At 48.2% G+C, this 115,343-nt stretch carries 106 protein-coding genes and 3 pseudogenes (1 of these 109 running past the window's edge); 55 read left to right on the top strand and 54 right to left on the bottom strand.

What is annotated here, in order from left to right:
• From cysN to BTA51_RS25825, 3 genes are all read right to left on the bottom strand, one after another.
• Nucleotides 1–184, bottom strand: the beginning of a protein-coding gene (gene cysN / locus BTA51_RS25835) for a sulfate adenylyltransferase subunit CysN (RefSeq protein WP_094711973.1). The gene continues 1,466 nt to the left of window position 1, outside the view; the window shows 184 of its 1,650 coding nt (coding positions 1–184); its start codon is at nucleotides 182–184; its stop codon lies beyond the left edge, outside the window.
• A 60-nt stretch (nucleotides 185–244) separates the two neighbouring features.
• The gene (gene cysD / locus BTA51_RS25830; RefSeq protein WP_094711972.1) at nucleotides 245–1,153 is read right to left on the bottom strand and encodes a sulfate adenylyltransferase subunit CysD; all 909 of its coding nucleotides are present in this window, start codon (nucleotides 1,151–1,153) and stop codon (nucleotides 245–247) included.
• A 277-nt stretch (nucleotides 1,154–1,430) separates the two neighbouring features.
• Nucleotides 1,431–1,814, bottom strand: coding sequence for a PilZ domain-containing protein (locus BTA51_RS25825; protein ID WP_094711971.1), 384 nt, complete (start codon nucleotides 1,812–1,814; stop codon nucleotides 1,431–1,433).
• 471 nt (nucleotides 1,815–2,285) lie between these two features.
• Between BTA51_RS25825 and rimO the strand changes: the two genes are divergently transcribed.
• The 4 genes from rimO (at nucleotide 2,286) to BTA51_RS25805 (ending at nucleotide 7,065) form a co-directional block, all read left to right on the top strand.
• The gene (gene rimO / locus BTA51_RS25820) at nucleotides 2,286–3,608 is read left to right on the top strand and encodes a 30S ribosomal protein S12 methylthiotransferase RimO (RefSeq protein WP_094711970.1); all 1,323 of its coding nucleotides are present in this window, start codon (nucleotides 2,286–2,288) and stop codon (nucleotides 3,606–3,608) included.
• A 349-nt stretch (nucleotides 3,609–3,957) separates the two neighbouring features.
• Nucleotides 3,958–4,386, top strand: a complete 429-nt coding sequence (locus BTA51_RS25815) for a MarR family winged helix-turn-helix transcriptional regulator (protein WP_094711969.1) — start codon at nucleotides 3,958–3,960, stop codon at nucleotides 4,384–4,386.
• A 40-nt stretch (nucleotides 4,387–4,426) separates the two neighbouring features.
• Nucleotides 4,427–5,506, top strand: coding sequence for an HlyD family secretion protein (locus BTA51_RS25810; protein WP_210404922.1), 1,080 nt, complete (start codon nucleotides 4,427–4,429; stop codon nucleotides 5,504–5,506).
• Between the two features lie 11 nt (nucleotides 5,507–5,517).
• On the top strand, nucleotides 5,518–7,065 hold the full coding sequence (locus BTA51_RS25805) for a DHA2 family efflux MFS transporter permease subunit (protein WP_094711968.1): 1,548 nt from the start codon (nucleotides 5,518–5,520) through the stop codon (nucleotides 7,063–7,065).
• Nucleotides 7,066–7,138: 73 nt separating this feature from the next.
• Here BTA51_RS25805 and gatB read toward each other — a convergent pair whose 3' ends face one another.
• The 3 genes from gatB to gatC all read right to left on the bottom strand — a co-directional run bounded on the left by gatB (nucleotide 7,139) and on the right by gatC (nucleotide 10,506).
• Nucleotides 7,139–8,584 (bottom strand): Asp-tRNA(Asn)/Glu-tRNA(Gln) amidotransferase subunit GatB, encoded by a 1,446-nt coding sequence (gatB, locus tag BTA51_RS25800; RefSeq protein WP_094711967.1) that lies wholly within the window; start codon nucleotides 8,582–8,584, stop codon nucleotides 7,139–7,141.
• A 72-nt stretch (nucleotides 8,585–8,656) separates the two neighbouring features.
• Entirely contained in the window at nucleotides 8,657–10,105 is a 1,449-nt protein-coding gene (gatA, locus tag BTA51_RS25795) for an Asp-tRNA(Asn)/Glu-tRNA(Gln) amidotransferase subunit GatA (protein WP_094711966.1), read from the bottom strand.
• Between the two features lie 113 nt (nucleotides 10,106–10,218).
• Nucleotides 10,219–10,506, bottom strand: coding sequence for an Asp-tRNA(Asn)/Glu-tRNA(Gln) amidotransferase subunit GatC (gene gatC / locus BTA51_RS25790; RefSeq protein WP_094711965.1), 288 nt, complete (start codon nucleotides 10,504–10,506; stop codon nucleotides 10,219–10,221).
• Between the two features lie 471 nt (nucleotides 10,507–10,977).
• On the opposite strand from gatC, the gene BTA51_RS25785 reads away from it, so the two are divergent.
• From BTA51_RS25785 to BTA51_RS25755, 7 genes are all read left to right on the top strand, one after another.
• Entirely contained in the window at nucleotides 10,978–12,015 is a 1,038-nt protein-coding gene (locus BTA51_RS25785) for a rod shape-determining protein (protein ID WP_020409672.1), read from the top strand.
• A 155-nt stretch (nucleotides 12,016–12,170) separates the two neighbouring features.
• Complete coding sequence (gene mreC / locus BTA51_RS25780; protein ID WP_371333225.1) at nucleotides 12,171–13,049, top strand: rod shape-determining protein MreC; 879 nt, start codon at nucleotides 12,171–12,173, stop codon at nucleotides 13,047–13,049.
• Between the two features lie 10 nt (nucleotides 13,050–13,059).
• Nucleotides 13,060–13,530 (top strand): rod shape-determining protein MreD, encoded by a 471-nt coding sequence (gene mreD / locus BTA51_RS25775; protein ID WP_094711963.1) that lies wholly within the window; start codon nucleotides 13,060–13,062, stop codon nucleotides 13,528–13,530.
• Between the two features lie 32 nt (nucleotides 13,531–13,562).
• On the top strand, nucleotides 13,563–14,165 hold the full coding sequence (locus BTA51_RS25770) for a nucleoside triphosphate pyrophosphatase (RefSeq protein WP_094711962.1): 603 nt from the start codon (nucleotides 13,563–13,565) through the stop codon (nucleotides 14,163–14,165).
• Nucleotides 14,158–15,630 (top strand): ribonuclease G, encoded by a 1,473-nt coding sequence (rng, locus tag BTA51_RS25765; RefSeq protein WP_094711961.1) that lies wholly within the window; start codon nucleotides 14,158–14,160, stop codon nucleotides 15,628–15,630. The genes BTA51_RS25770 and rng overlap by 8 nt, the downstream gene beginning before the upstream one ends.
• Nucleotides 15,631–15,747: 117 nt before the next feature.
• Nucleotides 15,748–19,695 (top strand): YhdP family protein, encoded by a 3,948-nt coding sequence (locus BTA51_RS25760; RefSeq protein WP_141215677.1) that lies wholly within the window; start codon nucleotides 15,748–15,750, stop codon nucleotides 19,693–19,695.
• A gap of 1 nt (nucleotide 19,696) precedes the next feature.
• Nucleotides 19,697–20,572, top strand: coding sequence for a carbon-nitrogen hydrolase family protein (locus tag BTA51_RS25755; RefSeq protein WP_094711959.1), 876 nt, complete (start codon nucleotides 19,697–19,699; stop codon nucleotides 20,570–20,572).
• A gap of 61 nt (nucleotides 20,573–20,633) precedes the next feature.
• On the opposite strand, the gene yjgA is transcribed toward BTA51_RS25755, so the two are convergent.
• The 12 genes from yjgA to BTA51_RS25695 all read right to left on the bottom strand — a co-directional run bounded on the left by yjgA (nucleotide 20,634) and on the right by BTA51_RS25695 (nucleotide 30,351).
• The gene (gene yjgA, locus BTA51_RS25750) at nucleotides 20,634–21,170 is read right to left on the bottom strand and encodes a ribosome biogenesis factor YjgA (RefSeq protein ID WP_094711958.1); all 537 of its coding nucleotides are present in this window, start codon (nucleotides 21,168–21,170) and stop codon (nucleotides 20,634–20,636) included.
• 138 nt (nucleotides 21,171–21,308) lie between these two features.
• A complete protein-coding gene (gene mgtE, locus BTA51_RS25745; protein WP_094711957.1) occupies nucleotides 21,309–22,670 on the bottom strand; it encodes a magnesium transporter in 1,362 nt (453 codons plus the stop codon).
• Nucleotides 22,671–22,922: 252 nt separating this feature from the next.
• The gene (locus BTA51_RS25740) at nucleotides 22,923–23,192 is read right to left on the bottom strand and encodes an HPr family phosphocarrier protein (RefSeq protein WP_094711956.1); all 270 of its coding nucleotides are present in this window, start codon (nucleotides 23,190–23,192) and stop codon (nucleotides 22,923–22,925) included.
• A gap of 92 nt (nucleotides 23,193–23,284) precedes the next feature.
• Nucleotides 23,285–24,145 (bottom strand): RNase adapter RapZ, encoded by an 861-nt coding sequence (rapZ, locus tag BTA51_RS25735; RefSeq protein WP_094711955.1) that lies wholly within the window; start codon nucleotides 24,143–24,145, stop codon nucleotides 23,285–23,287.
• Nucleotides 24,146–24,301: 156 nt separating this feature from the next.
• Nucleotides 24,302–24,766: a PTS IIA-like nitrogen regulatory protein PtsN gene (ptsN, locus tag BTA51_RS25730; protein WP_094711954.1), complete on the bottom strand. Its 465-nt coding sequence runs from the start codon at nucleotides 24,764–24,766 to the stop codon at nucleotides 24,302–24,304.
• Between the two features lie 9 nt (nucleotides 24,767–24,775).
• Nucleotides 24,776–25,084, bottom strand: coding sequence for a ribosome hibernation-promoting factor, HPF/YfiA family (gene hpf, locus BTA51_RS25725; RefSeq protein ID WP_094711953.1), 309 nt, complete (start codon nucleotides 25,082–25,084; stop codon nucleotides 24,776–24,778).
• Nucleotides 25,085–25,213: 129 nt separating this feature from the next.
• Entirely contained in the window at nucleotides 25,214–26,716 is a 1,503-nt protein-coding gene (locus BTA51_RS25720; RefSeq protein WP_094711984.1) for an RNA polymerase factor sigma-54, read from the bottom strand.
• A gap of 216 nt (nucleotides 26,717–26,932) precedes the next feature.
• Complete coding sequence (lptB, locus tag BTA51_RS25715; RefSeq protein ID WP_094711952.1) at nucleotides 26,933–27,658, bottom strand: LPS export ABC transporter ATP-binding protein; 726 nt, start codon at nucleotides 27,656–27,658, stop codon at nucleotides 26,933–26,935.
• Entirely contained in the window at nucleotides 27,655–28,188 is a 534-nt protein-coding gene (gene lptA, locus BTA51_RS25710; protein ID WP_094711951.1) for a lipopolysaccharide transport periplasmic protein LptA, read from the bottom strand. The genes lptB and lptA overlap by 4 nt, the downstream gene beginning before the upstream one ends.
• On the bottom strand, nucleotides 28,172–28,750 hold the full coding sequence (gene lptC / locus BTA51_RS25705) for an LPS export ABC transporter periplasmic protein LptC (protein WP_094711950.1): 579 nt from the start codon (nucleotides 28,748–28,750) through the stop codon (nucleotides 28,172–28,174). The genes lptA and lptC overlap by 17 nt, the downstream gene beginning before the upstream one ends.
• 53 nt (nucleotides 28,751–28,803) lie before the next feature.
• Nucleotides 28,804–29,355, bottom strand: coding sequence for an HAD family hydrolase (locus tag BTA51_RS25700; protein ID WP_094711949.1), 552 nt, complete (start codon nucleotides 29,353–29,355; stop codon nucleotides 28,804–28,806).
• Nucleotides 29,356–29,373: 18 nt separating this feature from the next.
• Nucleotides 29,374–30,351, bottom strand: a complete 978-nt coding sequence (locus BTA51_RS25695; RefSeq protein WP_094711983.1) for a KpsF/GutQ family sugar-phosphate isomerase — start codon at nucleotides 30,349–30,351, stop codon at nucleotides 29,374–29,376.
• A 279-nt stretch (nucleotides 30,352–30,630) separates the two neighbouring features.
• Between BTA51_RS25695 and BTA51_RS25690 the strand changes: the two genes are divergently transcribed.
• The 10 genes from BTA51_RS25690 to hisC all read left to right on the top strand — a co-directional run bounded on the left by BTA51_RS25690 (nucleotide 30,631) and on the right by hisC (nucleotide 38,728).
• Nucleotides 30,631–31,470: an ATP-binding cassette domain-containing protein gene (locus BTA51_RS25690; RefSeq protein ID WP_094711948.1), complete on the top strand. Its 840-nt coding sequence runs from the start codon at nucleotides 30,631–30,633 to the stop codon at nucleotides 31,468–31,470.
• A complete protein-coding gene (mlaE, locus tag BTA51_RS25685; protein ID WP_094711947.1) occupies nucleotides 31,442–32,221 on the top strand; it encodes a lipid asymmetry maintenance ABC transporter permease subunit MlaE in 780 nt (259 codons plus the stop codon). The genes BTA51_RS25690 and mlaE overlap by 29 nt, the downstream gene beginning before the upstream one ends.
• 2 nt (nucleotides 32,222–32,223) lie before the next feature.
• Nucleotides 32,224–32,676 carry an outer membrane lipid asymmetry maintenance protein MlaD gene (mlaD, locus tag BTA51_RS25680; protein WP_094711946.1) on the top strand — a complete coding sequence of 151 codons (453 nt, stop codon included), beginning with the start codon at nucleotides 32,224–32,226 and terminating at the stop codon, nucleotides 32,674–32,676.
• A gap of 95 nt (nucleotides 32,677–32,771) precedes the next feature.
• On the top strand, nucleotides 32,772–33,419 hold the full coding sequence (locus tag BTA51_RS25675) for a phospholipid-binding protein MlaC (RefSeq protein ID WP_246841196.1): 648 nt from the start codon (nucleotides 32,772–32,774) through the stop codon (nucleotides 33,417–33,419).
• Nucleotides 33,420–33,450: 31 nt separating this feature from the next.
• Nucleotides 33,451–33,780, top strand: coding sequence for a lipid asymmetry maintenance protein MlaB (locus BTA51_RS25670; RefSeq protein ID WP_094711944.1), 330 nt, complete (start codon nucleotides 33,451–33,453; stop codon nucleotides 33,778–33,780).
• Nucleotides 33,781–33,902: 122 nt separating this feature from the next.
• Entirely contained in the window at nucleotides 33,903–34,145 is a 243-nt protein-coding gene (locus tag BTA51_RS25665) for a BolA family protein (RefSeq protein ID WP_094711943.1), read from the top strand.
• A 39-nt stretch (nucleotides 34,146–34,184) separates the two neighbouring features.
• Nucleotides 34,185–35,447, top strand: coding sequence for a UDP-N-acetylglucosamine 1-carboxyvinyltransferase (gene murA, locus BTA51_RS25660; RefSeq protein WP_094711942.1), 1,263 nt, complete (start codon nucleotides 34,185–34,187; stop codon nucleotides 35,445–35,447).
• Nucleotides 35,448–35,540: 93 nt separating this feature from the next.
• Nucleotides 35,541–36,170 (top strand): ATP phosphoribosyltransferase, encoded by a 630-nt coding sequence (hisG, locus tag BTA51_RS25655; protein WP_094711941.1) that lies wholly within the window; start codon nucleotides 35,541–35,543, stop codon nucleotides 36,168–36,170.
• Nucleotides 36,171–36,285: 115 nt separating this feature from the next.
• On the top strand, nucleotides 36,286–37,581 hold the full coding sequence (gene hisD / locus BTA51_RS25650; RefSeq protein ID WP_094711940.1) for a histidinol dehydrogenase: 1,296 nt from the start codon (nucleotides 36,286–36,288) through the stop codon (nucleotides 37,579–37,581).
• 52 nt (nucleotides 37,582–37,633) lie between these two features.
• Nucleotides 37,634–38,728 carry a histidinol-phosphate transaminase gene (hisC, locus tag BTA51_RS25645; protein ID WP_094711939.1) on the top strand — a complete coding sequence of 365 codons (1,095 nt, stop codon included), beginning with the start codon at nucleotides 37,634–37,636 and terminating at the stop codon, nucleotides 38,726–38,728.
• Between the two features lie 2 nt (nucleotides 38,729–38,730).
• On the opposite strand, the gene BTA51_RS25640 is transcribed toward hisC, so the two are convergent.
• Nucleotides 38,731–39,852: a S1C family serine protease gene (locus BTA51_RS25640; protein ID WP_246841195.1), complete on the bottom strand. Its 1,122-nt coding sequence runs from the start codon at nucleotides 39,850–39,852 to the stop codon at nucleotides 38,731–38,733.
• Between the two features lie 237 nt (nucleotides 39,853–40,089).
• Between BTA51_RS25640 and BTA51_RS25635 the strand changes: the two genes are divergently transcribed.
• Complete coding sequence (locus BTA51_RS25635; RefSeq protein ID WP_094711938.1) at nucleotides 40,090–40,848, top strand: Nif3-like dinuclear metal center hexameric protein; 759 nt, start codon at nucleotides 40,090–40,092, stop codon at nucleotides 40,846–40,848.
• Nucleotides 40,849–40,903: 55 nt separating this feature from the next.
• Here the strand turns inward: BTA51_RS25635 and BTA51_RS25630 are convergent, their stop codons facing one another.
• Nucleotides 40,904–41,389, bottom strand: coding sequence for a YhcB family protein (locus BTA51_RS25630; protein ID WP_094711937.1), 486 nt, complete (start codon nucleotides 41,387–41,389; stop codon nucleotides 40,904–40,906).
• Between the two features lie 257 nt (nucleotides 41,390–41,646).
• Between BTA51_RS25630 and zapE the strand changes: the two genes are divergently transcribed.
• A complete protein-coding gene (gene zapE / locus BTA51_RS25625) occupies nucleotides 41,647–42,759 on the top strand; it encodes a cell division protein ZapE (RefSeq protein WP_094711936.1) in 1,113 nt (370 codons plus the stop codon).
• A gap of 127 nt (nucleotides 42,760–42,886) precedes the next feature.
• Here zapE and BTA51_RS25620 read toward each other — a convergent pair whose 3' ends face one another.
• Nucleotides 42,887–44,068, bottom strand: a complete 1,182-nt coding sequence (locus tag BTA51_RS25620) for a thiolase family protein (protein WP_094711935.1) — start codon at nucleotides 44,066–44,068, stop codon at nucleotides 42,887–42,889.
• Between the two features lie 390 nt (nucleotides 44,069–44,458).
• Here BTA51_RS25620 and BTA51_RS25615 point away from each other — a divergent pair, with 390 nt between their 5' ends.
• Together BTA51_RS25615 and BTA51_RS25610 are read left to right on the top strand one after the other, a co-directional pair.
• The gene (locus BTA51_RS25615) at nucleotides 44,459–46,225 is read left to right on the top strand and encodes a DUF1302 domain-containing protein (protein WP_094711934.1); all 1,767 of its coding nucleotides are present in this window, start codon (nucleotides 44,459–44,461) and stop codon (nucleotides 46,223–46,225) included.
• A gap of 40 nt (nucleotides 46,226–46,265) precedes the next feature.
• Nucleotides 46,266–47,639: a DUF1329 domain-containing protein gene (locus tag BTA51_RS25610; RefSeq protein ID WP_094711933.1), complete on the top strand. Its 1,374-nt coding sequence runs from the start codon at nucleotides 46,266–46,268 to the stop codon at nucleotides 47,637–47,639.
• 80 nt (nucleotides 47,640–47,719) lie between these two features.
• On the opposite strand, the gene BTA51_RS25605 is transcribed toward BTA51_RS25610, so the two are convergent.
• The 7 genes from BTA51_RS25605 to BTA51_RS25575 form a co-directional block, all read right to left on the bottom strand.
• Entirely contained in the window at nucleotides 47,720–48,628 is a 909-nt protein-coding gene (locus tag BTA51_RS25605; protein ID WP_094711932.1) for an acyltransferase, read from the bottom strand.
• 204 nt (nucleotides 48,629–48,832) lie between these two features.
• Nucleotides 48,833–49,234, bottom strand: a complete 402-nt coding sequence (locus BTA51_RS25600; RefSeq protein ID WP_094711931.1) for a YkvA family protein — start codon at nucleotides 49,232–49,234, stop codon at nucleotides 48,833–48,835.
• A gap of 49 nt (nucleotides 49,235–49,283) precedes the next feature.
• Nucleotides 49,284–49,970: a glucosaminidase domain-containing protein gene (locus BTA51_RS25595; protein WP_246841194.1), complete on the bottom strand. Its 687-nt coding sequence runs from the start codon at nucleotides 49,968–49,970 to the stop codon at nucleotides 49,284–49,286.
• Nucleotides 49,971–50,273: 303 nt separating this feature from the next.
• Nucleotides 50,274–52,559: a hypothetical protein gene (locus BTA51_RS25590; protein WP_094711929.1), complete on the bottom strand. Its 2,286-nt coding sequence runs from the start codon at nucleotides 52,557–52,559 to the stop codon at nucleotides 50,274–50,276.
• 341 nt (nucleotides 52,560–52,900) lie between these two features.
• Entirely contained in the window at nucleotides 52,901–53,464 is a 564-nt protein-coding gene (locus tag BTA51_RS25585) for a YfaZ family outer membrane protein (protein ID WP_094711928.1), read from the bottom strand.
• A gap of 141 nt (nucleotides 53,465–53,605) precedes the next feature.
• On the bottom strand, nucleotides 53,606–54,631 hold the full coding sequence (locus BTA51_RS25580) for a DUF3187 family protein (RefSeq protein WP_094711927.1): 1,026 nt from the start codon (nucleotides 54,629–54,631) through the stop codon (nucleotides 53,606–53,608).
• A 35-nt stretch (nucleotides 54,632–54,666) separates the two neighbouring features.
• Nucleotides 54,667–56,457 (bottom strand): sodium:proton antiporter, encoded by a 1,791-nt coding sequence (locus tag BTA51_RS25575; protein ID WP_094711926.1) that lies wholly within the window; start codon nucleotides 56,455–56,457, stop codon nucleotides 54,667–54,669.
• Between the two features lie 544 nt (nucleotides 56,458–57,001).
• On the opposite strand from BTA51_RS25575, the gene BTA51_RS25570 reads away from it, so the two are divergent.
• Together BTA51_RS25570 and BTA51_RS25565 are read left to right on the top strand one after the other, a co-directional pair.
• Entirely contained in the window at nucleotides 57,002–59,218 is a 2,217-nt protein-coding gene (locus tag BTA51_RS25570) for a response regulator (protein ID WP_141215675.1), read from the top strand.
• Between the two features lie 150 nt (nucleotides 59,219–59,368).
• Nucleotides 59,369–59,827: a PilZ domain-containing protein gene (locus tag BTA51_RS25565; protein WP_094711924.1), complete on the top strand. Its 459-nt coding sequence runs from the start codon at nucleotides 59,369–59,371 to the stop codon at nucleotides 59,825–59,827.
• Between the two features lie 12 nt (nucleotides 59,828–59,839).
• Here BTA51_RS25565 and tsaA read toward each other — a convergent pair whose 3' ends face one another.
• The 8 genes and pseudogenes from tsaA to pilB all read right to left on the bottom strand — a co-directional run bounded on the left by tsaA (nucleotide 59,840) and on the right by pilB (nucleotide 65,893).
• Nucleotides 59,840–60,550, bottom strand: a complete 711-nt coding sequence (tsaA, locus tag BTA51_RS25560) for a tRNA (N6-threonylcarbamoyladenosine(37)-N6)-methyltransferase TrmO (RefSeq protein ID WP_094711923.1) — start codon at nucleotides 60,548–60,550, stop codon at nucleotides 59,840–59,842.
• 49 nt (nucleotides 60,551–60,599) lie between these two features.
• Nucleotides 60,600–61,106 carry an HIT family protein gene (locus BTA51_RS25555; RefSeq protein WP_256385764.1) on the bottom strand — a complete coding sequence of 169 codons (507 nt, stop codon included), beginning with the start codon at nucleotides 61,104–61,106 and terminating at the stop codon, nucleotides 60,600–60,602.
• Nucleotides 61,107–61,150: 44 nt separating this feature from the next.
• A complete protein-coding gene (gene yacG, locus BTA51_RS25550; protein WP_094711921.1) occupies nucleotides 61,151–61,348 on the bottom strand; it encodes a DNA gyrase inhibitor YacG in 198 nt (65 codons plus the stop codon).
• A complete protein-coding gene (coaE, locus tag BTA51_RS25545) occupies nucleotides 61,345–61,965 on the bottom strand; it encodes a dephospho-CoA kinase (RefSeq protein WP_094711920.1) in 621 nt (206 codons plus the stop codon). Before coaE ends, yacG begins: the two co-directional genes overlap by 4 nt.
• 167 nt (nucleotides 61,966–62,132) lie before the next feature.
• A pseudogene (locus BTA51_RS30955) lies at nucleotides 62,133–62,468 on the bottom strand (A24 family peptidase); the annotation flags it as partial.
• Nucleotides 62,469–62,522: 54 nt separating this feature from the next.
• Nucleotides 62,523–62,891, bottom strand: a pseudogene (locus tag BTA51_RS30950) (A24 family peptidase); the annotation flags it as partial.
• 64 nt (nucleotides 62,892–62,955) lie between these two features.
• Nucleotides 62,956–64,176 (bottom strand): type II secretion system F family protein, encoded by a 1,221-nt coding sequence (locus BTA51_RS25535; protein ID WP_094711918.1) that lies wholly within the window; start codon nucleotides 64,174–64,176, stop codon nucleotides 62,956–62,958.
• 4 nt (nucleotides 64,177–64,180) lie between these two features.
• Nucleotides 64,181–65,893 (bottom strand): type IV-A pilus assembly ATPase PilB, encoded by a 1,713-nt coding sequence (gene pilB, locus BTA51_RS25530; protein ID WP_094711917.1) that lies wholly within the window; start codon nucleotides 65,891–65,893, stop codon nucleotides 64,181–64,183.
• A gap of 344 nt (nucleotides 65,894–66,237) precedes the next feature.
• On the opposite strand from pilB, the gene BTA51_RS30705 reads away from it, so the two are divergent.
• From BTA51_RS30705 to BTA51_RS25495, 7 genes are all read left to right on the top strand, one after another.
• Complete coding sequence (locus BTA51_RS30705; RefSeq protein WP_094711916.1) at nucleotides 66,238–66,702, top strand: pilin; 465 nt, start codon at nucleotides 66,238–66,240, stop codon at nucleotides 66,700–66,702.
• Nucleotides 66,703–66,768: 66 nt separating this feature from the next.
• Nucleotides 66,769–68,658, top strand: coding sequence for a hypothetical protein (locus BTA51_RS25520; RefSeq protein WP_094711915.1), 1,890 nt, complete (start codon nucleotides 66,769–66,771; stop codon nucleotides 68,656–68,658).
• Nucleotides 68,659–68,714: 56 nt separating this feature from the next.
• Nucleotides 68,715–69,158, top strand: a complete 444-nt coding sequence (locus tag BTA51_RS25515) for a pilin (protein ID WP_094711914.1) — start codon at nucleotides 68,715–68,717, stop codon at nucleotides 69,156–69,158.
• Between the two features lie 148 nt (nucleotides 69,159–69,306).
• Nucleotides 69,307–70,188 (top strand): glycosyltransferase family 2 protein, encoded by an 882-nt coding sequence (locus tag BTA51_RS25510; RefSeq protein WP_094711913.1) that lies wholly within the window; start codon nucleotides 69,307–69,309, stop codon nucleotides 70,186–70,188.
• A 3-nt stretch (nucleotides 70,189–70,191) separates the two neighbouring features.
• Complete coding sequence (locus tag BTA51_RS25505) at nucleotides 70,192–71,232, top strand: DUF354 domain-containing protein (protein WP_094711912.1); 1,041 nt, start codon at nucleotides 70,192–70,194, stop codon at nucleotides 71,230–71,232.
• A gap of 117 nt (nucleotides 71,233–71,349) precedes the next feature.
• On the top strand, nucleotides 71,350–73,314 hold the full coding sequence (gene asnB, locus BTA51_RS25500; RefSeq protein ID WP_094711911.1) for an asparagine synthase (glutamine-hydrolyzing): 1,965 nt from the start codon (nucleotides 71,350–71,352) through the stop codon (nucleotides 73,312–73,314).
• Complete coding sequence (locus BTA51_RS25495; protein ID WP_094711910.1) at nucleotides 73,311–74,294, top strand: glycosyltransferase; 984 nt, start codon at nucleotides 73,311–73,313, stop codon at nucleotides 74,292–74,294. The genes asnB and BTA51_RS25495 overlap by 4 nt, the downstream gene beginning before the upstream one ends.
• A 41-nt stretch (nucleotides 74,295–74,335) precedes the next feature.
• Here BTA51_RS25495 and BTA51_RS25490 read toward each other — a convergent pair whose 3' ends face one another.
• From BTA51_RS25490 to BTA51_RS25460, 7 genes are all read right to left on the bottom strand, one after another.
• A complete protein-coding gene (locus BTA51_RS25490) occupies nucleotides 74,336–75,229 on the bottom strand; it encodes a glycosyltransferase (RefSeq protein WP_094711909.1) in 894 nt (297 codons plus the stop codon).
• Nucleotides 75,222–76,580 (bottom strand): hypothetical protein, encoded by a 1,359-nt coding sequence (locus tag BTA51_RS25485; RefSeq protein ID WP_094711908.1) that lies wholly within the window; start codon nucleotides 76,578–76,580, stop codon nucleotides 75,222–75,224. Before BTA51_RS25485 ends, BTA51_RS25490 begins: the two co-directional genes overlap by 8 nt.
• The gene (locus tag BTA51_RS25480; protein WP_094711907.1) at nucleotides 76,564–77,838 is read right to left on the bottom strand and encodes an oligosaccharide flippase family protein; all 1,275 of its coding nucleotides are present in this window, start codon (nucleotides 77,836–77,838) and stop codon (nucleotides 76,564–76,566) included. The genes BTA51_RS25485 and BTA51_RS25480 overlap by 17 nt, the downstream gene beginning before the upstream one ends.
• A gap of 6 nt (nucleotides 77,839–77,844) precedes the next feature.
• The gene (locus tag BTA51_RS25475; RefSeq protein WP_141215674.1) at nucleotides 77,845–78,990 is read right to left on the bottom strand and encodes a polysaccharide pyruvyl transferase family protein; all 1,146 of its coding nucleotides are present in this window, start codon (nucleotides 78,988–78,990) and stop codon (nucleotides 77,845–77,847) included.
• A 7-nt stretch (nucleotides 78,991–78,997) separates the two neighbouring features.
• Nucleotides 78,998–80,050 (bottom strand): N-acetylneuraminate synthase family protein, encoded by a 1,053-nt coding sequence (locus BTA51_RS25470; RefSeq protein ID WP_094711905.1) that lies wholly within the window; start codon nucleotides 80,048–80,050, stop codon nucleotides 78,998–79,000.
• 5 nt (nucleotides 80,051–80,055) lie between these two features.
• Entirely contained in the window at nucleotides 80,056–81,714 is a 1,659-nt protein-coding gene (locus BTA51_RS25465) for a cytidylyltransferase domain-containing protein (RefSeq protein ID WP_094711904.1), read from the bottom strand.
• A 233-nt stretch (nucleotides 81,715–81,947) separates the two neighbouring features.
• Nucleotides 81,948–82,148 carry a SlyX family protein gene (locus BTA51_RS25460; protein ID WP_246841193.1) on the bottom strand — a complete coding sequence of 67 codons (201 nt, stop codon included), beginning with the start codon at nucleotides 82,146–82,148 and terminating at the stop codon, nucleotides 81,948–81,950.
• Nucleotides 82,149–82,548: 400 nt separating this feature from the next.
• On the opposite strand from BTA51_RS25460, the gene BTA51_RS30855 reads away from it, so the two are divergent.
• Complete coding sequence (locus tag BTA51_RS30855; RefSeq protein WP_094711902.1) at nucleotides 82,549–83,049, top strand: cold-shock protein; 501 nt, start codon at nucleotides 82,549–82,551, stop codon at nucleotides 83,047–83,049.
• A 52-nt stretch (nucleotides 83,050–83,101) separates the two neighbouring features.
• Here BTA51_RS30855 and BTA51_RS25450 read toward each other — a convergent pair whose 3' ends face one another.
• The 8 genes from BTA51_RS25450 to map are packed head-to-tail and all read right to left on the bottom strand — an operon-like array spanning nucleotide 83,102 to nucleotide 91,127.
• Nucleotides 83,102–83,494, bottom strand: a complete 393-nt coding sequence (locus BTA51_RS25450) for a hypothetical protein (protein ID WP_094711901.1) — start codon at nucleotides 83,492–83,494, stop codon at nucleotides 83,102–83,104.
• Nucleotides 83,487–83,768, bottom strand: a complete 282-nt coding sequence (locus tag BTA51_RS25445) for a hypothetical protein (protein WP_094711900.1) — start codon at nucleotides 83,766–83,768, stop codon at nucleotides 83,487–83,489. The genes BTA51_RS25450 and BTA51_RS25445 overlap by 8 nt, the downstream gene beginning before the upstream one ends.
• Before the next feature lie 30 nt (nucleotides 83,769–83,798).
• Nucleotides 83,799–84,941, bottom strand: a complete 1,143-nt coding sequence (gene dapE, locus BTA51_RS25440; protein ID WP_094711899.1) for a succinyl-diaminopimelate desuccinylase — start codon at nucleotides 84,939–84,941, stop codon at nucleotides 83,799–83,801.
• Between the two features lie 45 nt (nucleotides 84,942–84,986).
• On the bottom strand, nucleotides 84,987–86,006 hold the full coding sequence (gene dapD, locus BTA51_RS25435) for a 2,3,4,5-tetrahydropyridine-2,6-dicarboxylate N-succinyltransferase (RefSeq protein ID WP_094711898.1): 1,020 nt from the start codon (nucleotides 86,004–86,006) through the stop codon (nucleotides 84,987–84,989).
• 51 nt (nucleotides 86,007–86,057) lie between these two features.
• Nucleotides 86,058–86,402: an arsenate reductase gene (locus tag BTA51_RS25430; protein ID WP_094711897.1), complete on the bottom strand. Its 345-nt coding sequence runs from the start codon at nucleotides 86,400–86,402 to the stop codon at nucleotides 86,058–86,060.
• 15 nt (nucleotides 86,403–86,417) lie between these two features.
• The gene (gene dapC / locus BTA51_RS25425; protein ID WP_094711896.1) at nucleotides 86,418–87,611 is read right to left on the bottom strand and encodes a succinyldiaminopimelate transaminase; all 1,194 of its coding nucleotides are present in this window, start codon (nucleotides 87,609–87,611) and stop codon (nucleotides 86,418–86,420) included.
• Nucleotides 87,612–87,630: 19 nt separating this feature from the next.
• A complete protein-coding gene (locus tag BTA51_RS25420; RefSeq protein WP_094711895.1) occupies nucleotides 87,631–90,357 on the bottom strand; it encodes a [protein-PII] uridylyltransferase in 2,727 nt (908 codons plus the stop codon).
• Nucleotides 90,357–91,127: a type I methionyl aminopeptidase gene (map, locus tag BTA51_RS25415; protein WP_094711894.1), complete on the bottom strand. Its 771-nt coding sequence runs from the start codon at nucleotides 91,125–91,127 to the stop codon at nucleotides 90,357–90,359. Before map ends, BTA51_RS25420 begins: the two co-directional genes overlap by 1 nt.
• 383 nt (nucleotides 91,128–91,510) lie before the next feature.
• Here map and rpsB point away from each other — a divergent pair, with 383 nt between their 5' ends.
• The 16 genes from rpsB (at nucleotide 91,511) to BTA51_RS25335 (ending at nucleotide 107,139) form a co-directional block, all read left to right on the top strand.
• Nucleotides 91,511–92,272 (top strand): 30S ribosomal protein S2, encoded by a 762-nt coding sequence (rpsB, locus tag BTA51_RS25410; protein ID WP_094711893.1) that lies wholly within the window; start codon nucleotides 91,511–91,513, stop codon nucleotides 92,270–92,272.
• A gap of 80 nt (nucleotides 92,273–92,352) precedes the next feature.
• Nucleotides 92,353–93,213 (top strand): translation elongation factor Ts, encoded by an 861-nt coding sequence (gene tsf, locus BTA51_RS25405; RefSeq protein WP_094711892.1) that lies wholly within the window; start codon nucleotides 92,353–92,355, stop codon nucleotides 93,211–93,213.
• Nucleotides 93,214–93,614: 401 nt separating this feature from the next.
• Nucleotides 93,615–94,358 carry a UMP kinase gene (gene pyrH, locus BTA51_RS25400; protein WP_094711891.1) on the top strand — a complete coding sequence of 248 codons (744 nt, stop codon included), beginning with the start codon at nucleotides 93,615–93,617 and terminating at the stop codon, nucleotides 94,356–94,358.
• Nucleotides 94,351–94,908: a ribosome recycling factor gene (gene frr / locus BTA51_RS25395; protein WP_094711890.1), complete on the top strand. Its 558-nt coding sequence runs from the start codon at nucleotides 94,351–94,353 to the stop codon at nucleotides 94,906–94,908. Before pyrH ends, frr begins: the two co-directional genes overlap by 8 nt.
• A gap of 168 nt (nucleotides 94,909–95,076) precedes the next feature.
• On the top strand, nucleotides 95,077–95,889 hold the full coding sequence (locus BTA51_RS25390) for an isoprenyl transferase (protein ID WP_094711889.1): 813 nt from the start codon (nucleotides 95,077–95,079) through the stop codon (nucleotides 95,887–95,889).
• Nucleotides 95,883–96,713 (top strand): phosphatidate cytidylyltransferase, encoded by an 831-nt coding sequence (locus tag BTA51_RS25385; protein WP_094711888.1) that lies wholly within the window; start codon nucleotides 95,883–95,885, stop codon nucleotides 96,711–96,713. Before BTA51_RS25390 ends, BTA51_RS25385 begins: the two co-directional genes overlap by 7 nt.
• Nucleotides 96,713–97,912: a 1-deoxy-D-xylulose-5-phosphate reductoisomerase gene (ispC, locus tag BTA51_RS25380; protein ID WP_094711887.1), complete on the top strand. Its 1,200-nt coding sequence runs from the start codon at nucleotides 96,713–96,715 to the stop codon at nucleotides 97,910–97,912. The genes BTA51_RS25385 and ispC overlap by 1 nt, the downstream gene beginning before the upstream one ends.
• 53 nt (nucleotides 97,913–97,965) lie before the next feature.
• On the top strand, nucleotides 97,966–99,318 hold the full coding sequence (rseP, locus tag BTA51_RS25375) for an RIP metalloprotease RseP (protein ID WP_094711886.1): 1,353 nt from the start codon (nucleotides 97,966–97,968) through the stop codon (nucleotides 99,316–99,318).
• Between the two features lie 40 nt (nucleotides 99,319–99,358).
• Nucleotides 99,359–101,671 carry an outer membrane protein assembly factor BamA gene (gene bamA, locus BTA51_RS25370; protein WP_094711885.1) on the top strand — a complete coding sequence of 771 codons (2,313 nt, stop codon included), beginning with the start codon at nucleotides 99,359–99,361 and terminating at the stop codon, nucleotides 101,669–101,671.
• Between the two features lie 141 nt (nucleotides 101,672–101,812).
• The gene (locus BTA51_RS25365; protein ID WP_094711884.1) at nucleotides 101,813–102,322 is read left to right on the top strand and encodes an OmpH family outer membrane protein; all 510 of its coding nucleotides are present in this window, start codon (nucleotides 101,813–101,815) and stop codon (nucleotides 102,320–102,322) included.
• Between the two features lie 28 nt (nucleotides 102,323–102,350).
• Nucleotides 102,351–103,364 (top strand): UDP-3-O-(3-hydroxymyristoyl)glucosamine N-acyltransferase, encoded by a 1,014-nt coding sequence (lpxD, locus tag BTA51_RS25360; protein WP_094711883.1) that lies wholly within the window; start codon nucleotides 102,351–102,353, stop codon nucleotides 103,362–103,364.
• 66 nt (nucleotides 103,365–103,430) lie between these two features.
• Nucleotides 103,431–103,877: a 3-hydroxyacyl-ACP dehydratase FabZ gene (gene fabZ, locus BTA51_RS25355; RefSeq protein ID WP_094711882.1), complete on the top strand. Its 447-nt coding sequence runs from the start codon at nucleotides 103,431–103,433 to the stop codon at nucleotides 103,875–103,877.
• On the top strand, nucleotides 103,877–104,650 hold the full coding sequence (gene lpxA, locus BTA51_RS25350; RefSeq protein WP_094711881.1) for an acyl-ACP--UDP-N-acetylglucosamine O-acyltransferase: 774 nt from the start codon (nucleotides 103,877–103,879) through the stop codon (nucleotides 104,648–104,650). The genes fabZ and lpxA overlap by 1 nt, the downstream gene beginning before the upstream one ends.
• Before the next feature lie 5 nt (nucleotides 104,651–104,655).
• Nucleotides 104,656–105,846, top strand: a complete 1,191-nt coding sequence (lpxB, locus tag BTA51_RS25345) for a lipid-A-disaccharide synthase (protein WP_094711981.1) — start codon at nucleotides 104,656–104,658, stop codon at nucleotides 105,844–105,846.
• A gap of 42 nt (nucleotides 105,847–105,888) precedes the next feature.
• Complete coding sequence (rnhB, locus tag BTA51_RS25340) at nucleotides 105,889–106,503, top strand: ribonuclease HII (protein ID WP_094711880.1); 615 nt, start codon at nucleotides 105,889–105,891, stop codon at nucleotides 106,501–106,503.
• Between the two features lie 168 nt (nucleotides 106,504–106,671).
• On the top strand, nucleotides 106,672–107,139 hold the full coding sequence (locus BTA51_RS25335; RefSeq protein WP_094711879.1) for a DUF4124 domain-containing protein: 468 nt from the start codon (nucleotides 106,672–106,674) through the stop codon (nucleotides 107,137–107,139).
• A 91-nt stretch (nucleotides 107,140–107,230) separates the two neighbouring features.
• On the opposite strand, the gene fdxA is transcribed toward BTA51_RS25335, so the two are convergent.
• Nucleotides 107,231–107,554: a ferredoxin FdxA gene (gene fdxA / locus BTA51_RS25330; protein WP_020406486.1), complete on the bottom strand. Its 324-nt coding sequence runs from the start codon at nucleotides 107,552–107,554 to the stop codon at nucleotides 107,231–107,233.
• Between the two features lie 188 nt (nucleotides 107,555–107,742).
• Nucleotides 107,743–110,313 (bottom strand): DNA mismatch repair protein MutS, encoded by a 2,571-nt coding sequence (gene mutS, locus BTA51_RS25325; RefSeq protein WP_094711878.1) that lies wholly within the window; start codon nucleotides 110,311–110,313, stop codon nucleotides 107,743–107,745.
• A gap of 216 nt (nucleotides 110,314–110,529) precedes the next feature.
• Here mutS and BTA51_RS25320 point away from each other — a divergent pair, with 216 nt between their 5' ends.
• Nucleotides 110,530–111,027, top strand: coding sequence for a CinA family protein (locus BTA51_RS25320; protein WP_094711877.1), 498 nt, complete (start codon nucleotides 110,530–110,532; stop codon nucleotides 111,025–111,027).
• Between the two features lie 206 nt (nucleotides 111,028–111,233).
• Complete coding sequence (gene recA / locus BTA51_RS25315; RefSeq protein WP_094711876.1) at nucleotides 111,234–112,274, top strand: recombinase RecA; 1,041 nt, start codon at nucleotides 111,234–111,236, stop codon at nucleotides 112,272–112,274.
• A 138-nt stretch (nucleotides 112,275–112,412) separates the two neighbouring features.
• Here the strand turns inward: recA and BTA51_RS25310 are convergent, their stop codons facing one another.
• A complete protein-coding gene (locus BTA51_RS25310; protein WP_094711875.1) occupies nucleotides 112,413–113,321 on the bottom strand; it encodes an AraC family transcriptional regulator in 909 nt (302 codons plus the stop codon).
• A 353-nt stretch (nucleotides 113,322–113,674) separates the two neighbouring features.
• Between BTA51_RS25310 and BTA51_RS25305 the strand changes: the two genes are divergently transcribed.
• Both BTA51_RS25305 and BTA51_RS30545 read left to right on the top strand, forming a co-directional pair.
• Complete coding sequence (locus BTA51_RS25305) at nucleotides 113,675–114,988, top strand: sugar ABC transporter substrate-binding protein (RefSeq protein ID WP_094711874.1); 1,314 nt, start codon at nucleotides 113,675–113,677, stop codon at nucleotides 114,986–114,988.
• A gap of 156 nt (nucleotides 114,989–115,144) precedes the next feature.
• Nucleotides 115,145–115,343, top strand: a pseudogene (locus BTA51_RS30545) (sugar ABC transporter permease); the annotation flags it as partial.

Raw genomic sequence — 115,343 nt, 5'->3', positions numbered from 1 at the left:
CTTTTTTGATAGCTTCCAACTGATCTTCATAGATCATTTTGGAATCGTGCAGCAGACGGCCGATAAGGGTGCTTTTTCCGTCGTCGACACTGCCGCAGGTCAGCAGACGAAGCAGCTCTTTGTGTTCGTGCTGCTTGAGGTATTCGAGAATATCTTCACTGATCAGATTCGATTGATGTGACATAGCCTTGATTCTGGTTCCTGATTCTTTAGCCCTAATGCATTTCCAAAAGCTCGTACAGCTTTAGAAATAGCCCTCGCGTTTCTTTTGCTCCATAGAGCCGGCCTGATCGTGGTCAATAACACGGCCTTGACGCTCGGAGCTGGTGGTGAGCAGCATTTCCTGAATGATTTCCGGCAAAGTATCAGCCGTGGATTCGACTGCTCCGGTCAGGGGGTAGCAACCAAGTGTTCTGAAGCGTACATCCTTCATCATTGGCGTTTCGCCTTCTTTCAAAGGCATGCGGTCGTCATCGACCATGACCAGAATGCCGTCGCGCTCGACGACCGGACGCTTGGCAGAGTAGTAAAGAGGAACGATTTCAATATTTTCCAGATAGATATATTGCCAGATATCCAGCTCAGTCCAGTTGGATAAAGGGAATACCCGGATACTTTCGCCCTTGTTGATTTTTCCGTTGTAGATATTCCACAGTTCTGGACGCTGGTTTTTCGGATCCCAGCGATGGTTGCTGTCACGGAAAGAATACACCCGTTCCTTCGCTCGTGATTTCTCCTCGTCCCGACGGGCGCCACCAAAGGCCGCGTCAAACTTGTATTTGTTCAGCGCTTGCTTGAGGGATTCGGTTTTCATGACGTCGGTGTGCTTGGCACTACCGTGGGTAAATGGACCGATACCTTGGCGAACACCTTCTTCATTTATATGGACAATCAAATCCAGACCAAACTTTTCAGCCTGGCGATCACGGAATTCAATCATCTCCCGGAATTTCCAGGTGGTGTCGACATGCATCAACGGAAAGGGTGGTTTGCCCGGGTAAAAGGCTTTACGCGCCAGGTGAAGCATTACTGAGGAGTCTTTTCCTATAGAGTAAAGCATCACAGGACGTTCGAACTCGGCGGCTACTTCACGAATAATGTGAATACTTTCCGCTTCGAGTTGCTTGAGGTGAGTCAGATTAAAATCAGTCATCTTCTAATACTATCCGTTGAAGTTTCCCGCTATTGTCTAATATTGCCGCTACATCTGCGACAACGACGACAGCGCGCCCATAATTTAAACAGTGCGCTAATATACCAAAAATAGACTTATTATAAGAAGGGGGATTTTTAGAATGCTTTGATATAGATATATGATTTTATAGGTCAAAGCGGCCAAGCAGGGGTCAGGCACAACGCTGCCGGCCCGTCACAGTATAGGCTCACAGAGAAAGATTCCTCTCTGAAAGAGGACTAAATATCCCTTTAAATCAGGCTCTTAATTTGTTTTCGTTGACGTAGGTATTAAGTACGTCGGATTGCTGAGATGTAGGATGCTTGAATTGGAGGCCAATAGTGAACACATCTCGGGAAAGACGACGGGTGTATACCATTAGCATTTCCATGGAAAGCGCTACCAAACCTTCTTCATCAAGAGGAAGAGAAAAATCCACCGTCACGCAACCTGGCTGAAGGGGGGCAAAGCTCAGTGCATTTGGCATCAACAGCTCAAGAGTTGCCCGGTCACAGGAAATCATTAAACCGGCACGTGAAACATTAACGATATCGGCCTCAAGTTGATCTCCGTTATTGGTGCGGAGATGGGCGATGAAATCGGCCGGAACTCTGAAATGGTGTCTTAGGTTCTTTTGCATTAGCTTATTGTTACCTGTTAACAACAGTGCTCAGGCGTTGCGGGTGACATTCCCGTACAAAACCCTGATCAGCTTCCTGCCATTGGAGCGCTACGGAGCACTTTAATCAGTTAGCAAAGCATACTGATAATTCACTTTATTATTACTAGTTTATCAGCTTGAAATTGATCTGTTTTTGATCTTGTTGGCACATTTTGCGCCGTTTTACACCGGATGTGTAGTATTTTTGTTACATCTTTTTGCAATTTGGTGTAACAGAGCTGTTGCGCTTCTAGAATATTTTGAAAGTACATGCTGCAGATTGGTTCTAAGGAATTTGGTTCTAAGGAATTAGTGTGCAGGCTCTGATGAAACAAAAGAATAACACTCCCTTCTGTCCGCCTGTTTTATTGAAGCGTCATTGGGTAGAATAGCGCCCGTTTTTTGATCAGCTGCTGTTTTGACGCAGCATTAACGATGAGATAGGTGGTAATGACCTCTAAATCCGGAAAAGTCGGCTTTGTGAGCCTGGGGTGTCCCAAAAATACAGTAGACTCTGAACGTATATTGACCCAGCTTCGTACAGAAGGGTACGAAATCTCCCCAAGCTACGAGGGAGCAGATGTAGTTCTGGTCAACACCTGTGGATTCATTGATAGTGCTGTCAAAGAATCGCTGGATACTATCGGGGAAGCACTTCAGGAAAACGGCAAGGTCATTGTGACTGGTTGTCTGGGGGCCAAGGAGGACGTCATTCGTGAAGTGCATCCTAATGTTTTGGCCGTCAGTGGTCCCCATGCTTATGATGAAGTAATGAATCAGGTGCATGAGGTCGTTCCCAAGCCGGACTTTAATCCATTCATGAGTCTGGTGCCGGATACGGGTATTAAACTGACTCCCCGACATTATGCCTATCTGAAAATTTCAGAAGGCTGTAATCATCGTTGTACTTTCTGCATCATTCCCTCGTTCAGGGGAGACCTGGTCAGCCGACCTATCGGCGATGTGCTGAGTGAGGCTAAGCGATTGGCGGACAATGGTGTCAAAGAACTGCTGGTTATTTCTCAGGATACCAGTGCCTACGGCGTGGACACGAAATATCGCACCGGTTTCTGGGAAGGCCGCCCGGTCAAAACCCGGATGAAGGAACTTTGTGAAGAGTTGGGCAAACTGGGAATATGGGTGCGTTTACATTATGTCTACCCTTATCCGCATGTTGATGATGTCATTCCGTTGATGGCAGAGGGGAAAATCCTTCCCTATCTGGATATTCCGTTCCAGCACGCCTCGCCTTCGGTTCTGAAAAATATGCGTCGCCCCGCCCATGCGGAAAAAGTGTTGCACCGGATCAAAAAGTGGCGGGAGCAATGCCCTGATATCACATTGAGATCCACCTTTATCGTTGGGTTTCCTGGCGAGACCGAAGAGGATTTCCAGATTCTCTTGGATTTTCTGGAAGAAGCTCAACTGGACCGGGTTGGCTGCTTTAAATACTCGCCTGTGGAAGGGGCTGCGGCGAATGCTTTGCCGGATCAGGTGGAAGAATCTGTTAAGCAGGAGCGCTGGGAACGGTTTATGGCTGTCCAGCAGCGTATCAGTGCTGCGAGGCTGCAAGCCAAGGTGGGCAAACAAATCGATGTGATCGTCGATGAGGTGGTTGAGGAAGGAGCCGTTTGCCGGTCTACAGCGGATGCTCCCGAAATTGATGGGCAGGTTTTCCTTGATGGGCAGACTCACCTCAAGCCTGGCGATATTCTGCGAGTAGAGGTGGAAGAGGCTGATGAATATGATTTGTGGGCACACCCAATAGCCTGAACTCGAGAAACCAGGTTTCCTGATCTATAGGATTCAGAATTGATCGGGCGCTGACATTCAGCGCCCGAATTTGACTTAGCTTTCTTTCCATTCCTTTCCTTTCCTTACTTTCTTTCCCAATTCCTTTTCCAGTTTCCTTTTCAGACAGTTTTATTGCTGAGTGCCTCATTGCTTTTTATTGGAGGTGACTTCAGTTGCTTGTTCTTTCTTTTCAGTTATTGATCCCTCTCTCGAATGCTGAGCTGCAGCTGATAGTTGTGGGTATCTAGGTGAAACTCCGAATGTAACGAGAGATTGATTGTTGATCAGTTATGCATATAATAAGCAAAGCTTACTAAATGGAATGCTTATGAAATTGCAGAAAGATAGTCTCGGCTTCCTGGTGAACGATGTTGCCCGGCTGCTTCGTCGGGCATATCAGAGCAGACTGGAGCTCAGCTCACTGACGCACGCTGAGGCCAAAACATTGATATATGTTGCCCGGCATGAAGGTGTCAGACAGGTGGAACTGGCAGATCTGATGGATATACAGCCAATTACTCTGGCGCGATTGATTGATCGGCTTGAAGAAGAGAAAGCTGTGGAGCGCCGAAAAGATCCTGAAGATCGGCGTGCTTACAGGCTCTATCTGCTGCCCGGAGCGGAACCTCATCTTGAGGCAGTTAAGGAAGTGGCAGCTGTCATACGGGAAAATGCTTTGAAGGGATTGTCAGAGCAGGAGGTTGAGGCCTTCATGGAAACTATGCGAAGGATCCGAAGTAATTTAATGCAGGGATAAGCTTGCATTACCCCCATATATTCAGAGGAGTTTGATTTTTATGAGCATGGCACCAACTCCTGCAGAAAAAGCAGTAATGAGTGAGGTTGAAGCCGACCGGAGTTCCCATAAAAGGGTGATTCTCCTGGTCGTTGTACCCTTGATTGTTGCGGTAGCCTCAGTCGTGTTCTATCTGTTGGGAGGGCGTTATGTAGAGACAGATAATGCCTATGTTAAAGCGGACAAAGTTTCTGTCAGCTCTGACGTCTCCGGTATGGTTCAGATAGTGATGGTCCGTGAAAATCAGGTGGTCAATGTCGGTGAGCCTTTATTGCAGCTTGATCCGGCGACATTTGAATTGGCGGTCAAAAAAGCGGAAGCCAGGTTGGCTCAGGTGAAAACAGATTTACTGGCTTTGAAGGCAAGTTATCGGGAAAAGTTGGCTGAAGTGGATCTGGCGAAAACTCGCTTTGATTTTGCCAAAAAGGAACAAAAGCGTCAGGAAGATCTTATCGCCAAGCATTATGTCTCTGCTTCTCAGCTCGAGAACGCCCAGCAAACCTCCCAGTTAGCGCTCCAGCAGTTAAATGCGAGCAAGCAGGATCTTGGGCGGATTATCGAGTCTCTTGGTGGGGATCTTGATGCTCCGGTAGAAAGCCATCCCAGTTATCTGGTCGCTCTTTCTGAATTGGATCAGGCCAGACTTAATCTTGAAAAATCTGTTGTGCGTGCGCCTATTGGAGGGAGAGTCAGCAAGATTCCCCAGCCGGGCCAATATGTCTCAGCCGGTAGCAGTATCATGGCATTGGTGGCAAGTGCAGAACCCTGGATAGAGGCGAACTTTATTGAAACCGACCTGACCCATGTGCGTCCCGGACAAACTGTTGCGGTGCGCGTGGACACCTACCCGGACAGATCCTGGGAAGGGATAGTGGAAAGCCTGAGTCCTGCGACCGGGGCTGAGTTCTCGGTTCTTCCGGCACAGAATGCGACCGGTAACTGGGTGAAGGTGGCGCAGCGTGTGCCTGTCAGAATCAAGTTGATTGATGATGGGGCCATGGCGCAACTGTTGGCAGGTTTAAGCGCAGTCGTTGAGATCGATACCGGTTATCGTCGCCAATTGCTGGGCGTGTCTCTCTAGAGGTAGAAGTTGTGTCTGCTGCGATCTCTCCCGCATTGCCTGCGCAATCAGAAGGCAGCAAAGCGGTTTTTGTCACGGTATCGGTGATGCTGGCAACCATCATGCAAGCTCTGGATACCACCATAGCCAATGTGGCTCTGCCTCATATGCAGGGCTCCATGTTGGCGACCCAGGACCAGATTTCATGGGTTCTGACTTCCTATATTGTCGCCGCTGCGATTTTTATGCCTTTAACCGGCTTTCTGACAGCCCGGCTTGGTCGCAAAAGGGTTTTCATGTGGTCGGTCGTCGGCTTTACAGTTGCTTCCATGTTGTGTGGCGCGGCCCAAAGCCTGGATCAGATCGTTATCTTCCGAATGCTTCAGGGGGTGTTCGGAGCTTGCCTGGTTCCTTTGTCTCAGTCGGTATTATTGGATACTTATCCCCCTGAAAAACACGGTTCCGCAATGGCTATGTGGGGTGTTGGAGTAATGGTGGGGCCGATTCTGGGGCCTTCGCTCGGCGGCTGGCTGACCGAATACTATAACTGGCGCTGGGTGTTCTATATCAACCTTCCTTTTGGATTGCTGGCGTGGTTTGGATTGGCGGCTTTTGTCAGTGAGACTCCGATTGACCGTACCAAACGTTTTGATCTTATGGGGTTTGCCATGTTGAGTCTCGGAATTGGTGCCCTGCAGATGATGTTGGACAGGGGAGAGTCGCTCGATTGGTTTGCCAGCAGAGAAGTGGTGATTGAAGCGATGCTGGTCGGGCTGGGCTTCTATCTCTTCATTGCGCATATCTTTACCCATAAGCATCCGTTTATCGAGCCGGGAATGTTCAGGGATCGCAATTTCAGTGTGGGCCTGATTTTTATTTTTGTGGTGGGAGTCATTCTCCTGGCTACCATGGCTCTGTTGCCGCCGTTTATGCAGAATTTAATGGGGTATCCGGTGATCGATGTGGGATATATCCTGGCTCCGCGAGGGCTTGGCACCATGGCCGCCATGATGACTGTCGGGCGTTTGTCTGGAAGGGTGGATGCGCGCTATATGATTCTCGCCGGTCTGCTGCTGACCAGTTTTGCGTTGTGGGAAATGACAAGGTTTACTCCTGAAGTCAGCAGTTGGGAGATCATATGGACCGGTATAACTCAGGGGGCCGGGCTGGGTTTTCTCTTTGTTCCACTGTCGACCATTGCGTTTTCGACTCTCTCACCACATTACCGTAATGAGGGAACTGCTCTGTTCAGTCTGATGCGTAACATCGGAAGCAGTATTGGTATATCCCTGGTGATTACCTATTTATCCCAGAGAACTCAGATTAACCATGCGGCCTTTGCGGATTATATTCACCCGTTCAGTCAGCCGCTACAGCAGGCCGTTGAGGCTGGGGTGTATAGCCTGAATTCAGTGCAGGGCCTGGCCACACTGAATATGCAGGTAACTCGTGAGGCGCTAACGCTGGCCTATTTGCAGGATTTCAGGTTGATGATGTTTGTGACTCTGTCTGCGATTCCGTTATTGTTGTTACTGAAGTCGCCCAAAAGACAGATCGCGCGAGTCGAAGTGATTGATTGAGTTTCTGCTCAAATTGAAGAAATAAAAAGGGACCCGAGGGTCCCTTTTTTTGGCTGTGTGATTGGAATGCGTTTCAGCCATTCAGCTTCTTATTGAGGATCTCATTCACCTGCTGAGGGTTGGCTTTGCCCTTGGAAGCTTTCATTGTCTGTCCGACGAAGAAGCCAATCATTTTGCCCCGCTTGGCTTCTTCGGCAGCACGGTATTGTTCAACCTGTGCAGCATTGTTCGCCAGAACTTCGTCCACGATGGCTTCGATTGTGCTGGTGTCTGTTACCTGTATGAGATCTTTAGCTTTGATGATTGCATCGGCTTCACCACCTTCGTTCCACATTGCGTCGAATACATCCTTGGCGATTTTGCCTGAGACTGTATTGTCTTTGATTCGCAGGATCAGGCCACCAAGAGCGTCGGCGTTGATCGGGGATTGGGCGATGTCCAGATTGTTCTGGTTCAGGTATTTCGCCAACTCTCCCATCACCCAGTTGGCTGCCATTTTGGCATCGCCGGATTTCGCCGCCACCGCTTCGAAATAATCCGCCTGTTCGCGAGTGGCAGCAAGGATGCCGGCATCCACGTCAGACAGTCCGTATTCGTTGCAGAAACGGGCAATTTTAGCTTCCGGTAGTTCAGGGAGTGTTTTCCGTACTTCCTCTATATATGCCTGATCGATTTCGATTGGCAGCAGGTCAGGATCCGGGAAGTATCGGTAATCGTTAGCGAACTCCTTGCTCCGCATGGAGCGGGTTTCATCTTTGTCTGCATCGTACAGGCGGGTTTCCTGCTCAATGCTGCCACCGTTCTCCAGAATATCCATCTGGCGCTCGATTTCGGTATTAATGGCTTTTTCCACAAAGCGGAATGAGTTGACGTTCTTGATTTCCGTCCGGGTGCCAAACTCTTCCTGTCCCTTCGGACGCAGGGATACGTTACAGTCACAACGCATGGAACCTTGTGACATGTCGCCATCTGAAATACCGAGGTAGGTCACAATTGAGTGGATCTTTTTCAGGTAAGCCACGGCTTCCTTGGCACTTCTGATGTCTGGCTCAGAGACGATTTCCAGTAGTGGAGTGCCTGCACGGTTCAGGTCGATACCCGTCATGCCGTGGAAATCTTCATGCAGACTTTTGCCGGCGTCCTCTTCGAGGTGAGCACGGGTGACACCAATGGTTTTCTTGGTGCCGTCGTCCAGGTGAATGTCCACATGGCCGGTCTTCACGATCGGGAACTCCAGCTGGCTGATCTGGTAGCCTTTGGGAAGATCCGGGTAGAAATAGTTTTTGCGGTCAAACACTGACCGCTCAGCAACCTCTGCTTCGATCGCCAAGCCGAATTTAACCGCCATGCGCACGGCTTCTTGGTTCATAACCGGAAGCATTCCCGGCATGGCCAGATCAACGGCACTGGCCTGGGTGTTCGGTTCAGCACCGAAAGCAGTACTGGAGCCGGAAAAAATCTTGGATTTGGTGGCGAGCTGTACGTGGATCTCAAGCCCGATGACCACTTCCCATTCCATCTTGTAACCTCTTTTATCAGGTCAGGACCTATTCAGGTCGTCAATTTGTATTTTTGTCAGTAACTGCAGCGATCAAAGTTCCGGGCGGCGTAGATGCCAGTCAGTCTCCAATTGGAACTTGTGTGCCATGTTCAGCAGTTTGCTTTCGTTGAAGTAGTTACCGATCAATTGCATTCCCACGGGCATTCCGCCTTTTTCGCCACAGGGCAGTGCCATTGCCGGCAGGCCGGCGAGACTGGTGGGAATGGTGAATATGTCTTCAAGGTACATTTGTACCGGGTCGTCAGTCTTGCTTCCGATCTTAAATGCTGTGCTTGGTGTTGTCGGGCACAGAATGGCGTCGATGTGGTCAAATGCGCGGACAAAATCCTCTTTGATCAAACGGCGAATTTTCTGGGCCTGACGGTAGTAAGCATCAAAATAGCCTGCGGACAATGCATAGGTGCCGACCAGAATCCGGCGTTGAACTTCCGCGCCGAAGCCTTCTGCCCGGGAGCGACGGTATAAGTCTTCCAGGTCTTTAGGGCTGTCACAGCGATGGCCGTAGCGTACGCCATCAAAACGAGACAGGTTGGCGGAAGCTTCCGCCGGAGCGATGACGTAATATGCCGGTACGGACAGCTCAGTATGTGGTAGTGAAATCTCCTCAACCGAAGCACCGAGAGACTCATACACTTTGATCGCCGCTTCCAGAGCTTTGCCCATGTCTGCGTCAAGGTTTCCGGAGAAATACTCTTTGGGCAGTCCGATGCGGGTGCCGCTCAAATCCTGATTCAGGGATGCGGTATAGTCTTCCACGGCTTGAGTTGAACTTGTGGAATCCTTGGGGTCGTGGCCTGCCATAACATTGAGTAGCAGAGCGGTGTCTTCGGCTGTTCGTGCCATGGGGCCGCCCTGGTCCAGGCTGGAGGCAAACGCTATCATTCCCAGGCGGGACACTCTCCCATAGGTGGGCTTGAGGCCGGTGATGCCGCAAAAAGCCGCTGGTTGACGAATCGATCCGCCGGTATCCGTGCCGGTCGCTGCGGCGCACAGACCTGCTGCTACCGCTGCTGCAGAGCCACCAGAGGAACCTCCGGGAACACACTCGATGTTCCAGGGGTTTTTGACAGGACCGTAATAACTGTTCTCGTTAGAAGAGCCCATGGCGAACTCGTCCATGTTGGTTTTGCCCAGGCTGACAGCGCCTGCTTCGGCAAATTTTCCAGTCACTGTGGATTCGTATGGGGGGATGAAGTTTTCCAGCATCCGTGATCCGCAGGTGGTTTTTACTCCTGTTGAACAGAACAGGTCCTTGTGAGCAACCGGGATACCTTCAATGAGGCCGGCTTTGCCCTCAGATCTACGCTGGTCCGAGGCTTTCGCCGCGGCCAGAGCCTGCTCCTCGGTGACCGTGATAAAACAGTTCAGGGTATCATTATGTTGCTTGATCTTATCAAGGTAGGCGCGGGTGATTTCCTCGGATGAGAAAGTTTTACTCTCCAGGCCTTTAAGTAGTTCGCTGATGGATTCTGGTAACATGGTGAACTCTTGTTGAAACGTTTATATGGCACCGGTCGTTGTATGCAGCGTTGCCGGATAATCCCGTTCGGTGGCCAAGTCTTATTCAATGCCAGATTTATTCAATAACCTTTCTATTCAATTACCTTGGGCACGAGATAAAGGCCTGCCTCGGTAGCCGGCGCAATATTCTGGAAGGCGTCCCGTTGATTGATTTCAGTAACTTCGTCTTTGCGCAGGCGCTGGGTCATCTCCAGTGGATTACTCAAAGGTTCCACCTGGGTGGTATCGACAGACTTCATCTGATCAACAAAGTTCAGAATCTGGTCCAGGTCACGGGTCAGTCTGGCGGTGTTGTCAGCGTCAATCTGCAACTTGGCCAGATAAGCGATTTTGACCAGCTCATCTGATTGAATTGTCACGTTTTACTCTCCATTTGCTCCATTTGCCCCATTTCTTTCATCTTTCTTTTCTCTTTCATTCCGCCCCCTATATAAATGACAGCCCAGGGAGGGAACTAATTGGCTGTTCTACAATGAGATAAGGTTCTCAAATGCGGGGTGGTGGGCGTTAAATATGGTTTTCCGCCAGCCTTCAGTCTAAAAACCGTCTATTATAATTGTCAGTCTATGGTCAGTGTAAAGGAACTGCGAAGGATTTCTTCGGCTCTAGGGGCACCTGGGCGGGATATCGTCGGCATCGATGGGTAACGGAAGCCAGGCGGCGATTTTATATTTAATAAGAATTAATGCAGCTGCAGCGACCTGCAATCAAGCACTTGGGTGGCCCCAAGAGCCCGTAGTGGCGGGCAAATGCTGCTTGCTCTGTCACGTCGCCACTGTTAAAGTTGCCGCAGCATGCCCAACCTGAATAATTACGGATTCTAACACTCGATGTTTAAACGATTACGTGGACTTTTTTCCAGCGATTTATCTATCGATCTGGGGACCGCCAACACTCTGATTTATGTACGCGGTCGCGGGATTGTTCTAAATGAGCCCTCCGTTGTTGCCATTCGCAATCAGGGCGCCCAAAAAAGTGTGGCAGCTGTGGGTGCCGAGGCAAAACGCATGCTGGGTCGTACACCCGGCAATATTACGGCGATTCGCCCCCTTAAAGATGGTGTTATTGCCGACTTTCATGTCACTGAGAAGATGCTTCAGCACTTTATTCATAAGGTGCACGAGAACAGTTTTATCACGCCGAGCCCAAGGGTTCTTGTCTGTATTCCCAGCCGTTCCACACAGGTTGAACGCAAGGCGATTCGCGAATCTGCATTGGGCGCCGGAGCCCGTGAGGTGTATCTGATTGAAGAGCCAATGGCTGCTGCTATTGGTGCTGGTCTGCCGGTAGAAGAGGCAAGCGGCTCCATGGTGGTGGACATCGGTGGCGGTACTACTGAGATCGCGATCATTTCCCTGAACGGTATTGTGAACGCTGATTCTGTCCGGGTTGGCGGTGATAAGTTTGATGAAGCCATTGCAACCTATGTTCGCCGTAATTATGGAAGTTTGATTGGTGACGCAACGGCGGAAAGAATCAAACAGGAAATCGGTTGTGCCTACGAAGGTTTGGAACTGCGTGAAATCGATGTGCGTGGTCGTAACCTCGCGGAAGGGGTTCCCCGTAGTTTTACCCTGAACAGTGAAGAAATTCTCGAAGCCCTGCAGGAAGCTCTCGCGACGATCGTGCAGGCTGTCAAAAGTGCCCTGGAGCAGTCTCCACCTGAGCTGGCGTCGGATATTGCTGAGCGGGGTATCGTTCTTACCGGTGGCGGAGCCCTGCTGCGCGGCCTGGATAATCTCCTGACTGAGGAAACCGGTTTACCGGTGATTGTCGCTGATGATCCTCTCACCTGTGTAGCACGTGGCGGTGGACGAGCGCTGGAAGTTATTGATAAGCGCGGTTCTGGTCTATTCTTTATGGAGTAAACTGTTAAAGCACGGTTCTTTAAAGCTGCTTCTTAAACAGTGGGTTTAAAAATCGGCCGCAGGTGCTTATGCAAGAATCCGGAGCCAGTTCTCCGGATTTTTCCATATAATCTTTATGGTTCCTCGACCAATAGACAGATAACAGGAGAACAGGCATTAAGAATATCTTCGTTGAAGGACCTTTCCTTGGCGCGCGAATGATATTAGTGGCCGTTGTATCGGTCGGCCTGATTCTGGCTGATTATCATTTCAATCTTACCGCTCCACTAAGACAGGCGTTGTCGACAGTTGTGGCTCCGGTACAGTGGATTGTCAGCGCTCCGGATGATTTGCTGGAGTGGACGGAAGACACAATGAAATCGCGGACGGATCTGCAGCAGGAAAATGAAGCATTACGTAATCGGATGCTCATCCTGGAAGCAAAATCACAGCGTCTGGCGTCCCTTTCTGCGGAAGTAAACCGTTTGCGAGAGTTGCTGAATGCGTCGTCCGTTGTGGACGACTCTGTGCTGGTGGCTGAAATCATCGGTGTCAGTCCGGATCCCTATACCCATCAGGTTGTTGTCAACAAAGGCAGCGATGATGGTATCTATGTCGGCCAGCCGGTGTTGGACTCTCAGGGTTTGTTTGGGCAGGTCACCCAGGTTACTCCATTGTCATCACGGGTACTGTTGATTTCAGACAGCAATCACGCTGTTCCTATCCAGGTTAATAGAAACGGAGTTCGGGGTATTCTGGTGGGAATCGGAGCCTTGGATCGTCTGGAGCTGGCAAATGTCCCGGATACTGCCGACATTATTGAAGGGGATCTCCTTGTCAGTTCAGGCTTGGGGGGAAAGTTTCCTCCAGGCTACCCTGTAGCCGTTGTCAGCTCAATTGTGCACGATCCGGGTGAGCCCTTTGCCCGGGTGGAAGCGCGCCCCTTGGCGGAACTGAATCGGAGCCGCCATATTCTCATGGTGTTCCGTAAGCCGGCTGCAGGCGAAAAGAATCTGCCGGCAGAGGGTGCCGGGCAGCCAGCTTCAACTGAATAAGGTTGAGGCGATGGCTCGGGACGATCCAAACTACCTGTTATTTGTTGTCAGTTTCATTCTGGCCTTCTGCTTAGGCGTTCTTCCGCTGTCAGGTATCTGGGTGTATCTACGTCCGGAAATGATATCTCTTGTGATGTTCTATTGGACGCTGAGACATCCCGCACACTTCGGCATTATCGTTGCCTGGGTGGTAGGCTTGTTCTGGGATGTCCTGGTCGGCAGTGCTCTGGGGGTTCATGCGCTGGCGCTTGGCCTTCAAAGCTATCTGGTGCTGACTATGATTCAGCGACTTCAGCTATATCCGGCACTTCAGCAATCTTTTGTGGTATTCATTATTGTGGGAATTGTCATGATGCTGTATCGGTGGATTGGTGGCTTTATCAGCCATCCGGCGTCAGATATGACCTACATGCTGGCGGCCCTGACTTCAGCGATGCTCTGGCCTTTGGTGAGAATGGTGCTGAATCGTTTTGATCGATAGGGCGGATATTTTGATACTAATACAGGATTACCATGGATAGAACGCTGGTACTTGCATCAGCCTCACCTCGCAGAAAATCTTTACTTAAGATGCTGGATGTCGATTTCCAGGTACATCATGCTGATATCGATGAGAGCATCATCGAGAGCGAAATGCCTGATGTTTATGTGGCTCGTCTGGCCAAGGCTAAAGCTGAGGCGGTCCACAGCGACTTGGTCCGGCAATATGAGCGATTGATTGTCCTTGGCTCGGACACAACCGTGGTTGCCGAAGGCTCAATTCTTGGAAAGCCGGAAAGTTTTGAAGACGCATGCCGCATGCTATCTATGTTGTCTGGCGTCTGGCACGATGTGTACACCGCTGTCTGCGTTTTGGATTGTGCCAGGTCAGAGCAGGTCATCGTGCAGAGCAGGGTTAAGTTTCGTCCGGTCAGCCGGCAGGATATGTCATGGTACTGGAATACAGGTGAGCCGGCTGACAAGGCTGGAGCCTACGGAATACAAGGGCATGGAGGTGTTTTTGTGGAGCGAATCGACGGCAGCTATTCTTCTATTGTCGGGTTGCCGTTATGCGAAACCTCCATGCTTCTGAACAAGTTTGGAATCAAGATGGGATCAATGAATCATCATGAGTGAAGAAATCCTGATCAATGTGACACCCGTCGAAACCCGAGTGGCAGTCGTCGAGAACGGGATGCTACAGGAAGTCTATATAGAACGAAGCCAGCGGCGTGGGATTGTCGGTAATATTTATAAAGGCAAGGTTGCGCGGGTTCTGCCTGGGATGGAAGCGGCGTTTGTCGACATTGGGCTAGAACGTGCGGCATTTATACATGCTTCCGATATTATCAGTCCCAACCAGGAAGATAAGAATGGCAAGCATCCTGACATCAGCACGTTGCTTCGGGAAGGCCAGTCATTGGTCGTGCAGGTAACCAAGGACCCGATCGGAACCAAAGGCGCTCGGTTGACCACCCAACTTTCAGTGCCTTCCAGATACCTTGTTTATATGCCGGGGAACGACCATATCGGTATTTCCCAGAGAATTGAAGACGAGCAGGAGCGGGATCGTCTACGTGACCTGATACAGAATTGTGTTGAAAAAGGGGAGTCGAATACTGGTGCGAATGGATTTATCATTCGTACTGCGGCGGAAGGAGTTGGCGCTGAAGAGCTTGAGGTGGATATCGTTTTCTTACAGCGGCTGTGGTTGTCGTTGGAAGAAAAGATAAAGACATCGGAAGCCCCTATACCCATCTACGAAGATTTGCCTTTATATATCCGCACGTTGCGGGATCTGGTGCGCCCCTATACCGAAAAAATCCGTATAGATTCCAGGGAGAGCTATCAGAAAGCTTATAAATTCGTGGAAGACTTTGTTACAGAGATCAAGTCTAAAATCGAATACTATCCGGGAGAGCGTCCCATATTCGATTTGTACAGTGTGGAAGATGAGTTGCAAAAGGCTCTCAGCCGCAAGGTGCAGCTCAAATCCGGAGGATATCTGATTATTGATCAGACCGAGGCCATGACAACGATCGATGTGAACACCGGGGCGTTTGTCGGGCATCGAAACCTTGAAGAAACCATATTCAAAACCAATCTTGAGGCGGCCAGAGCGATTGCCCGGCAATTAAGATTGCGGAACTTGGGCGGCATTATCATTCTCGACTTTATTGATATGGAGGACGAGGAGCATAAGCGCCAAGTGCTGAGAATGTTGGAGAAAATGCTGGAACGGGATCACGCTAAAACCAAAATCAGTTGCGTCAGTGAACTGGGATTGGTGGAGATGACCCGTAAAAGAACCACCGAAAGCCTGGGACAGATGCTGTGCGAACCCTGTCCGGCTTGCGATGGACGTGGGACGGTCAAGACTTCGCAGACTGTATGTTATGAAATCTTCCGTGAGATCCTGCGTATTAATCGGACCTACGATGCCCAGAGCTACCTTGTGTTGGCGTCGCAGTCAGTGGTGGATCTGCTTTTGGATGAGCAATCAGATAGTGTGGCGGACCTTGAGACCTTTATAGGTAAAAGAATTCGCTTCCAGGTGGAAATGCTGTATACCCAGGAGCAGTTTGACGTCGTTCTGCAGTAACGACCTTTGGAAGGGTGCCAATAATCCCGGCCTTCTCAACGGGACCAAGGGACGGATTGGATTTTTGCCTGATTTTTGGTTCAGATTGCGTTAATCCGAGTTTTTTATTCTGACTCCATGACTTTTAAATCCATAGTTATCAAGGCCACTCAGGCCGTGTGGTATCTCGCCATTACTCTCTTAGTAGTGGTGGCTACCTATATTGCCCTGGGGCGCAACTTTTTTGGTTCAGTGGCAGCCTTTAAGGATTCACTGGAAGCGAAACTGAATGAACTCACCGGGGTTTCTGTCCATATTGGCGACCTTAGAGGTGAGTGGGACGGTTTCGATCCTGTGCTTAAGCTGGCGGACGTTAATATTGTTGATCCGACAGATGGAAGCACCAATATCATTGAGTTGAAATCCGTCATGATTCAACCGGATGTGGTGGCCAGCCTCTTCAATATGGGCCTGGTGTTCCGACATATCGAGTTGGGTGATGTTGCCGTCAACGTGGAGCAGAATGCTGATGGCAGCTGGTCGTTAACCGGGTTTCCTGCGCTATCTGATACCCAAGAGTCGGAATGGGAGTGGGAGGGCTTCAATGACCTCTTGGCTTCACCGACCTTTGAATTCCGGGATATCCGCATTCACTGGAAGTTTCGCAACATATCCTCGACTACCTGGCTCATTCCCATAATGAAACTGCAGACCGGTGAGCAGGGATTACAGGCTTCCGGTTTTATACATCAATTGGATGACAATGAACCGCTCGGAATATTCTCGCTTGCTGAAAGAGTTGATCAAAGTGCTGACGGCCTGAATGCTGACTTATATTTGGCTTGGCGCAACAGTGCCTTATTAAACCCGTTAATGGAAATGCTGGAATCCAGGGGAACACGTGTTACCGGTTTTCAGTCTAAGGGCAGTGCATGGATACATATTGGCGGAGGGCAGGTTGAGGGGCTGACGACCGAAGTCGATGTAACTGACGTTCAATGGCAACGCCAATACGAAGCCCAGGATCCCATTCAGCATATTGCAGGCCGGTTCCGCGTTGAGAAAGAAGACGATGACTGGCACATGCGGGCCTCAGATCTGCAGATGGATTGGAAAGGGCAGTCTCTGGAGCTTGGCCGGTTAGTCGCGGATATGCAGCTCGGCTCGAACGGTAGCGGTAGCTCAAGCGGCGGTGCAAATGCAGGTGGGAGCGCAAATGTAGGTGAAAGCTCTAATGCAGGTGGCAAGCATGTGGAAGCCTGGCAGCTGCAGTTTGACCGTATAAATGTAGGCTTTCTCAAAGATTTAGCGGTAGCTTCCGGGTTACTGCCTGATAAGCTGCACCGGTCGATACAGAATTATTCTCCAGAAGGCTGGCTGAACAACCTGAAGATCAGCAATCAGCACGGCGATGTAGAGGTTGCTGCTGAGCTGGAATCCGTGACGGTGGCTCCTCATGGTGGCGCACCTGGAGGGGAGGAAATTTCCGGATACATGGAAGCCACGGGGGACCATGGTGTCGTCATGTTCCACGGAGACCAGTTATCACTCAATTTCCCAGAGTTGTTTTTTGATCGCTGGACATTCCAATACGGAGAGGGAGTGGTTAGGTGGCGTCTGTTTGATGACTATACCTATGTCAGTGGGCAGAACATCAGCCTGAATAACCCCAATCACCAGCGGGCGGATCTCAGGGGAAAGTTCAGCATTCTTATCCCGCAGTTCGCTGAAGAGACAGGCAGTTTTGAGCTGGCGATTGGTATCAAAAACACGGACGCAACGCTCACCCCAACCTTTGTGCCGGGGCATATTGTCAGTCCCGAGTTATACAGCTGGCTGGAGAACGCAGTGCTGGCGGGCACGATTACAGAAGGAGGATATCTATACTCCGGAGCAGTCGGCAGTCATGCGCAAAAGGGCACTTATCGCTCTCAGATGTATTTTAATCTGGAAGATGCGGCATTGAAGTTTTCAGAGGCTTGGCCGGTGCTGACAGATTTTGACGGAAGGTTGTCGATTGATGACGGCCACATAACCGGCACCGTGTACTCTGGTGAGCTTGCTGTCAGTCATGTCGAAGATGTTGATCTGGAAATGGCGAGTACCGTCAACGGTGAGCATCTGCTTAAAATCCATACCAGACTCAATCCCGATGCAGAAGACTGGAAGTACTGGTTATTCGAGTCTCCCGTGGCAGAACATACCAAGCCTGTGGTGAATGGCTGGGATATCAATGGCGACAGTGAAATTGAATTGGCCGTCGAAACCAACTTGGATCGTGAGGAAACCAAGGTTCAATTGGGAGCGGAATTCAAGGATATGAACCTTTACCTGGAAGATTATAAGCTGGGACTGCTGGGGTTGAAGGGAGCGTTTCAGTTTGATTCTGATATGGGGGTTTATGCAGAAAAGCTCGAAGCCGATGTATTTGGTGGTCCAGCGATAATGAAGCTGAGTACCCGTGACTGGTCATCGGACAGCAAAGGTGTGCAATTGAACGTGTCAGGGAAAGCGCCGGCAGAAGTTGTGGCGCAGCGGGCTGATCTGGGAGAGGACATGCCTTTGCAGGGGGAGTTTGATTATGACTTTCGTCTGGCGGTTAACAGTGGAAAGAAGACCAAATTTGATCTGACGTTTGACTCTGACCTGGTGGGTACAAGCATTCTGTTACCTCCACCTTTGCAAAAGACGATGAATCAATCCCGTCCCCTCAAAGCCCGCTACCAATGGAACTCCGATCGCCAGCAAGGCCTGCTGGATGTCAGTGTAAAAAATCTGATGTCGATGCAGTTGTTCAGTGATGCGAAAGGCATCAATCGTGGGTTGGTGAAGTTACTGCAAAGTGGAAAAGATGACATACCGGTTAAAGGTGTTGATGTGGTCGGCCGTTTGGATCATCTCGATGCAAATCTTTGGCAGGATTATCTGAACAGGCAGTCCTCTGGTCGTTCCGATAAAAACTTTCAGTGGCCGGAGTGGCTTGGCCTAGTGAATGTCGATATTGGCAGCGTGAAAATTTCAGATGAGATTTTTAACGACGCCTCCTTGTCCCTGACCCATAAAGAAGATTCGTTGATACTGACTGTGGATGATCAGAACAGGGTAAAAGGCGTGATTCGTTTTCCGCTATCTGATGAAGAAGTGCTTTCGGCAAATTTTGATCGACTGTATCTGAGCGAAAAATCTGATGAAAAAACTGGCGAAATGTTGCCTTCAGACGTACCGCTAGGGCAGTTCAGTATCAATGATTTTAAGCTGGGTGAACAGGAATATGGAGCCTGGTCCTGGACAGCCCAAAAGCGGGATAACGGTGTCGTATTCAATCAGGTGGTTGGCAAGCTTAGCGGAGCTGTACTCAATGCCAGATTGAGTTGGTTGTATGAGCCGAAAACAGGTGTTCATAACTCAATACTGACAGGGGAAATCTCCGGTAAAAAGTTTGCTGATCTTTATCAGAACTGGTCGGATGATGCGCCCTTGAGCGCAGAAAGTTACTCGATGAATGCTGGATTGGTATGGAGTCGTCCTCCGCTGGATTTCAGTTGGGAGGGGGTTAGCGGCCAGGTGTCCATGAATATGGAATCCGGTGTGATTAACGAAGCTTCCACGGAAACAAACCTGTTTCGTATCTTCGGTATACTGAATACTGATTCCATCATTCGTCGGTTGAAGCTCGATTTTTCTGATCTCTATAAGAAAGGTCTGGCCTATGACAGGATAGAGGGGAATGCCCGGATTCAGGAGGGGGTCATTTCCATGGAAACTCCCTTGGCTATTCAGGGGCCCTCAAGCGCCTATAAGATTACTGGAAAAACCAGTCTGGTGGATGATTCTCTGGATCTGCAGATGGTGGTTGTTCTGCCAGTGACCCAGAATTTGCCGCTTGCCGCTCTTCTGGTTGGCGCGCCTCAGGTTGGCGGGGCTCTGTATCTGATTGATAAGCTATTGGGTGAACCTCTGAGCAGTCTGACCAGTGCAACTTATGAAATAAAGGGTACTTTCCAGAAACCTGAGATGAAGTTGAAACAGATATTTGATCAGTCCAAATCGCCAAAAGTCGAGACGGGTAAATCCAAGGCTGAATAGTATGAGTCAGAATATCGAGACAAAAGCATCAACAAGCCCTGTGGCAAGGGGTAAAGTTGCCGCAATTCAACTGGTCAGTGGTAAAGATATCGCCTTCAATCTGGAGCGGGTGGCTTATTGGGTTGGAGAGGCTGCAGCACAGGGCGTGAAGGTCGTGGTGCTGCCGGAGAACTTCTCCATGCTGGATAGCTACAGCTCGATTGAATTGGGGCGGAAAGAGTCTTCGCCCGATGGTCAGGTCAGACAGTTTTTAAGGGGGCTCGCACGTTCCCATGGGATATGGATAATTGCCGGATCTTTGCCTTGCTCCGTGCGTCCGGACGGCAGCACGGTTGAGAATCGAGTGCGGTCCGCTTGCTGGGTGATTGATGCGGACGGAAAAGAGGTCGGGCGTTACGATAAAATCCACCTTTTTGACGTTGACGTGGACGATCAGCATGGACAGTACCGTGAATCACAATGGTTTGAACCTGGAGATCGTGCTGTTGTGGTGGATACTCCGGTTGGTCGGGTTGGTTTGTCGATCTGCTATGATCTGAGGTTCCCGGAGCTATATCGTAAACTCTCTGAGTCCGGTGCTGACTGGATGGTTGTACCGGCCGCGTTTACCTATCGTACCGGTGAAGCCCACTGGGAAACTCTTCTAAGGTCGCGGGCCATTGAAAATCAAGTCTATATTGTGGCTGCCGGGCAGGGCGGGCAGCACAGCTCTACACGTACAACCTACGGACATTCCATGCTTGTTGATCCCTGGGGGAGTGTCTTGGAATGCCGCAGAGAGGCGGGTGAAGGAATGGTGGTAGGAACTATCGATCCTGACTTTGCTCATCAAGTCAGAAGTAAAATGCCGGTACTACAGCACCGGCGTGTCAAGTAAAGTTATTCTGTCTCAGGTTTAACAGGCCTTCCTTCCACTCAGGGAAAAGAGGGCCTGCGTTTCAGGCGTTCTCTTCCAGCATATCTCGGATATAGCGGTAAAGTTTTTTCGCGGCTCCCCGGTTTTTGTTTTGCTCTATGTCCTTCTGAGTATTACGAATCAAATGACGTAAATGTTGTACATCCCCACCGGGGTGTTCATCTACAAACTCTGTCAGTGCTTCGTTACCTCCCGACAACAGCTGTTCACGCCACCTTTCTGCCGAGTGATGCAAAGCGGTCTGAGTGGTAGACCCTTCCCTGAATTTATCCAGATAAGGCTGCAGTTCTTCCTCATCAACGTCGCGCATCAGCTTTCCAATATACTGAAGCTGACGGCGTTTTGCCTCGTGACTGGGGAATTTCTGGTAGTCAATCAGGGCATCTTTCAGCCTGTCTGATATGGGTAATTCGTCCAGCTGTTCCTGCCGGAGCTGGGCAAGCTCTTTGCCCAGGTCCTGTAAGGCCTGCATAGCCTTCTTCTTGCTGGTTTTGCTGGGGCCGAAGTCATATTCCTCATCGGAGTAATGGTCGTCTCCATCAGAGTGGTCAGCGTGCATGCTCTCTCTTTAATCTCTTCGTTGTAGGACAAGTTCGTGCCGATTTCACCGGCGGATTACTATTATAGTTCATTTAGACATTGGTTAATGGGAATAAAGTTAATGGGAATAAATTAGGTGTAGCTTAACGGGAATAAATCAGGCGTAGGCGATGGTGGCCAGTCCCAGGAAGGACATAAACCCCACCACATCCGTTACTGTGGTCAGAATGACGCCACCAGCCAGTGCCGGGTCCACTTTCATGGTTTTCAATATCAATGGCAGGGCGGTACCTGCCAATGCAGCGACGGTCAGGTTAATCAGCATGGCTGAGGCGATCAGGAGGCCAATTGTCATGTCGTTAAACCAGACCATGGCTGCCGTTGCGACAACAACCGCCCAGAGGGTGCCATTGAAAGCGCCCACCAGGAGCTCGCGGTTCATCAGCCAGCGAATATTGCTCGGGGCAACTTTTCCTGTCGCCATTCCTCGGATCACCAGAGTCAGTGCCTGGCTGCCGGCAATCCCGCCCATGCTGGCAACAATTGGCATCAGTACTGCCAGTGCGACGACTTTCGCGATGGTTTCCTCAAAAATACCGATGACGGCAGAGGCCAGGAAGGCTGTGATCAGATTTATTCCGAGCCAGACAGCCCGACTTTTAGCGGTCTTCATGATGGGGGCAAACATGTCCTCTTCTTCGTCCAGACCCGCCATGCTCATGATTTCGTGATCGGCATCTTCCCGAATAACGTCAACCACATCGTCGATGGTGATTCTTCCCAGCAGGCGACCGCTTGAATCAATAACTGGAGCAGAAACCAGGTCGTGGCGTTCGAAGAGCAAGGCGACTTCCCGATCGGACAGGGTTGCTGGAATACCATCGACATCTGTACGCATGATCTCACGAACAGTTGAGCTGAGGCTGGACACCAGCAAGGTTGTAACCGGTAATACCCCAATGAACATATCTTTCCGATTGACCACTACCAGACTGTCGGTCATGTTTGGAAGGCTTTTATGGCTACGCAGGTAGCGAAGTACCACGTCCACGGTAATGTCAGGGCGCACCGTGACCATGTCTGTATTCATTAAGCCGCCGGCCGAATCCTCCGGATAAGACAGAACCTCTTCCAGACGCTGCCGGTCCTGGCTGTCCATAGAATCCAGTACTTCGCTGATGACGGCTTCAGGAAGTTGTTGGAGAAGGTCGGCAAGATCGTCAACCTCAAAGTCCTCGGCAATGTCGATAACATCCTGAGCATTCATTTCACTGAGGAAGTCAGAGCGGATCTCGTCGCTCAGATACTGAAGAACTTCGCCTTCCAGTTCATCGTCTACCAGTTGCCAAAGTAGCTTACGTTCTTTAGGAGGGGAGGACTCCAGCAGGTGTGCGATATCGCTGGGAGAAAGGCCGCTGTTCAGAATGCGGGTGACCTGTTGCAGAGAACCGCTTTCCAGCGCCTCTGAAAGAGATCGCATTCTGATTTTGGTGGAGTTTTTCTCAGCGGTTTGCGACATCGTGATTGTCCGGGCTTGGGTTACATCCTTTGGGGCGTATGCCAGGAAAGCTTGTTCGCCTTGTCAACCATGCCCAGAATCAGGCTTAACACCAAGTGAAGGTCGAAAATGCGGACACAGTATAAATTAGCTGTATCTAAAGTGTAAGTTATGAACTTGAATAAGGTAAGTAAAATCAGTGAATTGACTGATTTTATTCATGTGGATTGTGAATCGCTCGCTTGCTTAGGGTTATCTGGAAGGCTTCCTGCCTTATTCTCCTTCTCCAAAATAATCGTCAATCAGTGACTTTATCGCGTCGTAGGCTTCCTGTTCATCCGGCCCATCTATGTGCAATTCCAATTCTGTGCCTTTGCTGGCTGCCAGCATCATAACTGCCATAATACTCTTACCATCAACCTGTTGGCTCCCCTTGGAAACTTTCACCATGCTGGAGAAACGTCCCGTTGTGCCAACAAACTTGGCTGCTGCTCTGGCGTGAAGGCCTAACTTGTTAATAATCGTAACTTTTTCCTGGATCATGCTTTATTTGCAACAAACTGGTTAGCAGTCAAAACAGGTTTAGACCTGTCAGGTTTATTTAAGGGGTATCTGGGTGGTCGGTTCAATGGTGATTACTGGGCCAACTCCTTATGGCGAACCTGGACGTTATCATATTTCTGTCGAAAATGTTCCGCCAACTGTTCGCTGATGAAAACTGAGCGATGGTGTCCCCCTGTACATCCTACACTCACAGTCATATAAGTTCGGTTACTGTTTTGAAAGCGAGGTATCCAGGTTTCCAGGAAAGATACAATGTCCTGCACCATCTGGCCACTTTCAGGATGCTTTTTCAGAAACTCTATGATTTCAGGATCTGTCCCCCTGAAACTTCTAAGACTGGTGTCCCAATAAGGGTTGGGCAAGCATCTGACATCGAAAACGAAGTCTGAATCCGAAGGTACTCCATGCTTGAAACCAAACGACTGGAACAGCAGTGCCAGTTCCTGGCCTGTCCGCCCCAATACTCGAAGCTTTACCTGATCGCGCAGCTGATAAAGTGACAGGTCGCTGGTATCAATATACAGATTGGAGAGAGAGGCGATAGGTTCCAGTAAGGCTTTTTCCTGTTGTATCGCTTCCTTCAGGGATACGCTCTTACTGCTGAGGGGATGCTTGCGTCGAGTGGCATGAAACCGTTTAAGCAGCGTTTCGTCCTTTGCATCCAGGTAGATGACTTCAATATCCACCTCTTCAGACTGCAGTCGTTTATATATGTGAGGGAAATCACCCAATTCTCTGTACAGGTTTCGGGCGTCAATGCTGACGGCAATCTTGTCAGCATGGCCTGCGCCTTCGTAGAGGGCTTCTTTGGTGAGAGGTCCTAGCAGGCCGATCGGAAGATTGTCTATGCAGTAGTAGCCCATGTCTTCCAAAACATGTAACGCAGTACTTTTTCCCGATCCGGAGCGGCCGCTCACAATAATCAGCTTCATTGCCTGTCCTGTTGCTGAAGACGTATGAAATTTCAAATGGTCTATGTATTTATATCAGCTCCCTGCCGATCTGTGGAGGGGCTGATGATAATTCTTTGACTGAGTCTACCCGTGAGAGTTTTCTTAACGATGACAGGAGGTTATTGCTGGAGTCTGTCAACTGCCCATGGCAATCTCAAATAGTCCCTGGTCATCTTCACAGTTTCTCAGTTTTTCACAGTAGCTACGGTCATTGAACTTTTGTGCCAGCTGGCTCAAAAGGTCAAGATGTTCACTTGTTGCTTCTTGAGGAACTATGAGTACGAACAGCAGGTCTACTGGCTCATTGTCGATAGCGTCAAAGGGAATTTTTTCCTTCAGTGTGATCAGTGCACCGATCACTCTGTCGCAGTTTTCCAGTCGGCAGTGGGGGATAGCTATTCCCTGGCCGATTCCTGTGCTGCCAAGTCTTTCGCGACAAATTAAATTGGTAAACAGGGCATTTTCGTCGAGAAAGGGATAATGCTGGGCAACCAGTTGGGCTATAAATTCCAGAACTTTCTTTTTGGAAGAGCCCGCGACCTGACAGCGGGTCAGGGCGGGCGAAATGATCGATTCGATCGTAATGGCGTTATCAGTCATATAATCAATTTATCGTGCAGATGCACCGTGTGCGCGATCTACATTCTTTTCTTTGTATTTCAATATCTGTCGGTCGAGTTTATCTACGAGGCCATCTATTGAGGCGTACATATCTTCATGTTCAGCATTGGCATGGATGTCGGCTCCACTGAGATGCAGTGTTGCTTCGGCAATCTGACGCTGCTTTTGAATTGAAAGCGTGACTTGGACATTGCTGATGTTGTCGACATGTCGCTCGAGCTTGTCAAACTTGCTCTTGACGTATTCTTTCAGTGGCTCAGTCAGTTCGACATGATGTCCGGTAATATTCATTTGCATATGTAGCTCCTAATGCCAAGATAGGGTGCATTACGATCTTTGCACTTCCATGAAAATACTATCACATCCAGGATGTGGCCAATTGACGTGGATCTATTTGATAACCTCCTTCAGGCGTTATTTCAGACATTAAATCAGTCGCTTACGTTCGTTGGAAGGTGGAATGGACAGGGCCTCCCGATATTTGGCGATGGTCCTGCGTGCCACATTAATTCCCTGTTCTCCCAGTAAAGCAGCAATTTTACTGTCGCTCAATGGCTTTTTAGGGGATTCGGCCGCCACCAACTTTTTGATAATAGCCCGAATTGCCGTAGACGAACACTCGCCTCCGGAATCTGTGCTGACATGGCTGGAGAAAAAGTACTTCAGCTCAAACACACCTCTTGGTGTGTGCATATATTTCTGTGTGGTAACCCGGGAGATTGTTGATTCATGCATCTCAACAGCTTCTGCGATGTCGTGCAAAACCAACGGCTTCATCGCTTCTTCTCCGTAATCCAGAAATCCTTGCTGATGTTCGACAATTTGTGACGCAACTTTCAGCAGGGTTTCGTTCCGGCTTTGCAGACTTTTGATAAACCAACGGGCCTCCTGAAGCTGGTCACGCAGGTAGGTGTTATCGGCGCTGCTGTCAGCACGCTTTACCAGAGAGGCGTAGCCGGGGTTAACCCTGATACGGGGAGAAATTTCCGGGTTAAGCTCGACCAGCCAGCGTCCGTTGGTCTTTCGAACCATGACGTCGGGGACCACGTATTCTGTTTCGCTCTCCTGGATGCTTTGGCCAGGTTTGGGGTTTAAACCCTGAATCAGTTTGAGTACATGGCGAAGGTCTTCTTCTTTCAACCTGCTGCGGCGCATCAACTGAGCGTAGTCGCGGTTGCCCAGCAGGTTGATGTAGTGGCTTACCACCAGCTTGGCCTGGCCAAGCCATGGAGTATCCTTGGGTAGCTGGTTGAGTTGGTTCAGGAGACACTCCTGCAGGGTGTTGGTTGCAACACCAGGAGGATCGAACTGCTGCACCCGTTTTAAAACAGCCTGTACCTCGTCGAGTTCAATGCCTTCCTCGCCCTCTGTTTCGAGACCGCTGTGAATTTCCTCCGCGGTAAGGGTCAGGTAGCCATCGGGACTGACCGCATCGACTATGGCGATAGCGATAACCCTGTCGGTGTCCGACATCGGGGTCAGGTTAAGCTGCCAAAGCAGGTGGTCCTGCAGCGTTTCGCCTTTGCTATTTCTGGATTCAAAATCAAATTCATCATCCTCCGACCCGCTGCTGTAGCTGGTGTTGCTGCCCTGGTAGACGTCATCCCAGGCGGTGTCGACTGGCAGATCATTGGGAATTGATTCGTTCCAGTTATCGTCCTCTGAATAAGATGGTTCTTCGCTGGACGACGCGCTTTCAGATGCAGATTCCTTGGCATTGGCAACCAAACGCTCGGTAATCTCATCATTTTGAGGATTGCTGCTGGGCTCGTCGTCCTCGTTCACCTCAAGCATGGGGTTGGATTCAAGCGCCTGCTGAATTTCCTGTTGCAGATCTAGCGTTGAGAGCTGCAGTAATTTGATTGCTTGTTGCAGTTGAGGCGTCATGGTCAATTGTTGACCAAGCTTCAGCTGCAATGATGTTTTCATAACCATCTAATGCTAACCACCAAAATAGGCACAGATTTTGTATCACTTTCTATTATAAATAAACAAGTTCTGCAATGGCCGATTTGGTATTAATTGAAAAATCATTGTGAGTGTTCTTTTTTTGTACAGATCAAGTCTGTACTTCTCTATATTTTTTACAGGGTTACATCTTTTTCCGGCTCATACCAGAGTGCCAGTAGTCAGAATGTATTCCCGTTAAAGCTTGAATCGGTCTCCCAGATATACCTCCCGCACTTTCTGGTTTTCCAGAATCTCTGCGGGGCTGCCGCTGGCGATGATGTATCCTTCACTTACAATATAGGCGCGTTCACAAATATCCAAGGTCTCGCGAACATTGTGATCAGTAATGAGTACACCAATGCCCCGAGTTTTCAGGTGTTCAATGATCTGCTTGATATCATTTACTGAGATTGGATCAACACCTGCAAAAGGCTCATCCAGAAGGACAAAATCCGGCTCCGTTGCCAAGGCCCGAGCAATCTCCACTCGACGGCGTTCGCCGCCTGACAGGCTCATGCCCAGGCTTTTACGGATATGGGTGATGTGGAACTCCTGCAACAACTCTTCCATTTTGTGCTTGCGGTCCTTGCGACTCAGGTCGTGTCTGGTTTCCAGGATAGCGTAGATATTTTCTTCTACCGTGAGTTTGCGAAATACCGAAGCCTCCTGCGGCAGGTATCCAATACCCTTACGTGCCCGCCCATGCATGGGCAGGGTAGTAATGTCCTGATTATCAATAAATATGGCACCATTATCACAAGGTATCAAACCCACGACCATGTAGAAGCATGTTGTCTTACCCGCCCCGTTAGGTCCAAGTAATCCAACAATTTCACCGCTATTGATTTCCACGCTGACATCTTTGACGACAGGCCGCTTTTTGTAAGCCTTGGCCAGATTACGGGCAGATAACACGGTCATTGCGGGTTTGCCTTAGGCGGTTGATAAATGATCTCAACCCTGCCGGTATCCTCTCCACTTGAAGCTGACTCTGCGGTCACCAGACGCTTGACCGTGTCATATATGATTTCTTCACCCTGGAAGGAACTGCTGGGTTGCTCCAGGCGGGCGTTCTGTTTGAGGGTTACCCGATTTTCATCACGCTCATATCGAATTTCCCGTGCATATGCCTGAGTGACCACGTCTGTCTCTGGATCGTACTGAACCAGATGGGCAGGCTCACCGCTGGCAAAAAAACTCTTAATGCCGTTGCTGTCAGATACAAGAATAACTTTTGCGGCTTCCAGGCGGGACTTGCCTTGGGTAATGATGACATTGCCTGTATAAGTTGACTTGCCTGCTATGTCATCCAGTTCTGCCCGATCGGCCTGGATCTTGATCGGTTCATCACTGCTACTGCTCAGATTGATCGCGTAGCTTAAGGGGGACAATAGACTCAAGGCCAGCATCAGGTAAAACAGCAGGGCATGGCGCTTACTTGGGTTGTACATATTGGCCTTTTACCTTGGAAAGAAGAATGATTTTTTTCTGTGCAATGTCGGCCGTCATGCCGACAGCTGTAATCTCGCTGGTATCGGACGTAATCTTAACTGGTTGATCGGTATCGATAAAGCCGGACTTGTTCGCATAATTCAGCTTTTCTGTATGCATGGAAAACTTTTCTCCCTTGCGATCGGTACCCTGAATCTGGACATTACCCATCAGGACAACATGGTCCTTCTGTACGTCAAATTGTCCTTCGCTGGACTTTGCTGTCCAGCTGGGTTCGCCTTCCTGGTAGAGTTGCAGGTTTGGGTTTGTCAGCAGGCCAATGTTGGTCTGTGGGAAATGCTTGGCCCGTTCGCTGCGTAGCACGCTCTCCAGATTGCCACGTTCATCGTAGGTTCTGTATTCGGCTCCGGTGACAAAGGCATCCGGTTCATCGTCGAGCATCGGTTCTTCCTGAAACAGGCTCACTGGTGTATTTGGCGTGAGGATAGAATAGAGAACGATCCCCGAAATGATTAAAGCGCCTATCACCAGTTTAATGTTGTTTTTTAATGCCTGTTTCATTGCGGGTGTGGATCTCCTTCTACGTCGCGGCTGTCTGTCTATTCCAGGGGGAACTAAAGGTAAGCCTCAAGAGTGGATTCCAGTCTGCCTTTTGCATGCAGGATGATATCGCAAACCTCTCTGACTGCACCTTTTCCACCTTTAGACTGAGTGCAATGGTCAGCATGTTGCCGAACAAACCAGTGCGCGTTAGGTACGGTAAATCCTACGGCGCAATGCCTGATGGCGCTGAGATCAGGCAGGTCATCCCCCATATAGGCACAATCGGCGGGCTCCAGTTTTAGCTCTCCGCATAGTTCCAGGAGTGCCGTTTTTTTGTCTTCCCGCCCCTGTGCAATGTGTTTTATACCTAGATTTGCAGCTCTTCTTGCTGTGAGAGGAGAGGTGCGCCCGGTAATGATGGCGACAGTGACTCCGTTATCCTGCAGCAGCTTGATGCCAAGGCCGTCGAGGATGGAAAAACCTTTTACTTCATCTCCATCAGCACTGAAAAAGAGCGTGCCATCGCTCAGTATTCCGTCGACGTCGAGAGCCAGGAGTTTGATGTGCTTCAGTTTATCCAACAGGTCTTGCGACAGTCTGTCCAGGTTCAGGTCGTTTTCCATCAGTCAAATTTCTCTCTATCAAATTACGCCGGCGCGGAGCATGTCCTGCATATTAAAGGCGCCTATGACTTCGCCGCTTTCCGTTACGACAGGCATGGCGCCAATGGCTTTTTGTTGCATTTGTGACAAAGCTTCTGCGGCTAGCGTGTCTTTAGAGACCGATTTGAACTGTTTTGTCATAACCTCATCAATCAGGCAGTTGTGCACATCTATCGCCTTATCCAGTGAGCGGCGCAAATCACCGTCAGTGAATATACCGCATACTTTATTGTCGGCATCTACCACGCAAGTCATTCCCAATCCCTTTTGGGTCATTTCCAATAATGAATTGCTGAGGGTCTCGCCACTTCTGACAATAGGTATCTGATCTCCGGAGTGCATGATGTCGGACACTTTTAAAAGCAGTCGTCGACCAAGTGCGCCACCCGGGTGAGAGAAGGCAAAGTCTTCCGCAGAGAATCCGCGGGCTTCCAGTAGAGCTATTGCCAGAGCGTCCCCCAGGACGAGGCTGGCAGTAGTGCTGGAGGTTGGCGCCAGACCTAGCGGGCAGGCTTCTGAGGCGACACTCACATCCAGATTCACATCAGCCATCTGGGACATGGTGGAATTCGGATTTCCGGTCATGCTGATCAAGGGCGCATTCATTCGCTTGATCAGGGGTAAGATGGTTACTACTTCAGCAGTGTTGCCGGAATTGGACAATGCCAGGACAACATCCTTTGGGGTGATCATCCCCAGGTCACCGTGGCTGGCTTCGCCCGGATGAACAAAGAATGAGGGGGTTCCCGTGGAAGCCAGAGTCGCGGCTATTTTGGTTCCGATATGTCCGGATTTGCCCATGCCGGTAACAACCACCCGGCCTTCGCAGGATAGGATCAGGTCACAGGCCTTGACAAAGTTTTCGTCCACTCGATGCTTCAGGGCGGTTACAGATTCGGCTTCAATTTCAATGGTGCGTATGGCAGCCTTGATGTATTCGTGGCTATGGTCTGTCATTCCAACGATTAGTCCCATTTGAATGGCTGGATAGATAACAAGTTGCCCGTTAGGCTTTTGTTCAGGTTGGTCCGGTATTATAGAGCGCATGGAACCGGCTGCAACTGAAAGCTCGTTAACACTTTTAACTGGTTTTACCCTGGCGGCTGCCTTTTTATAAACGATCTGGTATATTCCGCGCTTTAAGTTGGCGCTGCTAACTTTGCCCTGCGGCCAGGAACAGCCTGCGGGTTGTCCAATGCGCATGGGGTCTTCTGGCTTCATATATTTGAGGAATGCATGAATCAGGCATCCGACAACTATGTCGAAATAAGGGGAATGTCGTTTTCCCGCGGTGATCGGTTGATTTTTGATAATGTTGATATCGATGTACCCAAGGGCAAAATCACGACAATTATGGGCCCCAGTGGCACAGGTAAAACCACCTTGCTCAAATTGATCGGAGGCCAATTGAGGCCGGAGCAGGGTCGGATTAAGGTTAATGGTCAGGAAGTCACCCGATTGAAACGGAAAGAGTTGTACCTCTTACGTGAACGCATGGGGATGCTGTTTCAGTCCGGTGCATTATTTTCTGATTTGACGGTTTTTGAAAATGTCGCCTTTCCCTTGAGAGTGCATACCCAGCTACCCGAGGAAATGATCCGGGATCTGGTGCTTATGAAGCTCCAGGCCGTAGGATTGCGGGGAGCCAGGGACCTGATGCCCAGCGAACTCTCGGGAGGCATGGCGCGGAGGGCTGCGCTGGCCAGAACAATCGCGCTTGACCCCGAAATGGTGATGTACGACGAGCCTTTTACAGGACAGGATCCCATTGCGATGGGAGTCATTGTGCAGTTAATCCGATTGTTGAATGATGCCTTGGGGCTCACGAGTATTGTCGTCTCTCACGACATTCAGGAATCACTCAGTATTACAGATCATCTATGTATTATTGCCGATGGAAAAGTGATGGGGCAGGGTACGCCTGAACAGTTGAAGCAGGAAGGAAGTGCGTTTGTGAAACAGTTTCTCAATGGTCTGCCGGACGGCCCTGTGCCATTCCACTACCCGGCCCGGGATTATGGCGCTGATCTGTTGCAAGGAGACCAGGATGCTGGATTTTCTGCAGCGAACAGGTAAGAAAGGGCTGCTATCGGTCGCTTCTCTGGGGCGGGCAGGGTTGTTTCTGGTCCGTTCATTGACGGGTGTTCCCGGATGGAAAGGTGTGCCGCTGTTTATCAAGCAGCTCCACTCCATCGGTGTGTTGTCCTTGGTGATTATCATTGTCAGTGGGCTGTTTATCGGAATGGTATTGGGGCTTCAGGGATATAACATCCTGGTCGATTACGGTTCCGAGCAGGCTATCGGGCAGATGATTGCACTGACTCTGGTGCGCGAGTTAGGGCCTGTGGTCACTGCATTATTGTTCGCTGGTCGTGCCGGTTCAGCGTTGACGGCTGAAATTGGTTTGATGAAAGCCACGGAGCAACTTTCCAGCCTGGAGATGATGGGGGTGGATCCGCTTAAGCAGATTGTGGCGCCGCGTCTGGCTGCCGGATTTGTCGCGATGCCTTTGCTGGCCATGATATTCAGTGTTGTCGGCGTATGGGGCGGCATGATGGTCGGTGTCGACTGGCTTGGGGTGTATGAAGGTTCTTTCTGGGGCAATATGCAATCTGCCGTAGATTTCCAGGAAGATGTGCTTAACGGAGTTGTCAAAAGTGTTGTGTTTGGCGTGGTGTGTACCTGGATAGCTGTATTTCAGGGATACGATTCTGTGCCGACATCCGAGGGGATCAGTGCTGCCACGACAAAAACGGTGGTGTACTCCTCACTTGCTGTACTGGGATTAGATTTTATTTTGACTGCAGTCATGTTTGGAGATTTTTAGATATGCGATTGCGCACAATGGAAATATCGGTGGGGCTATTCATTATGGCGGGTATCGCTGCCTTGTTCCTGCTGGCGCTGGAAGTCAGTGGGCTCTCACTGCGACCTACCGAGAAGACTTACAAACTGTATGCAGAATTTAACGATGTTGGTGGTCTAAGAGTTCGCGGAAAAGTGTCTTTGGCGGGGGTTACTATTGGTCGGGTCAGCAATATCTATCTCGATGGTCGTTCCATTAAAGCCGTGGTGGAAATGGATATCGACGCCAATGTGGACTATTTGAGTAAGGACAGCATTGCCGTAGTAAGTACCGCAGGTTTGTTGGGTGAGAAGTATATCAACGTATCCATTGGTGGTGATGAAGACGCTCTGGAGCCAGGAGACTTTTTTGATAGTACTCAGAGCGCACTGAATCTGGAGAAACTGATCAGTGATTTCGCCACCAGCAAGTTATAACTACGCATTCATGAACTTTTTATGATGAGTTAGAGTCATAACAGGCGTCCTCAATTCATGGGAATCGTTTTTTGGAATTGCATATGAAGCAAGCAATGAGCAAATTTAGTTTGGTCATCATGTTGTTGGTGGCATTTTGTGCGCGGGCTGACATCGCTGGAGAGGTGAGGAAGACCGTCGAAGACAGTACTGAGTTCCTTGTTAATAAGCTGGAAAAGGAGCGCGGGACTTATGATGAAGATCCCGAAAAATTCTATGCCGTCATGGAGTCTGCTTTGTCTGACTCTGTTGATTTTCGTCGGATTGCCGCGCGGGTGATGGGGCGATACCGTCGAGAGGCGACAAAGGATCAGAAGAATGCCTTTGTGGAAGCGTTCAAAAAGAGCTTGTTTAACGCCTATGGAAAAACTCTGGTTGAAAGTGGTGATTTTACCATCAGTGTGCTAACTGCCGACGTTAATCCCAGAGATGAAGAGCGTGCCACAGTAGATCTGGAGGTCACGACGGCTACCGGGAGCAAGTACCCTGTAATATATGCCATGTATAAAAACACTGATCTCCAAAAGTGGCTGCTGGAAAACGTCATTGTCAACGGTGTCAATGTTGGTTTGGCATTCAGGGACCGCTTTGAACAGCAGTATGCTCAATACAATGGCAATATTGATCAGGTTGTATCCAACTGGTCCAGCCACTTGGATGAGGATGAAGTTAAAAATGGCGCTAAAGAAGAGGATCAGCAGTAAATGGTTGCCATAGCCAGAGGAGTTGCCTGATATGCCTGACTACCAGGTCTCCTGGGATGCTGATGCCTCCAGCCATGAAGGTGGCAGGTTATCCTTGTCCGGGCACATTGATTTCGATAACTGTGTCGATGTAATGCATGAGGGGGAGTGCTATTTGTCCAATGGCGCCCGCTCTGAAAAGAAGGTCAGTATTGATGTTTCCGGTGTGGAGAATGCTCATAGTGTACTGCTATCGGTTTTGTTGCGCTGGATTGCTTTTACTGAGAAAAATCACATTGAAGTGGGAGTCACCGGATTGTCTGGCAAGATGTTTGAAGTTGCCCGTGTGAGCGGCATTGATACAGTGCTTCCTATTCAATAAGCTCATTAATTCCTTTCCAATAATCCCATTAATTCATTTCATACAGCGGATTAATTTGGGTGCCATGCCCGCAATAGGGTAGAATTGCGCGCCTGTAAAAAATTCCTTTGAGGTTGTATCGAATGTCGCCTGAAGAGCTGCAAACAATTCTGCAAGAGAAACTTCCAGACTGTGATGTACAGGTATCCGGAGACGGCTATCACTATGAAGTGGTTGCCGTTGGCGAACGGTTTGCGGGGCTTTCTCCTGTCAAAAAACAGCAGGCAGTATACGGTTGTATTAATGATTTGATTGTTGATGGTACTGTTCATGCGGTGTCAATCAAAACCTATACGCCGTCAGAATGGTCTGAAATCAATCAATAATTCCGGGATCTCCGGGATCATGACAACCAGGTAAAACGCATGGACAAATTACTGATCAATGGCGGTAAGCCACTGAGCGGGGAAATCCGTATATCCGGCGCTAAAAATGCTGCCTTGCCAATTCTAGCTGCCACGCTCCTGGCCGATGAGCCGGTTACTGTTGGCAACCTGCCGCACCTGAATGACATTACCACGATGATCGAATTGTTGGGTCGTATGGGGGTGGAATTACTCATTGATGAAAAAATGAGTATTGAAGTGCGCGCTAACACCATAAAACATCTGACGGCACCCTACGAGCTGGTGAAGACCATGCGCGCATCCATACTGGTGTTGGGGCCGATGGTCGCCCACTTTGGGCAGGCTGAAGTGTCGCTTCCCGGCGGATGTGCGATTGGAAGCAGGCCGGTGGATCTTCATATCCGGGGACTGGAAGCCATGGGGGCGGAAGTCGTTGTTGAAGGTGGGTATATCAAGGCGAAGGTTGATGGTCGACTGAAAGGTGCGCATATCTACATGGATACAGTCACCGTTACCGGGACTGAAAACATCCTGATGGCTGCGACTCTGGCGGATGGTAAGACCATTATCGAAAATGCTGCCCGTGAGCCTGAGGTCATCGACCTGGCTGAGTGTCTGATTAAAATGGGCGCCGATATTAAAGGTCATGGTTCTTCCACGATCGAAATTAATGGGGTCAAACGACTGCACGGCTGTCACTATGATGTGCTCCCTGATCGAGTTGAAACAGGTACCTATCTTGTGGCTGCAGCTGCTACACGAGGGCGCGTCAAACTGAAGGACACTCGTGAAGATTTGCTTGAGGCAGTATTGCTGAAATTGGAAGAAGCAGGAGCCCATATCAATACCGGAAGCAACTGGATAGAGCTTGATATGAAAGGGAATGCACCCAAAGCGGTTAGTATTCGTACCGCTCCATATCCTGCGTTTCCAACCGATATGCAAGCCCAGTTCGTGACTTTGAATGCTGTCGCAGAAGGCACTGGTGCGGTGACTGAAACAGTGTTTGAAAATAGATTTATGCATGTGCATGAGTTGATCCGGATGGGAGCGAAGATTCGTCTGGAAGGCAATACTGCCATTACTGAAGGGGTTCCAATACTGGCGGGTGCGCCGGTAATGGCGACAGACTTAAGAGCCTCTGCAAGTCTGGTCATCGCCGGACTGGTTGCTACTGGTGACACCGTTGTGGATCGTATTTATCATATCGACCGCGGCTACGAGTGCATTGAAGAAAAGGTGCAGTTGTTGGGTGGTAAGATCAGGCGTTTGCCAGGGTAACCGCTAAATTACCGCAAGGGTGTTGTGGGCTATAGCTCGCTCACCCGTCAAATTCTGGGGACGTAAGCTCCCCCGCAATAGTTGAAACGGGTCATGAATTCAAATATTACGATTGCGTTGTCCAAAGGTAGAATTCTCGACGACACCTTGCCTTTACTGGCGGCTGCCGGAATTGAGCCGGAAGAGGATTTAAAGAAAAGCCGTAAGCTCATATTTGGAACCAACAAAGAGAACGTCAAGTTGGTCGTTTTGCGGGCGACTGATGTGCCGACATATGTTCAACACGGCGTCGCCGATCTGGGTGTGGCAGGAAAAGATGTTCTGATGGAACATGGTTCCGAAGGCCTTCATGAGCCTTTAGATCTGAAAATCGCTACATGTCGATTGATGACCGCCGCGATAAAAGGTGCTGAACCAAAAACCGGGCGAATCAAAGTCGCTACAAAATTTGTGAATATCGCCAAGCGATATTACGCCGGCCGTGGTATTCAGGCTGACATCATTAAGTTATACGGTGGAATGGAACTGGCTCCCTTGATGGGGTTGGCCGATGAAATCGTTGATATTGTGGATACCGGTAATACGCTGAAGGCAAACGGCTTGGAAGCTCGAGATCTTATTTGTCATGTCAGCTCCCGACTGATCGCTAATAGTGCTTCAATGAAAATGAAGCATAAGTTGATCCAGCCAATTGTTGATTTGATCGCTGAAGCGGTTGAGTGAGGCTGAGACCTTGTAAGGGCGAACCTTCGTGTTCGCCTGGATTCATTTGAAGTGAATGTAAAGGTCAGCCTCTAGAAAATTAAAGCTGTTGATTAAAAAAAACCAGGAATCTCAAATGCGTGAACTCGATACTCGTCAAACTGACTTTCAGCAAGAGCTGAAAAATCTATTGGCTTTTGAAGAAGAGGCTAACGCTAATGTGAATCATGCGGTGGAAGATATCCTGGGGCATGTCAGGCGGCGTGGTGATGAAGCTGTTGTGGAGTATACCAATCGCTTTGACAGAATGGCTGTTTCGTCCATGGCTGATTTACAGATATCCCGTGATAGGCTGCAGGCGGCTCTGGAATCATTGCCAGCCAAAGAGCAGGAGGCTCTGCGTGAAGCCGCACAGCGGATAAGGGATTATCATGACAGGCAGGCCCAGACTTCCTGGCAATACACGGAAGCAGACGGTACTGTTCTTGGTCAGAAAGTGACTCCGCTGGATCGTGTCGGTATTTATGTGCCTGGAGGGAAAGCCGCTTATCCTTCTTCTGTCCTGATGAACGCTATACCGGCCAAGGTCGCCGGGGTAGGTGAAATTATCATGACAGTGCCCACTCCGGGAGGCGAAGTGAATTCACTGGTGTTGGCTGCTGCCGCTGTCGCAGGGGTGGATCAGGTGTTCACGATTGGTGGGGCGCAAGCTGTCGGTGCTTTGGCATATGGAACTGAGTCTGTTCCCAGAGTCGATAAAATTGTGGGGCCGGGAAATATCTACGTGGCAACCGCCAAGCGGATTGTGTTTGGGGCGGTAGGTATCGATATGATTGCCGGACCCTCGGAAATATGTGTAGTGTGCGATGGTAAGACTGACCCTGATTGGATTGCCATGGACCTGTTTTCCCAGGCGGAGCATGACCAGGATGCTCAATCGATCCTGATTTCTACCGATGAGAATTATCTGGAGTCAGTAAAAGCCTCTGTGGAAAAACTGCTGCCTGAAATGGAGCGGCGTGACATTATCGACGCCAGCCTTTCAGCCCGGGGTGCATTGATAAAGGTCAGGGATCTGGACGAAGCGGTTGAGGTCGTTAATCAGATTGCTCCTGAACACTTGGAGTTATCCGTCGAGAATCCTGAGTCCTTACTATCTGGTATTCGCCATGCCGGTGCCATCTTTATGGGGCGTTATACCGCTGAAGCGTTGGGAGACTATTGTGCTGGACCCAATCACGTGCTGCCTACGTCAGGTACCGCCCGGTTTTCCAGTCCGTTAGGTGTATATGACTTCCAGAAACGGTCATCCATCATACACTTTTCTGCAGAGGGTGCGTCTCAGGTGGGAAGAACTGCATCTGTTCTGGCTCGCGGAGAAGGGCTGACAGCGCATGCCAGATCGGCCGAGTATCGCATCATCGAAGATTAAGACCGGGTTCAACAGTAATTGCAGAATAATTTTGTTTATTTGAGGCTACATCATGAGTAATGAAAGCAGAGTGGAACGTTGGGTAAGGCCGGAAATTCGGGCAATCTCTGCTTATCATGTAGCCTCTTCAGTCGGTATGCTGAAAATGGATGCGATGGAAAATCCGTATGACTTTCCTGAATCCCTGAAAGGCGATGTTAGTGGTGCTTTGAGTTCCGCCGCAATTAACCGTTATCCGGATCCCGAAGCATCCAAGATTAAAGCTGCATTGAAATCATTGTACGGGCTGAATGAGTCCGTCGACATATTGTTCGGTAATGGTTCAGACGAAATCATTCAGATTCTCGCAATGGTAATGGGTGGTCCCGGACGTACAATCCTGTCACTGGAACCCAGCTTTGTGATGTACAAAATGATCGCGACCTTTACTGGTAGTGAGTATGTTGGGGTTCCGCTCAGTAGTGACTACTCGATCGATATTGAGGCAACCGTTGCAGCCATTGAGCAGCACAAGCCGTCATTGGTATTTATTGCTCAGCCGAATAACCCAACGGGAAACCTGTTTTCCGACAAGGCCTTGAAGGCGATTGTTGAGGCTTCTCCAGGGGTGGTCATCATTGATGAGGCCTATACTGCGTTTACCGATGCAGACTATATGTCCTGGCTGAACGACTATGAGCATGTATTGATCATGAGGACTTTTTCCAAGGTTGGGCTGGCAGGTCTTCGCTTTGGCATGCTATATGGGGCACCGGTCTGGATTGAGCAATTCAATAAGGTGAGGCTGCCCTATAATATCAACAGCCTTACTCAGTCTGTCGCTTTGAACGCGCTGCAAAACTTTGATTTGCTCCTGGAGCAAACTGAACAGTTACGCCGGGATCGTGAAAGTCTCTACAATGCGTTGTCGGAGTATACGTCCTTCAAAGTGTTTCCCAGCGAAGCGAATTTTATTTTGGTGAGGCTTCCGCACTCTGCTAAGAAAGTTTTTGAAGGGCTGAAGGAGCAGGGCGTACTGATCAAGTGCCTTGATGGCTCTCATCCGATGCTATCCGAATGTCTGAGGTTCACCGTTGGAACGCAGGATGAGAATGGCCGGTTGCTGCAGGCTTTGAAATCTGTGACGGGCTCTTTAGGATTGGCGTAAACTCAATGCTCTTCGGGTCGACTGGCCGCAATAGGTTTCACTTCCAGTAAAGCTCCCCGACGGAAAACGGTCAGGGATATCGAGGTTCCTGGCCGAGTCATGGCCACGGCCTGTTGTCCTTGTGTGGCGGAAGCGACTACTTTTCCATTGATTTTTAAAAGCACGTCTCCAGGTTTTAGTCCTGCCTCTTCAGCAGGGCTCCCGTCATGTATGCCTGTTACCAGCATTCCATTTGTATTCCCCAGACCGAAGAAATCGGCTTCATAAGGAGTCAGGGCGTGCATCTCCACGCCGAGGTAACCTCTGATAACTTTGCCGCTGCGAATAAGCTCTCCCGCGATTCTCAGAGCTACTTCTGCAGGAATGGCAAAGCTGATTCCCTGATAAGTGCCATCAGTAGAAAACACAGCTGTAACGATACCAATCAGCTCCCCGTTGGGGTTCACTAGCGCGCCGCCTGAGCTGCCAGGATTGATGGCTACATCGGTCTGGATATAGTTCTCGATATTGGCTAATCCTAAATTACTTCTGCCGAGCCCACTGACGATCCCTTGTGTCACCGCCTGACCCACACCGTAAGCGTTACCTATTGCCAACACAACATCTCCGGGTTTGGGCTGGGCTCCGCTTGTCTTGATCGGGCGCCCCATGCCGGGTGATGTGGAGGCTTCTGTGTCGGCGATCAGATCTGCTGGTATCTGTATAATTGCAAGATCACTGTCTGGGTCTTCGGCGACAATGGTAGCCGGAGAAGTCTTACCGCTTGCCAGGCTTACACGGATTTTGTCTGTCATCCGGACCACATGATAGTTGGTCAGAATGTGTCCGGATTTATCAATGATGACACCAGAGCCTAAACGGGGGGCTGATTGTTCAGGTTTCTTCAGACGCTCGCCATAACCGGAGAAAAGAGGGTTATTCCAGAGTCCTTTGTCATCTACTTCTGAAGATTGACTGTAAATGCTGACGACAGAGGGAGCGGCATTTTCTACAGCCTTGGCATAGCTGAAACCTGATACAGGTGAAGAATGGGTTTGACGGTAAAGGTTCCATGTCAGATAGGTTAGCGCGATCAACAGCCCGATGATGATGGATATGAGAATACGGGTGCTGCTTTTTTGCATATTGGCCATCTGATGGAGAGTATTGGAAAGTTAATAGTTAAGGCTAATGGCTCAGGCTTGGTTCTTCTTTAAAAACAACATATTGCCAAGTCAGATAATAGAGGAAAAATGATCTGGAGGCACGAATCGTTTTTTCGTTTACGATATTGCATGCCGTTGCTTGTGGATACAGGCAAGTTTGCCATAATGACCAAAGATTTTGCTAGATACTGATATAAGTGGTGTGGGAGGAAAGAATTGGTTCAACGCGAGGTGCTTTTAAACAGACTAAATGAGTGGCTGCAACCTGAATTGGTCCGGGACTATTGTCCCAACGGGCTCCAGGTGGAAGGTCGGAACGAAATCAAAAGAATTTTATGCGGAGTTACGGCTACTCAGGCTTTGGTTGATCGAGCAGTTGAAGTCAATGCTGATGCCGTTCTTGTGCACCATGGTTATTTCTGGAAATCAGAAAACCCCTCAATTGTGGGAATGAAAAAACGCCGGTTAGCGACACTGCTGGCAAATGATGTCAATTTGATAGCCTACCATTTGCCTTTGGATATTCATCCGGAATTTGGCAATAACGCAGGCCTGGCTAAGAAACTTGGACTGATCGTTGAGGGGCAACATACTGCCGCAGGAACACCCAATCTTCTCTGGTATGGAAAGCTACCCAATCCTATGACGGTTTCTCAATTAAACGAGCATGTGAGTCATTGTTTAAGTCGGGCACCTTTGATTGTCTCTGGAGGGCGGGAAAATCTGGAAACTGTTGCCTGGTGTACAGGAGGTGCCCAAGGTTTTATTGATAATGCTGCAGACCTTGGCGTGGATGTGTATATCAGTGGGGAAATTTCAGAACAAACAACTCACAGTGCCCGAGAACAGGCGGTCACCTATGTGGCGGCTGGGCATCATGCAACTGAGCGCTACGGTGTGCAGTTGTTGGGGGAGGCTATTCGCGAAGAGTTTGGTATTGTTGTCGATTACTTTGAGTTGAGCAATCCGGCTTAAAATCCGTCGGCAGCAAGGAGAAAAGCCCCTTGCTGCCATAATGTCCCAAAGAAAACTATTCGGTGCTGGCTTTGTCTTTTTTGGGAGAGGATGGGTCAGAAGATTGGAAGCCGAAGTCTTCTGCCAGAGTTCCTTTCTCCTTGGGATTACTCTTAGGGGCATAGTCCCGGGGGGGATCAAACAGCTCGGTCTGATATCTCTCATTTTTCGATAGCTTCTCTGTACGAAGCGGTTTGCTGGGAGCTGCAGATGCTACCAGTGATTTGAACTCTGTGTCGCTACACAGGCGCTCAGCTCCCACTGCCAGATGATTAAATATTTCCCGATAATTGGCATTCAGCCGACCCAGCATTTCTGCTGTTCGGGTAAAATGCTCAGTGACCTCGGCTTGATAGCGCATGTGCTGGTCCTGCAGTTGATCCATTTGGCTTTCCAGCCGTCTGTTCTTAGCGCTTTCTGAATGCAGAAGCTTATGCAGAAGAATGCCTATCCCGGTGCCGATCAAAAATGCGATAGCCGCAATTACGATAGTAGAACCCATATACTGTTTCGCTCAATCAAGCTGTTCAATCCAAATTCAGGTCAAGTATACCGACTTTACTCGGGCTATTTCCACGCCGCGCTGGTAGCTTTTGGTCGCAAGTGGGATATCCCGATGCCGTTAAATCCTTAAGTTACGTATAATTTAGCGATGCTGTGGCCAATATTCTGCGAAATAGGCAAAATATGGTCGCTTTTGGGTAACGGGCAAACTCTGGAAAAAATTGTAAAAAACCTTTGTGGTGAGGTGTGTAAGTAGTGACAACTCCACTGGAGAAGTATCGAAGAGATCTGGAAAGAGCCGACTTCAGTTATGATGCGGCCCAGGAAATGGCGGTCAAGAAGCTGCAGGATCTATTTGAAAGACTGATAAAGTCTGAAGAAGAGCAGAAATCCAAGGGCTCACTGGCCAGGCTGGCTAGTAAAGTTACGTGGAAAAAGAAGAAATCGATTCCAGAACGAGGGCTTTATTTCTGGGGCGGAGTAGGGCGCGGTAAAACCTATTTGATGGATACCTTTTATGAAAGCCTGCCCTTTGAAAGAAAAATGCGGGTCCATTTTCATCGATTCATGCAGAAAGTCCATCAGGAGCTTAAGGCGCTGAAAGGGGAGAAAAATCCTCTGGAGTTAGTGGCTGACCGATTCAGCCAGGAGGCCAGGATTATCTGCTTTGATGAGTTTTTTGTGACGGATATCGGCGATGCCATGATCCTGGGAACTTTGATGGAAGCGTTGTTTTCACGAGGCGTTTCGCTGGTATGCACCTCCAATATTGTTCCTGACGGCCTGTATAAGGACGGTTTGCAGCGGCAGCGTTTTTTGCCTGCGATTGCATTGCTGAACGAGCATACGGAAGTCATCAATGTCGATGGTGGTACGGATTATCGTCTACGTTCGTTAGAACAGGCCGAGTTGTATCATTTTCCGTTGGACGGTCAGGCTAACGCCAGTCTTGAAAAAAGTTATCAGAACCTGGCACTTGAAGATGGTAGTCATGGCATTCAGCTTGAGGTGAACGGCCGACGTTTGAATGCTGTCAAACGAGCAGAAGATGTTGTCTGGTTTGAATTCCGGGAGCTTTGCGACGGTCCCAGAAGCCAGAATGACTATATAGAGCTTGCCCGTGAATTTCATGCTGTGCTGGTGAGCAATGTCCCTGTATTTAAAGCGGATATTGAAGATCAGGCACGCCGATTTATCAATCTGGTTGATGAATTTTATGATCGACGGGTAAAGATGATTATTTCGGCAGAAGCTGCCATCCATGAGATTTATCGGGGAGAGCGTTTGAAGTTCGAGTTTGAAAGAACTGAGAGTCGTCTCCTTGAAATGCAATCCAGGGAATATCTGGCGTCACCGCATAGACCGTAGTATTGAAGTCTACTCAGTTCAGGTGGCTAGCTGTCCTCAGGAATAGGTGACGAGTCGTATATTTAAGAAAAGGCAACATGAGAACCGAGGCGGATCAACCGCCTCGGTATATAGTCCTAAAGGCCGCTTAGGGTAGTTCGATGGCGACAGCCGTGGCTTCTCCGCCACCGATACAGAGGGCTGCTACACCTTTTTTCTTGCTCTGATTTTTCAGCGCGTGCATGAGGGTGACAATCAGGCGGGAGCCTGTCGATCCTACCGGATGTCCTTGGGCGCATGCGCCTCCGTAAACATTGACCTTATCCATGTCCAGCCCCAGCTCCTGAACTGCCAGCATGGTTACCATGGCAAAGGCTTCGTTGATTTCGTATAGATCAACTTCGTCCTTTGTCCAGCCTGCTTTATCCAATACTTTCTGTATAGCGCCGATCGGTGCAATGGTGAATTCTTCAGGTGCCTGAGAGTTAGTGCTATGAGCAACAATCCGGGCCATGACATTGAGCCCTCGGCGCTCAGCCTCCTCTGCGCTCATTAACACCAGAGCGGAGGCTCCATCTGAAATAGAGCTGGAATTGGCGGCGGTAATTGTACCGTCTTTCTGGAAGGCCGGACGTAGAGTGGGGATTTTATCCAGCTTGGCGTTACCGGGCTGTTCATCGTGCTCAATAGTCACTTCGCCTTTTCTGGAAGAGACAGTTACGGGAACGGTTTCGTCCTTGAACAGTCCCTTCTCAATGGCATCCTGAGCGCGTGTCAGGGAGCGAATGGCAAATTCGTCCATCTGCTCGCGGGAGATCTTATAGCGATCCGCCACTTCCTGGGCAAAGGACCCCATCAGACGGCCGCTTTTGGCATCTTCCAAGCCATCGAGGAACATGTGATCCTTGACTTCTCCGTGCCCCATGCGATATCCAAAGCGGGCTTTTTCAAGGATATAAGGTGCGTTGGACATACTCTCCATGCCGCCTGCGACCATGACATTATTGGTTCCTGCCTTGATGAGGTCATGGGCCAACATGGTGGCTTTCATGCCGGAGCCGCAAAGTTTGTTGACTGTCGTTGCGCCTGTGGTATTGGGGATACCTGCATCCAGCATGGCCTGGCGGGCAGGGCCCTGCTTGAGTCCTGCTGGAAGGACGCAGCCCATAATGACTTCTTCGATATCCGAAGGGGCTAGTTGGGCTTTTTCTATGGCGGCGGATATGGCAATGGTGCCAAGCTCAACGGCTGTCATGGAGCTTAGTGCTCCCTGGAATCCACCCATTGGGGTCCGAGCCCCCGAAACAATAACAACATCTGTTGCTTTCATGACCTTCCTCTCATTGCTCTCTTATTTCGATTGTTATTTCCGCAAATTTAAACGGTTGTTTGCCTAGTTTACCAAGCTTTATCTCTGGCCGGTATTAACGTCGTAATGTTGTCCGGAAATTCATACGATCAGTTACGCAAAGTTTCTTATTTATTCGTGACTTGCGTTTTTTTCATCAGGCATTGGTGTATAAGTAAATTAGCGACTATAGTGTGTAGGAGGCTTTAGCGTCGCAGTACCGCCTGTTGTGTTTTTACAGGGTCCATTTTAGTGATTTCTGTATCGGCTGAGCCTGGCGGGAACTAACAAAAACAACATTCTTATCGGGTTTACATCAAGCAACTTCTTGCTTCTGCAGGAAGAAATAGAAAAATAATGGAGTAGCGTTCGATGACGAAAAATAATCAGCGTTGGCATCAATGGACAATGCTGCCGGTTGCGGCTGCCGTGGCGGCGTCCATATCTGCTCCCGCAAACGCGTTTCAATTTTATCTAGGCGATATAGAAGGGTCGCTGGATACCACGCTTACAGCGGGTGCGAGCTGGCGTGTAGAAGATCGGGATCATGCTCAACTTGGTCAGGGGAACCTCGGTGTTCCCGCCGGTAGTACTACCGGGGCTTCAACTTCCAATACTGATAATGGTAACTGGAATTTCAAACAGGGTGAAACCTATTCAAAGCTTTTGAAGGGAACTACCGATCTTTTGCTTCGCTATGAAGATTATGGTGCCTTCACAAGACTACGTTATTTTTATGACGTTGAGTTAATGGATGAGGGGCGGGCATATGACAATGTGGGACAGACTCGCCCATTAGGAAAAGAAACCCTGGATCAGGCTGGCGCAGATGTGCGTTTTCTGGATGCCTACGTATGGGCGGATTTGTATGCGGGTGATACACCGATCAACGTGCGCTTCGGTAAGCAGGTGGTCAGTTGGGGGGAAAGCACATTTATTTTTGGTGGTATTAATTCCGTCAACCCGGTTGATTTCTCGGCTGCCAGAGCTCCTGGCGCTGAAGTTAAAGATGTTTTGATGCCTGTGACCATGCTTTATGGTTCTGTCGGCTTAACCCAAGACGTTACTGTAGAGGCATTTTATCAGTTCGAATGGGAAAAAACTGAGCCAGATCCCTGCGGCACTTTTTATTCAAACACTGATGTAGCCACCGATGGCTGTGGTCCAATTTATTTATTCGGTCAGATTCCCGAGGCGTTAGCAGATGCTCAGGGGGCTTATGTAGCGCGAAACGGCGATGATGAGCCGGATAATGATGGAATATTTGGACTTGCTCTTCGTTGGTATGCTGCAAATCTTGGTGATACAGAATTTGGCTTCTATTTCACCCGAACTCATAGCACCATTCCATACGCAAACTTTATCAGCAGTCAGACTGAAAATGATGTAGCCACTGCTAGATACTATATTACCTATCCAGAAGATATTGATCAGTTTGCCATTAGTTTCAATACCAGCACTGACAGTGGGTGGTCCATCGGTGGTGAGATCTCCCATCGTCCTGACATGCCTGTCGCGCGTAACGGTTTTGAGATGACGGCATCCTCTCTCGGACAGTCATATGGGGCATTTGTCGATGACTGGTCTCCTGGAGAAGTCATTCGTGGATATGATGAATTTCCAATGACCCAGGCGCAAATTACGTTCATTAAGTTTTTTGACCAGGTGCTTGGTGCTAGCAGATTAACGTTTGTTTCTGAATTCGGTGCTGTCTACCTTGATGGTATCCCTGATAACTCGCGTTATGGTCGTGACAGTACTTTTGGTATTGGACCGGTTACAACGGGTAGTGACGATGAATGTGAAAGTATTTCGGTTAACATCAATCCCAGCTACTGCGTAGACGATGGCTACGTAACGGATCTGTCCGCTGGTTACCGCATGCGTTTCTCGCTGGATTATCCTGACGTGGCAGCTGGTATCAATTTAACCCCGGTTCTGTCATTGAGCCATGACGTATATGGCTACGGCCCGATTATCTTCAGAGAAGGGAGCAAGTCAGTCGGCTTGACGCTGAATGCGCTCTACCTGAACAAATACTCGGCTTCCATAGGTTACGTGGCATATTTTGGGGGCGAACCTTTTAACTACCTCAACGATAGAGACACTGTTTCAGCCAGCGTTGGCGTGTCTTTCTAGGAAATTACAATACAAACCAAGGGTTTATGAGGTAACCTCAATGAAATTCAATGCTATTTTAAAATACAGTGCCATTGCAGTGGCGCTGTCCTCTTCGCTTGCCTGGGGGAAAGTGTCTCCACAGGAAGCTGCAAGATTGGGTGACACGCTAACGCCTGTGGGAGCAGAAAAAGCCGGAAATGCTGACGGAACCATTCCAGCATGGGATGGCGGATTGGCCAGCCCCCCAGCAGGATTTGACGGCGTTAATTACATTGATCCGTTTGCCGGCGAGTCTCCCAAATTTGAGATTACAGCTGCAAATGCCGATCAGTACAAAGATCAGCTGTCTGTAGGACAGTTGGCGATGTTGAAGAAATACCCTGACTATAAGATCAAGGTTTTTCCGACCCATCGCACAGCGGCTTACGAGCAGATGATCTATGATGCTGCAAAGAAGAATGCTACGTCGGCTGAGCTGGTTGCTGACGGTAACGGAATGAACGACTATGAGCTTTCTGTTCCGTTCCCCATTCCCAGTGGATCAGAGCGTGATAAGGCTCTTGAGATCATGTGGAACCACATCACCCGCTGGAGGGACGGAAGTCTGAAGCGGAATGTTGTTCAGATGACTCCTCTGGCTAATGGAGAATTCACGCCTGTGAAGTTCTCCGAGCAGCTGAGCTATCGTACATCTCTGACAGACTACAATCCGTCGGTTGATCCAAACGTTATCTTTTACTTCAAACAGGAAATCACCTCGCCGGCACGTTTGGCGGGGAATGTACTGTTGGTTCATGAAACCCTGGATCAGGTAAAAGAGCCTCGCCGGGCATGGATCTATAACAGTGGCCAACGTCGGGTCAGGCGGGCGCCACAGGTTGCTTATGATGGTCCTGGAACTGCATCTGATGGTCAGCGTACCACGGATAACTTTGACATGTTTAACGGGGCTCCAGACCGTTATAACTGGAAACTGTTAGGGAAGCGGGAAGTGTATATCCCCTATAACTCCTATCACTTGAATTCCAAAAAAGTGTCATACGATGAGATCATCAAGCCTGGGCATATCAATCAGGACCTTGCACGTTACGAGCTTCATCGTGTCTGGGTGTTGGAAGCTACTTTGAAGCCTGGAGCCCGTCATATCTACGCGAAACGCGTGTTCTACGTTGACGAGGATACCTGGCAGATTGGTCTGGTGGATCACTATGACGGTCGCGGAGATCTGTGGCGTGTGGCTGAAGGTCATCACATTTATTTCTATGATCAGAAAATATCCTGGTTCACGGCAGAAGCATTGTATGACTTGCTCTCTGGCCGGTATCTGGTGTTGGGCTTGACCAATGAAGAGCCAAAGGGATATGAGTTTGATGTGGAGTCCAGTTCCGATGAGTTCACGCCTGCTGCATTGCGCAGAGCGGGCCGTCGCTGATCGACCACAAACCAAATAAAAAAGGCGGGATCTCCCGCCTTTTTTATTGTCGAAATGATGTCAGGGAAGATCTAAGTTGGTTAACTTGATCTCGGGAATTGTTCGTGAAGTTGAGCGAGTTGCTCATTCTTTTCCTGCCATAGTTTCGATACCCACTCCTGGAAAGCTGAGCGGAATTGCTCATCATTCATGTAGTCCTTACCGAGGAATTGTGAGGGTATGTTGACCTTTTGAATGCGAACCACAATCCTTCTAATCCTCCCGGACATAAAACTCCAGAATCCCCGGTCATCTCCAGGATAATGGATGGTAATATTCAGCATAGTGTGGAGCTGGTCTCCCATTGCACCCAGAACAAATGCAGCGCCGCCGGCTTTGGGCTTTAACAGGTATTTGTAGGGGGAATTCTGGCGAGAGTGTTTCTCTTCGGTAAAACGAGTGCCTTCCAGAAAGTTAAAAACGGTGACCGGAGTGAATTTAAACTTTTCGCATGCATGACGGGTGGTCTCCAGATCTTTTCCTTTGAGTGAGGGATCTTTTTCAATTTCCTCTTTGCTATATCTTTTCATAAAAGGAAAATCCAAGGCCCACCAGGCGATACCTATGAATGGTACCCAAATAAGCTCCTGTTTCAAAAAGAACTTCAGCATGGGGATTTTTCGCATCAGAACTTTTTGAACCACGGGTATATCAGCCCAGGATTGGTGATTGCAGGTGACGAAATACCAATCTTTTGTATTCAGCCCTTCAAGGCCTTCAATGTCCCATTGAATATCATGCATGACACTCAGGAGCAGGTTATTGAAACCTATCCAGAGATTTGCGATTTCGATCAGGATAATGGTGCATATTTTTCGCGAAAACTTTATCGGTATAATCAATTTTAGTAATGCGAATAAAATCACCAGTGGAAATAGTGTAATCGTTGATAGGCCTATTGAGGTAAGCGTTAGAACGCCCCGAAGCCAGTGCGGTAGAAAGCTAAGCATAGATGTCGTATTTTTTTGATTAATGAAGCATTTTTTAATGAAAAATGCGGAGTTTAATGACAAATAGCAATCGAGCTGTATTTTGCTGATGGGATTTTCCCATCATTTTAGGTTGAGGTTAAGGATTAAAAGGAGCTGAATTTCCAAAAATGGAAAAATAGGGGCATTGAGCAATGAAAATATAAACTAAGCTTGGCCAATAGCCTAATGAGCTGAATCACCCGATGCTGATCGTGGCTGGGACTTTTCTAGCTGCGGTGTCGGCTTGGATCCCAGTAATGCTTCTGTCTTCGATTTTGCTTTGGATTTGATCTCAGGAGTTATGTACTGGCTGAGAGTTGCCAGAGCAGCCGCCATGACGGCGATATCGTCTGTATATCCCAAAATAGGTGTCAGGTCGGGTATACCGTCAATCAGGGAAATAAAATAGGCCAGTGCGCCATAGATCACAGACTTACACCAGGCAGGCGTCTCCTTGGCAGTGGAGGTATAGAATAGGGTCAGCGCAGACTCAACAGCCGTAAAACCGGCCACGCTGCCTGCGTTCTTCAACTTTCTCCAGAGTTTGCCTGAACTGAATGATTTATCAGGTGCTTTATTCACCATGAGACACTCCTGCTCGAGAGGCGGTACTCCTCATATTCTCTAACTTTCTTTAGTTAGTATACCTTTCTTCCAGTTTGTTTATTCTGATCATGCTTTGCAACTCTGCAATATATTCATTGCCTCTTGATGAATAACGTTGCAGCCCCTCTGTGAGAGTGATTGCTGATAATGGGCTTGCGGAGTTACGAAGACTTTCTCTAACCGTGCGGAAATCTGCGTAATAGTCGTGACGATTGAGGTTTAGCATGTAACTTTGGATGGATTCGTAGACGTTGTCGAACTTGGCCACCTCATGGGATGCGTCTGCTGCTCTCTGACTGGGTTTTATGCCGCAGCCCTTGCGGAAGCACCATTCTCCATAAAGGTTGTTGCCCAGCCGGGCGAATCTGGAGGTTCCCCAGGCTGATTCGTTGGCAGCCTGTGCCAATGCAAGTGCTGGGGGAATGGTATCCACTCGTTTAAGCATCAGGGAATAGAAATGTTTATCGAATCCATTGGTGGTTGGAACCCGATATCTGTTCGCCAATCCGCCCAACTTGTGTTTTTCCTTGGGAGAAAGCTTTGCTTTAGATTGCATTGCTTCTACAAACTCCCGATCTTTTAAAATTTGCTGATTAGCATAGGACACCAAAGGGTTCAAAAACTGGAAGAAAGCATCTTTCTTCTGTGTTACATCCTTGATGTTTCCAAAGTCCGGTAATGCCTGGTCCAGATCTACCTGTGGCTCTGTCGACACAGGCTGTGGTTTCGGTTTTGGTATCTCAATATTAAGTGGAGTTAAAAATGCAGCTGTTAAGGCGCTGAAAAAGAAAAATACAAGATGGTTCGCATTTAAAATCATATAGATACTGTTAACCCTGTTTGGTCGGCTTATTCTGCAAATTGATCTTTTTATTATGTAGTTGAAAATAGGTTCTTTTTAGAAAAAATCAATTGTCATATACGCGAATATGGCGCACTGGGTTTACTGTAGATCAGTATTTTATCCGGGGATAAGGAGTTATCCCCGGAGGAGGGCTGGTCACAGGTCAAGTTGAGATTACTCAGAAGAGGCAGTCAGTTCCTGCTCGAGAAATCCATATAAAAGACCAAGGTGTTGACCGTAGCGCATCAATAGAACGAGGACTTTACCTTCACTTCCAACAAAACCTTCCAGGATAAAGTTATCTGCTCCACCGGTAGGATCTGAAAATTCCAGTTTTAGTAGGTTCCTATAGTCCGGATTGGTATTCGAGGCCGGTGAGGTGGTTGGTTGGGTCGTATAGGCTGCGCTATTGTTGGTGGTTTCGCTCAATATTTGGTCGCCGATTGTCTGAGCGACCTTAAGCTCTTTAACAGTCAAAGTCGCATTGCTGCTGGAATCGAATTCGAGAGTGGATAAATTGAAATTGCTCAGTACGGTTTCCATATCGGTTGACTGGAAGCTGTTTCCAAATAGGTAGTAACGATTACCGGCAAGACTGACATTGGTCTTGCTGATTTTCACGGCGTGGGCGATACCTTGTCCTGACTCTTCAGAGTTGGTTCTCAGAACCAGAATATTTCCGAGGGGATCGCTGGCACCGGTCCAGTCCCCTCGATCATCACCTGCACTGTTCCAATTATTCAGCTGGACTCTGCCAGTAAACTTATCGCTTCCTGTATTAATGTTCGATGGGCTCGCAATAGCGCTCAGGTTATAGCTGCCATCATTGGTCGCGACGATGGATACAGCATTTGCTGACAGATCAGAATTACGTCCTGTTTCATAGGTCTTGAAAATCTCCGGATCTCCGCCGCCTAATGTAGGCTGCGTGACCTGTAGTGTACTTCCGTTAACACTCCATTGCTCTATACCTGCTCTGAGCTCCATGGGATTTGTGGTTTCCAGCTTCTGGGTGAGGCTGACAACGCCATAGTCGGCTTCATCGAGGGTTTCGATATCAAAATCATCACTATCAGTCATTTTCAGTGAGTACAGCCAACCAAAGGTATGGCTTTTTTCCAATGTTTCTTCACGATCATATTTACCGTTAGAGTTTTCCGACAACCGAAATACCAGTCCGTCAGAAATATAGGCTGAAGCAATACCTTCAGAGGTCTCTGTATCTGCATCGGCTGACTTGGTGCTGTAGTAACGGGTGAAAAATGGATTATTCAGCCATCCGGTGGGGCTGGCTGAAGTCTCCTGAGTAATCGTCTGGGTTTGGAGACGAGCCATGTCAAAGTGGCCTTTAGGCGACAAAAAGGTAAATACGGTGCCTTCCTGGCGGTTTGTTTCAGTATCGATAATGGTGCTGCTGGTATCGAAGGTGTTGTCGCTGAGCTGGGTCAGAGAGGTTCGTGACCACGGTACCTGTTCGATCAGGACAGGGTTAAAACTTAGTATGCTTGTGCTGATAACGATCTTGGGATAGATGTAAGAGGTAACATCAGAAGCCGTGTTGGTCAGTACGTCAGAAGTCTGGTTGGAAAATACGACGGTCTTGTTGTCTGCATCGGATTCATCTGGCAGCCCCTGATTCAGGCCCATGGCAAACAGCACGGAATTGTAATTTCCCGACCGGTTACTGAGTGCCTTTGCAATGGTGGAGTTATCGATGCTTTCCACCTTGGTTTCTTTGATTGTATCGATGAATTGATCAACATAGTCCTGCACCAGCGAATTACTGTCCAACAGGTCAATGGCTTCATCCAGGTCATAGTCGTCTGGGATAGTGATTTCGAAATCCATTACCGCGTTATTCAGCGCGAGCCAGTTCAGCATATGAGTCTCGGATTGGCCGTCACATCCGGAAGTACAGGAAAGCAGATTGTCCAGTTCTGACTGGCTGCTGAAGCTGGAATAGAATTGCTGTACCGCATACTCTGTCGCTGCGTTAATTACTATTCCCTCTGCCGTATTGGGAAGACCACGTCTCAGTACGGTGCCGTTGGAAAGGGTGGCGATGATCGCCAGATCCATGCGATTTGGAATAGATGAGCCATCAAAAACAATGGTGTAGGTGCCGTTTTCATTATCGACTATAAAATAATCTCCCTCATCAATGACTCCGTCATAAAGAACCTCGCCATCACGGCTGAGGTGCCTGACTTTGATATCGGCACTGACGCTGCTCCCCGCATCGATTGCGAAGGCTTTGGCGGGAGTCATGAAGTCGAAAAGCCGTTGTGACACCGTAGCTGAGCGCATTCCGGTTGTGGCTTCGACTCTAAGGTTGATCTCATTGGAAGCGACGGGGTCATCAACGCCATTGCCGTTATTGGTTGAAGGGGAACCGAAGGTGCCCAAGCCGTCCAGGGACTCTTCGCCACCGCCACATCCGGTCAGGGCCAGGCTGAACATTATCATTAATGGGAGTAGGGTTGAGCGGAAGTCTGAGACGACTTTAATCCCCAAAAACCTAATGAGACAGTTCCGTGTGTGCATAGTCTTATTATCCGGATCTTAGCGCTGACAAGGGCTGATTCAAGTGCATGTGACGAATGATTCGTAACTGCTAGTTTAAAGGGTCAGGAAGGTGACAAAAAGGGGCAGCGACGGATATTGTGATGTGGTAGGAAAAGGGGAATGGGCAGATAATGCCTATCATTCCCCAAATCAGGACTGTAGCCCCTTAAACGGGCCTATAGTCCCATAAACGGGGGATTGGTTCCTTCAACAGGATTAGCGCTGATCAGCAAAACTTAGAATTGCAGGGTAAAGCCCAGGTGCACGTTTTCATCCAGCGTTTCGTTGCCGGCGTTTTCCACTTTGGTCCTGACAATACGATAACCTGCGTAAATATCTGCATTTTGGATAATGCGGTAAGTTACTCGGCTGTCAAAGCGTACCAGTCTGTCGATATCGCCAAAGGATGTGATAGACGGCGCGTAGTGGAGAGCTGCTTTTAAGCCCAATCCCGGCACGGCGGGGATTTTAATATGAGCGTTACCGCCGAGACCTAGGGCTGAACCGTCCAGATTGTCCTCATCAAAAATGGTTCCCTGAACGCCTACGCCAACGGTGGTTGGCAGATTACCGATCGCCGTCTGACCGCGAGCATGAAAGTCTGCATTGAAAATGTGCGTACTGCTCTCGTGATAGATATAACCTACACCGGCATCAAACTTACGCGAGTCGGGAATCATATTGATTTGGGCATTGGCGGCTTTGTTGCTGATATTCAAATCCAGCTCAGTCGCATGTGCGGTTCCGGCGGCAATCAGCGGTAAGCCTGCCAGAAAGGCGATTTGCAGTGATCGTCTCATAATTTGGTTAAACTCCAGAAAAGTCGGCTGAGTGCCATCATCAATAACCTAAAGATTATGGGGCATATTATCGATACGTCGTGCCGGCCTCAACTGCATTGCTAATGATTAATCATCCAAGACTGTCTTTTTTATCGTTAATTACCATCTGTGACTAACTGCGGCGTTGACTGCAAAATCGGGGGAGACAACGGTATTGAGATCCTCTCCCATGCTCAGTTGTATGTCGGTGCTCCTATTAATGATAAAGCGGCCGCCAGCGGTAAGCTGTAACGGAAAACTGCTGAACGATTTCAAGTCGCTGTCATAAAGTGGTGAATGGGTGTCCAATTGTGCTGTGATTGTCAGCCATTGCAGTGCATGCCAGTGAAACCCCGTACGAGCACTAGCCGCCCAGTTGTTTTGAGCACTGGATAGACGGAGGTCCATGTCTCCAAGATAGCTCAAACCTGCTGCTGCAAAATGGGAGAAACGGCCAAGCTGTGATTCCACTTCCTGCTGCCACCCCAGGCCCAGTGAGGCATCCCAGGCGCCACTTCCGTTAAGGTAGTCTGCGTCTCCGGTTGGAGCTTTAATTTCCATTTGGGCCAGCCAGGTTTGTTCCCCCCAGACAAATGATCGTTGAAGGCCCAGCCGAATATCTCCCAACCCCGCCTCAGAATCGTTCAACTCCATTAAGGTTTGTCCGTTGTGGCGATACCGATACTTAAACTGATTGTTGGTTGCTTCCGTTCTGCCTCCCTGGGGCAGGCCAAACCATTCATGCCAGTCATAGATCAGGTTATCCAGCTGACCTTCGTCTTGTTGGACGTAAGGGACATATAGAGATACATCATAATGCTCATTTAATTTCCAGCGACCTTTAATGGCGGCCACCATGATTTCTCCATCAATAATGGCGTCATCCTCTCCGGCAGACCGGTTAATATAGGTGTTGGCCAAGTGTGACGAAAGCGACAGTTCAAACCTGGAATCCGGAGACAGTTCCCTGGTTTGTAAATCCGGTAATCCGAATATGTTCGTAGTGGGCAACAATATGGGGGCCGTCAGAGGGTTCATGTAACGGCCCGGTGCGTCTGCGTTTGTCGCTGCGGAAAAAAGGGATATCAGAGTGGCACTGAATATACAGGCCAATCTATGCTTGGAGGTTCGGATCTGTAATGTCATGGATAACGGTTTCTTTGAATTATTATCAGGTTAATCTAGCTATCAATCAGGCTGATAATGACCTGCCCGGGTTTGGGTTGGATTTTTTTGTTTACGGTAACATATAGCAGGCTTTTATTTTCTGTCACGATACATAACAGAACTGGGTTCTTCCCTTCGTTTTGGGTCTTGTAGTCGTCGTAACTAAAGTCTTTAGTTAACGGAGTTCGTTTGACTTTGGCTCCGTGATGAATTCGCTTGATTAACTCGTTGTAGGTGGAATTGGGGCCGAAAAGAGCGACGCCTGACAAGTCATCAGGAATCCACTGTGCCGGCTTGTCTTTATCTTCAGGCTCACCTAATTGATAAACTTCTTTGAGGCCGAAAATATCTGAAAAGCGGATGCAGGCAAGGGAGTTGAGTTCCAGATTTGAAGTCAGGGCAAGAAATTTTCCCATTCCCGTAAAATTGATTTTCTCTTGAACGGTTTCGGACAAAATATTGGCATTGAGTGTATTGAGGCCTTCCATGCGGGCTTCTTTGATGTTGGCCCATTGAGCGTCAATGATGGTGGTGCTGATTCCCTCAGCTTTTAAAGCTTTGGCCAGGGCTATGGACAGGATGTTGGAGCCGAGAATTACACACCCCTGAGGGTTGTCATCAGATAAATGGAGGGTTTTGGCCAGTGGTCTGGCGGCGAGTCCATATATGAGGATAGTGCCGACGATAATCAGGAACATATTGGGGGCAAGAATTTCAGATCCTTCTATGCCCATCGACTCGAGCCGAACTGCAAATAATGATATGACGGCGGCTGCCACAATCCCTCTCGGGGCCATGGATGACAGAAATACCCTTTCCTGCCAGCTGAGGTTTGAACCGATAGAAGATAGCCAGACGGCTGCAGGCCGTACTACAACCACAAGCATGATCAACAGAATGATGCTGCCAATATGGATCTGTTGCAGATCGGAAAATTGAAGTCTGGCAGCCAGAACAATAAATAACGATGAGAGTAACAGAACCCTTAGGTCCTCTTTAAAACCAACAATATTTCGTATCGATACCAGGCGCTGGTTGCCAAGATAAATACCCATTACAGTGACACTGAACAGGCCGCTTTCAGGTTGAATCAAATTGGAAACAGCGAACAGGGTGATCACGATTGCCAGAGTAAAAGCGTTATTGAGAAACTCCGGTATCCAGTGGTGCTTTAGAGAAGTGGCGACCAGCATGCCGGCTGGCAGTCCCATAAGGGCTCCCAAAAATATCGTGATCATAAACCCTGACAGGAATAGGGTTGTTGCCTGACCGACACTAGCCGATACAACGGCTTCAAAGATCAGCACGGCGAACAGAGCGCCTATTGGATCGTTGAGTATACCTTCCCATTTCAGTATTGAGCCGATCTGTCCTTTGGGCCTGATGAGCATCAAAAGCGGGAGGACCACGGTCGGACCTGTAACCGTCAGTATGGCACCGAACAGAATGGCCAGTACCCAGGGAATATCCAGGGTGAATTTGGAAATCAGAAAACTCAGGATGAAAGTCGTCACCAGGCCTATACTGACCAGCTTTCTGACAACGCCGGAGGTCATTTTCAGCTCTCTGATTTTCAGGCTGAGGCCGCCTTCAAACAGAATTATTGCCACGGCAAAAGAGATTGCAGGGAACAGAAGTTCGCCAAATTGCTCGTCCGGTGACAATAAGCCTGATATCGGGCCAAGAACAAATCCGGAAATCAGAAGCAGCAGGATTGAAGGAAGTTTAAGCCTCCATGCGACATATTGGGCGGTAACGCCAAAAAATATAATGGCAGCCAACCCAATCACCAGGTGCTCATTCAAGAAAACGACTCCTTCACAAAAATTACAGCTATTTCAATGTGTTTGGAGGGTAAGATAGCAGGTGATTCCGAAGCTTGCTATTCACAATGTCGGGATGGGATAACTATTTGAGGTGTACGGGGGCTGACCGGGACGATTTTGTCTAGTAAATTAAGTATTCGCCGGGTGCGCTGCTACAATGTTAAGCGGGCGGGTATACAAGACCCAGGACTCGTCATAATCAAACTTTTAAATCTGATTTCGCTACTGCCTACTTCTGGATTTTATATTAAAGAAAGTGGTTAAAATCAGGACTGTAAGAAGATAGTTGCGGGTGTAATATCCCCCGGCGTTATAGGACAATTGTGTCAGGTTTCCCTGTAATCCTGATGAATAATCAGCGATGGCGATCTTGGATGGAGAATGAGTTTTGTGGTTGAGTCTGTTTGATAGCGCCAGATCATACCCTTTAAGTGCGAAAACAGCGGTTAGAGTTCTGGGGTTTAGTATCGTTATTGCTATAGCCAGTACCGTCTTTTTGACTTGGTCAGAGTATCAGCGCGAAATGGATGAATTGTTGACTGGGCTTGATAATACCGTCAGCGCGATTCAGCCTGGTCTGGTGCATAGTATCTGGAGTATTGATACAACCGCGATCGAGGGTACTCTGGAAGGTATTCTCAAGCACCCCAGTATCTATAATGCCACTCTGGTCACCAGCATAGACACCACCTTCACGCTAGGCTCTCCACCACAGGGGGAGCCGTCTATCAGCCGTACATATCCTATGCATCAGGAGACCAAACCAGAGTTGTGGTTGGGGGATCTGACTGTTCTGGTGTCTCTGGAGTCACTACATCAGGACACGCTGATCTATTTTGGCCGAACGCTGGTCCTGCAGTTGATAAAGATTTTACTGATAGCGGTATTTCTTCTGCTGATGATTCGCTATCTGATTATGCGGCACCTGGAAAAAATCTGCCGCCATTCGACCCATAGCATGAAAAGCTCAGATCCCGAGGAATTGGTTTTGGATCGCCAGGAGCCACCCTTGGCGGATGAGTTGAGTAAAATTGTCAAATTCATCAATGGACTTCAGGGGCGCGTCAGGACTCAGGCCAGTGAGTTGCACGAGTCCGAGAAACAATCTCACCTTGAGCGTGTAGAAGCGTTGCAGGCAAGTCACAATAAGAGCCTGTTTATCGCGAATATCAGCCATGAACTTCGCACACCAATGAACAATATACTTGGGTACTCCGGTCTGCTCCAGGACACCGCCCAGACTGATGAGCAACGTGAGTATATTTCTGCTGTCCAGCAAAGTTCGGAATCCCTGTTGGCAATGTTGAATGACATGCTGGATCTCTCCAAGCTTGAGTCCGGGGCGCTGGAAAGTGATTCCTGCCCAACGGAATTGAAGTCGCTGCTGCAGGAAACCATTGCCAGTCTTTCCGGTAAGGCTGACGCAAAGAGTCTGACTATCGAAAGTTATGTAGATGCGGCAATTCCCAAGAAGGTAATTCTGGATCGGGTGAATTTGTTGCGAATTCTGGAGTGCCTACTCAGTGTTGCAATCAGCTTGACCATTAAAGGGCAGGTGGTACTGCATGTGGTTCCTGTGTCCAGTTCAGGGGGAACCCTGACGCTGCGTATGGCAGTTGAAGACAACGGGGCAGGACTCAGTGCTGAAGACAAGCGCAGGATACTGGCCAATACTTTTGAGGCTGCGACAGCTGAGAGTCTCCCTGAGGTTGGGATTGGGCTGAAACTTGCTCTGGCCCGCGAGATGATTGAGCTTCTTGGCGGCCGTTTCGGGATCGAGAGTGAAGTAGGCAAGGGGTCAACCTTCTGGTTTGAAACCGAAGCGGGACTCCTTTCTGGAGAGGATTTATCCACCTCTTCGGAAGATTCGGCGTTGCAGATTGGGCACTTGTTACTGGCTGATACAAACGAGCTTAGTCTTCGCGCCATTATTGAACAGCTGGGAGAAGAAGATCGGCTGCAGATTGATGTGGCGAAGAATATCAGGGATGTGGAGCAGCTTCTGGATCAGGTCAGGGATACCGGACAGCCCTATGATGCCTTTATTCTGGATGAAACTATCGCTGACAGTGAAGATGTTGCCATAGATCAAATGACAGCTCTGATTCGGGATATTCGTCAGCAGGAAGAGCATAAAGGCGTGCCGATTCTAGTGTTGTCCCCGCATCCAAAAGTGGAAACGATTACCAAGTACCATCAGTCGGGTGCCTCGGCTTATCTTAGTAAGGTGGATCGAGAGCTGGTTGTTCGTGATGTTCTATACGATCAGGTGACTGGAAGAAGGTCTAATGCCGCAATGGTCTTGTCACCCTCGCTTGCCAGATCGCTGGAGCAGACACGTCCGTCGCACGGGGAGCTTTATGTGTTGCTGGTTGAGGATAATGAGGTTAACCGAAATCTAGCCCGCAAGATGCTCGAAAAGTGTGGGTGTCGTGTGGAAATGGCAGAAAATGGAGAAGTTGCATTGCAGCAATTGGGTACCGGCAATTTTGACATGGTATTCATGGACTGCTGGATGCCGGTATTGGACGGCTATGACACGACCAGACGCATTCGGGCCAGCAATGAACCCTACAGAAATATTCCCATCGTTGCACTTACCGCCAATGCCTTTGCCGGTGAAAAGCAAAAGTGTTTTGAGGCGGGCATGAATGAGTTTTTGACCAAGCCCATACGCTATGAGGAATTGGCCGGGATTGTCCGGCGCTTCAAGGAAGGCGCTCTGAGTGAATATGTTTGACGGAGCATTTAGATAGGACAGGAGCGCCTGAATAATATGACTGAATATCAAAAATTGTCTGTATTGTAACGTGCAAGTGTTGAAATTTAGCGGGTCATGGCCTAATTAGTATAAGAAAGGGCAGGGAAATTCTCTTTATGGAGCCCCCTTATGATGACCGGTCAAAGTATGCGTCAGTTTATTCGACACCCTACGGACATTCCGATAGCGATTGAAAAAAGCCAGGATGATGCCGCCACTCCCACCGAAGAGCAGGCTACCAGGTTACAGAATATCAGTAGCGGAGGAATGTGTTGCACCACCTCAAGGCCGTATCCGGTGCGAGAAAAGGTCAAGGTGGTTATTAAAGCTGTGGTGCCACCCTTTGAAATGATTGCAGAAGTGATGTGGTGTCACTACACCTCTTTGGGGTATGAGGTAGGCTTGAGTTTTCTGAGTCTGGAAGACGCCTATGCCGCACGAATGGTCGAGCAGATTTGCCATATCGAGCACTACAAACGAGAAGTCTACATAAATGAGAAAAGGATGTTGTCCGGGGAGGAAGCAGCCCGGGAATGGATTGAAAAGTACGCCACAGAATTTCCTGAGAGTGATCCCGGTTCCCAGTAAATTAGCCCTGCTTCATTGATTGCCGGGTTCAATACTTTCCACGTAGGCTGTGCCTGCTGATACCCGCCATTTGATGTTCAGATCAAACAGGGCCAATCCATAAATTTTCTTATCGTCGGAGTTTTTGTATTGAGGCCGGGGGTCCAGGCTGATCGTCTCTATAATCAGGTCCTTCAGGTTTCTATACCCTTGGCCTTGCAACTCCAGAAACATAGTCGCTTTAGGCTCGAATATTACAGGTAGTTTTGCTTGGGGTTTGTCCTTAGCGAAACCGGATGTCGCCTCCAGAGCGTCTGTATAGGCCACATAAGGCTTGATGTCGAGTACCGGTGTTCCGTCAACAAAATCCCCCCCTTCGATCTCCAGGCAGACACCTTCCTCATTTGTATGAACTTTTATCAGGCTGACTGCTGACAACCCCAACCCATTTGGTCGGAAGGGGGCTCTGGTGGCAAACACTCCCAAGGACTTGTTTCCTCCAAGTCTTGGAGGTCTTACCCGGGGTTTCCAACCCTGATCAATGTTCTTATGAAATTGGAACGTTACCCAGAGGTGGCTGAAAGCTTCAAGTCCGGTAAAGCACTCTGGGTTGCTATAGGGCGGGTGAAAATGAATGAATGCATTGGCACTTTTAACCAGACCGGGTTGTCGGGGGACTCCGAATTTTTCGGGATAGCAAGATCGAATAGCCCCGATGGGTTCCAATACAATCTGATCAGGCATGACGGTTATCCATTTGATGGCGCACTCTAGACAAACTGACTAACAGCAATCACCCGGTTGATATAGTTGGCTGATTCTCTAAATCTGAAATGGCTGACCGGATGATGTCAACGACGGGTGACAGCGATTTATGACTCCGTTTCCCGATAAATATGCCAGGTGCCTGTAAAAGAAAGTGAGTCATTACCTTGATGACATCACCTCTATACCGAGGGATTACGTGAATATGCAGATGGGGTACGTGCTGGTTGGCAGCCGTACCATTGTTCACTTGGATATTGTATCCCAGCGGGGCCAGATCTGACGCCATTACCGCCTTGCACATAAGGTGGGTAACCTTGGACAGACTTTCCCGTAACCGGTCACTGAGTTCATCATAGGTAACGTAGTGATTCTTGGGAATGATCAGCATATGTCCCTTGCTGACGGGGTAGATATCCAGGAAAACTTTGCAGTCTGCGTCTTCGAATACACACGAGGACGGCTCGTGGTCTTTGGCAATCAAGCAAAACAGGCAGTCCGGCATAGTGTATTCTCTATTATTTTTCTGACTAATTGGAATTTGTTTCGGCTACCCACGTTCCAGAAGATAACGGGAAATTAGTGCCTGGGGATTTCAATAGATTCTGACGTCTCAGACCATTCATCCTGAGTTTGTGACTCAGGCACTCGGTATTCCTCGGAAGCCCAGGCACCTAAGTCGATTAATTGACAACGTTTGCTACAGAATGGGCGATAAGGGCTCTCTTCTGACCATGTCACTTCTTTTTTGCATGTGGGGCATTGCACTGTGGTCATGTTTGGGCCTTATATTCTCTTGCTAATTGCTTGTACTGTCTGTGAAGCTTACTTACTTCATCGGATAGGTGTGTCAGATCCTGATCATTAAGAATGATATCATCGGCTTTCGAGCGTTTAAACGTCCGTGGCGACTGGGCGGCCATAATCGCACGTACCTGATCTTCACTATTACTGTCCCGTCCCATGGTTCGTGAGATCTGCAAGTGCTCGGGAACATCAATTAACAGGATTCGATTGACTAACTCATGTTGCCTGGTTTCCAGCAATAACGGGGAGCTGAGAATGCAGTAAGGGGCATTGCATTGGGTAAGCCAGTCGCGAATCCGGCGATTAATCAGGGGGTGAAGCAGCGCTTCCAGCCAGACTTTCTCAATGGGGTCAGCAAATACTCTTTGACGCAGATATGCCCGATGCAGGCCCCCATCGGGGAGAATGGCATCTGCTCCAAAGTGTTCTGCAATACTGGTTAATGCGGCACTACCTGGTTCCACAACCTCTCTGGCCACTTGATCCGCGTCTATGCACGGAACTCCCAAAGACTGGAATGCGGCCATGGCTGCGGACTTTCCGCTGCCTATTCCACCGGTCAGGCCAATAACAAGTGTGTTATTCATAGAGTTCGATATGGTTTATCTGTTGGATGCCGGGCTTTTAATGCTACCTATCAGGAGGGATTCAGTAAATTGAGATATCCCGATACGATGTCGTCTCCCCACATCATGGCGATCCAGCCGGCGGCAGCCAGGTAAGGGCCGAATGGGATAGGAATATTCTTGTCCCTTCCCATGACGGCGATGAGTAGCAGTCCAACGATGGCTCCGACAAGTGAAGAAAGCAGAATGATCAGCGGTAACATCTTCCAGCCGAGCCAGGCACCAAGAGCCCCAAGAAGTTTAAAGTCCCCAAACCCCATGCCTTCTTTTCCGGTAATAAGCTTGAATAGATGGTATACCGACCAAAGCGCCATATAGCCTAAAACAGCTCCCCATACGGCTTCCTCGAGTGAGGTAAAGAATCCTTGGGTGTTGACTAGAAGTCCCACCCAGAGCAGGGGGAGGGTAATAATGTCAGGCAAAAGCTGGGTGTCGAAGTCAATCATCGAGAGTACCAACAGCGCCCAACTGAACGCGATGGCTGCAAGTCCAATCCATGATAGCTCAAACTGGCATACCACTACGGTAGCCAGGATTGCTGTTATCACCTCAATGATAGGGTAACGCATCGAAATCCTGGTCTTGCAGGCAGAACATTTACCGCCTAAGGCAAGATAACTCACGACAGGAATATTCTCCCATGGCTTGATTCGATGTCCGCATTTTGGGCAGGTTGAGGCGGGAGTGGATAGCGTGATTTTTGGCTGATCTCCAGGTAATTCCTGTTCCATCAACTCGGCACATTGTGCCCGCCACTCCTGCTCCAGAATCTTTGGCATACGGAATATGACGACATTAAAAAAGCTGCCTACCGTTAAGCCGAAAATAACAACGGTAAAGTAGAGCAGGGCTGGATTCTGGTTAAGTTGGGTAAAGATGGATTCCATAATTTCTGAGACTACATAAATAAAAAGCCTCGCTTGAGCGAGGCTATTAGACAAACAGTGGGGTTTATACGACTGAACCGAGCTGGAATATCGGCAGGTACATGGCGACAATGAGGCCGCCCACGAGAACGCCCAGTACCGCCATGATCATCGGTTCCATCAGCGCTGTCAGGTTATCAACCGCATCATCCACTTCTGCTTCATAGTGGTCGGCGACTTTTTCCAGCATATCATCCAGAGCGCCCGATTCCTCACCAATTGACGTTAGCTGGACGGCCATGGCAGGGAATACACCGGTGGATTTCATGCTGAACTGCAATTGGGTACCTGCTGATACTTCATCGCGAATTTTAAATACGGCTTTGCGGAAAACGGCATTTCCTGTAGCGCCAGCAACAGAATCCAGTGCATCGACAAGAGGAACACCGGCTGCAAAGGTTGTCGACAGTACCCTGGCGAATCTTGCTACCGCTGATTTATGGAGAATGTCGCCCATAATAGGCAGCTTCAAAATGTAGGCATCAACTGCATCGGAAAACTTTTCTGACCTTCTTCTACCTTCAGCAAAGGCATAACCCAGTGCAATCATGACTCCCAGGATGATGTACCAGGATTCTTGCAGTGCTTCTGATATTTTAATTACGAACTGGGTAAACGCAGGTAAGTCTGCGCCAAAGCCTTGGAAAAGTTCCTGAAACTGGGGAACCACTTTTACCAGCAGAATGCCGGTGACCACGACTGCTACGACTAATACTGCAATAGGGTAGGTCATGGCTTTTTTGACTTTTTTCTTGAGTGTCTCTGTTTTCTCAAGGTAGGTGGCAACCCGATCCAGCATGGTTTCCAATGCACCGGACTTCTCGCCAGAATCAATCAGGTTACAGAACAGGCTGTCAAAATGTTTGGGATGCTTAGAGAGTGCTCCAGCGAAGCTATTACCTGCAGCAACTTCATTCTTGATATCTAAAACTAAAGTTCGCAGGGACGGATGTTCCAGGCCGTCGGCAACAATATCGAATGATTGAACAAGAGGTACGCCCGCTTTCATCATTGTCGCCATTTGTCGAGTAAAAATAGCAATGTCGAACGGCGTAATCTTCTTTGCTTTATTACTAAAAATACTCTGCTGTTTTTTCCTGACCTTGGTAGGGTTGATACCCTGTTTTCGTAGCTGTGCCTTTACCAGGGCGATATTGGAACCAGAGGCTTCACCCTTGGTTTTTTGCCCCTTCTTGTCTGTACCTTCCCAGACAAAGGTAGATGCTTTTTGTGCTGCCTGAGCCATAAAATTAATCCTTCGTCACACGATTCGCTTCTTCGAGGCTTGTCAGTCCGTCTATAACTTTTTTGAGGGCTGACTGGCGGAGGTTGTTAAAGCCTTCTGCCTGTGCCTGCTTAGCAATTTCAATAGAGCTGGCTTCCTTCATTATCAATTCCTGCATTGCTGGAGTAATTCGGACAACCTCGTAGATACCTACGCGCCCCTTATAACCATCCTTGCATTTAGCACAGCCTTTATGTGTATACAATTTAAAACCTGTTTTAATTTGTTCATCTGTGAAGCCCTCCTCCTTAAGCACTTGCTCGGGAACAGACATTTCTTCTTTGCATTCGTTGCAAAGACGCCTTGCCAGACGCTGAGCAATAATCAGGCTGACAGATGTGGCAATATTAAATGCAGGAACCCCCATGTTCATTAAGCGCGTCAGAGTTTCAGGGGCGCTGTTGGTGTGAAGGGTTGAAAGAACTAAGTGTCCGGTTTGAGCGGCCTTAATAGCGATAGAAGCAGTATCAAGATCTCGGATCTCCCCAACCATGACGACGTCGGGATCCTGACGAAGGAAAGCACGCAGTGCGGAAGAGAAGTCCAGTCCCACTCTGGTGCTAACGTTGACCTGGTTGATTCCTTCCAGGTTAATCTCAACCGGATCTTCTGCAGTGGATATGTTGCGCTCAGTCGTGTTGAGAATATTCAGGCCGGTGTAAAGCGATACTGTTTTGCCGCTACCGGTGGGGCCTGTCACTAGAATCATGCCTTGGGGTTGTGCCAGAGCATCAAGGTACATCTTTTTCTGAGCTTCTTCATAACCAAGTGCGTCTATGCCCAGTTTGGCGCTGCTAGGGTCAAGAATCCGCAATACGATTTTCTCTCCCCACAGTGTAGGAAGTGTGTTTACCCGGAAATCTATAGCCTTTGTTTTGGATAGTTTCAGCTTGATACGGCCATCCTGAGGAACTCGTCGCTCGGATATATCCAGTTGCGACATGACTTTTAGCCTGGCAGCAAGTTTGGCCGCGAGCTTTATGGATGGTTTAGAGACTTCGTGAAGAATCCCATCAGTCCTGAATCTCACCCTATAGGTTTTTTCATAAGGCTCGAAGTGAATATCGGATGCTCCGGATTTTATAGCGTCGAGCAACATCTTGTTGATGTATTTGACGATAGGGGCGTCATCTTGATCAGAAGATGCATCATCGTCGCGATCTGTATCGTCCCCTGCTTCAATATCAATATCGCCAAGCTCGCCGTCATCAAAATCGCCCAGAGGTTGTTCCTGGGAGTCAAGATATCGCTCAATGGAGCTGGATAGTTTGTCTTCCTCGACGAGAACGGCATCGGTGCTCAGGCCGGTGTGAAATTTTATCTCATCGAGAGCCTGGAGATTAGTTGGATCAGCGACTGCAATAAATAGCCGGTTGCCGCGTTTGAAAAGCGGAAGAGCGTGATGTTTTCGAATCAGTTTCTCTTCGACGATCTTTTCTGGAATCTGCTCCGTGGATACGCTGTCGAGATCAAATACTGGTACACCAAACTCCGCTGACGCTGAGTAAGCCAGTTGTTTTGGGTCAGCCAGCTGGTTTTGTACCAAATAGGATACAAATGGGATTTTGTTCGTAATAGAGCTTTTCTGGGCGTCTCTTGCAACCTGTTCTTCTATTAAATTGTCCAGGACAAATCTTCTTGCAAGTCCAGTTAAGGGGGAGGGCGCCTGCGTGTTCATAGTTGCTCACTGGAAGTTGTCAGAATCATAAAATAATGGACCGGTAAGATTGTTCAAATAATCAAAAGTTTAGGCCTTATCCTTGGAGTTGGAAAGGTGCATTTTAAGATTTATGTGTCCTAAAAAGTCAGGGTGACAAAAATTGTCACTTATAAACGCTGCGGGGCAGCTCGAGGACTCTGGTTGTCTTTGGTGTGGATAAAATATAACTGTCTTAAGTGTTTGATAATAAAGCAGCAGAGAGTTTTTTGGAAAACTTGGCATGAAGACTGCTTCGTTCATGGCAAGGTGCGGGCGGTCACGCTTGGCCGAAAATTTATAGCTCGATATTCGGAGAATGATTTATGAAATCAGTACAAAAAGGTTTTACCCTGATTGAATTGATGATTGTTGTTGCAATCATCGGTATTTTGGCCGCCGTAGCAATTCCTGCATACCAAGACTATATTGCTCGTTCGCAGGTAACTGAAGCTGTGAACCTGACTGCTGGTTTGAAGGCGCCTGCTGCTGAATTTATTCAAAACACTGGTACTGTGCCTAGCCTGGCAGATTTAGGTGCTGGTGCATACAGTGGTGGTGTTGGTACCGACGCTGCAAAATATGTTGACTTCATGACGATCACAGGCACCATCGGTAACTTCGTTATCTCTGCACAACTGCAGGCTACTGGGGTTAACGCTAATATCCAAGGCGCAATATTTGCAATCGCTTCTGACGATGGTGGTTCTACTTGGGATTGTGGTGAGCTTGGTAATTCCGCTGCCACTAACACTGTTGGTGACCAATACCTGCCGTCTTCTTGTAAGTAATAGCTCATTAGCTACACTGAGAAAAGCCCTCACATGTGAGGGCTTTTCTTTTTTAACTGTAAGAATATGATAAAAAATAAGTTCGTTTCCTGCACTGTTCTTCTACTTAGTGTCTTTTTTGCCATCTATATTTTCTATCCCGCATTGTATGGGGGATTTTTACTGGACGACTTCCCTAATCTTCGTGGACTGTCTTCTGTTCCTGCATTCAATGAGCTCACTTCTCTTAAAGATATTTTTTACTTCGATTTAGGGGATATAGGGCGTCCGTTATCTTATGCTTCTTTCTATTTTCAGCATCAAAGCTGGCCTGATATACCATTTGATTTCAAGGTAGTTAACTTCGTTATTCATATTCTTAACTCCCTTCTTCTTTATGTCTTTCTTGCGTCTGCTCTAAAAAACACCCGATATGGATCAACTCCCCTTGCTGTAGTCGTTAGCGTTGTATGGATGATTCATCCAATGCAAATTTCATCCGTCTTTTATGTGGTTCAAAGGATGACGCTTTTGTCCGCTTTCTTCTCGCTGATGTTTCTTGTTATGTACATACATATAAGAAGGAGTGGGAGCGATAAGGTGACTGTAAGATTGTTGGCGGAGCTATTGGTTGCTTTGCTTCTTCTTGTCCTGGGGATACTTTCCAAAGAGAACGCTATCCTGTCCTTGGGGATGGTTGTTGCACTGGAAATGACCGTGCTTCGTACTGAACCTGTTTCATTACTTATTGGTAGGCTCAGATTATGCCTGATATATCTTCCTGTCCTGTTGGTTGTGATGGCTGCTGTTATAGGTTTTGATTATCTTTTAAAGGGATATGTCCAGAGAGATTTTGGTCCCGTAGAGCGAATGCTTACAGAGACCAGAGTGTTGCTCGACTACTTGCAATCAATATCGCTTGCAAGGGCCGAGAGCTTCAAGTTCATTTTTGATAATTACCCTGTTTCAAAGGGATTGTTTCAGCCGTTGGAGACGGTGTTTTGTTTATTGTTTCATATTGGATCCATTGGGCTGGCTATATTGATAAGAAAACGTCTGCCGGTTATTTCTCTTGGGATTCTGAATTTCTATATATGGCATATTCTGGAATCCACCATTATTCCCTTAGAGTTATACTTTGAGCATCGCAACTATTTGGCTTCTATTGGTGTTATATTGATTATATTGTGCTTAGTAACAGACGCCTTTTATGTTTTGAGGCAAAAGGGGCACTCTATAGCATCATACCTTGTAATTTTTCTGGCAGTTGTATGGGCGGGGAATCTAGCTGTTACATCCAGTTTTCTCTCTCGAGTGTGGGATAATCCACTGAAGCTGGCCATCTATATTTATAACAACAACAAAGGATCTAATCGTGCTCATGCTCATGTAGGCATGTATCTAAACAATTTGGGAATGACTGATGCAGCAGCGCGATTCTATAAGGAAACAAACGAACATTTTTCCGATGATCCAAGTAAGATTTTGCTTTGGTTGGAAATTGGTTGTACTAAGAAAGATGTTGAAAAACCATCATTATCAGTCATTGAAAATAGGCTTTCCCAGGGGAAATACTATTTGGAAACGGTCCGTATTATTCAGGAATTAGTGAATAAGGAACTCTCTGGGCAATGCATGGTTGTCCAATATGATGAGCTTCTAATTATGCTCGATGCTCTAAAATCTAATAACAACTATCAGATATGGGGGGCTGAGCTGAGCATACTTGAGTCGCAAGTGTACGAGAAAGTGGGGGAGGCGGATAAGGCGATTAGCGCGTTGGAGGTTGCCTTAAGTTATAAGGAAAGAGTGGACATCTTATTGAGCCTTAGCCAGAGAAAGTATTTGGCTGGCAATATTCTCGAAGCCAAGAAACTGTATGAGAAGGCCCGAGTGTTATGTGAGAGTAAAGGGCAAGATTGTCAATATACGCATGAATTGGAAACTGTTCAGTCTTTGATATTCCAGACTAACTAAATATTGGCCCGAATTTTGATTTGTTTTATTAAGTGGTTAAAGTTTCGGGGGAAGAAATGGCTAAATTGGAGAAGGGGTTTACTCTCATTGAACTGATGATCGTGGTGGCGATCATTGGAATTTTGGCTTCGATAGCAATACCAGCCTATCAGAGTTATCTGGCCAGGTCACAGGTAAGTGAAGCTTTGGAATTGCTTGGAGGAATCAGGACTGTTGTAGCAGAAACCTATCAGTCAACAGGGGCATTTCCTGTTTTGGCTGACGTAAACGCTATAACTAACGGTAAGTATGTCGGAGCCATGACGTTAATTCCTGCGGGAGCAACAGTTGTCATTCAGGCAACTTTTAAACCCGGTGGGGTCAATGCATCAATTGCCAATGGTACGATTGCCTTCGCATCTACTGATGGTGGGGTAACCTGGCAATGCGGCAATGCCGGAGTTCTGGCTGATGCTAATACATCGATAGATTCTGTATTTTTGCCGGTTTCATGTAAGTGACACAATTAGTCACTATTTGACTTGCTGGGTACTCTTGGCTATGAATAGAGGCCTCTGTCTGTCGTACTGAGCTATCTGCGTTTTTTACTTGATTTAGTTCTGGATACGGTAAGCTTCCCTGGAAACCATTCATAAAAGAAGATTGTTAATGGAATCGAATAAAAGTGTCAGTTGTATTATTCCCGCAAAAAATGAGGCCGCGGGTTTAACTGGGTTGCTTCCGAGGTTAGTAGCTATAGAAGACGTGTCAGAAATCATCGTCGTGGACGATGGTTCTACTGATGATACAGTGGAAGTTTGTAAAAGATTCGATAAGGTAAGGGTTATTTCTCACCCATACAGTCAGGGTAATGGAAGTGCAATTAAAACGGGGGCACGGAATGCTACGGGAGAAATATTTGTTTTTCTTGATGCTGATGGCCAGCATAACCCTGACTATATACCTTCGATGCTTGAAAAAATTTCTGCAGGCTATGATCTTGTAGTAGGTAGTCGAGGGAGTGAGTCGCAGGCAAGTCTTGGTCGTTTGGCAGGAAACTCTTTATATAATGCTCTAGCTTCTTGGATGGTTGGACATAAAATTGAAGATCTTACCTCAGGCTTTAGGGCTGTAAGGGCAGATAAATTCCGAGAATTTATTTATTTATTGCCTAACGGTTTTTCCTACCCGACAACGTCCACTATGGCTTTCTTCAGATCTGGTTATTCAGTTTACTACTTGCCTATGAAAGTAGAAAAAAGAGTTGGCAAGAGTCATATAAATCTTCTCCGGGACGGGATCAGATTCCTGCTCATCATTTTTAAGATAGGGACTCTGTACTCACCATTAAAGATGTTTACTCCCATCAGTTTCTTCTTCTTCAGTGTGGGGGTGGGGTACTACCTTTATACCTATATGATGTTTAACAGGTTCACTAATATGAGTGCACTGCTGTTAATAACCTCTGTATTGGTTTTTCTGATTGGGCTTGTATCTGAACAGGTAACCTTGCTCTTGTACTCGGAAGGTAAAAATACCAAAGGTAGTTAACCCTTGAGAGTTCTTGTTGATGTAAACCACCCAGCACATGCTCACTTTTTTAAGAACATCATAACGTCCCTACGAGAGAGGGGAGATGATGTTGTTGTTACAAGCAGAGACAAGGATTGTACTCTTGAGCTGCTGGATTCCTTCGGAGAAAAGCATCTGATGCTGTCAAAAGCACAGACTGGCCTTTTCGGGCTTTTGAAGGAACTAATATTCAGAGACTGGCGTTTATACAAAGTGGTGCGTAGGTACCGTCCTGATGTCATGATTGCCATAGGTGGTACCTTCATTACGCATACGGGGGTTCTTAGTGGTACTCCATCAATAGTGTTCTATGACACTGAAAATGCATCACTTCAAAACAGGATTACCTATCCGTTTGCAACTAAAATATATGTTCCCAGGTGCTATCAAGGGTGGTTGCCCAAGGGGAAAGGTGATCGTTACCCGGGATACCATGAATTATCCTACCTCCAAAGACCTTATTTTGAGCCTAACCTGGACATAGCGCTAGCCTGCGGGCTGAAAAGAGATGTACCTAATGTCTTGATCAGAATGGTTTCCTGGCAAGCTAATCACGATATTGGAGAAAAAGGTTGGAATACCGATCTGTTGGATGCCCTGCTGGAGGAACTGAAGGATAATAACGTCATAATTACATCGGAGGCACCACTTCCTTCTAGGTATGAAAAGTACCGGTACCGCGGACACTTTCAAGATATTCACCACTTGTTGGCTTTCTGTCGGTTGTATGTTGGAGAAAGCGCAACGATGGCTTCAGAGGCTGCAGTCTTGGGGGTGCCGTCAGTGTACTGTGCAGAAACAGGGCGTGGATACACAGATGAACAGGAGACTAGATATAAGTTGGTAAACAACGTTCGTTCACTCAACAAAAATGAGCTTCTTTCGGCAGTGCGTGATGTGTTAGGGGTTCCGGAAAAAGAGTTTCGCGCTAGAGCTGAAGAGATGTTGTCGGGAATGGTTGATATGCCAAAGTTTGTCATCTCAAAAATAGAAGAAGTGGTTTCTTCCAACTCGAAAAAGTAAGTGCTACGACGTGCCTTCATATATGGCTGGAATACGCCCCTTCCTTTTTTTTATGTCCTAGTATCAAAGAAGTGAATCGCTCCGGTTTCAGTCAGAACGTTCTATAGAGGTGTTTTAATGTGTGGTATTGCCGGGATATACGGTAGTTCGCCTGCTAACAGGGCGACTGAAGTTCTACGCATGGTCGAGTCTCTGGAGCATAGAGGCCCCGACGATGCCGGTGTTGCAGCTTTTAATCCCGGCTCTGGAAGTGGGGGGGTACTAAGTCGGGCTCAGTGTGAGCAGCCGTATAAAGCCTATCTGGGACATCGGCGTCTCAGCATTATCGATTTGCAAGGAAGCCGGCAGCCTCTGAGTAATGAGGACGGGACTGTTTGGGTAACTTTCAACGGTGAAATCTATAATTATAAGGAGCTTGCAAACTTCCTGACTGGGAAAGGACATGTTCTTCGAAACCATGGTGATACAGAGGTCCTGGTTCACCTATGGGAGGAGTTCGCTGAAGACATGGTTCACAAGCTGAACGGTATGTTCGCTTTTGCAATTTATGATGTAAAGCGCGATACGCTGTTTCTCGCTAGGGATCGATTTGGAGAAAAGCCGCTATATTATTATGTTGGCGAAGACTGTTTGGCATTTGCGAGCGAGTTGCACGCATTTTGGCACCTGTCATCATTTTCACCCATTGTAGATGACTTGGCTATGGGCGAATACCTGAGACACGGATATGTTCCATCGCCTTTAACTATTTACAAGAACTGCTATTCATTGCCGGCAGGACATACAGCTAGAGTTTCTAAGACTTTTGATAGCATTGAAGTAAGCAGATATTGGCATCCTCAAATGGGGGCACAGAGATCGTTTGACTCGGAAGAGTTCAGTGATTTGCTAAATAATGCTGTTAAATCGAGGCTGATCGCTGACGTTGAGTCTGGTGTGTTTTTGTCCGGCGGAGTGGACTCCACTACGGTGGCCTTGAGTGCCGCATCTTTATCCCGAGAGCCTGTTAGAACCTATACTATTTCCAACAATGCCTATATCGGTCTAGAGGATGAATCCTTGATCGCCAGCAATACTTCCAAGGTTATAGGAAGTCGTCACCGGGACATTCAGGTTGATGCAAGGTTAGGCGAGCTATCAGAGAAGTTGGCAAGACATTATGGGCAGCCATTTGCGGACTATTCCTTTGTTCCAACGTACTTGGTCGCCAAGGCCGCTCGGGAGGATGTGAAGGTGGCTCTTTCCGGAGATGGAGGGGATGAGGTCTTTTTTGGATACAACCGCTACGGATTAGAGCGATACTATGCCGCTCTGGGCACGGTACCCTATGGGATTAGATGTGCTATTGCCAATTTGGTCAAAACTTTACCCTGTGGGGCAAACTTAAAGCGCGGCATTGACTTTGTTGCAAGTGCTGGGAGGCTCGAAACAAAGGGAAATAACAGGAGCCATATGTTTCATGAGTTTTGGCAAAATAAGGCCTTTATGCCTGGATTCTCTGAGCGGTTGTCCAAGGGGGGGTTCCATTCGGAATCTATTCACCATAGATACCATGAGGCTTGTACTGGGCCGAGGGATTCCCGTTGGCCTGAAATAGACCAATGTATGTACTTGCCTGATGACATTTTGACTAAAGTGGATATCGCATCTATGGCAAGCTCGCTCGAGTGTCGGGCGCCACTGTTGGATCATCGACTGGTTGAGTATGTTAATGGGCTGCAGGTCAGTGACAAGGTCAAGGATGGGACAACCAAGCTGCCGTTAAGGAACTATGTTAGGGAAAAAGCGCCTGAACTGTATTTTTCAAAGCAAAAAACGGGGTTTTCAATTCCTCTGGCAAAATGGCTGAGAGGTGAATTGCGGGAGTGGGCATACAGTAAATTGTTCGATGATTCAGGGCTGGTTGAGAGATTTATCCGGCGAGAGTTCATCCAACAAATCTGGAAGGAGCACCAAAGTGGCCAAGTGGACCATGCGATGAGGATATGGCTCTTGGTTTCCATAAGGAACTGGGAGTATCAGATGAATCTGGTTACATCACGAGAAAGGTTTGTAACGCTCGATAGCTCGGTTTTTGTATGAATGTACTTTTTGTGAGTCGGTCTCGAAGCAAAGGCATGCCTTCGCCACTGATCCTTGCTCAGGGTGAGTCGTTAGAGAGCCAGGGAGTTAACGTTCAATACTACACCATAGACGGAGGAGGAGTGGCGGATTATTTGAAGTCTGTGGTACATCTGAGAAGGAAGATTTCGAAAGAATATTTTGATGTCGTTCATGCCCATTATGGTCTTTCAGGCCTGATTGCAGGGCTCGGTTGTGGACGGAGAAGCGTTTTGGTTCTTTCTTTGATGGGAACTGACTTGTATGGAAAAAGGAAGGCTGACGGTCGTTTGTCTGCCGTTGGAATCGTTGTGAGAGCGATCAGCCGTATAGTCGCCTTAATTTTCAGCCGTGAGGTCATTGTTAAGTCCGAAGACATGCTGGCAATGCTGCCTGATAAGGTGAAAGGCTCTGTAATTCCTAATGGTGTTAACTTTGATCGTTTTGAGTGTATTGGTAAAAGCATAGCGAGGAAGAGACTGGATTTATCTCCTCATCAAAAGGTCATACTTTTCCCTTCGGATCCTTCAAGGCCGGAAAAAAATTATCTGTTAGCACAAAAGTCATTGCAAAAGCTGGGCGATAGATCGGTTGCCCTGATACCTATATATAATTTGTCCCAATCGGAGCTTGCTCAGTGGTATTGCGCCGCTGATGTCATGTTGCTGACATCCTTATATGAAGGATCTCCGAATGTTGTCAAAGAAGCTATGGCCTGTAGATGCCCCATCGTTGCGACAGATGTCGGTGATGTCAGCTGGCTACTTGAGGATATTCAAGGTTGTTTTGTCGTGAGGCAAGACGCTGAGGATGTGGCCTCCGCATTGGAGAAAGCGTTGGCGTTTGCAGAAAATTTCGATAGAACATCCGGTCGTGAGCGATTGGTCAGTCTTAAGTTGGATTCTTTGTCAGTCGCGAGCAGGCTGCTCGATGTTTACAACCGGAGTTTGATGAAGGTCTAACTCTTTGGTTAGAGTGCTGAATACTATTCTCATACAAGTTACTACTTTTTGGCAGTAAAGTTAGTCCAGTGCCGCGCTGTATGCACCAGAAAATAGTATAGCCGGGGATAATGTGTGAGAACGTAAAGCTTAAAAAGCTTGTAGCGTGCTGGATTGTAATGAACTTTGGTAAAACACTCGATGAATGTGGTTGATACCCGACGGTTGAATAGACTGTTAGCAAGTTGCATGTCTTTTTCTGCTGTTGTCAGTTTGTGTCCATGCTTTTCCATGAACATCCGATAACCTTCCAATGTCTTTGGGCTGGTACTGATTCGTTGATCGGCAGCTGTGCAATCTACGATGTATGAGCAGTTGTCCAGTTTAAGTGCAACGCCAAATTTTTCGCACAGTCGGAAAGAAAAGTCGTAGTCCTGCCAAGCAGGCAATGTGGTGTCATAGCCTCCAATTGAAAGTACTCTGCTCCTCTCGGCAAATAAATTTTGGCAGTAGTTTTTTTTCTTAAAGTCCGAAAGCGAGACTTCTCTTTTTTGTAGGGGAGAGGGCACTAGCTGATGATCAATTCTGGAGTAGTGAGTTGAGCATATAAAGCTGTATTCTGGTGAATAATTCCGGACAAACTCCTCAATTCTGTTGGGCAAAAACTCATCATCATCATCGAGCCCAGTAACAAATTGTCCGCTTGCTTCCTGAATTGCGAGATTTCTTGCGGCACAAGCGCCCCGTGCTTCCTCAAATCTGAAGTGTTTCAGGTTGTCGATCTTGATTGACAGTTGCTCTAGTCTCTGTGGTGTTTGATCAATTGAGCCATCATCAACAACAATAATTTCAATATTCTTATAGGATTGATTCAATACCGAATCTATTGCTCTGGAGAGTAGGTCGGCCCTGTTGTGAGTGGCAATATAGACAGAAACTAAAGGAGTGTCAGGCATTGGTTCCGTACTCGTCTAAAAATTGATTAAACTGTAATGCGTTGCCAGTGACCAGTAAGTCTTCCATATATTCAATTCCTGGCAAGTCTACCAGCACCGGCTTTGCTCCAAGTTCCAGTCCTTCAAAGATTGCGGTAGAGAAGACGCCGATTATAAATTCAGATTCTGCTAGGAGTGTGTATAGGTCACAATCTTCGACAACAGTGATGTTGTCAGGAAGGGATATATTCTTGAAGGCCTCATATTCCTTCCATCTACCATATTCCCCAGGATGTAACTTGTAGGTGATTTTAAATTTCCTGAGTCGATAGGCGTGACTCATCAGTACTGAAGCCAGGCGGTTACCCAGCACGCCTTGGGAAGCGACGGCGATAGTCATGGGAATCTTTTGTACGTTCTTATATTTCGCCAAAGAATCATATAAATAGGGAAACCCATGGACATAGCTTGATGCAGGGGACGCCAGCCTTGTAAATTGCTGCCGCCAGAATTCGCTCCAGCAACCGAAATAGTCGGGGAAATAATGCAGTGTGGTTTGTAAGTTAGGGAAGCTATAACCTAAATGATACTTTGAGAATGTGCCATGCTGTAACTCTATAACTTTAATGCCTAGCTTTTTCGCAGCAGAAATAATGGCGGCGTGCTGATAGGAGACAACTATATATAAAGTCTTGATTTGATAAATTCTGAAAACCGTTTTTATCAGAAATCTTCTTACAACAAACTTGCTGTAGTGTGTTAAAAGATAGTTTTTCGGGAGTGCATTGATCTGAAACTCTTTAATGATGGCTTCCTGAAGTTTACGTAGTTTTATCGCATTTGACGAAAAACTTAGAGCTATTGATATCACAGTTCCCAGAGCATCTGATATCGCATCAGTAAAGCCAAGATCTCTCCTGCAGGGGTGGTAAGTCTTTTGGGATTTTTGGTTGGTGTTATTGTCCAATAACAGCAAGTTGGAGGAGAGTTCTCGATCTTCAAGCAGGCTCTCTGTATATATGTCGCAAACTGTATTTTTGTAGTGCTTTGTCCGGGGGTGTTCGACGATACAGGTGGCGGCATTTTTGTTATCAATCATCCGCACCTTATTAAAAATGGGGTCTCTAACAATTTTAGAAATCTTCCTCAAAAGCCTCTTGAGTTTATGGTTGAAGCTGGTTTTCAATGGAGTAGAGTGAGGTTGCTCAAGAACGTTTTTTTTCTGTGCAATCAAGTAATACGCGTTCATGCGTACCGCCTGCCAGATATAAACATCGCCGACTTTGAGATCCAGTAAATTGTGGCGACTCTCCAGTTCCCAGAAAGCCTTACAAAACTGATGTAGCGTGATAGGGCTATTTTTTGCCGTCATTTAAAAACCAAGGCATCTTAAATAAATAATTTGCTCTGAGAAAAACAAGAAGAAAACTAACTCCAAATGATAGGGCTGTTGCTATCGCGGCTCCCTCTAGCCCAAGAACTGGGATTAGGAGGATATTAAATACAATGTTGGTGATTGCGGCTGTAGTGGTACTTAGAGCTAAAAAACCAGTTTTACCGACATGAACTAAAAACGGGAAAACAAGCTTATAGAAACCATGAAGAATGGCTGCCAGAGAAATCATTGACGCGATGATCGTTGCTCCATGATAGGACTCAGGTGTGACTAATTTTATCGCTAAGGGAGACAAAATTGATGTTAGAACACCAATTCCCAAGAATAAAATAGCACACAAATAAATTCTTTTTACCAGGTAAATCTTGTCTTTATTCTGGTTTAAGTATGCATAAAACCAAGGAGACCAGGCTAATATGAATGAATCTATCAGGATAGATGTGATTGAGCCAATCTGATAACCAAGGGAATATATTCCGACACTCTGAGAGTCTAAATAATAAGATATGAACAGTCTGTCTATTAACATTATTGCCGCTGATGACAGAGTATGAGGGATCATTGGAATGCTGATCCGAAGGATATTAGAGGTTAATTCTGTTCCCTCTTCCTGACTAGGCTTCAAATACTTTTTGTTATGTAAATATAGGAGCCCAATCACTGAAGCGATCATGAGCCCTAGTAATTGGGCCAGTATTATCGCGTACCAACCAAATTCAAGATTGATGAGAAGAAAAAGAGTGGCTGACGCAGTCACAAGTGTACGTGCTATCTCTTGATAGGCATATCGTTTTGGCTGTCCTTCATTGCGGTAAATTGACAAAGAGATCAAATTAAATGCAGATAGGCATGATACTAAAGGCGCTGCATCTAACCATACGGTCGAAAAAGGAAGTGACAATATCTCCAGGCTTGTATTAATTGCAATAAATGTAGATATAAGAAATAGAGCCAATACTGTCGAAGATATGAGTATGGCAATGATCTTTCTGATGATGCTCCTCAGGTGTTGCTCGGTAGACTTTTTGAAGTTCCTGGTTATATGTGTGTGCAGACTTAGACCAACAAAAGGTGAGGAGAACGAAACAATAACCTGGAATACTGCCAATACCCCATATTCGCTCGGGCTGAGGTATCTGGTAATTACCGGGAGCAGTAAAAATGGTATGGACTTATTTATGATATTTGTTAATAAATAAATCGCAGATTGGCTTATAAGTGTAGACTTCAGCATCTTGTTTTATGGCATCTGCCTAATGAAGTCTTTCATAACATTAAGTTGAGTATTGATTAGCGCGGAGACCCTTTTGGATTCATGGTGATTTTTATCAATGATTTGCTTTACTGTTTTACAGATTCTTTCAGGAACCATTGATGAGACCTTCCTTAGGGTTATGAAGGACCCAGTTAAGCGTTCCAGCTTTTTGGAAATTGAAAAGTGCTTATATTCATAAGCATTTAAAATCTCGCTGGATATCACCTCTTTCAGAGCAGTAGACCTGCCATCTTCTGCAATCAAAATGGAGTCTTTAGCCCAGCTGCACATTAAAATATGAGCATGAACGCGATAGCCTACATGAATGTCTGTTTGACTGTATAGATCCAGCATATTATCCACGCTGCCAGAAATATCGATGCAAGGGACATTTATGCGGTCAAGCCATTCTTTTAGCTCTCGTTGCTTATAGAACAGCTTTGAATTGGCGTTATGGGTGTTCAGGTAAGTGCTATCAAGTGAGTGATGAAAAGCTACGTTCAGAGTAGTTCCCGCTATTTCTGATAATGACAAAATTATCCTCTTCATTTGTGATTCCAGATTTTTGTCATGTGCAAAGTTAGCGCTAGTCGAAAACGTAATGCGCCTGATGTCTGGCGTAGTCTGATTACTTTGATTGGTCAGCGAATAAAGAGCAGGACAACCTGTTGTAGTGAAGTTATAGAATCCGTACTTTTCGAGTAGTCTGGCCGTAACATAGTCTCTGACGCTTGATATGTGGCCGCTTTGATTTATTCGATCTAAGAGATCCAGAGTCCTGTTAGAGAGTTTATGAGAATGGCCCAGTTCCAGAATAGTTGAGTTGGGCTTGGCCCCTAATCCGAAGCATATGATTGGTACTTTGATTTTACTCAGGTTGTCAGTAAGAGGATAAACCAAGGGGTACATTTGAGTTTGAATAGCAGGTCCGCCTGTCAGGACCAAAGCTTTGGAATTGTTGATAACTTCTAGATCGTCATCGGTAATTTGATGCCAAGCGTCCCAATCCTGGAAACTTCTATCTGGACGTAACTGCTTTAGTAGCTCCTTGGCACGATGTTTTATCAGGAAGTCTCCACAGTTATTTTTACCTCCGGTAAGAAGAATATATTCAGGCAGATCTTTATTCATAGTCGACTTAGCCAATCAACATATCCCATGAAATTAAGGTGTCATTTTTTATGTCTTGTCTGACCTGCTTTCCAATTACCTCATCCCAATGGATTGGACTGATCCCGTGTCCGGGTCTCTTTGCTGTCAGATTATCTTCGGTTAGCACTTCACCTTGCTTGATATCCCTGTTTGCTACGACCGAGCGGCGTGCATGTTGTCTGGCTGCTGTCTGGTTTTCTAGATGCTGGGATTCGGAGCCAATAAGGTCCCTATAGGTAGCCAGTTTATCTACGAATCTAGTTAAGTCAGTGGCATCCATTGCATGGTAGTGATCGTTTCCTTGAAGTTTCTTATCGTGAGTGAAGTGTTTTTCAAGGATTAAGGCTCCAAACAGAGTAGCGGCTTCCAAAGCGCTTATTGTTTCATCGGGAATAACGTGGTCTGAGTAACCGACTGCTGTTTCTGGAAAGACCCTTTTAAGCATTTGAATGTTAGATAACTGGGCTTGCTCCAAGGGCGTAGGGTAGTTTAGTACACAGTGTAGGAGCGCAATATTTTTTGCTCCAGCCTGCCGGCAGGTTTGCAATGCAAATTCAATCTCCGCCAATGTGGAAGCACCGGTGGAAACTATTATGGGCTTCCCAGTTTTGCTCACTGCCCTTAGCAGTGGTGTATTTGTAATATCGGCCGATGCGATCTTAAAGGCCGGTACCAATGGTGTTAGGTATTCTACGGCATCCAGGTCAAAAGGCGTTGACATAAAATCAATGCCAATATTGCGACAATAGTCCGCCAGAATCTCGTATTCCTGCTCGCCGAAGGAATCCAGCTTTTTAAAAAGCTCATACTGGCTTTTTGTCGGTTCTTTAGTTAAATCCCAGTATGCTGGGCTATATTTAGAAGCGATTTTTTCTGCTTTATAGGACTGGAATTTGACTGCGTGGGCCCCTGCATCCTTTGCTTGCTTGATTAACAGCTTGGCAGTTTCCAATGAACCTTCGTGGTTAACTCCTACCTCCGCTATGATGTAGGGGGAATAGGGGCTGGCTGTGAATTTGCCTATTTCAAAGGTAACCATGATTGTTAGTTTCCTAGAATATCGTTAATTAACCCAATAACTCTCTGCTTTCCCCGAGTGAGATCCACATCTCGAAGTTCTTCCTCCATCGAGGAGCGAAATGTCTTATCAGACAGGAGTCTGTTTATGGCATCTTCAATTTGAGAATCAATGACGTCAGTTCTCAAACCTAAGTTTATGATTCCTGGATTGGTTTTTAATAAGTCGTGAGAGGTTTCTCGTTGATTTTGGCAGATGACAATCATGGGAGTTGTCGTTGAAGCAAGCTCAAGAACGGTTCGTCCGCCAGAGGTAATTGCAAAGTCAGCATTTACCATGAAATCTGATATTCTTTGGGTTTTCTGGATGATTTCTATACTTGCAATATCTTGATATTTCTGAGCATTTTTGGTCAGGTCGCTAAAGTGCTGGTAACCTGAGCCTACAATAACTGTGATTCTGCATGTGATATGAAGTTCCTTGATAACCTTGATAGCTGATTTCAGGCATCTAAGGCTCAGGTTTCCTTCATCCACCCCGCCAAATGTCAGGAGTAGATTAGTTTCATCACTATTATTTTTCTTGGGAGGTAAATGGATAAATTCATCTCGCAAGCAGAAGTATTGGGGGCCTGTCTTTACTCTAGAATCATCGCGGTCGTTTGCTGAGGATGGGTAAAGCGCGTTAATAACCAGATCAGAGATATCAGCACCACCACCTAAATCTTCAAAGGTCACTACTTTGGCATGCAGGTGCTTGAGGAAATTTACGTAATCTACGGCTGTATCCAGCGTGTCATTGATTACAAGGTCAGGCTTCAAGTATTGGATAGTTGTTTGTATGTCTTGCGATACATGAGTTTCATAGTTATGGCTGCGGATTATATCAAGCGCAACAGTGTCATCGGCGTGCATAATAAAACACAGGTCATGATGGACTAGTTCGTTTGCAATCAGCAGGGCCCTATATGCATGCCCGGTACCCGTGGTTTTGCTACCTGTCACGACAAATGCGATTCTCTTTCTTCTAAGCACTGCTTCACACAGTACTAAATCAGTGTAAGAGTCTATGTCGAAGCTTCTACTGGGCGGCATTTCGTAGAGAAGAATGTTGTTTCCGATTCGAGTTCCTGAATCCAGGATATTTCTTCTACAGGCAATCAGGGCTCCGGTTTCTTTGAATCTGGCGGGTAAGTGCTGTCGATTAACCCGTTTCTCATACTCTGGAATCGTTTTTCCTGTTCCATCAGTTGTCCAGCATAAATGCCTATCATCTACTACAGATAAAATGCTATCGCTTTGATCGGACTGTTTAAGTTTCAGTAGCGCTTCGTCGAGTTCAACTGACCTGATAAGAGGGGATGTCGGTTGGACTGTAATCACAAAGTCATAGCTTGTTCCCTGTTGCAGCTCAGCTTGTTCTGTCGCATGAATTACAACCGGGTCAATTGTTACCTCATCACCAGAGAGGCTTTGGGGTCTGATAAGTGCCTTTGCTCCGAATCTCTCTGCAAATAATGCAATTTCATCATCATCAGTGGAAACGACTACCGCATCTATCTCTTCCGCCATCAGGCATGCCTGTATGGAGTAAAATAGCAGTGGTTTTCCATTTACCGGGCGTAAGTTTTTGCGCGGGATACCTTTTGAGCCGCCTCGAGCAGGTATTATTGCAAGTGTTGACATACAGATTCTAAGAGAAATGGTTTAACACTAAATGGGTAATTGGTTCAGAGGTTTTGAATTCCAATCACAACTGACTTGATTAAAATAATAGTCTGAACTGAATGCCGCATCGAATAAAAACCCCTTTAGCATAGTGATTTATGCAAATTTTGTTGTTTTTAATTGTATCCATGAGACGTGTATCCAGCGAGAGGGTTTTATTGGGGCATCTGCACACGAATTCTGCAGAGTGCTCAATAATGCGGAGGAGGCGGCTCATCTGAAGGGTCCCTTAAATGAGGGCGCATATTTTTGACCTGTCCACTAAGCCTTTCAAGTGCTTGGGTTAATTCATCTATTTGTTTTTGTTGGCGATACACGGTATTACTCAGCGAGTGCACCAGGTCGTCGAGAAAGGCTACTTTTGATTCTAGATCGTTAATTCTTTGATCCATGAGAGAGAACACCTTGAGGATGGTCGTCGGGAGAAAGTTAGCTTACTTCCTGCTATCATAGCGGAATCTGTTGGGTCGGTAACTCTTGACCGCAGATTTTTTACTCACTAACAGATTGAATATGCGGGAAATTCGCCAGAACCGTCTACAATATTTAGTGCTGGCGTTTTTTCTGCCAGTGAGTTTGCCATGAACGCTGCAGAAACAGAAGTATGAAGCCGGAAGGCTTCGTTGTTCGCCTGGCAGTTACGATAACAGAAAGTCTGCATCAGACCGGAGGGATCCCGGATATGTTTGCATATAGTCCATTCAGTTAGAGGTTGCCGGTGTTGTTTGATTCTGCGGTGGTCTGGTTGTCTGATTATGTTCGTCATTCAATTCAGCGTAGAGTTTTAGGTAAATGAAGCAAAATCAAATAAATAAATCTATTGTCATTGCAATTGTCGTAGGCTTGGTAGGCCCTTTTATATTAACAGGTGTACTTTCAGCTCTGGGTATGGCGCCACAATATGTGGTGGATGGGGAGTTGAAAGGGTTAACTTCCATACTTGGTAGTGGATCTGGTATCACCATATTCCTGATTTCAGCTGTCGTATTTGCTGTTGCTGCTGTTATTCCTGCATTCATGATCGCAGGAGATTCTGAATCGGCAGCCGATTATGAAGATGATGCGGGTCTAAATGGTGATGATGACCGTGAAACTGGTGAGGTTAAATGGTTTAATCCCAACAAAGGCTTTGGTTTCATTACTCGTAATAATGGTGAGGAGATTTTTGTTCATTTTCGTTCAATCCGTGGTCGAGGTCATCGCTCATTACGTCAGGGACAGAGCGTAAGGTTTCGAACGGTTGAAGGGGATAAAGGTCTTCAGGCTGAAGATGTTTCGCCTTTAAGGAATTGATATTCCTGTTTTGAAAGAAGGTTACAAAAAAGGCTCCTTCAAGGAGCCTTTTTTAATGCCAATTGATCTTTTTCTCTCCCTGATCGTTCACTTTCCACCACAGTTCCGGCGCATCTTCTGCTTCCTCTTCAACCCAGCTGCTGGCAGAGCAGCGAATTTCTGATTCAAAGTGCTTATAGGCTGCACGTGCGCAGTCCAGGTCCGTGTCCCAGGGAGTGGCGTCGCTATCAAAAATGACGCTGGTAAATTTTTTCCCGGCAGCCCCTGGTGTTACTGTGATAGGGATGGTCTGCCCGTGGTAAACCGCTGTCAGCTTTACCACGGTGCCTTGTGGGATTGGTTGTGAAACCTCTGACAGCTCAGTGTTTAACCAATCAATGATGTTTTCCAGAGTTGTATTGAGCACATAGATTTCAATATCAGGAAAACGTTCGGAGCTAGTCATTTTCAGTCCCCATGGAGTTGGTTCGGGTCGTCTGTGTCAGGCGAAGAATTAAAATACGGGCATATCCGATGGCGGCCATCAGAATTCCGGTGGCTGCCAGCAAAAGAGCCAGAAGTGCGGTGATCTCTGAAGCCAGATTTTGTTTGTCTGTTTCCAGTAATAAGAGTGTTCCAATACCGCACATACCGGTGATTCCTCCCGTAACAAAGCATTGAAAGGCTCGACTCTGGTCCATGCCGGACATTTTCAGTCTTTGGAACATATTCTTAGCCATTGTAGGGAGGAAGATCCTCTTATGCTGAGTTTAATCCAGTAACAGGAGTTCCAGCATGGTTTCGTATATTTCGGAAAGTTGGTCTATCTCGCTTACCAGAACCTGTTCGTTGACCCGGTGTATGGTGGCGTTGATAGGTCCCAGCTCAACCACCTGGGCACCGGTAGGCGCGATAAACCGGCCATCAGAAGTGCCTCCGCTAGTGGACAGGTTGGTTTCTATGCCGCGCACCTGGCTGATTGCCTTTTGCGCAGCTTCCACTAATGGCCCTTCGCTGGTTAGAAACGGCTCCCCGTAAAGGCGCCAATTAATTTCGTAGCTCAGGTTATGGGATTGCAGGATTGCTTCAGCTCTTTCCTTGATAATATCCGCGGTCAATTCGGTCGAAAAGCGCAGATTAAACATCACATCCAACTCGCCCGGAATAACATTGGTTGCACCGGTGCCGCCAGAAATATTAGAAATCTGGAAACTGGTAGCAGGAAAGAATGCATTGCCCTCATCCCAGTGTTCGGAAGCCAGGGAGTGCAGGGCAGGGGCGGCTTTGTGAATCGGATTGTCGGCCAAGTGTGGGTAGGCTACATGGCCTTGTATGCCTTTCACCTTTAGATTGGCACCAATAGAGCCTCGGCGGCCGTTTTTGATGACATCCCCGACGGTGTGAGTGCTGGAGGGTTCTCCGACGATACACCAGTCAATTTTTTCATTGACGGATTCCAGGTATTCAACCACCTTCACTGTGCCATTGACTGCGTGGCCTTCTTCATCGCTGGTGATCAACCAGCCGATAGAGCCTTTATGCTTCGGATGTTTGGCGATAAAGCGTTCGCAGGCTGTCATGAAGGCAGCCAGGCTGCCTTTCATGTCGGCAGCGCCTCTTCCATGCAGGACACCATCTCTTACCACTGCCTCAAAGGGAGGATGTTCCCAGTGAGTTTCCGGCCCGGTTGGGACGACGTCTGTATGCCCGGCGAAAACCAGCAGAGGGCCTTCCGTGCCTCGGCGTGCCCAGAAATTTTCCACTTCACCGAAGGGAAGATCTGTCACTTTGAAGTCGAGCGACTGCAGTCGGTCTGTGAGCAGTTGCTGGCACCCGGCATCGTGAGGCGTGACAGATGGGCGGCGTATAAGATCAATCGCCAGCTCCAGGGTAGGAGATAAGGTGTCTGACATGGGAGGATGAATTTCCTGTTGTCCGTATGTTTATCGATAAACCGATTAGTTGTTCGCGTGTAAGGCTTCGTTCAACTGAATGGCTGATTTGTTAGTGACGACTTCCACTCGACCGGATACAGAGTTTCTGCGGAACAGCAAATCGTGCTGGCCAGCCAGTTCGCGTGCTTTGACGGTGTCCACAACGTTGCCTGAATCGTCAATAACGGCCACTTTGGTGCCGGCGGTAATGTACAGTCCAGCTTCAATTCTGCAGCGATCTCCCAGTGGAATGCCGATGCCCGCATTAGCGCCAATCAAGGAGTTTTTCCCTACGGAAATGATAATGTTACCGCCGCCGGATAGGGTGCCCATGGTGGAGCAGCCGCCGCCCAGATCTGAGCCTTCGCCAATCATGACTCCGGCAGAGATACGTCCTTCGATCATCGAAGTGCCTTCGGTTCCTGCATTAAAGTTGACGAAACCTTCGTGCATGATGGTGGTGCCTTCACCGATATATGCTCCGAGGCGAACTCTTGATGTATCTGCAATACGGACCCCCTTGGGGACGACGTAGTCAGTCATCTTTGGAAACTTATCTACGGAATTAACCTGTAAACTACCACCTTTGGCACGGGCTGCCAGTTGTCTTGCTGACAGTTCTTCAAGGTCTACAGCGCCTTCGTTGGTCCAGGCCACATTGGGAAGAAGGCCAAAAATGCCTTCCAGGTTGATGCCGTGTGGTTTCACCAGTCTGTGCGAGATGAGTTGAAGCTTCAGGTAAACCTCAGGTGTACTGGAGGCTTTGCTGTCCTCTTCTATCACGGTAATAACGACCGGGCGCGCTGAATTCTGCAGTGCTTTGGCAATTTGAGCCTGCTCTGCATCAACTCCCTCCAGTTTTTCTGCCAGCTGGGATAATTGTTGGTTGTCTGGTTCCAGGGTGCGATTTCCCTGGCCGCTCAGCAATGAGCCGACAAGCTCGGCAATTGCTGCTGAGGGGGTCCAGGAAGGCTGGGCATAAAACACTTCCAACCAATCGCCTTTACTGTTCTTGGTGCCTACGCCAAGGCCGAATGCCAACATATCTAATACCTTTGTTTCTTTATCTGCTTGTTTGTAAATTCCAGTCCTGAATCACTTCAGGCTTGCCATCTGGTCTGGGTTAAACCCAATAATCAAATCTGAACCAGCTTCTATTATCGGCCGCTTGATGACGGAGCTGTTACTCTCCAGCAACGATATGGCCCCTTCAATGGTTTCTACCAGAGATTTCTCTTCATCGCTTAGTTTTCGCCAGCTGGTGCCGCGCTTGTTAACTATGACTTCTGTGCCTGCTTGTTGTAGCCACTGACGTAGTGAGTCTGTCGGGACTCCTTGTTTCTTGTAGTCATGAAACTCGTACTCTATGCCTGCTTCACTTAGCCATTTGCGGGTCTTTTTGACTGTGTCGCAGTTTGGGATCCCGTAAAGTTTAATCATCTGTTACCTGAGTGTTTAAAGTTTTTCGATTAGGTTTCTGATTCTATTTGCGGCTTCAACACATTCCTCAACCGAGGCAACCAGAGCCATACGTATTCTATTCTCACCTGGGTTGCGTCCATTGACTGTTCTTCCAAGGTAGCGGCCTGGCAAAACAGTGATATGTTGTTCGGCAAACAGACGTTGGGCAAGGGTTTCGTCATCAATTGGGGTTTCCGGCCATAAATAAAATGCGGCTTCCGGAGATGATATTGGCCATAGGGGGCTCAATATGTCGATAACCCGGGAAAATTTTTCCCGGTATTGCTGGCGATTCTCCAGGACATGACGTTCGTCCTGCCATAGCGCGATGGATGCCTCCTGACTGGGAATCGGCATGGCGCAGCCGTGATAAGTTCGATATCGCAGAAAGTCGCTGAGGATGTCGGCATCTCCGGCGACAAATCCGGAGCGTAACCCCGGCATGTTGGAACGCTTGGAAAGGCTATGGAATACCACGCAGCGCTTATAATCGTGTCGATTTGTAGAGGCGCACGCCTGCAACAGGCCAACCGGTGGGTTGTCCTCGTCAAAGTAGATCTCTGAATAGCATTCATCTGACGCAATAATGAAATCATGCTCGTCTGCCAGGGCAATGAGCTTTTGCAAGGTTTCAAGGGGGATAACCTTGCCTGTAGGGTTACCAGGCGTGCATATGAACAACAGTTGGCAATCCTTCCAGACTGATTCGGGGACCGCATCGAAATCCGGCATGCCTCCAAGATGGTCTTCACAGGGGATGAAGTTTGGTTTGCCTCCTGCGAGAAAGGCGGCGCCTTCATAGATCTGATAGAAGGGGTTGGGGCTTACTATCAGCGGATTGGACGCTTCCCGGTCTATCATGGCCTGGGTGAATGAAAATAACGCTTCCCTTGTGCCGTTCACTGGTAGCACCTGGCTGTTTGCATCAACTCCTTGAAGGTTAAATCTCTCTGTCAGCCAGTTACCAATGGCTGCTCTGAGTTCTTCTGTACCTTTCGTGGTGGGGTAGTTGGACAGCAGATGGGCATTGTTGTGTAACACTTCCAATGCAAAAGATGGTGGTTCGTGTTTTGGCTCCCCGATAGAAAGTGCAATGTGGGGAAGCGATGCCGGTGGTGTGACCTGACCCTTGAGCCTGGCAAGTTTTTCAAACGGATAGGGCTGAAGTAGATTCAGGTCTCGATTCATGAGTGTGTGAATTCCGATACTAGTGGTCGATATTATTTTGTTCGTCTAACTGGGCGCAAAGGTCATCCCGGAGTGCCAGGCACAGGTCCGGATCGCTTAGCGGTTCTCCCTCTGGGGTGGTGATAATAAATACGTCCTCTACGCGTTCGCCGAGGGTGGCAATTCGTGCCTTCACCAGCTCAATTTTGTGGTCCAGAAGAATGCCCCCGATTCTTGCCAGCAGGCCGGGGCGGTCAGGGGTGATCACCTCCATCACCGTACGTTGATGGGTGGTGTCGTTGCTGAAGGTGACCTCGGTGGGGAAGGCAAAGTGTTTGAGTTGCCTCGGTGTCCGTCGCTTGATAATCGCCGGATCGTCAAAATCCTTGAGTTGTTGCTTCAGTTCAATGGCGATGCTGTCTTTGCTGAGATTGCTGCCTGTATCTGAAGGGGTGACGACGAAGTTGCAAAGACTGTAAGTGTCCGATGAGCTGCTGATTCTCGCTTCATGAATATTCAGGTGCAGCGCTTCCAAAGCGCTGGTGATGGCTGCAAATTGGCCAAGCCTTGAAGGTTGGTACACCATGATCTGTAGAAATCCTTCGGCTTCTCCGCCTCGGGCTTCACGTACCCGGATCAGTGGTTGTAGTGGGTCGGGGTGCTGAAGAATAACAGAGGTTTGCCAGGCAATCTCACTGGTGGAGTCCTGCAGAAAGTAGTCTTCATCAAGCGTATTCCACAATGTGTCTATCTGGGCGTCGTCGAAATCCTGTCTATGCAAAATTTCCCTTGCTTCAGACTGTGTTTCCTCAACCCACTTTATTCTATCCGGTGGTGCGTCCAGTCCAAGGCGAATAGCACGTTTTGCTTCGGTATACAGCTGTCTTAGAAGAGCAGCTCTCCAGGTGTTCCAGAGTTTGGGGTTGGTGGCGCTGATATCGCAGACCGTCAATGTATAGAGATAGTCCAGGTGTACTTGGGTGTCTATCTTGTTGGCAAAGTCGTGGATCACTTCCGGATCTGAAGGGTCCTTTCTTTGTGCTGTCATTGACATCAAGAGATGGTTCTTGACCAGCCATGCCACAAGGCTGGTATCACGCTGACTCAAGTGATGGCGCTTGCAGAACTCTTCAACGTCTTCTGCTCCCAGCTCTGAGTGGTCGCCGCCGCGCCCTTTAGCGATATCATGGTAAAGGCCGGCAATGTAAAGCAGTTCCAGTTTGGGTAGCCGGTGAACCAGGCGACCCCCCAGAGGAAAATCTTTCTGACTTTCCTGGCTGCGGAGTCGGACCATGTTCTGTACGACCCGAATGGTGTGAGCATCAACCGTATATATATGAAACAGGTCATGCTGCATTTTTCCGATAATGCGACCGAATTCTGGCAGATAGTTACCTAGCACGCCGTAACGTTTCATGGAGGATAGAGTGCGGTGCAATGGGTGTGGGGTGCGCAGAATCTCCATGAAGAGCGATGTGTTGGCCAAGTCGTTGCGGAAACTGTTGTCGATTAGATGGCGGTGGGCTCTGATGGACCGTATGGTGCTGGCACGGATGCCTTTAATTCCCGGGTTTTGTGCCATCAGCAGAAATATCTCGATCAGTGCGAAAGGTTGATAAGCAAAGACCTGATTGTTGATGGCTTCTATATAATCGTTACGAACCTGAAAACGGCGGTTCAAAGGCCTAATGTCTTCTTCGTCGTCCGGGTGAAGGATGGCTTCGTCATAATATTGCAAGACCACGTCGTTCAGCTCGCCAAGAGCCAGAGCGAAGCGGTAGTACTTTTGCATCATCTGTTCAACGCTCAGGCCTTCCTCATTGTCGGAATATCCGAGCATGGTGGCTAGAGCTCGCTGGTGGTCAAACAGCAGTCGGTTTTCGCTGCGCCCTGCGATCATCTGCAGACCGTAGCGCAGTTGCCACAGAAAGGTTTCCCCTTTTCGCAGCATGGTGAACTCGTCGTCTGTGAGGAAGTCGTAGGTTGCCTCGTTGCCCGTACGCTCAAATCCGAAGTGGCGCTTGGTAATCCAGCCAATGGTCTGGATATCCCTCAGGCAGCCAGGAGAGGTTTTAACGTTGGGCTCCAGGTTGTAATCGGTATCGCCATATTTCCGGTGGCGGGCCAACTGTTCTTCCCGCTTGGCTAGAAAGAACTTCTTGTCAGTCCAGGACTCATCAGAATACGCGCGCTCGCTAAGGTGGCTGCGTAAGCTCTCTTCACCCGCAATGGTGCGGGTTTCCAGTAAGTTGGTTGCTATCGTGATATCGGCTTTCGCCTGGGTGATGGACTCTGAAATACTTCGAACACTGTGGCCAATGTCCAGATTTAGATCCCATAGTGAAGTGACGAAGCGTTCAAGTGTCGGTCCGATCTCCGCCAGGTCCACCTCGTCATCCATCAAGATAAGTAGATCGATATCCGAGTGCGGGAATAGTTCTCCGCGTCCATAGCCTCCCACAGCCAGCAATGCGGTTCCTGAAATCTGATGTAAATTACATTCTGACCACAGGGCGCTAAGGATCTGGTCCATGAAGTAGGCTCTGGCAAGAACCAGTTCCCTGATCGGGTAACCTGATTTGTATAAGCCGTTGAGATGCCTGTTAGCTTCCTGAAGTGCATTTTTAAGAAATGCCAGGGCGTCTCTTTTATTTGGGGTCAGTTCTGCATAGCTGTCCTTAGCAAACCTGAGTTGGGTGCGCAGACTCTTTTCCACTCCAAGGAAAACCGAAGATGGGCTGGATGAGGCTTCGACCTGTGAAGTCACTAGACAGTCTCTTCCTTACGCAAGGTCAGAATTTCGTGTCCTGTGGCGGTAACCAGGATCGTGTGTTCCCATTGGGCGGATAGTTTGTGATCTTTGGTGACCACCGTCCAGCCGTCTGGCAGCAGCTTGGAGTGGCGTTTACCTTGGTTGATCATGGGTTCTATGGTGAATGTCATGCCTTCTTTCAAAACCATGCCTGTGCCGGGTGTGCCATAGTGCATTACCTGGGGTTCTTCGTGAAATACCGCTCCAATGCCATGGCCGCAGTACTCGCGAACGACCGTGTAGTGATTGGATTCGGCGTATTTCTGTATGACATGGCCAATATCGCCAAGTCGGGTGCCCGGCTTGACCAGTTCGATGCCTTTGTACATACATTCCTGGGTAATCTTGACCAGACGCTCGGCTGCAATAGACGGTTTGCCGATAAAAAACATTTTGCTGGTATCGCCATGATAGCCGTCTTTGATTACGGTGATGTCAATATTAATGATATCACCGGTTTTGAGCACCTTCTTATCAGTGGGGATGCCGTGGCAGATAACATGATTGACTGAGGTGCATATGGATTTGGGGAAGCCTTTATAGTTCAGTGGCGCGGGAATGGCGTTCTGCACTTCAGTAATATATTGGTGGCAGATACGGTCCAGTTCACCGGTGGTGACGCCGGGCTGTACGTGCTCTTCAATCATTTCCAGCACCTCGGCGGCCAGACGGCCGGCAACGCGCATTTTTTCAATTTCTTCTGGAGTTTTAATCGTTACTTTCATGTCTTCCGGTCGGATTGCGCTAAATCTGGGCGGGCCGTTTGGGCTATCCGACAGATTCAGTAGGTTATTTCAGGAGGCGTATTGTACCTATATCGTATCCCGATGAGAAATAGGCCTTGATATAACGGTTTTTATGACCTTGATAGGGGCGATTGATAATATCTGAAAATAATCGGTATGGGCTGGTTTTGGTGATTTTCTTTTAATATGATCCCTTATGTGGTATAAAGCGCGCCGGAAAAATTGTCGGCGTGGCCGAGTAATCGGTAAAAGCCACTGTTTCCAAAATAACGCACATGTATCGACACATGCTTCGGGTGCCTGGATGGGTTGGAGTATGGGATGCATGGAGGTTTAACCCAAACATTGAAGAGTAATTGAATATGGCAGAAGTAAGTATGCGCGACCTGCTGAAGGCAGGCGTTCACTTCGGGCACCAGACCCGTTTCTGGAACCCAAAAATGCGCAAGTATATTTTCGGTGCGCGTAACAAAATTCATATCATTAACCTGGAACACACTGTTCCTGCTCTGAATGATGCGCTGAAAATCGTGGCAGGTCTTGCTGAAAAGAAAAACAAGATCCTGTTCGTAGGCACCAAGCGTGCGGCCAGCAAAATCGTGAAAGAAGAAGCTGCTCGTGCAGGTATGCCTTATGTAAACCATCGCTGGTTGGGCGGCATGCTGACCAACTACAAAACTATCCGTCAGTCTATCAAGCGTCTGCGTGACCTGGAGACCCAGAGTCAGGATGGTACTTTCGATAAGTTGACCAAGAAAGAAGTTCTGATGCTGAACCGTGAGATGGAAAAGCTCGAGCGCAGCATCGGTGGTATCAAGGATATGGGCGGTCTGCCTGACGCGCTGTTTGTTATTGACGTTGATCATGAGCGTATCGCCGTTAAAGAAGCAAACAAGCTTGGTATTCCTGTTATCGGTATCGTTGATACCAACAGCGATCCTGATGGGGTTGATTATGTAATTCCTGGTAACGATGACGCTATTCGTGCCATCCAGGTTTACACTAAAGCTGTTGCTGACACCTGTCTGGAAGGTTTGTCTGTAGCTGCCGGAAGCGGTGACGAGTTCGTTGAAATCAACGAAGCGGCTGAAGCATCTGAAGAAGCGGCAGAAAAGTCAGAGTAATCTTTGGCGCATAGAATCAAAAAAGGGGAGTAGTCCCCTTTTTTTTCAAGATTTAATACCTGACAAGTGAGGATTTCAAAATGGCGGCTATTTCAGCATCCATGGTAAAAGAGCTTCGTGAGCGTACCGGTCTTGGTATGATGGAGTGTAAAAAGGCTCTGGTTGAAGCTGACGGTAACATCGAAACAGCGATCGAAAACCTGCGTAAAAGCAGTGGTATGAAAGCAGCTAAGAAAGCTGGTCGTATCTCTGCGGACGGTGTTGTTGCTGTTATGGTTGACGACAGCAATAAGCAAGGTCTTGTTGTTGAAGTTAACAGTGAAACTGACTTTGTTGCCCGTGATGACAACTTCCTGGCATTCGTAAATGCGGTTGTTGAGAAGGCTTTTGCAAGCAAGCAGACCGATGTGGCAGCTCTGATGGCAGGTGATCTGGAAGATCAGCGTTCTGGTCTGGTTCAGAAGATTGGCGAAAACATCAATGTTCGTCGCTTACAGTTTGTTGAAGCGGATACTGTAGGTGCGTATGTCCACGGTAATAAGCGTATTGCTGTATTGATTGGTCTGAAAGGCGGCTCTGAAGAGTTGGCTAAAGACGTTGCAATGCACGTGGCTGCCGTAAATCCACAGTACATTTCTCGTGATGATGTCAGTGAAGATGTAATCACCAAAGAGCGTGAAATCTACTCTGTACAGGCTGAGCAAAGCGGCAAGCCTGCTGAAATCGTGGCGAAAATGGTTGATGGTCGTATCAGCAAGTTCCTGTCTGAAATCAGCCTGCTGGAACAGCCTTTCGTGAAAGATCCAGACACTAAAGTAGGTGATCTGGTGAAAAAGGCTGGAGCAGAAGTTGTCTCCATGGTGCGTTACGAAGTTGGCGATGGTATCGAGAAAGAAGAAGTCGATTTCGCTGCCGAGGTTGCTGCTCAGCTGAAAGGCTAAGTTGCACTGCAATGCAAGTTATGTGGCGAGAGTGGATTGGTCTGCTCTCGCCACTTTAGTATTTGGGCCAGGCGGTCGACAGATCCGGGTTTGTCAGGCAAACTCTGGAAATTTGCTCGGCTGGGGCCAAAATTCGCTAGTGTTCTGGATTACTTGTCGGGCTGATGTAAACTTACGTCAACCAGATTGACGCCGTATAATTTGGCGGCGACTCCAGGAAGGAAAACTTGTAAGCCAGAACCAGGGTTATAGACGTCATGGACAGCGAATGCCGTCATGGATGATGTCGATCGATAGAATATGTAGTTGTTATATAGAATATATAGTTGTTATCCAGGCGTAGTGGGCTGTCATCCAGTGCAGCAAGGATTTCAAATACTCGGTTAGCTAGGTTAAGAAATATGCCATCACCCACACAAACACCAAAATATAAGCGTGTACTGCTCAAGCTGTCAGGCGAGGCCCTGATGGGGGACGAGAATTTCGGCATCGATCCCAAAGTGCTGAATCGGATGGCCCTTGAAATTGGCCAATTGATCGGCATCGGTGTTCAGGTCGGACTGGTTATTGGTGGTGGCAACCTGTTCCGCGGAGCTGCTTTGCAGTCTGCCGGGATGGATCGAGTGACCGGTGATCATATGGGAATGCTGGCGACGGTAATGAATGCCCTGGCCATGAGGGATGCTTTGGAGCGGTCAAATATATCCACCCGGGTTATGTCGGCCATTCCGATGAGTGGTGTGGTAGAGCACTATGACCGCCGCCGCGCTATTCGCGACCTGAAAGAAGGGGACGTGGTCATATTCTGTGCCGGCACCGGAAATCCATTTTTTACTACTGACTCTGCGGCTTGTCTGCGCGGTATCGAGGTCGATGCTGATGTGGTTCTTAAGGCGACTAAAGTTGACGGAGTATATTCAGACGATCCAATGAAAGTGTTGGATGCTGTTAAATATGACCATCTTACCTATGATGAAGTCCTGGAAAGGAAACTGGGCGTGATGGATTTGACAGCCATTTGTCTGTGTCGCGATCACGATATGCCGGTTCGCGTGTTCAATATGAATAAATCCAGTGCCTTGATCAATATTGTTGTCGGTATGAATGAAGGTACGCTGATCGAAAGAGGGGAATCAGGTGATTAACGATATTAAGAAAGATACTGAACAAAAAATGAAAAAGGCATTGGAAGCTCTGGGTCACGCCTTCGCTAAGATTCGCACAGGGAGAGCCAGCCCGGCGATTCTGGATTCAGTTATGGTTTCCTACTATGGCAGTGATACTCCTCTCCCACAGGTTGCGAACGTGGTTGTTGAAGATGCTCGGACGCTGACGGTAACTCCTTGGGAGAAAGCCTTAGTTCCCCAGATCGAAAAAGCCATTATGAAATCTGATCTTGGCCTGAATCCAGCTACCGCTGGCACTGTTATTCGTGTTCCTATGCCGATGCTGACTGAAGAAACGCGTCGTGAGCTTGTAAAGCAGGCTAAGAATGAGGCGGAGAACGCAAGGGTATCAGTCCGTAATGCGCGTAGAGATGCCAATGGCGATATCAAGGAGTTGCTAAAGGAAAAGGAAATCTCTGAGGACGAAGAAAAGCGTGCCTTGGACGAAATTCAAAAACTAACCGACAGGTATGTTGCTGAAGTTGAAAAGGCCTTGGGTGATAAAGAAAAAGACCTGATGGCTGTATAATCTTCTGATGCCCTCTACTGCTGGCAGCGGTATGAGGGCATATTTGTTTGGAAGGAAGCATGGCTGCCTTCCGCATTTTCAGAGTGTGTATTTATGCCGGCCTGAACTGATGGCTGGCCACTAAGACTAGAATGAACTGAGCCAGAAGGTTTGGTGAGGGAGTATCTGATGGTCTCCGCTGAAATACCAATGACTGCGGATTCAAGGCCCCGGCATGTCGCCATTATCATGGATGGCAATAATCGCTGGGCCAAGCAAAGACGTTTGCCGGGCATCGCCGGCCACAAAGCCGGTGTCGAAGCTGTTCGGGCTGTGGTGGAAACCTGTGCAAAGCGGGGAGTTGAAGTTCTCACACTTTTTGCTTTCAGTAGCGAAAACTGGAGGCGCCCGGACGATGAAGTTGGTGCTCTGATGCGATTATTTCTCATGGCGTTGCAGAGAGAAGTAAAAAAGCTTCATCGCAATAATATCCGCCTCAGAATTATTGGGGATCGCAGTAAGTTCAATGCTACCTTGCAGGCTCATATGCAAGATGCCGAGGCCCTGACAGCCGGTAATACGGGTATGATCCTGGCAATTGCAGCCAATTACGGTGGGCATTGGGATATCACTCAGGCAACCAGAAAAATTGCCCAATTAGTTGCTGATGGTCAGTTGAAGCCAGAAGAGGTGACTGACGAGCATATCCAGCAATACGTAGAATTGGGAGATTGTCCAGCGCCTGATTTGTGCATCAGAACCGCGGGCGAGCAGCGTATCAGTAACTTTCTTTTATGGCAGTTTGCCTACACAGAGTTTTATTTTGCTGAAGTATTTTGGCCTGACTTCCGTCACGAAGAGATGGAAAGGGCGTTATCTGCATACTCTATGCGGAAGCGCCGTTTTGGGCAGACCGATGATCAGGTGGACCGTTTGAGTGGTAAGTCTGAATCTGGCGATGAGTTTCTGATAAGTCCATTGGCTAAGTCTTCGCCGTGTTAAAGCAAAGGGTAATTACCGCTTTAATTATCGCGCCTCTGTTTTTGATTGGGGTGTTTGCTACCAATATTCTCGGATTTGCTCTCTTTATTGGAGGAATCGTGACTATTGGAGCTTGGGAGTGGGCACGGATCTCTGGATGGGAGCGCCAGTCATCTAGGTTGCTTTATGCATTGGTAACTGCCGGGTGTCTCGTGTTGGCCTGGTATCTATCACCACTTGTCGTGCTGGGAGTTGCGGCAGTCTGGTGGTTGTTCGCGTTTTATCTGATTCTAAACTTTCCCTCTTCAACTGCAATCTGGCAACCGGTCTGGCTGCGATGTCTGGCCGGATTGTTGGTGATTGTGCCCGCCTGGAAGGCTTTGGTCAGTCTCAGGGCCGGTGTGGTGCAGGTGAACCCTGAAGTATCAACGATTTGGCTTGTTATCTATATCTTTCTTATCGTTTGGGCTGCCGATATAGGGGCCTATTTTGCCGGTAAAACATTTGGGCGTCGTAAGCTGGCGCCTGCGGTGAGTCCCGGTAAATCTGTCGAGGGGGCCATTGGTGGGTTGGTGGCTGTTTCAGTGCTGCCGTTTGTTGTTTCCCCGCTTATGGAAATATCCCCTTCGCAAACCGGAGTATTATGGATGATGACATTGTCAGCTGCCATATTCTCAATTATTGGCGACTTGTTGGAGAGCCTGGGTAAAAGGGTCGTAGGAATCAAGGATAGCAGTCAGATATTGCCGGGGCATGGTGGAATTCTCGATCGGATAGATAGTGTGACGGCAGCTGCGCCAATTTTTGTATTATTGGCTTTGGTGACCGGATGGATTCAGGGTTGATGAGTGTGAAGCGAGTTACTGTCCTCGGAGCTACCGGATCTATTGGCGAAAGCACGTTAAGTGTTATTTCGCAGCATCCGGAAAGGTTTAAGGTCTACGCACTGACGGCCCATCGCAACCTTGATCGCCTGTTCGAATTATGTCGTTTATATACACCTGAATATGCCGTTTTGGCTGAGCAGGTGGATGTATCTGATTTTTCTGCACGACTAGACACCGCTGGAATTAGAACACAGGTTCTTTGTGGGATGGAGTCCCTGGAAGCGGTGGCCAGTTCTCAGGATGTGGATGTCGTTGTGGCTGCAATTGTCGGAGCAGCCGGATTAGCGCCGACGCTTGCGGCGGTTCATGCCGGAAAGAGAGTGTTGTTGGCCAACAAAGAGGCGTTGGTCATGACAGGGCGCCTGTTTATGGATGCTGTGCATGCTAGCGGTGCAGAGTTATTGCCCATAGACAGTGAGCACAATGCCATTTATCAGTGTTTGCCCATGTCTGCTCAAAGATTGGCAAACGGGACTAAGTTATCTGAGTGTGGTGTACGGAGGGTGTTGCTGACAGCTTCCGGAGGCCCGTTTCGGGATTTTTCCGCCAGTCAGCTGGCTGAAGTGACTCCTGCCCAGGCATGTAAACACCCTAATTGGTCGATGGGACAGAAGATATCTGTTGATTCTGCCACGTTGATGAATAAGGGACTTGAGCTTATTGAAGCCTGCTGGCTATTTGATATCTCCCCTGAGTTTGTGGATGTTCATATTCATCCGGAATCGATCATTCACTCAATGGTGGAGTATTCTGATGGGTCCATTATTTCTCAAATGGGCAACCCGGATATGCGAACACCGATCGCTTATGGATTGTCTTGGCCTGATCGAATTGACTCAGGTGTGGCTTCTCTTGATCTGTTTAAGGTATCTCGGCTGAATTTCTCTCCGCCTGACAGAGATCGATTCCCATGTCTGGCGTTAGCTGAGTCGGCTTTTGCGTCCGGTGGAACTGCCCCCGCAATCTTGAATGCTGCTAATGAAGTTGCTGTAGCAGCGTTTCTGCGCCAAGAAATCGGATTCATGCAAATACCGGAAGTTATTCAGCATTGTCTTTCAATCGTGGAAATTAATGCGGCACAGTCGTTGGATGAAGTGCTGGCAGCGGATAAAATGGCTCGAAAACAGGCGTTCAGCTGGATAGAAAACTGCCGATGAATATAACTGAAATTTAACTCACATATGAAGCCGGCCACTGACATAGTATCTTCATGATGATTATCCAAACCATCCTCGCTCTAATCGTCACTCTGGGAGTGTTGGTAAGTATCCACGAATTTGGCCATTTTTGGGTGGCGCGTCGATGTGGAGTTAAAGTCCTGCGATTCTCCATTGGCTTCGGAAAGCCTCTGTATACCTGGAGAGATAAACGCAATACCGAATTTGTTGTGGCCGCTCTTCCTTTGGGCGGTTACGTCAAAATGCTGGATGAACGGGAAGGGGATGTTAGTGAGGCAGAGCTACCCTATGCCTTTAATCGCCAGCCTGTATTAAGTCGTATCGCAATTGCCGCGGCAGGGCCGATTGCTAATTTCTTGTTTGCCATATTGGCCTATTGGTTCATGTTTCTGCTCGGTACCCAAACGGTAGTCCCTGTGGTTGGCGAGGTCTCGCCTGAATCGGTGTCCCAAATGGCTGGGCTTGAGCCGAACAATGAGATTGTCGCGGTAGATGGGGTCGCTACAGCCAGCTGGGCGGACGTTAATATTCAGTTTTTAAGACGATTGGGTGACTCTGGCGAGATCGAGCTGGAGGTTAGATCAATTGATAGTGGTCAGGAAAATACTTACAGGTTGGGGATTGATCAGTGGCTGGTGGGGGTCGTAGAGCCAGATCCCATGAAGGCTCTCGGAATTGAGCCATTCAGGCCTGAATTATTGCCGATTATTGACGTGGTCGAGCCAGACAGCCGTGCAAAGGCGGCAGGTTTGTTAAAGGGTGATCAAATCATATCCATTGACGGTAAATCCATTGATGATTGGTATGGATTTGTCGATGTCATCAAGTCCTCGCCCGAGAAGCTGCTCCATGTGAAAGTACGCCGAGGGGAAGAGACTGTAGAACTGTTGATGACACCTGCAAGCCGGGAACTGGACGAGAAGGTGTCAGGCTACATCGGAGCTGGCCCCCAGATTCCGAAATATCCTGAACACTTGCTAAGAACCGTACAATATGGACCCTTGGCCAGTGTGGGTGAGGCTCTTAATAAGACTTGGGATATGACTGCCATGACACTGGGGTCACTCAAGAAAATGGTAATGGGGCTCATCTCAATTGAAAATCTTGGGGGGCCGATCACGATTGCTAAGGTTGCTGGTGCTTCTGCCAGTTCAGGTGTGGAAAGTTTTCTGAGCTTTCTTGCGTATCTGAGTATTAGCTTGGGAGTTCTCAATCTACTACCTATTCCGGTATTGGATGGCGGGCATCTCCTTTATTATTTTGTCGAGCTGGTGCGAGGCAAGCCTATTTCAGAAGAAAAACAGCTATTGGGATTGAAAATCGGTATGGCGATTATTGCATTTGTCATGCTTTTCGCGTTCTATAACGACCTCTCCAGAATGTAGCAATTGGTTTCCCTACAAATCTAATTTACGTGTTGTATTCATGAGATTTAGTTTATTTGTTTTCGCCTTGGTGCTCTCTTTTTGTGTGCGTGCCTCTGATACAGACTTCAGAGTTGAGGATATTCGTGTCGAAGGTCTCCAGAGGGTATCGGCGGGTAGTGTCTTCAGCGCATTTCCTGTCAGCGTTGGCGATGAAATTGACAGCGAACGTCTGGCTGAGGCAATCCGCAGCCTGTTTGCTGCCGGGCTATTTACCGATATCAAAGTCGGGCGTGAGGAACGTACGCTGGTAATAACGGTTGTCGAGCGTCCTTCGATCAGTGAGATCGAAGTTGAGGGAAACAAAAACCTGCCGACCGACGAGCTGCTGAAAGGATTGAAAACAGCCGGTTTGGCCGAGGGTGAGGTTTTCCAACGTTCAACTCTGGAGCGGATTGAACTTGAAATTCTCCGTAGTTATGTCGCCCAGGGGAGGTATAACGCATCGGTGGATGCTCAGGTCGAGGAGCTTCCCCGGAATCGGGTCAAACTGAAAATTGATATCAAGGAAGGACCTGTTTCTGCGATTCACCATATCAATATTGTCGGTAATAACGCTTTTTCAGATGAAGAGTTGCGCGACCTTATAGAATTAAAGCTGACTGGGTTTTGGTCCAGCATATTGAGCAATGACCAATACTCCAAAGAAAAGCTTAATGGTGATTTGGAGCGGATTCGTTCTCACTATCTCGATAACGGATATATCAAGTTCAGTATTGAATCGACCCAGGTTTCTGTTTCTCCGGACAAGGAGCAGGTGTTTATCACCATCAATGTTCAGGAAGGGCCGCAGTTCACTATACGGGATCTACAGATGAAAGGAGATCTCAAAGTCGACGAAGAAGAACTGCGTAAACTTATTATTGCCAAACCTGGAGATGTTTTCTCGCGCCAGAAACTCACCTTTATTTCGGATGCCATTTCCAAGAGGCTGGGGAATGAGGGATACACTTTTGCCAGTGTGAATGCCGTTCCAGAGCCCCATGATGATAACACCGCGACAGTCACGTTTTATGTCGAGCCGGGAAATCGGACCTATGTCAGGCGAATTAATTTCCGCGGTAATGTCACCACCAGCGACGAAGTATTGCGGCAGGAAATGGTTCAAATGGAGGCCGCAGCGGCTTCGACGGATCTCATAGAGTTGTCCAAGTCCAAACTGGAGCGACTTGGATTCTTTAAAACCGTAACGGTAGAAACACCTCTGGTGCCTGGGACTGATGACCAGATTGATGTTAATTACACCGTTGAGGAGCAACCCACCGGTAGCCTCTCTGCCAGCCTCGGATTTTCACAAGGCAGCGGAGTTGTTGTCGGAGCAAGTATTTCAGAGAAGAATTTTTGGGGAACAGGGCGGAGAGTCTCTCTTGGGGTAAATAAGAGCGCCTCAGTCCAAAGTGCCAACTTCTCCTATACAAACCCCTACTATACGATTGACGGCGTTAGTCGTGGTTTCAGTCTGTTCTATAAAGAGACAGACTACGATGAGGAGGATGTTACATCCTACGTTTCTGATTCCATGGGCGGTTCAGTTAACTTCGGGTATCCGATAGATCCGTTTACGCGCCTGAATTTTGGTATGGGTGTTACTCATACCAGGATTAAAACCACAGAGTTTCCGGCACTTGAGATTGCCAACTTCCTTGAGGAAAACGGTAATAGCTATACATTTTTTGAGACTACCGCATCATGGAGTCGTTCAACCCTGAACCGGGGCTTATTTCCCACGAAGGGGATGTCGCAGGCACTGACTGCTAAGATCGCTCTGCCTGAAATCAGTGACTATACCTATTACAAGCTGTCATATAACAATGATCAATATTACCCTGTGACCCAGGATCATGAATGGGCCGTGCATCTTCGGGGAGAGCTGGCCTATGGCGATGGTTATGGCGATCAGGATAGGCTGCCGTTTTTTGAACACTATCTTGCTGGTGGCTTTGGCTCCGTTCGTGGCTATGAGTCCAACTCTTTAGGGCCTACAAGTACCCCGGATCCGGATGGCAGTGATTTGACGCCCGATCCGTTTGGTGGAAACGTGAAGGTGGAATCTAGTCTAGAATTGATCTTCCCGTTTGCAGTCATGAAAGACCATTCACAGATTCGAAGTGTCTTGTTCCTGGACGGTGGAAATGTGTTTGATACCAGCCGCGGATATGATCCTACAATCGATGAACTCAGGTTCTCTGCGGGGGTGGCATTGACTTGGATTACACCAGTTGGCCCTCTGTCCTTCAGTTTAGGTAAAGCGTTGAATAGTGAGGAAGACGATGAGACACAGTTCTTCCAGTTCCGTTTGGGACAGACGCTTTAGATAGAAACCATATAAGTTATACTTTGTGCCCCTGCGTAGCGCTCGGTCGCTTATGCCAGTTTTCGAATCGGATTTGATTATGTTGCTGCCAGGCGAACAATCATATACCTTCCGGCACACCAGAGATAAAAGGAGAAAATAATGAAATTGAGTCAGGTAACCGCATTAATTCTGACAGCAGTATTGTCGACGATGGCGATGGCAGCGAGTGCTGAACAGAAAATCGCCGTAGTAGACTTCAGGACTGCATTGCTTTCCTCCAAGGCAGCCAAAGCTTTCGGTGAACAGTTGAAGAAAGATTTTGTCGACGAAGAACAACGCCTGCGTGAAGTAGGTGAAAATGCACAGAAACTGCAGGATCGATTGAAAAAAGATGCGGCGATCATGAGTGAGTCTGAGCGTACTAAACTCAGTACTGAGCTGGAGAGTAAAGCTCAGGAGTTTAACTTCCTGAAAAACAAATATCAGAATGCTATCAGCAAACGTGAAGAGCAGTTTCTGCAAGAGTCCAAGCCTAAAGTGGATGAAGCTATTCGGGAAATCGCCGAAAAAGAGAAAATCGATCTGATTCTGCCCAGCAAGCTCGTTGTTCATGCCAGTTCAGGTATGGACATTACTGCTAAACTTATTGAAGCATTAAACAGCAAGTAAGTATTTTTGTAATCTGCAGGTTTGATCCATGTCTCAATGGACCTTGGCTGAAATCGCCGACAAAATCGGAGCTACCCTTAAAGGAGATGGCTCTGTTGTTATTTCCGGTCTGGCAACATTGCAGTCGGCCGGTTCCTCGGAGGTGAGTTTTTTAGCCAATCAAAACTATGCCAAATACCTGGAGCAGACAAACGCTGCAGCCGTCATACTGCAGCCAGAGCTGGCAGAACAGTGTTCGACCAATGTACTGATGATGAGCAACCCCTATATGGGCTATGCTTTGGCTAGTCAACTTTTCGCTCCAGTGCTGTCTACTTTGAGCGGTATTTCTCCTTCCGCTCATATAGCTGAGGACGCAGTCATTGAAAGTGACTGTGTTGTTGGTCCCAATGCCGTTATCGAATCTGGCGTTAGAATCGGTAAGGGGTCAACGATAGGCGCTGGATGTTATATCGGGCGTGATACCATCCTGGGGAGTGCTGTGCAGCTGCGGCCCAACGTGACGATCTACCATGGCGTCAGCATAGGCAGCAGGGTGTTGATCCACAGCGGTACTGTTATTGGATCTGATGGATTCGGCTTTGCCCCTAACCAGGGCGATTGGGTTAAGATTGAGCAACTTGGCGGCGTTATTATCGGTGACGATGTGGAAATAGGCGCCGGTACTACGATTGACCGTGGAGCGCTTGATGACACCGTGATCGAGCAGGGGGCCAAACTGGATAACCAGATACAGATTGCACACAACGTCAGGGTCGGGGCTTACTCGGTGCTGGCTGCCTGTGTTGGAGTGTCCGGTAGTTCCAGTATCGGTCGTCATTGCATGATTGGTGGCGGTGTCGGCATTGCGGGACATTTGGAAATCACGGATAGGGTCCAGATTACCGGAATGACTTTGGTGACACATCACATTAAAGAACCCGGTGTATATTCCTCAGGTACCGCCGTGGAGCCGAATAAAAGTTGGCGAAAAAATGTGGCTCGCTTTCGGCAGCTGGATCAGTTGGCAAGGCGGGTCAGGGATCTCGAAAAAAACCGCTAACCCTCAAGGGTTGGGGTGGAATTCGAAGAGTTAAGCGTTCGCGTATTTGTTTGAGGCCATTGATACATGGAAACCGTTCTGGACATTAATGAGATTAGAGAATACCTGCCGCACCGCTATCCATTTCTGCTGGTGGACAGGGTTGTCGAAATCAAGTCGGGTGAATCTATAGTCGGATATAAAAATATTTCGATTAATGAGCCGTTTTTTACCGGGCACTTCCCGGATCATCCCATTTTTCCAGGCGTTTTGATTGTCGAAGCCATGGCGCAAGTGGCTGGAATACTTGGTTTTGTGACAACAGGCAAAAAACCTGCGGACGGATATACGTATTATCTTGCAGGTTCTGATAACGTGCGCTTTAAGCGACCTGTGGTGCCGGGAGATCGGTTAATGCTTGAGGCAAACTTTGTCGCTGATAAACGTGGAATCTGGAAATTTAGCTGTAGAGCACTGGTTGATGAAAAGTTGGCTTGTTCTGCAGATATTCTGACGGCTGAGAGACAACTTTAATGTCAATACACCCACAGGCGATTATTGAAGAAGGTGCCAAGATCGCCGCTGATGTGAAAATTGGTCCCTGGACCTATATCGGTCCAGACGTGGAGATCGGAGAAGGGACAGTCGTTCATTCTCATGTTGTGATTAACGGACACACGACGATCGGCCGCGATAATGAGATCTTCCAGTTTTCAAGTGTGGGTGAGGCTAATCAGGATAAGAAATATAAAGGCGAACCGACCAGACTGGAGATCGGCGATCATAATATTATCCGGGAGAGCTGCACTATCCATCGGGGAACGGTTCAGGATGAAGGTGTTACCAGGATCGGTAATCACAACCTGTTGATGGCTTACGTGCATGTTGCGCATGACTGCAACGTAGGGGATAACACCATCCTGGCTAATATGGCGACTTTGGCTGGTCATGTCCATGTGGGTAACTGGGCTATTCTTGGCGGCGGCACCATGGTGCATCAGTTCTGCAAAATCGGACAACATAGTATGTGTGCCGGGGGCAGTATTGTGCTTAAAGATGTCCCCGCTTACGTGATGTCCGGTGGACAGTCTGCCACCGCTCATGGTCTGAATTATGAAGGTTTGAAAAGACGCGGCTTTTCAAAGGATGCTATGCAAGCCTTGCGCCGTGCCTACAAGATCCTCTATCGCCAGAATCTCACCTTAGAGCAGGCTCTTGAACAACTTGCCGAAACCGCAGGTGAATTCCCCGAGGTTCAGATATTTGTTGATAGCCTGAAAGCTTCAACACGAGGTATCGTTCGTTAGTGTCGATACCTGATCCTGAAACCCCCCTTCTAATCGGCATCATTGCCGGTGAGGCGTCGGGCGATTTGCTAGGTGCCGGTCTAATCAGAGAACTGAAAAAGCTTTTTCCCAGTGCCAGGTTTGAGGGTATTGGGGGCCCGCAGATGATGGCCGAAGGCTTCAATTCGCTGTTTCCCATGGAAAGACTATCGATCATGGGCTTGGTAGAAGTTCTTGGCAGGCTGCCGGAATTGTTCTCAATGCGCCGCCAGCTACTTGAACACTTCACCTCCCGTCGTCCCGCTGTCTTTATTGGTATTGATGCTCCTGATTTTAATATCGGTGTGGAACTTCGTCTGAGAGCAAAGGGTATCAAAACCGCTCATTATGTCAGCCCTTCGGTTTGGGCATGGCGTCAGAATAGGATATTCAAGATCGCACGAGCTGTGGATCTGATGCTTACTTTGTTGCCATTTGAGGCCGGATTTTATCGACAGCATAAAGTACCCGTACAGTTTGTCGGGCATCCGCTGGCTGAAATGATGCCCCTCCATCCTGTTAAAGCAGAGGCGCGGGAACGATTGGGTGTTTCTGCGAAAGAGGGACAGATTATTGCTGTACTGCCGGGCTCAAGGGGCGGAGAAGTTAAAATGCTGGGGCCTGTGTTTATTCAAACGATGCTCTGGCTGCACAAGCGTCGTCCGCAGTTGACGTTCCTGTTGCCGGCGGCTAATCCTCATCGAAAGAAACAGATTCAAATGCAGTTGGAGCAGGCGGGAGTCGATCTGCCGCTGATCATAATGGATGGGCATTCCAGGGACGTCATGCAGGCGGCTGATTCGATTCTCATGGCTTCCGGGACAGCAACGCTGGAAGCGATGCTGGCTAAGCGGCCGATGGTGGTGGCATATAAAATGGCCCCATTGACCTATTGGATTATGAAGCGCCTGCTCAAAGCGAAATATATCTCATTGCCCAATCTTTTGGCAGACGAAGCCCTGGTCCCCGAACTTATTCAGCACAATGCGAACCCTCAGTCTCTGGGTAAAGCGGTATTGGCGTCCCTTCAACCGGAGCAGAGTAAATCTCTTGAGAAGAAGTTTACGGACCTCCATCTTCAGATCAAACAGGATGCTGACAAAGTGGCGGCTGAATCCATCGCCAAGCTGATTCAGTCCCAATTTTCTTCTGATACAGCCCAAGCCAGACATGAGTAAAGCTAAGGCATAATTAAATTAAGGTATGACTCAGTCTAAGTTATGACCGAATCACAAATCAGTTTATTTGATAACTTCAAAACGGGAACCATGCTCATTGCCGGAGTGGATGAGGTTGGAAGAGGTCCTTTGGCCGGACCTGTTGTCGCTGCCGCCGTCATACTGGATCCTGAAAACCCGATAGCAGGATTGAAAGATTCCAAGAAACTGACCCACGAAAAGCGGCTGTTTCTAAGAGATGAAATCAAGGAGAAAGCGCTTGCCTGGGCGACGGCCTGGTGTACGGTTGAGGAAATTGATGACATCAATATTCTACAAGCCAGTCTTCTTGCGATGAAACGGGCGGTGGAAAAACTGGAGCCCGCGGCAGAGTATGCGCAAATTGATGGTAATAAACTGCCCAAGTTGGCCATCCCTGCTGAAGCAATAGTGAAGGGCGACAGTAAGGTGGCAGCAATATCCGCCGCTTCCATATTGGCCAAGGTGGAGCGGGACCTGGAAATGGAAAGACTGGACGCGGTCTATCCCGGGTATGGGCTGGCTGTACATAAGGGCTATCCAACGGCGCAACATCTTTCAGCTCTGAAAACTTTAGGGGTGTCTGAGATCCATCGACGTAGTTACAAGCCGGTTCGCGAGATGCTGAACAATCTCTGATGGTGGTTGCAACCTCGTCAACTCTGTTTAGAATTGCTGATATTGTGTGTTGTTGGATTACCGCAGTAAGAGCCTGGCGCTAGATTTATCAGGCGACAACAGAAGGTTTGGATCCTTCAGGCAAGCACAAGGCATATAGTGAACTGGATATTGCAGAAGAGTTTGGTGATGGACCTTAACCTGAAATTTCTCAACACCGTACTGATAACATTGACGCTGTTTTTCTCTGGTGCTTCAAGCGCTGAAATCTATAAATGGGTTGACGAAAGCGGTCAGGTACATTTTGGTGACAAGCCGCAAGGCAAGAAGACTGAAAGGGTGCAAATAAAATCTTCAGTCTCTGACGCTCAAAAAAAGGATGCCGAAAGGATTAATCAGAACTACCAAAGGATTTATGAGCAGTTCAAGCAGCAGGACCAGGCAAGAGCAGAGCAGAAGAAAAAAGTCGAGGAACGACAAAAGAAGGTGGATGAGTACTGCAAAGAGCTCCGCAAGGAAAAAAATATCGTGAATCAGGATTACGCGTTTGTCCGCTTTAACGATGAAGGCGGTCAGGAATATATGACTGACGACGAAATTGCCTCATACCGGGAAAAAATGAATAGCCTGTATCAGGAACGATGCGGCGAGCAGTAGCTCTCTAAATTAAAACAAAAAAGGAATGCATCGCATTCCTTTTACTGACGTTCTTAAGCCACCTCCTACGAAGGAGATCAAAAGGGCTGGACTATTTAGCCAAATCCTTGAGCTTGCCTTTCACACCATCCCAATCTGCAGCATCTGGCAAAGGATCTTTCTTCTCGGTGATATTCGGCCAAGTGCGGCAGAGATCAGCATTGATCTCAATATACTCTTTTTGGTCCTCTGGCAGCTCATCTTCGGAGAAGATTGCTTCAGCAGGACATTCCGGCTCACAAAGCGCGCAATCGATACACTCGTCAGGATCGATAACCAGAAAATTCGGCCCCTCGTAGAAGCAATCCACCGGACATACTTCTACGCAGTCGGTGTACTTACACTTGATACAGTTCTCAGTAACAACAAAAGTCATGGTGTGATCCCTATTCTAATATAGTCGCGGCAATAGATGGTGCCCGGTTACATAATCGATGTGGTTGCCTGCGCAGGTGGTGTATTTTAGAGAACACGCCATACTCAGGCAACCCGCTGATCCCCGTGCTATTACCGGAATATCGGATAAACATTACCGGAATATCAGGTAAGTGTTATTCGAATCCACTATGTCCGGCATTTTTCTTTCAATTCATAGAGCAGGTTTAATGCGTCCCTGGGAGTTAATCTGTCAGGATCGACATCAGCCAGGGCGGTCTCCACCTCACTGGGTTCCACGCTGGCGAAAAGATCATCCTGTAGAGGTGACGCCTGGACAACAGGTTTGTGGTTACCATTTTCCAGTGCTTTCAGCTGCCTCTGGGCTTGGGAAATCACCTTCTGCGGGACACCGGCCAACTGGGCTACCTGAATACCGTAACTCTTACTGGCCGGTCCCTCGTGAACAGTATGCAGGAAGACAATCCGGTCATTGTGCTCAGTCGCCGTCAGGTGCACATTGGCAACAGACGGGTGCTTCTCAGGTAAGGCTGTCAGTTCAAAGTAGTGTGTGGCGAACAGCGTAAACGCGCTGATTTTTTGTGCCAGATGCTCAGCGCACGCCCATGCGAGAGACAGACCGTCAAAGGTGCTTGTTCCACGACCCACCTCATCCATCAGTACCAGGCTGTTGCGGGTGGCGTAGTGCAGTATGTTGGCTGTCTCTGTCATTTCCACCATGAACGTTGATCGCCCACCGGCGATATCATCGGATGACCCCATGCGGGTGAAAACTCGATCAACGGGCCCCAGACGTACTTTAGAGGCGGGAACATAGCTGCCACAGTATGAAAGTATTACGATGACCGCAGTCTGGCGCATGAACGTCGACTTACCGCCCATGTTGGGACCGGTGATGATCAACATTCGGTGCTGGTCGCTCATATCGAGATCATTAGGAACAAAGGGGTCCTGGCTGACCTGTTCTACAACCGGATGGCGACCGCCTTCGATGTGGAGGATGTCCTCATCGGTGAATTCAGGGGCCGTAAAGTTGAGGCTGACCGCACGCTCAGCAAAATTGCTCAAGACATCCAGTTCTGCCAGTGCTTTGGCACTGGTTTGCAATGGCACTAACTGCTCACGCAAGGTTGTAAGCAAGGATTCATAGAGATGCTTTTCGCGGCTGAGGGCTCGACTTTTGGCACTGAGTGCCTTGTCTTCGAACTCCTTGAGTTCCGGAGTGATGAAGCGCTCAGCATTCTTAAGAGTCTGGCGGCGAATATAGTCTGCCGGCGCCTGATCAGATTGAGAACGGCTAAGTTCGATGAAGTATCCATGAACCCGGTTATAACCAACTTTCAAGGATGACAGTTGGGTGCGTTCCTTTTCTCTTTGCTCGATTTCCACCAGATAAGCGCCGGCGTTTTCACTGATACCACGAATTTCGTCGAGCTCTTTATCATAGCCATTCTTGATAACGCCACCATCCCGGATAACCACGGGAGGGTTTTCTTCTACGGCATTCGTGAGTAGTTCTGCCAGATCCGGGAAGGTGCTGATTTCATTGGCCAATCTACCCAGATGTTCTGCCCCCAGGTTTTTAATCAGTTCCTGTAGCTCAGGCAGTAAATGCAAGGTGTCACGAAGTCGGGCCAGGTCCCTTGGACGGGCGGAGCCCAGAGCTACCCGGGATAGTATTCTCTCGCCGTCACCGACTTTGCGCAGCAGTTCCCTGATTTCTTCATATTGATAAGTTTCCAGAAGCTCGGTAACAGCGGACTGACGTTCCTTGACCTGTTCCTGATTCCGCAAGGGTTGATTCAACCACCGGCGTAGTAATCGGCTACCCATGGCCGTGGAGGTTTTGTCCATGACCCAGGCCAGAGTATGTTTAAACTCGCCCACCAGGTTGGTGTCTATCTCAAGGTTTTTACGGCTGGCAGCGTCCAGAATAATCCCATCTTCCTGGCGCTCACGAACCATTGAGCGGATGTGGGGAAGTTGGGTCCGCTGAGTTTCCTGAGCATACTGCAGAAGACACCCTGCTGCTTCCAGAGCAACAGTCATCTCTTCACAATCGAATCCTGTCAGGTCTTTGGTCTGGAATTGCTGGCAAAGCAGACGCTGAGCCGAATCCAGGTCGAAATACCAGGGAGGTTGTTTTTGCACCCCTAAGTAACCTTCAAGGGCGTTTTCAAAGGGAAATTGTTCGCTAACCAGAATCTCTGCCGGTTTGAGCCTTTGGAGCTCGCTTGCCAGTGCATCGACACCGGCAACTTCCTGGACCAGAAATCTGCCCCCACTGATATCCAGTGTGGCCACGCCAAATAAGTCTTTCCTTACAGAAAGAGCCATCAGCAGGTTATCTTTTCTTTCTTCCAGAAAGGCCTCGTCACTAAGGGTTCCGGGGGTAACGATCCGGGCTACCTGTCTCTCTACGGGGCCTTTGCTGGTACTGGGATCGCCGACCTGCTCACAAATAACCACGGATTCGCCCAGCCTCACCAGGCGGGCAATATAGCCTTCGGCTGCGTGGTATGGGACTCCAGCCATGGGAATTGGCTGGCCGGCTGATTGGCCACGCTGAGTCAGCGTAATGTCCAGCAGTTCTGCCGCCCTTTTGGCATCGTCATAGAACAGCTCATAAAAGTCCCCCATGCGATAGAACACTATCTGGTGAGGATGCTGGGATTTGATGCCCAGGTACTGGGTCATCATTGGGGTATGTTGAGATTTTTCCTTTGCTGCGGCGGTCATTTGGTCCAGTTTTATAGTATCTTGTTGAGAAATATAAGATTCGTTCGCGGGACGCCGGACAGTAAATCCTGTTGGGCGAACGCGAAATTGTACGGGATGGCACGGGGGTTAATAAAGGTGTACAGGCCCGTGAAATGAAATTTATCGATCAGGTATCTCTATCTGCATAATGTATGCAGGGCACTCCGTAATAATGACATCAATAACGAGGTGGGAATGAATACAGACAAAGTCGAACAGCTTGCAGCCGAACTGGGTCTGTTGCTGCAACAGAAAGGCTATAAAGTGGCAACTGCAGAAAGCTGTACCGGTGGCGGCATTGCCTATGCCATCACAAGTGTGGCCGGAAGCAGTAATTGGTTTGAGCAAAGTCTGGTGACCTATTCCAATGAATCAAAGCAGCATTGGTTAGGGGTTTCCTATGAGACACTGGCCTTGCATGGTGCCGTGAGTGAGGCAACCGTGACCGGGATGGCGGAAGGATTGGCCAGGACAACCGGCGCTGAGCTATGTATTGCCGTAAGCGGTATTGCTGGACCTGGTGGCGGCTTACCGGATAAGCCGGTCGGTATGGTATGGCTGGCCTGGAACCTGAACGGCAAGATAGACTCCCACTGCTTTCATTTCGAAGGCGACAGGAAAGAGGTGAGGGAGTTTTCCATCGAGCAGGCGTTGGTAGGAGCTATCTCCAGGATCCAGAGCGAACGTAGTTGACGGATATCCGGAGTGTTTTTCGAATAGAAGAATAAATAATCAGATAAGGTCTGGTAATCCTGACCCTGAATATGGATAATGCTGTCAATTTATACAGTAATTTGCCTGTAGCCACATAGGGCCGAAGGCTTCCCCAGCTGGTTACAGGCCAGGATTATCGGACTTTGTCCAGCGCAGTCAGAATTCAGAATTAAAGAGGTTTCATAATGGACGACAATCGCAAGAAGGCACTATCCGCCGCTTTATCCCAGATCGAACGCCAGTTTGGAAAAGGCGCTGTCATGAGAATGGGGGAGCAACCCCGTGAAATGATCCCTTCGGTTTCTACCGGTTCACTCGGATTGGATATCGCGTTGGGAATTGGTGGACTTCCTTTTGGACGAATTGTCGAAATATACGGACCTGAGAGTTCTGGTAAAACCACTCTGACTCTGCAAGTGATTGCTGAAGCCCAGCGCCAGGGGAAAACCTGTGCCTTCGTCGATGCCGAGCATGCTCTTGATCCGATCTATGCTGAGAAGCTGGGTGTGGATATTGATCAATTGCTGGTGTCCCAGCCGGATACCGGTGAACAGGCCCTGGAAATTGCAGATATGCTGGTCCGCTCCGGTGCTGTTGATGTCATTATTATCGACTCGGTGGCAGCTCTGACACCTAAAGCTGAAATCGAAGGTGAAATGGGAGATTCCCATGTAGGCCTTCAGGCCCGCTTGATGTCTCAGGCGCTGCGTAAGCTGACGGGAAGCGTTAAACAGGCAAACTGTCTGATGATTTTCATCAACCAGATACGGATGAAGATCGGTGTTATGTTCGGCTCTCCCGAGACCACCACTGGCGGTAATGCGCTGAAATTCTACGCTTCAGTACGTTTGGATATCCGCCGTGTAGGTTCGGTGAAGGAAGGCGATGAAGTCATAGGTAATGAGACCCGTGTGAAAGTCGTCAAAAATAAGGTATCCCCTCCGTTTAGGCAGGCTGACTTCCAGATCCTTTATGGGCGCGGTATTTACCATACCGGTGAAATCATCGATATCGGGGTAAAGGAAGGTTTTGTCGATAAAGCCGGCGCCTGGTATAGCTATAAAGGAGATAAGATCGGACAAGGCAAGGCCAATGCTTCCAAGTATCTGGAAGAAAATCCTGAAATTGCCAATGAGATCGAGACTTCTATTCGCGTGAAGTTGATGCCCAACCCACTTCAAAAAGAAAAGGAAGTTCCTGTAGCTGAATTGGGGGCTGCAGAGTAGTTCTAGGTTGTTTGTTATATGGGGCGGCAGCTAAGGCTGTCGTCCCGACTTACAGCGACAAATCTGAGACCCAGAAAAAGGGATTGTCGCGACCCGCTTCATTTACTGAAGCATTTTGTCCTTCCATTATCTCGCCATTTAAATAGATTCATTCTGCGAAACGGCGACAATAGAAAGCTTCCGGTATTCTGATGGTGTCATGCCCTTAAGTGCATGAAACCTCCGGTTGAAGTTTGAGATATTGGTAAATCCCACATCGAAACATATGTCCGTAATGGGAAGTTCGCTATGAGCGAGAAGGTCACAAGCCCGGGTGATTCTCAGGCTATTCACGAATTCCACAAATCGACGCCCTGTTGCCTGACGGAAAAATTTCGAGAAGTAGGTGGGCTTCATCCCCAAATGGTCGGCAACTTCCTCCAGGCTGATATCGAGGTTATAGGACGCCAGAATATAGTTTAGAGCCTGATTGACTCTCTGCTGATTCTTCTCTCCTCTGACGGTAAGAAATTTTTCGCTGGACAGTAGTTGAAACTCTTGGGTGTCGGCCAATTCGCACATCAGTCTCAAGAAGGTCGAGAGCCGCTTTAGGCCGCTGGTTTCGGAAATTTCATTGAAGTATTTATAGGCCAGTCGGATGGTACTTTTGCCATGAAACTGTATACCAAAGCGGGCTCTTTTCAGTAGCTCTTCCAATGTGGATATTTCGGGTAGAACTGACTTGGTTTCCTGAATCCATTCTTCAGTAAAGTTAAGCACTTTATCCCGGTTTGGATAGGTCTCATCTCCAACAGGTAGAGTGACCCAATTATGGGGCAGGTTAGGGCCGGTAAGGATCAGATTTCCGGGATAGAAGTTTCCAATATAGTCACCGATAAATACTTTTCCGGAACTCTCGGTGATCAGGTGTAGCTCGTATTCTTTATGGTAGTGCCAGCGAACCAATGGGTTAGGGAATCCATGTTGCCGGTAAAGAACAGAGTTAGGACTCTGTTCTTTAATCAGCTCATAAGAAGGCTCTGTCTGGCGCCCGGATTGCGTGTTCATAGTCTTGTTTTGGTCGTAAAACTGGGCTTTTCGGCTTTTAGATATAACGCTATGCCGATTAATTTACAACCAAAACTAATACTCTTTTTATTCGACAGAATGTGATGTTTTGTATGCTAAGTGTATGATGTGAAAATACTATTGCGTCTTTTTAGATCTTTTTTCTCATTTTATCGTTTTTTCGAAAGTGCAATAAAGTATAGAAAGTCGGTAGGTTTTGGATTTGTTTTAACCAGTGTCGCGGAGTGTAATGTTATCACCTTCATTCTTCCAGAAGCCTTCCGGTTTCAGGGAGAGGTTGATAACAAAGATAAGAACCGCTGATTAGCAGTCAGCTTTGGAGCGCGACAATTATGAACAAAAATTTGATCCATACTCTTTTGGCCTCTTCATTGGCCTTTTCCTCTTTGGCAGCTTCTGCGGCAGTCACGGTTACCATCGGTACAGTGAACAACGGCGATATGATTCGCATGCAGGAACTGTCTGACAAATTCGAGAAAGCGAATCCCGATATTAAACTCGAATGGGTAGTGCTGGAGGAAAATGTTCTACGCCAACGCCTCACCACCGATATCGCCACCAAAGGCGGTCAATTCGATGTTATGACCATCGGCATGTACGAAGCGCCTATCTGGGGCGATCGGGGTTGGTTGACTCCTATGGAAGATCTGCCTGCCAGCTATGATGTGAACGATATTTTTCCTGCGGTGCGCAATGGATTGTCTGCGAAAGGTACTCTGTACGGTCTGCCTTTCTATTCCGAAAGCTCCATGACCTACTATCGTACGGATTTATTCAGGGAAGCCGGTCTTAAAATGCCGGAACGACCCACCTGGGAGCAAATGCGCGAATTTGCCAAGACCCTGCACAAGCCGGAGAACGACCAATATGGTATCTGCCTTCGTGGTAAAGCCGGTTGGGGTGAAAATATGGCGCTGATGACCACGATGGCCAACAGCTTTGGCGCACGCTGGTTCAACGAGAGTTGGCACCCGGAGTTTAATGGATCCGAATGGCATGATGCGGTCAGCTTCTATGTGGATCTGGTTGGAAACTATGGTCCTCCTGGCGCTTCTTCCAACGGTTTCAACGAGAACCTGGCGCTGTTCAATTCCGGTAAATGTGCCATGTGGGTTGACGCAACTGTTGCCGGCTCTTTCGTGACTGATAAATCTCAGAGCAAGGTAGCGGATAACGTTAGCTTTGCATTAGCGCCGAAGCAGGTGACCGATAAAGGTGCCGGCTGGTTATGGTCATGGGCACTGGCAATACCTGTCAGCTCAGATGCCAAAGATGCGGCCAAGAAGTTTGTGACCTGGGCGACCTCCAAGGATTACAGCGACCTGGTTGCGAAAGAATACGGCATTGCCAATGTACCTCCCGGTAGCCGTGCCTCCACCTATGCTAACCAGGATTACATGAGCGCAGCGCCTTTTGCTGCCAAAACTCTTGAGTCAATGGATAACGCTAACCCTGCGGATTCCACACTCAAACCTTCCCCTTATGTGGGTGTTCAGTTCGCGGCGATACCCGAATTTCAGTCCATTGCTACCCAGGTCGGCAAGTTCGTCTCTGGAGCCCTGGCCGGACAGATGTCGGTTGATCAGGCACTGAAAAACTCACAGTCGGTTACCGAACGCGAAATGAAGCGCGCCCGTTACTATTAATTCAGCGCGACGACTTTGAATCAAGCGCGTTCGCTACGACTAATCAAGCGCGCTCGCTGTGACTAAACTTCCAGGATGTTTCATCCGTCGGAAATTCACGAAGCCTGAGAGGTACCTCGGGCTTCGTTACTCAATAAAGATAAAAGAGCTAATTGAATGAGTACCTCGAGCATTCAGGCCGGCAATCCGGCTATTCACACAACTTCAGGATCAGACAGTGTTCAAGGCGAACATCGCCGTAAGAACCGCATCGGTCTGGCCATGCTGTCTCCATCCGTCCTGGTCCTGCTGGTCTGGATGGCGGTGCCCCTGGCCATGACCATCTACTTCTCCCTGATCCGGTACAACCTGCTGT

The organism is Hahella sp. CCB-MM4, assembly GCF_002260525.1.
Taxonomy (GTDB): Bacteria; Pseudomonadota; Gammaproteobacteria; order Pseudomonadales; family Oleiphilaceae; genus Hahella.
The sequence above is the reverse complement of the archived record's forward strand: the minus strand, read 5'-3'. Positions and strand labels throughout refer to the sequence as shown.

Excerpts from the sequence above, each read along its gene's own strand:
- BTA51_RS25520 (WP_094711915.1), top strand. The coding sequence starts at position 66,769 with ATGATAAAAAATAAGTTCGTTTCCTGCACTGTTCTTCTACTTAGTGTC.
- BTA51_RS25810 (WP_210404922.1), top strand. The coding sequence starts at position 4,427 with ATGAGCATGGCACCAACTCCTGCAGAAAAAGCAGTAATGAGTGAGGTT.
- BTA51_RS25785 (WP_020409672.1), top strand. The coding sequence starts at position 10,978 with ATGTTTAAACGATTACGTGGACTTTTTTCCAGCGATTTATCTATCGAT.
- hisG (WP_094711941.1), top strand. The coding sequence starts at position 35,541 with ATGAATTCAAATATTACGATTGCGTTGTCCAAAGGTAGAATTCTCGAC.
- mlaD (WP_094711946.1), top strand. The coding sequence starts at position 32,224 with ATGCGATTGCGCACAATGGAAATATCGGTGGGGCTATTCATTATGGCG.
- BTA51_RS25535 (WP_094711918.1), bottom strand. The coding sequence starts at position 64,176 with ATGGCTCAGGCAGCACAAAAAGCATCTACCTTTGTCTGGGAAGGTACA.
- ispC (WP_094711887.1), top strand. The coding sequence starts at position 96,713 with ATGAGTGTGAAGCGAGTTACTGTCCTCGGAGCTACCGGATCTATTGGC.
- BTA51_RS25445 (WP_094711900.1), bottom strand. The coding sequence starts at position 83,768 with ATGGCTAAGAATATGTTCCAAAGACTGAAAATGTCCGGCATGGACCAG.
- fabZ (WP_094711882.1), top strand. The coding sequence starts at position 103,431 with ATGGAAACCGTTCTGGACATTAATGAGATTAGAGAATACCTGCCGCAC.
- BTA51_RS25495 (WP_094711910.1), top strand. The coding sequence starts at position 73,311 with ATGAATGTACTTTTTGTGAGTCGGTCTCGAAGCAAAGGCATGCCTTCG.
- bamA (WP_094711885.1), top strand. The coding sequence starts at position 99,359 with ATGAGATTTAGTTTATTTGTTTTCGCCTTGGTGCTCTCTTTTTGTGTG.
- rseP (WP_094711886.1), top strand. The coding sequence starts at position 97,966 with ATGATGATTATCCAAACCATCCTCGCTCTAATCGTCACTCTGGGAGTG.
- BTA51_RS25630 (WP_094711937.1), bottom strand. The coding sequence starts at position 41,389 with ATGGGTTCTACTATCGTAATTGCGGCTATCGCATTTTTGATCGGCACC.
- BTA51_RS25565 (WP_094711924.1), top strand. The coding sequence starts at position 59,369 with ATGATGACCGGTCAAAGTATGCGTCAGTTTATTCGACACCCTACGGAC.
- BTA51_RS25720 (WP_094711984.1), bottom strand. The coding sequence starts at position 26,716 with ATGAAAACATCATTGCAGCTGAAGCTTGGTCAACAATTGACCATGACG.
- murA (WP_094711942.1), top strand. The coding sequence starts at position 34,185 with ATGGACAAATTACTGATCAATGGCGGTAAGCCACTGAGCGGGGAAATC.
- BTA51_RS30705 (WP_094711916.1), top strand. The coding sequence starts at position 66,238 with ATGAAATCAGTACAAAAAGGTTTTACCCTGATTGAATTGATGATTGTT.
- yjgA (WP_094711958.1), bottom strand. The coding sequence starts at position 21,170 with ATGCACGCTGACCACTCTGATGGAGACGACCATTACTCCGATGAGGAA.
- lptC (WP_094711950.1), bottom strand. The coding sequence starts at position 28,750 with ATGAAACAGGCATTAAAAAACAACATTAAACTGGTGATAGGCGCTTTA.
- BTA51_RS25600 (WP_094711931.1), bottom strand. The coding sequence starts at position 49,234 with ATGGTGAATAAAGCACCTGATAAATCATTCAGTTCAGGCAAACTCTGG.
- mutS (WP_094711878.1), bottom strand. The coding sequence starts at position 110,313 with ATGACCGCCGCAGCAAAGGAAAAATCTCAACATACCCCAATGATGACC.
- mreD (WP_094711963.1), top strand. The coding sequence starts at position 13,060 with ATGGCTCGGGACGATCCAAACTACCTGTTATTTGTTGTCAGTTTCATT.
- fdxA (WP_020406486.1), bottom strand. The coding sequence starts at position 107,554 with ATGACTTTTGTTGTTACTGAGAACTGTATCAAGTGTAAGTACACCGAC.
- BTA51_RS25320 (WP_094711877.1), top strand. The coding sequence starts at position 110,530 with ATGAATACAGACAAAGTCGAACAGCTTGCAGCCGAACTGGGTCTGTTG.
- BTA51_RS25755 (WP_094711959.1), top strand. The coding sequence starts at position 19,697 with ATGAGTCAGAATATCGAGACAAAAGCATCAACAAGCCCTGTGGCAAGG.
- coaE (WP_094711920.1), bottom strand. The coding sequence starts at position 61,965 with ATGAATAACACACTTGTTATTGGCCTGACCGGTGGAATAGGCAGCGGA.
- dapD (WP_094711898.1), bottom strand. The coding sequence starts at position 86,006 with ATGTTGGCATTCGGCCTTGGCGTAGGCACCAAGAACAGTAAAGGCGAT.
- BTA51_RS25475 (WP_141215674.1), bottom strand. The coding sequence starts at position 78,990 with ATGAATAAAGATCTGCCTGAATATATTCTTCTTACCGGAGGTAAAAAT.
- rpsB (WP_094711893.1), top strand. The coding sequence starts at position 91,511 with ATGGCAGAAGTAAGTATGCGCGACCTGCTGAAGGCAGGCGTTCACTTC.
- BTA51_RS25610 (WP_094711933.1), top strand. The coding sequence starts at position 46,266 with ATGAAATTCAATGCTATTTTAAAATACAGTGCCATTGCAGTGGCGCTG.
- BTA51_RS25305 (WP_094711874.1), top strand. The coding sequence starts at position 113,675 with ATGAACAAAAATTTGATCCATACTCTTTTGGCCTCTTCATTGGCCTTT.
- BTA51_RS25585 (WP_094711928.1), bottom strand. The coding sequence starts at position 53,464 with ATGAGACGATCACTGCAAATCGCCTTTCTGGCAGGCTTACCGCTGATT.
- yacG (WP_094711921.1), bottom strand. The coding sequence starts at position 61,348 with ATGACCACAGTGCAATGCCCCACATGCAAAAAAGAAGTGACATGGTCA.
- BTA51_RS30855 (WP_094711902.1), top strand. The coding sequence starts at position 82,549 with ATGAAGCAAAATCAAATAAATAAATCTATTGTCATTGCAATTGTCGTA.
- BTA51_RS25770 (WP_094711962.1), top strand. The coding sequence starts at position 13,563 with ATGGATAGAACGCTGGTACTTGCATCAGCCTCACCTCGCAGAAAATCT.
- BTA51_RS25310 (WP_094711875.1), bottom strand. The coding sequence starts at position 113,321 with ATGAACACGCAATCCGGGCGCCAGACAGAGCCTTCTTATGAGCTGATT.
- rapZ (WP_094711955.1), bottom strand. The coding sequence starts at position 24,145 with ATGAAGCTGATTATTGTGAGCGGCCGCTCCGGATCGGGAAAAAGTACT.
- BTA51_RS25615 (WP_094711934.1), top strand. The coding sequence starts at position 44,459 with ATGACGAAAAATAATCAGCGTTGGCATCAATGGACAATGCTGCCGGTT.
- rimO (WP_094711970.1), top strand. The coding sequence starts at position 2,286 with ATGACCTCTAAATCCGGAAAAGTCGGCTTTGTGAGCCTGGGGTGTCCC.
- BTA51_RS25390 (WP_094711889.1), top strand. The coding sequence starts at position 95,077 with ATGGTCTCCGCTGAAATACCAATGACTGCGGATTCAAGGCCCCGGCAT.
- pyrH (WP_094711891.1), top strand. The coding sequence starts at position 93,615 with ATGCCATCACCCACACAAACACCAAAATATAAGCGTGTACTGCTCAAG.
- BTA51_RS25365 (WP_094711884.1), top strand. The coding sequence starts at position 101,813 with ATGAAATTGAGTCAGGTAACCGCATTAATTCTGACAGCAGTATTGTCG.
- hisC (WP_094711939.1), top strand. The coding sequence starts at position 37,634 with ATGAGTAATGAAAGCAGAGTGGAACGTTGGGTAAGGCCGGAAATTCGG.
- BTA51_RS25670 (WP_094711944.1), top strand. The coding sequence starts at position 33,451 with ATGCCTGACTACCAGGTCTCCTGGGATGCTGATGCCTCCAGCCATGAA.
- BTA51_RS25465 (WP_094711904.1), bottom strand. The coding sequence starts at position 81,714 with ATGTCAACACTTGCAATAATACCTGCTCGAGGCGGCTCAAAAGGTATC.
- mgtE (WP_094711957.1), bottom strand. The coding sequence starts at position 22,670 with ATGTCGCAAACCGCTGAGAAAAACTCCACCAAAATCAGAATGCGATCT.
- tsaA (WP_094711923.1), bottom strand. The coding sequence starts at position 60,550 with ATGCCTGATCAGATTGTATTGGAACCCATCGGGGCTATTCGATCTTGC.
- ptsN (WP_094711954.1), bottom strand. The coding sequence starts at position 24,766 with ATGACTGATAACGCCATTACGATCGAATCGATCATTTCGCCCGCCCTG.
- lpxA (WP_094711881.1), top strand. The coding sequence starts at position 103,877 with ATGTCAATACACCCACAGGCGATTATTGAAGAAGGTGCCAAGATCGCC.
- BTA51_RS25480 (WP_094711907.1), bottom strand. The coding sequence starts at position 77,838 with ATGCTGAAGTCTACACTTATAAGCCAATCTGCGATTTATTTATTAACA.
- BTA51_RS25490 (WP_094711909.1), bottom strand. The coding sequence starts at position 75,229 with ATGCCTGACACTCCTTTAGTTTCTGTCTATATTGCCACTCACAACAGG.
- BTA51_RS25605 (WP_094711932.1), bottom strand. The coding sequence starts at position 48,628 with ATGCTTAGCTTTCTACCGCACTGGCTTCGGGGCGTTCTAACGCTTACC.
- mlaE (WP_094711947.1), top strand. The coding sequence starts at position 31,442 with ATGCTGGATTTTCTGCAGCGAACAGGTAAGAAAGGGCTGCTATCGGTC.
- tsf (WP_094711892.1), top strand. The coding sequence starts at position 92,353 with ATGGCGGCTATTTCAGCATCCATGGTAAAAGAGCTTCGTGAGCGTACC.
- BTA51_RS25690 (WP_094711948.1), top strand. The coding sequence starts at position 30,631 with ATGAATCAGGCATCCGACAACTATGTCGAAATAAGGGGAATGTCGTTT.
- BTA51_RS25460 (WP_246841193.1), bottom strand. The coding sequence starts at position 82,148 with ATGGATCAAAGAATTAACGATCTAGAATCAAAAGTAGCCTTTCTCGAC.
- BTA51_RS25335 (WP_094711879.1), top strand. The coding sequence starts at position 106,672 with ATGGACCTTAACCTGAAATTTCTCAACACCGTACTGATAACATTGACG.
- hpf (WP_094711953.1), bottom strand. The coding sequence starts at position 25,084 with ATGCAAATGAATATTACCGGACATCATGTCGAACTGACTGAGCCACTG.
- BTA51_RS25665 (WP_094711943.1), top strand. The coding sequence starts at position 33,903 with ATGTCGCCTGAAGAGCTGCAAACAATTCTGCAAGAGAAACTTCCAGAC.
- cysD (WP_094711972.1), bottom strand. The coding sequence starts at position 1,153 with ATGACTGATTTTAATCTGACTCACCTCAAGCAACTCGAAGCGGAAAGT.
- BTA51_RS25510 (WP_094711913.1), top strand. The coding sequence starts at position 69,307 with ATGGAATCGAATAAAAGTGTCAGTTGTATTATTCCCGCAAAAAATGAG.
- BTA51_RS25675 (WP_246841196.1), top strand. The coding sequence starts at position 32,772 with ATGAGCAAATTTAGTTTGGTCATCATGTTGTTGGTGGCATTTTGTGCG.
- map (WP_094711894.1), bottom strand. The coding sequence starts at position 91,127 with ATGAAAGTAACGATTAAAACTCCAGAAGAAATTGAAAAAATGCGCGTT.
- BTA51_RS25760 (WP_141215677.1), top strand. The coding sequence starts at position 15,748 with ATGACTTTTAAATCCATAGTTATCAAGGCCACTCAGGCCGTGTGGTAT.
- BTA51_RS25695 (WP_094711983.1), bottom strand. The coding sequence starts at position 30,351 with ATGACAGACCATAGCCACGAATACATCAAGGCTGCCATACGCACCATT.
- BTA51_RS25515 (WP_094711914.1), top strand. The coding sequence starts at position 68,715 with ATGGCTAAATTGGAGAAGGGGTTTACTCTCATTGAACTGATGATCGTG.
- asnB (WP_094711911.1), top strand. The coding sequence starts at position 71,350 with ATGTGTGGTATTGCCGGGATATACGGTAGTTCGCCTGCTAACAGGGCG.
- BTA51_RS25590 (WP_094711929.1), bottom strand. The coding sequence starts at position 52,559 with ATGTTCAGCCTGGCCCTGACCGGATGTGGCGGTGGCGAAGAGTCCCTG.
- recA (WP_094711876.1), top strand. The coding sequence starts at position 111,234 with ATGGACGACAATCGCAAGAAGGCACTATCCGCCGCTTTATCCCAGATC.
- BTA51_RS25815 (WP_094711969.1), top strand. The coding sequence starts at position 3,958 with ATGAAATTGCAGAAAGATAGTCTCGGCTTCCTGGTGAACGATGTTGCC.
- hisD (WP_094711940.1), top strand. The coding sequence starts at position 36,286 with ATGCGTGAACTCGATACTCGTCAAACTGACTTTCAGCAAGAGCTGAAA.
- BTA51_RS25740 (WP_094711956.1), bottom strand. The coding sequence starts at position 23,192 with ATGATCCAGGAAAAAGTTACGATTATTAACAAGTTAGGCCTTCACGCC.
- gatB (WP_094711967.1), bottom strand. The coding sequence starts at position 8,584 with ATGGAATGGGAAGTGGTCATCGGGCTTGAGATCCACGTACAGCTCGCC.
- lptA (WP_094711951.1), bottom strand. The coding sequence starts at position 28,188 with ATGTACAACCCAAGTAAGCGCCATGCCCTGCTGTTTTACCTGATGCTG.
- dapC (WP_094711896.1), bottom strand. The coding sequence starts at position 87,611 with ATGAATCGAGACCTGAATCTACTTCAGCCCTATCCGTTTGAAAAACTT.
- BTA51_RS25570 (WP_141215675.1), top strand. The coding sequence starts at position 57,002 with ATGGATGAATTGTTGACTGGGCTTGATAATACCGTCAGCGCGATTCAG.
- rnhB (WP_094711880.1), top strand. The coding sequence starts at position 105,889 with ATGACCGAATCACAAATCAGTTTATTTGATAACTTCAAAACGGGAACC.
- dapE (WP_094711899.1), bottom strand. The coding sequence starts at position 84,941 with ATGTCAGACACCTTATCTCCTACCCTGGAGCTGGCGATTGATCTTATA.
- lptB (WP_094711952.1), bottom strand. The coding sequence starts at position 27,658 with ATGACCGTGTTATCTGCCCGTAATCTGGCCAAGGCTTACAAAAAGCGG.
- gatA (WP_094711966.1), bottom strand. The coding sequence starts at position 10,105 with ATGTTACCAGAATCCATCAGCGAACTACTTAAAGGCCTGGAGAGTAAA.
- BTA51_RS25470 (WP_094711905.1), bottom strand. The coding sequence starts at position 80,050 with ATGGTTACCTTTGAAATAGGCAAATTCACAGCCAGCCCCTATTCCCCC.
- BTA51_RS25580 (WP_094711927.1), bottom strand. The coding sequence starts at position 54,631 with ATGACATTACAGATCCGAACCTCCAAGCATAGATTGGCCTGTATATTC.
- BTA51_RS25640 (WP_246841195.1), bottom strand. The coding sequence starts at position 39,852 with ATGCAAAAAAGCAGCACCCGTATTCTCATATCCATCATCATCGGGCTG.
- BTA51_RS25485 (WP_094711908.1), bottom strand. The coding sequence starts at position 76,580 with ATGACGGCAAAAAATAGCCCTATCACGCTACATCAGTTTTGTAAGGCT.
- BTA51_RS25825 (WP_094711971.1), bottom strand. The coding sequence starts at position 1,814 with ATGCAAAAGAACCTAAGACACCATTTCAGAGTTCCGGCCGATTTCATC.
- BTA51_RS25620 (WP_094711935.1), bottom strand. The coding sequence starts at position 44,068 with ATGAAAGCAACAGATGTTGTTATTGTTTCGGGGGCTCGGACCCCAATG.
- lpxD (WP_094711883.1), top strand. The coding sequence starts at position 102,351 with ATGTCTCAATGGACCTTGGCTGAAATCGCCGACAAAATCGGAGCTACC.
- BTA51_RS25450 (WP_094711901.1), bottom strand. The coding sequence starts at position 83,494 with ATGACTAGCTCCGAACGTTTTCCTGATATTGAAATCTATGTGCTCAAT.
- rng (WP_094711961.1), top strand. The coding sequence starts at position 14,158 with ATGAGTGAAGAAATCCTGATCAATGTGACACCCGTCGAAACCCGAGTG.
- BTA51_RS25430 (WP_094711897.1), bottom strand. The coding sequence starts at position 86,402 with ATGATTAAACTTTACGGGATCCCAAACTGCGACACAGTCAAAAAGACC.
- pilB (WP_094711917.1), bottom strand. The coding sequence starts at position 65,893 with ATGAACACGCAGGCGCCCTCCCCCTTAACTGGACTTGCAAGAAGATTT.
- BTA51_RS25700 (WP_094711949.1), bottom strand. The coding sequence starts at position 29,355 with ATGGAAAACGACCTGAACCTGGACAGACTGTCGCAAGACCTGTTGGAT.